110 protein-coding genes and 1 tRNA gene (1 of these 111 running past the window's edge) are annotated in these 114,413 nt (G+C 71.4%); 32 read left to right on the plus strand and 79 right to left on the minus strand.

Features of this window, described 5'->3' with window-relative positions; genetic code table 11:
- From QRN23_RS11315 to QRN23_RS11325, 3 genes are all read left to right on the plus strand, one after another.
- A partial coding sequence (locus QRN23_RS11315) for a 50S ribosomal protein L27 (RefSeq protein ID WP_285063642.1) occupies positions 1–128 on the plus strand: 128 nt, incomplete at its 5' end.
- 124 nt (positions 129–252) lie between these two features.
- Positions 253–1,428 carry an alcohol dehydrogenase catalytic domain-containing protein gene (locus tag QRN23_RS11320; RefSeq protein ID WP_056045778.1) on the plus strand — a complete coding sequence of 392 codons (1,176 nt, stop codon included), beginning with the start codon at positions 253–255 and terminating at the stop codon, positions 1,426–1,428.
- 231 nt (positions 1,429–1,659) lie between these two features.
- On the plus strand, positions 1,660–2,628 hold the full coding sequence (locus QRN23_RS11325) for a phosphodiesterase (protein ID WP_056045780.1): 969 nt from the start codon (positions 1,660–1,662) through the stop codon (positions 2,626–2,628).
- Positions 2,629–2,984: 356 nt separating this feature from the next.
- Here QRN23_RS11325 and QRN23_RS11330 read toward each other — a convergent pair whose 3' ends face one another.
- A complete protein-coding gene (locus QRN23_RS11330; protein ID WP_285063591.1) occupies positions 2,985–3,818 on the minus strand; it encodes an oxygenase MpaB family protein in 834 nt (277 codons plus the stop codon).
- A 38-nt stretch (positions 3,819–3,856) separates the two neighbouring features.
- Here QRN23_RS11330 and QRN23_RS11335 point away from each other — a divergent pair, with 38 nt between their 5' ends.
- Entirely contained in the window at positions 3,857–4,333 is a 477-nt protein-coding gene (locus QRN23_RS11335; RefSeq protein ID WP_285063592.1) for an NUDIX hydrolase, read from the plus strand.
- A gap of 103 nt (positions 4,334–4,436) precedes the next feature.
- Here QRN23_RS11335 and QRN23_RS11340 read toward each other — a convergent pair whose 3' ends face one another.
- The 5 genes from QRN23_RS11340 to QRN23_RS11360 all read right to left on the minus strand — a co-directional run bounded on the left by QRN23_RS11340 (position 4,437) and on the right by QRN23_RS11360 (position 9,079).
- Positions 4,437–6,092: a stealth family protein gene (locus tag QRN23_RS11340; RefSeq protein ID WP_285063643.1), complete on the minus strand. Its 1,656-nt coding sequence runs from the start codon at positions 6,090–6,092 to the stop codon at positions 4,437–4,439.
- Positions 6,093–6,219: 127 nt separating this feature from the next.
- On the minus strand, positions 6,220–6,591 hold the full coding sequence (locus QRN23_RS11345) for a DUF6804 family protein (RefSeq protein WP_056045790.1): 372 nt from the start codon (positions 6,589–6,591) through the stop codon (positions 6,220–6,222).
- 3 nt (positions 6,592–6,594) lie between these two features.
- Positions 6,595–7,179 (minus strand): GDSL-type esterase/lipase family protein, encoded by a 585-nt coding sequence (locus QRN23_RS11350; RefSeq protein WP_056045795.1) that lies wholly within the window; start codon positions 7,177–7,179, stop codon positions 6,595–6,597.
- Between the two features lie 92 nt (positions 7,180–7,271).
- Positions 7,272–7,478: a hypothetical protein gene (locus QRN23_RS11355; protein WP_056045798.1), complete on the minus strand. Its 207-nt coding sequence runs from the start codon at positions 7,476–7,478 to the stop codon at positions 7,272–7,274.
- Positions 7,475–9,079, minus strand: a complete 1,605-nt coding sequence (locus QRN23_RS11360) for an SDR family oxidoreductase (protein WP_123570214.1) — start codon at positions 9,077–9,079, stop codon at positions 7,475–7,477. The genes QRN23_RS11355 and QRN23_RS11360 overlap by 4 nt, the downstream gene beginning before the upstream one ends.
- Positions 9,080–9,105: 26 nt before the next feature.
- Here QRN23_RS11360 and deoC point away from each other — a divergent pair, with 26 nt between their 5' ends.
- The gene (deoC, locus tag QRN23_RS11365; protein ID WP_285063593.1) at positions 9,106–9,834 is read left to right on the plus strand and encodes a deoxyribose-phosphate aldolase; all 729 of its coding nucleotides are present in this window, start codon (positions 9,106–9,108) and stop codon (positions 9,832–9,834) included.
- A gap of 146 nt (positions 9,835–9,980) precedes the next feature.
- On the opposite strand, the gene QRN23_RS11370 is transcribed toward deoC, so the two are convergent.
- From QRN23_RS11370 to QRN23_RS11390, 5 genes are read right to left on the minus strand one after another with little or no spacing between them, the layout of a single operon-like run.
- Positions 9,981–10,922 (minus strand): bifunctional riboflavin kinase/FAD synthetase, encoded by a 942-nt coding sequence (locus QRN23_RS11370; protein ID WP_056045804.1) that lies wholly within the window; start codon positions 10,920–10,922, stop codon positions 9,981–9,983.
- Between the two features lie 5 nt (positions 10,923–10,927).
- Complete coding sequence (locus tag QRN23_RS11375) at positions 10,928–11,419, minus strand: hypothetical protein (protein WP_082460257.1); 492 nt, start codon at positions 11,417–11,419, stop codon at positions 10,928–10,930.
- Between the two features lie 46 nt (positions 11,420–11,465).
- Positions 11,466–11,834 carry a hypothetical protein gene (locus tag QRN23_RS11380; RefSeq protein ID WP_043596125.1) on the minus strand — a complete coding sequence of 123 codons (369 nt, stop codon included), beginning with the start codon at positions 11,832–11,834 and terminating at the stop codon, positions 11,466–11,468.
- A complete protein-coding gene (gene truB / locus QRN23_RS11385; protein ID WP_285063594.1) occupies positions 11,831–12,730 on the minus strand; it encodes a tRNA pseudouridine(55) synthase TruB in 900 nt (299 codons plus the stop codon). The genes QRN23_RS11380 and truB overlap by 4 nt, the downstream gene beginning before the upstream one ends.
- A 46-nt stretch (positions 12,731–12,776) precedes the next feature.
- Positions 12,777–13,331 (minus strand): nucleoside/nucleotide kinase family protein, encoded by a 555-nt coding sequence (locus QRN23_RS11390; RefSeq protein ID WP_285063595.1) that lies wholly within the window; start codon positions 13,329–13,331, stop codon positions 12,777–12,779.
- 68 nt (positions 13,332–13,399) lie between these two features.
- Between QRN23_RS11390 and QRN23_RS11395 the strand changes: the two genes are divergently transcribed.
- Positions 13,400–14,269 (plus strand): iron-sulfur binding domain-containing protein, encoded by an 870-nt coding sequence (locus QRN23_RS11395; RefSeq protein ID WP_285063596.1) that lies wholly within the window; start codon positions 13,400–13,402, stop codon positions 14,267–14,269.
- A 28-nt stretch (positions 14,270–14,297) separates the two neighbouring features.
- Here the strand turns inward: QRN23_RS11395 and rbfA are convergent, their stop codons facing one another.
- From rbfA to QRN23_RS11495, 20 genes are all read right to left on the minus strand, one after another.
- Complete coding sequence (gene rbfA / locus QRN23_RS11400; RefSeq protein ID WP_159826395.1) at positions 14,298–14,837, minus strand: 30S ribosome-binding factor RbfA; 540 nt, start codon at positions 14,835–14,837, stop codon at positions 14,298–14,300.
- Positions 14,838–14,938: 101 nt separating this feature from the next.
- Positions 14,939–17,731 (minus strand): translation initiation factor IF-2, encoded by a 2,793-nt coding sequence (gene infB, locus QRN23_RS11405; RefSeq protein WP_056045821.1) that lies wholly within the window; start codon positions 17,729–17,731, stop codon positions 14,939–14,941.
- A gap of 88 nt (positions 17,732–17,819) precedes the next feature.
- Entirely contained in the window at positions 17,820–18,311 is a 492-nt protein-coding gene (locus QRN23_RS11410; protein ID WP_324289744.1) for a YlxR family protein, read from the minus strand.
- 4 nt (positions 18,312–18,315) lie between these two features.
- Entirely contained in the window at positions 18,316–19,305 is a 990-nt protein-coding gene (nusA, locus tag QRN23_RS11415) for a transcription termination factor NusA (protein ID WP_056045823.1), read from the minus strand.
- A 163-nt stretch (positions 19,306–19,468) separates the two neighbouring features.
- Positions 19,469–21,229, minus strand: coding sequence for a proline--tRNA ligase (locus QRN23_RS11420; RefSeq protein ID WP_200412579.1), 1,761 nt, complete (start codon positions 21,227–21,229; stop codon positions 19,469–19,471).
- Positions 21,230–21,255: 26 nt separating this feature from the next.
- Positions 21,256–22,092, minus strand: coding sequence for a hypothetical protein (locus QRN23_RS11425; protein ID WP_285063597.1), 837 nt, complete (start codon positions 22,090–22,092; stop codon positions 21,256–21,258).
- Entirely contained in the window at positions 22,089–23,183 is a 1,095-nt protein-coding gene (locus tag QRN23_RS11430; RefSeq protein ID WP_285063598.1) for a VWA domain-containing protein, read from the minus strand. Before QRN23_RS11430 ends, QRN23_RS11425 begins: the two co-directional genes overlap by 4 nt.
- Entirely contained in the window at positions 23,180–24,178 is a 999-nt protein-coding gene (locus tag QRN23_RS11435; protein WP_285063599.1) for a vWA domain-containing protein, read from the minus strand. The genes QRN23_RS11430 and QRN23_RS11435 overlap by 4 nt, the downstream gene beginning before the upstream one ends.
- On the minus strand, positions 24,169–24,651 hold the full coding sequence (locus QRN23_RS11440) for a hypothetical protein (RefSeq protein ID WP_123570222.1): 483 nt from the start codon (positions 24,649–24,651) through the stop codon (positions 24,169–24,171). The genes QRN23_RS11435 and QRN23_RS11440 overlap by 10 nt, the downstream gene beginning before the upstream one ends.
- Positions 24,638–25,525, minus strand: coding sequence for a DUF58 domain-containing protein (locus QRN23_RS11445; RefSeq protein ID WP_192123398.1), 888 nt, complete (start codon positions 25,523–25,525; stop codon positions 24,638–24,640). The genes QRN23_RS11440 and QRN23_RS11445 overlap by 14 nt, the downstream gene beginning before the upstream one ends.
- 5 nt (positions 25,526–25,530) lie before the next feature.
- A complete protein-coding gene (locus tag QRN23_RS11450; protein WP_082460258.1) occupies positions 25,531–26,562 on the minus strand; it encodes an AAA family ATPase in 1,032 nt (343 codons plus the stop codon).
- A gap of 55 nt (positions 26,563–26,617) precedes the next feature.
- Entirely contained in the window at positions 26,618–27,277 is a 660-nt protein-coding gene (locus QRN23_RS11455; protein WP_056045843.1) for a methionine ABC transporter permease, read from the minus strand.
- Positions 27,277–28,338 (minus strand): methionine ABC transporter ATP-binding protein, encoded by a 1,062-nt coding sequence (locus tag QRN23_RS11460; protein WP_285063600.1) that lies wholly within the window; start codon positions 28,336–28,338, stop codon positions 27,277–27,279. Before QRN23_RS11460 ends, QRN23_RS11455 begins: the two co-directional genes overlap by 1 nt.
- Before the next feature lie 81 nt (positions 28,339–28,419).
- Positions 28,420–29,343, minus strand: coding sequence for a MetQ/NlpA family ABC transporter substrate-binding protein (locus QRN23_RS11465; RefSeq protein ID WP_056045848.1), 924 nt, complete (start codon positions 29,341–29,343; stop codon positions 28,420–28,422).
- 230 nt (positions 29,344–29,573) lie between these two features.
- Positions 29,574–30,722, minus strand: a complete 1,149-nt coding sequence (ispG, locus tag QRN23_RS11470; protein ID WP_171007237.1) for a flavodoxin-dependent (E)-4-hydroxy-3-methylbut-2-enyl-diphosphate synthase — start codon at positions 30,720–30,722, stop codon at positions 29,574–29,576.
- Between the two features lie 80 nt (positions 30,723–30,802).
- Positions 30,803–32,134 (minus strand): M50 family metallopeptidase, encoded by a 1,332-nt coding sequence (locus tag QRN23_RS11475; RefSeq protein ID WP_199736192.1) that lies wholly within the window; start codon positions 32,132–32,134, stop codon positions 30,803–30,805.
- 158 nt (positions 32,135–32,292) lie between these two features.
- The gene (dxr, locus tag QRN23_RS11480) at positions 32,293–33,369 is read right to left on the minus strand and encodes a 1-deoxy-D-xylulose-5-phosphate reductoisomerase (RefSeq protein WP_123570223.1); all 1,077 of its coding nucleotides are present in this window, start codon (positions 33,367–33,369) and stop codon (positions 32,293–32,295) included.
- Positions 33,370–33,443: 74 nt separating this feature from the next.
- The gene (locus QRN23_RS11485; RefSeq protein WP_192123393.1) at positions 33,444–34,457 is read right to left on the minus strand and encodes an FKBP-type peptidyl-prolyl cis-trans isomerase; all 1,014 of its coding nucleotides are present in this window, start codon (positions 34,455–34,457) and stop codon (positions 33,444–33,446) included.
- A gap of 36 nt (positions 34,458–34,493) precedes the next feature.
- Entirely contained in the window at positions 34,494–35,054 is a 561-nt protein-coding gene (locus QRN23_RS11490) for an FKBP-type peptidyl-prolyl cis-trans isomerase (RefSeq protein ID WP_056045854.1), read from the minus strand.
- 74 nt (positions 35,055–35,128) lie between these two features.
- Positions 35,129–35,620, minus strand: a complete 492-nt coding sequence (locus tag QRN23_RS11495; RefSeq protein WP_056045857.1) for an OsmC family protein — start codon at positions 35,618–35,620, stop codon at positions 35,129–35,131.
- A 69-nt stretch (positions 35,621–35,689) separates the two neighbouring features.
- On the opposite strand from QRN23_RS11495, the gene QRN23_RS11500 reads away from it, so the two are divergent.
- Positions 35,690–36,706, plus strand: coding sequence for an asparaginase (locus QRN23_RS11500; RefSeq protein ID WP_192123389.1), 1,017 nt, complete (start codon positions 35,690–35,692; stop codon positions 36,704–36,706).
- Here QRN23_RS11500 and QRN23_RS11505 read toward each other — a convergent pair.
- The 9 genes from QRN23_RS11505 to QRN23_RS15475 form a co-directional block, all read right to left on the minus strand.
- A complete protein-coding gene (locus QRN23_RS11505; RefSeq protein WP_277959086.1) occupies positions 36,703–37,563 on the minus strand; it encodes a hypothetical protein in 861 nt (286 codons plus the stop codon). The two genes, QRN23_RS11500 and QRN23_RS11505, sit on opposite strands and share 4 nt — an antisense overlap.
- A 95-nt stretch (positions 37,564–37,658) precedes the next feature.
- Positions 37,659–39,563 (minus strand): zinc-ribbon domain-containing protein, encoded by a 1,905-nt coding sequence (locus QRN23_RS11510; RefSeq protein WP_285063601.1) that lies wholly within the window; start codon positions 39,561–39,563, stop codon positions 37,659–37,661.
- Positions 39,563–41,935, minus strand: coding sequence for a transglutaminaseTgpA domain-containing protein (locus tag QRN23_RS11515; protein WP_285063602.1), 2,373 nt, complete (start codon positions 41,933–41,935; stop codon positions 39,563–39,565). Before QRN23_RS11515 ends, QRN23_RS11510 begins: the two co-directional genes overlap by 1 nt.
- On the minus strand, positions 41,932–43,338 hold the full coding sequence (locus QRN23_RS11520) for a DUF58 domain-containing protein (RefSeq protein ID WP_173150992.1): 1,407 nt from the start codon (positions 43,336–43,338) through the stop codon (positions 41,932–41,934). The genes QRN23_RS11515 and QRN23_RS11520 overlap by 4 nt, the downstream gene beginning before the upstream one ends.
- A gap of 53 nt (positions 43,339–43,391) precedes the next feature.
- A complete protein-coding gene (locus QRN23_RS11525) occupies positions 43,392–44,363 on the minus strand; it encodes an AAA family ATPase (protein WP_200412587.1) in 972 nt (323 codons plus the stop codon).
- Positions 44,364–44,397: 34 nt separating this feature from the next.
- Positions 44,398–50,202, minus strand: coding sequence for an Ig-like domain-containing protein (locus QRN23_RS11530; RefSeq protein ID WP_285063603.1), 5,805 nt, complete (start codon positions 50,200–50,202; stop codon positions 44,398–44,400).
- Positions 50,202–51,566, minus strand: a complete 1,365-nt coding sequence (locus QRN23_RS11535; RefSeq protein WP_267658642.1) for a serine/threonine-protein kinase — start codon at positions 51,564–51,566, stop codon at positions 50,202–50,204. Before QRN23_RS11535 ends, QRN23_RS11530 begins: the two co-directional genes overlap by 1 nt.
- Before the next feature lie 232 nt (positions 51,567–51,798).
- The gene (locus QRN23_RS11540) at positions 51,799–52,596 is read right to left on the minus strand and encodes a PP2C family protein-serine/threonine phosphatase (RefSeq protein WP_123570230.1); all 798 of its coding nucleotides are present in this window, start codon (positions 52,594–52,596) and stop codon (positions 51,799–51,801) included.
- On the minus strand, positions 52,593–53,147 hold the full coding sequence (locus QRN23_RS15475; RefSeq protein ID WP_350224702.1) for an FHA domain-containing protein: 555 nt from the start codon (positions 53,145–53,147) through the stop codon (positions 52,593–52,595). The genes QRN23_RS11540 and QRN23_RS15475 overlap by 4 nt, the downstream gene beginning before the upstream one ends.
- 211 nt (positions 53,148–53,358) lie before the next feature.
- Here QRN23_RS15475 and QRN23_RS11545 point away from each other — a divergent pair, with 211 nt between their 5' ends.
- Positions 53,359–53,919 (plus strand): methylated-DNA--[protein]-cysteine S-methyltransferase, encoded by a 561-nt coding sequence (locus QRN23_RS11545; RefSeq protein ID WP_285063605.1) that lies wholly within the window; start codon positions 53,359–53,361, stop codon positions 53,917–53,919.
- Positions 53,920–53,952: 33 nt separating this feature from the next.
- Here the strand turns inward: QRN23_RS11545 and QRN23_RS11550 are convergent, their stop codons facing one another.
- The 21 genes from QRN23_RS11550 to argS all read right to left on the minus strand — a co-directional run bounded on the left by QRN23_RS11550 (position 53,953) and on the right by argS (position 76,289).
- Positions 53,953–54,708, minus strand: coding sequence for a YaaA family protein (locus QRN23_RS11550; protein WP_285063607.1), 756 nt, complete (start codon positions 54,706–54,708; stop codon positions 53,953–53,955).
- Between the two features lie 28 nt (positions 54,709–54,736).
- Positions 54,737–54,997 (minus strand): F0F1 ATP synthase subunit epsilon, encoded by a 261-nt coding sequence (locus QRN23_RS11555; protein WP_043594515.1) that lies wholly within the window; start codon positions 54,995–54,997, stop codon positions 54,737–54,739.
- Positions 54,998–54,999: 2 nt separating this feature from the next.
- Complete coding sequence (gene atpD, locus QRN23_RS11560; protein WP_043594513.1) at positions 55,000–56,460, minus strand: F0F1 ATP synthase subunit beta; 1,461 nt, start codon at positions 56,458–56,460, stop codon at positions 55,000–55,002.
- Between the two features lie 41 nt (positions 56,461–56,501).
- Positions 56,502–57,401 carry a F0F1 ATP synthase subunit gamma gene (locus tag QRN23_RS11565; RefSeq protein ID WP_056045889.1) on the minus strand — a complete coding sequence of 300 codons (900 nt, stop codon included), beginning with the start codon at positions 57,399–57,401 and terminating at the stop codon, positions 56,502–56,504.
- A 44-nt stretch (positions 57,402–57,445) separates the two neighbouring features.
- Positions 57,446–59,083: a F0F1 ATP synthase subunit alpha gene (gene atpA, locus QRN23_RS11570; RefSeq protein ID WP_056045891.1), complete on the minus strand. Its 1,638-nt coding sequence runs from the start codon at positions 59,081–59,083 to the stop codon at positions 57,446–57,448.
- A gap of 59 nt (positions 59,084–59,142) precedes the next feature.
- A complete protein-coding gene (locus QRN23_RS11575; RefSeq protein ID WP_056045895.1) occupies positions 59,143–59,937 on the minus strand; it encodes a F0F1 ATP synthase subunit delta in 795 nt (264 codons plus the stop codon).
- A 2-nt stretch (positions 59,938–59,939) separates the two neighbouring features.
- Entirely contained in the window at positions 59,940–60,500 is a 561-nt protein-coding gene (locus tag QRN23_RS11580) for a F0F1 ATP synthase subunit B (protein ID WP_056045898.1), read from the minus strand.
- A gap of 20 nt (positions 60,501–60,520) precedes the next feature.
- The gene (gene atpE / locus QRN23_RS11585; RefSeq protein ID WP_043594505.1) at positions 60,521–60,754 is read right to left on the minus strand and encodes an ATP synthase F0 subunit C; all 234 of its coding nucleotides are present in this window, start codon (positions 60,752–60,754) and stop codon (positions 60,521–60,523) included.
- 54 nt (positions 60,755–60,808) lie between these two features.
- Positions 60,809–61,615, minus strand: coding sequence for a F0F1 ATP synthase subunit A (gene atpB / locus QRN23_RS11590; RefSeq protein ID WP_043594504.1), 807 nt, complete (start codon positions 61,613–61,615; stop codon positions 60,809–60,811).
- A gap of 182 nt (positions 61,616–61,797) precedes the next feature.
- Positions 61,798–62,223, minus strand: coding sequence for a Cg1360 family ATP-synthase-associated protein (locus QRN23_RS11595; protein WP_056045901.1), 426 nt, complete (start codon positions 62,221–62,223; stop codon positions 61,798–61,800).
- A complete protein-coding gene (locus tag QRN23_RS11600; protein ID WP_123570237.1) occupies positions 62,220–63,500 on the minus strand; it encodes an MraY family glycosyltransferase in 1,281 nt (426 codons plus the stop codon). The genes QRN23_RS11595 and QRN23_RS11600 overlap by 4 nt, the downstream gene beginning before the upstream one ends.
- Positions 63,497–64,174 (minus strand): L-threonylcarbamoyladenylate synthase, encoded by a 678-nt coding sequence (locus QRN23_RS11605; protein WP_123570238.1) that lies wholly within the window; start codon positions 64,172–64,174, stop codon positions 63,497–63,499. Before QRN23_RS11605 ends, QRN23_RS11600 begins: the two co-directional genes overlap by 4 nt.
- A gap of 39 nt (positions 64,175–64,213) precedes the next feature.
- Complete coding sequence (gene prmC / locus QRN23_RS11610) at positions 64,214–65,104, minus strand: peptide chain release factor N(5)-glutamine methyltransferase (protein WP_370516159.1); 891 nt, start codon at positions 65,102–65,104, stop codon at positions 64,214–64,216.
- Positions 65,101–66,183, minus strand: coding sequence for a peptide chain release factor 1 (gene prfA / locus QRN23_RS11615; RefSeq protein ID WP_159825242.1), 1,083 nt, complete (start codon positions 66,181–66,183; stop codon positions 65,101–65,103). Before prfA ends, prmC begins: the two co-directional genes overlap by 4 nt.
- Before the next feature lie 2 nt (positions 66,184–66,185).
- The gene (gene rho, locus QRN23_RS11620; protein ID WP_502874815.1) at positions 66,186–68,543 is read right to left on the minus strand and encodes a transcription termination factor Rho; all 2,358 of its coding nucleotides are present in this window, start codon (positions 68,541–68,543) and stop codon (positions 66,186–66,188) included.
- A gap of 290 nt (positions 68,544–68,833) precedes the next feature.
- On the minus strand, positions 68,834–69,787 hold the full coding sequence (thrB, locus tag QRN23_RS11625; protein ID WP_123570242.1) for a homoserine kinase: 954 nt from the start codon (positions 69,785–69,787) through the stop codon (positions 68,834–68,836).
- Positions 69,784–70,866, minus strand: a complete 1,083-nt coding sequence (gene thrC / locus QRN23_RS11630) for a threonine synthase (protein ID WP_056045920.1) — start codon at positions 70,864–70,866, stop codon at positions 69,784–69,786. The genes thrB and thrC overlap by 4 nt, the downstream gene beginning before the upstream one ends.
- On the minus strand, positions 70,866–72,197 hold the full coding sequence (locus tag QRN23_RS11635) for a homoserine dehydrogenase (protein ID WP_056045923.1): 1,332 nt from the start codon (positions 72,195–72,197) through the stop codon (positions 70,866–70,868). Before QRN23_RS11635 ends, thrC begins: the two co-directional genes overlap by 1 nt.
- 69 nt (positions 72,198–72,266) lie before the next feature.
- Positions 72,267–73,697 (minus strand): diaminopimelate decarboxylase, encoded by a 1,431-nt coding sequence (gene lysA / locus QRN23_RS11640; protein WP_285063608.1) that lies wholly within the window; start codon positions 73,695–73,697, stop codon positions 72,267–72,269.
- A gap of 67 nt (positions 73,698–73,764) precedes the next feature.
- Entirely contained in the window at positions 73,765–74,544 is a 780-nt protein-coding gene (locus QRN23_RS11645; protein ID WP_285063609.1) for an LmeA family phospholipid-binding protein, read from the minus strand.
- Positions 74,545–74,627: 83 nt separating this feature from the next.
- On the minus strand, positions 74,628–76,289 hold the full coding sequence (argS, locus tag QRN23_RS11650) for an arginine--tRNA ligase (protein WP_173151002.1): 1,662 nt from the start codon (positions 76,287–76,289) through the stop codon (positions 74,628–74,630).
- 64 nt (positions 76,290–76,353) lie between these two features.
- Here argS and QRN23_RS11655 point away from each other — a divergent pair, with 64 nt between their 5' ends.
- Entirely contained in the window at positions 76,354–76,980 is a 627-nt protein-coding gene (locus QRN23_RS11655) for a hypothetical protein (protein ID WP_285063610.1), read from the plus strand.
- A 39-nt stretch (positions 76,981–77,019) separates the two neighbouring features.
- Here QRN23_RS11655 and QRN23_RS11660 read toward each other — a convergent pair whose 3' ends face one another.
- Positions 77,020–77,847 carry a gamma-glutamyl-gamma-aminobutyrate hydrolase family protein gene (locus tag QRN23_RS11660; RefSeq protein WP_285063611.1) on the minus strand — a complete coding sequence of 276 codons (828 nt, stop codon included), beginning with the start codon at positions 77,845–77,847 and terminating at the stop codon, positions 77,020–77,022.
- 101 nt (positions 77,848–77,948) lie between these two features.
- On the minus strand, positions 77,949–78,668 hold the full coding sequence (locus tag QRN23_RS11665) for a pyridoxine/pyridoxamine 5'-phosphate oxidase (protein ID WP_158612839.1): 720 nt from the start codon (positions 78,666–78,668) through the stop codon (positions 77,949–77,951).
- A 77-nt stretch (positions 78,669–78,745) separates the two neighbouring features.
- Here QRN23_RS11665 and QRN23_RS11670 point away from each other — a divergent pair.
- Positions 78,746–78,820 (plus strand) — tRNA-Arg (locus tag QRN23_RS11670).
- A 67-nt stretch (positions 78,821–78,887) separates the two neighbouring features.
- Here QRN23_RS11670 and QRN23_RS11675 read toward each other — a convergent pair.
- From QRN23_RS11675 to QRN23_RS11685, 3 genes are all read right to left on the minus strand, one after another.
- A complete protein-coding gene (locus QRN23_RS11675; protein ID WP_123570249.1) occupies positions 78,888–79,472 on the minus strand; it encodes a recombinase family protein in 585 nt (194 codons plus the stop codon).
- 105 nt (positions 79,473–79,577) lie between these two features.
- Positions 79,578–79,793, minus strand: coding sequence for a hypothetical protein (locus QRN23_RS11680; protein ID WP_148053617.1), 216 nt, complete (start codon positions 79,791–79,793; stop codon positions 79,578–79,580).
- 141 nt (positions 79,794–79,934) lie between these two features.
- Positions 79,935–80,825 (minus strand): EamA family transporter, encoded by an 891-nt coding sequence (locus tag QRN23_RS11685; protein ID WP_123570250.1) that lies wholly within the window; start codon positions 80,823–80,825, stop codon positions 79,935–79,937.
- A 50-nt stretch (positions 80,826–80,875) separates the two neighbouring features.
- Here QRN23_RS11685 and QRN23_RS11690 point away from each other — a divergent pair, with 50 nt between their 5' ends.
- The 6 genes from QRN23_RS11690 (at position 80,876) to QRN23_RS11715 (ending at position 87,052) form a co-directional block, all read left to right on the plus strand.
- A complete protein-coding gene (locus QRN23_RS11690; protein WP_285063612.1) occupies positions 80,876–81,283 on the plus strand; it encodes a hypothetical protein in 408 nt (135 codons plus the stop codon).
- Between the two features lie 106 nt (positions 81,284–81,389).
- Positions 81,390–83,399: a TPM domain-containing protein gene (locus tag QRN23_RS11695; protein ID WP_285063613.1), complete on the plus strand. Its 2,010-nt coding sequence runs from the start codon at positions 81,390–81,392 to the stop codon at positions 83,397–83,399.
- Between the two features lie 120 nt (positions 83,400–83,519).
- Positions 83,520–84,242, plus strand: coding sequence for a PspA/IM30 family protein (locus QRN23_RS11700; protein WP_123570253.1), 723 nt, complete (start codon positions 83,520–83,522; stop codon positions 84,240–84,242).
- Between the two features lie 59 nt (positions 84,243–84,301).
- Complete coding sequence (locus tag QRN23_RS11705) at positions 84,302–85,378, plus strand: DUF418 domain-containing protein (protein WP_285063614.1); 1,077 nt, start codon at positions 84,302–84,304, stop codon at positions 85,376–85,378.
- Positions 85,379–85,391: 13 nt separating this feature from the next.
- Positions 85,392–86,219 (plus strand): arginase family protein, encoded by an 828-nt coding sequence (locus QRN23_RS11710; RefSeq protein ID WP_307785086.1) that lies wholly within the window; start codon positions 85,392–85,394, stop codon positions 86,217–86,219.
- Complete coding sequence (locus QRN23_RS11715; RefSeq protein WP_285063615.1) at positions 86,216–87,052, plus strand: crotonase/enoyl-CoA hydratase family protein; 837 nt, start codon at positions 86,216–86,218, stop codon at positions 87,050–87,052. Before QRN23_RS11710 ends, QRN23_RS11715 begins: the two co-directional genes overlap by 4 nt.
- Positions 87,053–87,133: 81 nt before the next feature.
- Here QRN23_RS11715 and QRN23_RS11720 read toward each other — a convergent pair whose 3' ends face one another.
- The gene (locus QRN23_RS11720; protein WP_043595102.1) at positions 87,134–87,304 is read right to left on the minus strand and encodes a CsbD family protein; all 171 of its coding nucleotides are present in this window, start codon (positions 87,302–87,304) and stop codon (positions 87,134–87,136) included.
- Positions 87,305–87,497: 193 nt separating this feature from the next.
- Between QRN23_RS11720 and QRN23_RS11725 the strand changes: the two genes are divergently transcribed.
- The 3 genes from QRN23_RS11725 to QRN23_RS11735 are packed head-to-tail and all read left to right on the plus strand — an operon-like array spanning position 87,498 to position 90,069.
- On the plus strand, positions 87,498–88,898 hold the full coding sequence (locus tag QRN23_RS11725) for a dihydrolipoyl dehydrogenase family protein (protein WP_285063616.1): 1,401 nt from the start codon (positions 87,498–87,500) through the stop codon (positions 88,896–88,898).
- Positions 88,895–89,251 carry a Fe-S oxidoreductase gene (locus tag QRN23_RS11730; protein WP_235452555.1) on the plus strand — a complete coding sequence of 119 codons (357 nt, stop codon included), beginning with the start codon at positions 88,895–88,897 and terminating at the stop codon, positions 89,249–89,251. The genes QRN23_RS11725 and QRN23_RS11730 overlap by 4 nt, the downstream gene beginning before the upstream one ends.
- Positions 89,248–90,069 (plus strand): SDR family NAD(P)-dependent oxidoreductase, encoded by an 822-nt coding sequence (locus QRN23_RS11735; protein ID WP_267658653.1) that lies wholly within the window; start codon positions 89,248–89,250, stop codon positions 90,067–90,069. The genes QRN23_RS11730 and QRN23_RS11735 overlap by 4 nt, the downstream gene beginning before the upstream one ends.
- Before the next feature lie 73 nt (positions 90,070–90,142).
- Here the strand turns inward: QRN23_RS11735 and QRN23_RS11740 are convergent, their stop codons facing one another.
- On the minus strand, positions 90,143–91,099 hold the full coding sequence (locus QRN23_RS11740; RefSeq protein ID WP_285063617.1) for a siderophore-interacting protein: 957 nt from the start codon (positions 91,097–91,099) through the stop codon (positions 90,143–90,145).
- Positions 91,100–91,111: 12 nt separating this feature from the next.
- On the minus strand, positions 91,112–91,540 hold the full coding sequence (locus QRN23_RS11745) for an SIP domain-containing protein (RefSeq protein ID WP_123570261.1): 429 nt from the start codon (positions 91,538–91,540) through the stop codon (positions 91,112–91,114).
- A 285-nt stretch (positions 91,541–91,825) separates the two neighbouring features.
- Here QRN23_RS11745 and QRN23_RS11750 point away from each other — a divergent pair, with 285 nt between their 5' ends.
- Genes QRN23_RS11750 through QRN23_RS11770 form a run of 5 tightly spaced genes read left to right on the plus strand, consistent with a single transcriptional unit; the run spans position 91,826 to position 96,804 of the window.
- The gene (locus tag QRN23_RS11750; protein ID WP_285063619.1) at positions 91,826–93,325 is read left to right on the plus strand and encodes an ABC transporter substrate-binding protein; all 1,500 of its coding nucleotides are present in this window, start codon (positions 91,826–91,828) and stop codon (positions 93,323–93,325) included.
- Positions 93,322–94,275, plus strand: coding sequence for an ABC transporter permease (locus QRN23_RS11755; protein WP_277960118.1), 954 nt, complete (start codon positions 93,322–93,324; stop codon positions 94,273–94,275). The genes QRN23_RS11750 and QRN23_RS11755 overlap by 4 nt, the downstream gene beginning before the upstream one ends.
- Entirely contained in the window at positions 94,272–95,225 is a 954-nt protein-coding gene (locus tag QRN23_RS11760) for an ABC transporter permease (RefSeq protein ID WP_056045982.1), read from the plus strand. Before QRN23_RS11755 ends, QRN23_RS11760 begins: the two co-directional genes overlap by 4 nt.
- Positions 95,222–96,001 carry an ABC transporter ATP-binding protein gene (locus tag QRN23_RS11765; protein WP_285063620.1) on the plus strand — a complete coding sequence of 260 codons (780 nt, stop codon included), beginning with the start codon at positions 95,222–95,224 and terminating at the stop codon, positions 95,999–96,001. The genes QRN23_RS11760 and QRN23_RS11765 overlap by 4 nt, the downstream gene beginning before the upstream one ends.
- Entirely contained in the window at positions 95,998–96,804 is an 807-nt protein-coding gene (locus tag QRN23_RS11770) for an ABC transporter ATP-binding protein (protein WP_285063621.1), read from the plus strand. Before QRN23_RS11765 ends, QRN23_RS11770 begins: the two co-directional genes overlap by 4 nt.
- A 30-nt stretch (positions 96,805–96,834) precedes the next feature.
- On the opposite strand, the gene QRN23_RS11775 is transcribed toward QRN23_RS11770, so the two are convergent.
- Complete coding sequence (locus tag QRN23_RS11775) at positions 96,835–98,259, minus strand: amidase (RefSeq protein WP_200413112.1); 1,425 nt, start codon at positions 98,257–98,259, stop codon at positions 96,835–96,837.
- A gap of 121 nt (positions 98,260–98,380) precedes the next feature.
- Between QRN23_RS11775 and QRN23_RS11780 the strand changes: the two genes are divergently transcribed.
- Positions 98,381–98,719, plus strand: coding sequence for a DMT family transporter (locus QRN23_RS11780; RefSeq protein WP_056045992.1), 339 nt, complete (start codon positions 98,381–98,383; stop codon positions 98,717–98,719).
- 4 nt (positions 98,720–98,723) lie between these two features.
- Positions 98,724–99,320 carry a TetR/AcrR family transcriptional regulator gene (locus tag QRN23_RS11785; RefSeq protein WP_285063622.1) on the plus strand — a complete coding sequence of 199 codons (597 nt, stop codon included), beginning with the start codon at positions 98,724–98,726 and terminating at the stop codon, positions 99,318–99,320.
- 3 nt (positions 99,321–99,323) lie between these two features.
- Here the strand turns inward: QRN23_RS11785 and QRN23_RS11790 are convergent, their stop codons facing one another.
- The 7 genes from QRN23_RS11790 to QRN23_RS11820 form a co-directional block, all read right to left on the minus strand.
- Positions 99,324–99,917 (minus strand): GNAT family N-acetyltransferase, encoded by a 594-nt coding sequence (locus tag QRN23_RS11790; RefSeq protein WP_285063623.1) that lies wholly within the window; start codon positions 99,915–99,917, stop codon positions 99,324–99,326.
- Positions 99,918–99,949: 32 nt separating this feature from the next.
- Entirely contained in the window at positions 99,950–100,654 is a 705-nt protein-coding gene (locus QRN23_RS11795; protein ID WP_173151017.1) for a uracil-DNA glycosylase, read from the minus strand.
- Entirely contained in the window at positions 100,651–101,394 is a 744-nt protein-coding gene (locus QRN23_RS11800) for a Type 1 glutamine amidotransferase-like domain-containing protein (protein WP_233568344.1), read from the minus strand. The genes QRN23_RS11795 and QRN23_RS11800 overlap by 4 nt, the downstream gene beginning before the upstream one ends.
- Positions 101,391–101,939, minus strand: coding sequence for a phosphoribosyltransferase (locus QRN23_RS11805; protein WP_056046006.1), 549 nt, complete (start codon positions 101,937–101,939; stop codon positions 101,391–101,393). The genes QRN23_RS11800 and QRN23_RS11805 overlap by 4 nt, the downstream gene beginning before the upstream one ends.
- 34 nt (positions 101,940–101,973) lie before the next feature.
- Positions 101,974–102,738, minus strand: coding sequence for a YqjF family protein (locus QRN23_RS11810; protein ID WP_233568345.1), 765 nt, complete (start codon positions 102,736–102,738; stop codon positions 101,974–101,976).
- A gap of 79 nt (positions 102,739–102,817) precedes the next feature.
- Positions 102,818–104,014 carry an FAD-binding domain-containing protein gene (locus tag QRN23_RS11815; RefSeq protein WP_285063624.1) on the minus strand — a complete coding sequence of 399 codons (1,197 nt, stop codon included), beginning with the start codon at positions 104,012–104,014 and terminating at the stop codon, positions 102,818–102,820.
- 62 nt (positions 104,015–104,076) lie between these two features.
- Positions 104,077–105,069 (minus strand): glycosyltransferase family 2 protein, encoded by a 993-nt coding sequence (locus QRN23_RS11820; protein ID WP_285063625.1) that lies wholly within the window; start codon positions 105,067–105,069, stop codon positions 104,077–104,079.
- Between the two features lie 557 nt (positions 105,070–105,626).
- On the opposite strand from QRN23_RS11820, the gene QRN23_RS11825 reads away from it, so the two are divergent.
- Positions 105,627–106,217: a hypothetical protein gene (locus tag QRN23_RS11825; RefSeq protein ID WP_192123341.1), complete on the plus strand. Its 591-nt coding sequence runs from the start codon at positions 105,627–105,629 to the stop codon at positions 106,215–106,217.
- Here QRN23_RS11825 and QRN23_RS11830 read toward each other — a convergent pair.
- A complete protein-coding gene (locus QRN23_RS11830; RefSeq protein ID WP_233568346.1) occupies positions 106,204–106,980 on the minus strand; it encodes an SDR family oxidoreductase in 777 nt (258 codons plus the stop codon). The two genes, QRN23_RS11825 and QRN23_RS11830, sit on opposite strands and share 14 nt — an antisense overlap.
- Before the next feature lie 184 nt (positions 106,981–107,164).
- Between QRN23_RS11830 and QRN23_RS11835 the strand changes: the two genes are divergently transcribed.
- From QRN23_RS11835 to QRN23_RS11855, 5 genes are all read left to right on the plus strand, one after another.
- Positions 107,165–108,496, plus strand: coding sequence for a bifunctional o-acetylhomoserine/o-acetylserine sulfhydrylase (locus tag QRN23_RS11835; RefSeq protein WP_285063626.1), 1,332 nt, complete (start codon positions 107,165–107,167; stop codon positions 108,494–108,496).
- A 102-nt stretch (positions 108,497–108,598) separates the two neighbouring features.
- Entirely contained in the window at positions 108,599–109,798 is a 1,200-nt protein-coding gene (gene metX, locus QRN23_RS11840) for a homoserine O-acetyltransferase MetX (RefSeq protein ID WP_159825288.1), read from the plus strand.
- A gap of 175 nt (positions 109,799–109,973) precedes the next feature.
- A complete protein-coding gene (locus tag QRN23_RS11845) occupies positions 109,974–111,131 on the plus strand; it encodes a sensor histidine kinase (protein WP_285063627.1) in 1,158 nt (385 codons plus the stop codon).
- Positions 111,128–112,378 (plus strand): hypothetical protein, encoded by a 1,251-nt coding sequence (locus tag QRN23_RS11850; RefSeq protein ID WP_056046027.1) that lies wholly within the window; start codon positions 111,128–111,130, stop codon positions 112,376–112,378. Before QRN23_RS11845 ends, QRN23_RS11850 begins: the two co-directional genes overlap by 4 nt.
- Positions 112,379–112,464: 86 nt before the next feature.
- On the plus strand, positions 112,465–113,142 hold the full coding sequence (locus tag QRN23_RS11855) for a response regulator transcription factor (protein ID WP_043593728.1): 678 nt from the start codon (positions 112,465–112,467) through the stop codon (positions 113,140–113,142).
- 155 nt (positions 113,143–113,297) lie between these two features.
- Here QRN23_RS11855 and QRN23_RS11860 read toward each other — a convergent pair whose 3' ends face one another.
- Positions 113,298–114,413: the 3' portion of an MFS transporter gene (locus QRN23_RS11860; RefSeq protein ID WP_236556851.1), read on the minus strand. It continues 135 nt past the right edge of the window; the window shows 1,116 of its 1,251 coding nt (coding positions 136–1,251); the start codon falls outside the window, past its right edge; it ends in the stop codon at positions 113,298–113,300.

Raw genomic sequence — 114,413 nt, forward strand, 5'->3', positions numbered from 1 at the left:
CCGGCGTCAACGTCGGCCGCGGCGGAGACGACACCCTCTTCGCCCTCGCCCCCGGCTCGGTCGAGTTCGGCAACAAGGGCGGCCGCAAGGTCGTCAACATCGTCGCCTCCGCGACGGCCGTCGCCTAGGCGACAGCACACGCGTCATCCGCCTCGGGGCGGTCGGGCCCAGGCCCGGCCGCCCCGAGGCTTTTCCGTGCCCGCTGTACCCCTCGTCCAGGCGGCACGGGGCGAGGACGCGTAGACGGGATCGATGAAGGCACTCACGTACCAGTCCGTCACCAACGTCTCCGTCGAGGACGTCCCCGATCCCACGATCATCGACCCGAGCGACGCGGTCATCAAGGTCACGTCGGCCGCGATCTGCGGAAGCGACCTGCACCTGTACGACGCCCTGGGCGCGTTCCTCGACAAGGGCGACGTGCTCGGCCACGAGACCATGGGCATCGTCACCCAGGTCGGTTCCGAGGTCAGCCGCATCGAGGTCGGCGACCGCGTCGTCGTCCCCTTCGTCATCGCGTGCGGCCACTGCTTCATGTGCGACCGCGGGCTCTTCTCGCAGTGCGAGACCACCCAGGTCACCGAGTACGACTCGGGCGCCACCCTCTACGGCTTCAGCAAGCTCTACGGCCAGGTGCCCGGTGGCCAGGCCGAGCAGCTGCGGATCGCGCGTGCCGACGCCAACCTCGTGAAGGTCGGCGCCGACCTGCCCGACGAGCGCTACCTCTTCCTCAGCGACATCCTGCCGACCGCCTGGCAGGGCGTCGAGTACGCCCAGGTGCCCGAAGGCGGCACCCTGGTCGTCCTGGGCCTCGGCCCGGTCGGCCAGTTCGCGTCGCGCATCGGCAAGTACCGCGGCTACCGCGTCATCGGCATCGATCCGGTGCCCGAGCGTCGCGCCATGGCCGAGCGCCACGGCGTCGAGGTCCTCGACCTGACGAAGGACGTCGCCGACGTCGTCAAGGGCATGACCGACGACCGCGGACCCGACTCCGTCGTCGACGCCGTCGGCATGGAGGCACACGAGCACGCCGGCATCGGCCTCGTGCAGAAGTTCGCCGCCGCCCTGCCCGACGCGATCGGCCAGGCCGTCATGCAGAAGGCCGGCATCGACAGCCTCGGCGCCATGCACCTCGCCTTCGAGATCGTGCGCCGTGGCGGCACCGTCTCGCTCAGCGGGGTCTACGGCGGCACGGCCGACCCCACGCCCTTCCTCACGCTCTTCGACAAGCAGATCACCATCAAGATGGGCCAGTGCAACGTCCAGAAGTGGATGGACACCCTGATGCCCCTCGTCGAGGACCCGACCGACCCGCTCGGCACCGAGGACCTCGTCACCCACCCGGTGCCGCTCTCCGAGGCCGCCGCCATGTACGACGTCTTCAAGAACAAGGAGGACGGCTGCATCAAGGTCGTCCTCAAGCCCTGACGCCTCGACACGTCAGAGACCTCGACGACGCGACCCCCGCCTCCTGGGGGTCGCGTCGGCCCGTGAGGCGGGCTAGCGTCGTCGCTCGGGAATGCGGCCTGTTCGACGACCGTTCACCGAAACGCGCGCGCACGTTCACCCCACTCATGGCAAACGGGTGATGGACTGGTGACGAATCAACAACGAGGGTCTCGTCCCGAGCCCACGTCGGCGACATCGATTGAGAGAACCATGGATCTCCGGACGGCCGAACACCCCAGGCCGAACCACTTCATCCTGCACCTCAGCGACACGCACCTCGTCGGCGGGGACCGCGACCTCTACGGCGCCGTCGACAGCGAGGCCCGGCTCCGTCAGATCATGGACGAGATCGAGGCGTCCGACGGGCGGCCCGAGGCCATCGTCTTCACGGGCGACCTCGCCGACAAGGGCGAGCCGGACGCCTACCGCAAGCTCCGCGCCCTGATCGAGCCCGTCGCCGAGCGACTCGGAGCCCAGGTCATCTGGGCCATGGGCAACCACGACGACCGCAGCGCGTTCCGGTCCGAGCTCTTCGGGCAGCTGCCGTCGCAGCGACCCGTCGATCTCGTCTACGACGTCAACGGCCTGCGCGTCATCACCCTCGACACGACCGTGCCCGGCCACCACTTCGGCCGGCTCTCGGGAGACCAGCTCGACTGGCTCGCCGAGGAGCTCTCGACCGATGCCCCCGACGGCACCATCATCGCCATGCACCACCCGCCGGTCCCGAGCGTGCAAGACCTGACGGCCCTCGTCGAGCTGCGTGACCAGGCGGCCCTCGCCGAGGTGATCGAGGGCAGCGACGTCCGCTCCATCATCGCGGGGCACCTGCACTACTCGACCAACGCCACCTTCGCGGGCGTCCCCGTCTCGGTCGCGTCGGCCACCTGCTACACGCAGGACCTCAACGTCGCCGGCGGCGGAACCCGCGGCCGCGACGGTGCCCAGGCGTTCAACCTGGTGCACGTCTACGAGGGCACCGTCGTGCACTCGGTCGTGCCGATCGGCACCTACGAGACCGTGGGCGAGTACGTGCCCGCCGACGTGGTGGCCGAGCGTCTCGCCGTCGCCGGCGTGCGCATCGCCCCCGCCGCCCCCCGCCACCGCGCGACGGACACGGCACCGGTGCCCGTGGTGCCGCGTGACCTCGCGCTGACGGGGCCGATCGACACGCTCTGACCGGGCCGGCCCGCCCCCACCGCAGCCGGTCTCGTGCACCGTCGGCAACTCCTGGCTCATGCTGCGCGCGACGGCCGGTGCCCCCTTCCCTGGCCCGTCGTGCAGCACGGAGCAGGAGTTGCCGACCCACTCGGTGCCGTCGACGCCGCCAGTCCCGACGCAGCCACGCCGAGGACGACCGACCGCCCCGAACACGGCCCGCGCGAGTCGGCAATTCCTGCTCCACGTCGCTCGATCGACGCCGACACGCCCCCGCCTGCGATCGCCGTGACGGGAGTCAGGAGTTGCCGACGAGGGACGAGGACTCCGTGACGTGAAGCGGGCGGTGCCGACCCGGGCGCCGGCCACGGGCCGGGTCAGCCGTGGGCGGGGGTGCGGGCCTCGGCGGCCATGGCCGCACGCAGACGACGCAGGTACCCGTCGCGGAGGACGTGACGGAGGCGCGGTGGCAGATGCGGGACGACCGCAGCCGTGGCGCGCATCACCCGGTCGTAGCGGCGCTGGGCGGCCGGCGACCAGGGCAGGCCGAAGTCGTCACGGACTCGACCCGGCAACGACCCCGCGGTGACGAGCCGGGCGAGCGGCATCACTGCCCTCAGCCACCACGGCCCCGTCGTCGGGTGCAACAACTCGTGGGCGACCCGACGCGTGACGTCGTCCACCACGAGGTGCGCGACGGCGTCGTCCCAGTAGCGCCGGAACGCCGCTGCATCGGCCGGCCACAACTCTCGCGGCATCTGCAGCGACGTGCCGACGAGGGCGTAGTCCTGGTAGACGGTCTCGGCGTGGGCCGGGTCGATCGGCCCGTGCACCCGCTCGAACAGCTGCACGGCCGAGTCGTAGAGCGTGGCTGCGACCCAGAGCTGCAGATCGGGGTCGAACGCGTCGTACCGCACCGACGAGGACTCGCCGTCGTGCACCGGACGGTGCGCCCGCCCGACGACCCGGCGGACGTGGGCCACCTCGGACGGGGTGCCGAAGACGATGGCGTAGAGGTACGTCATGGTGCCGTGCAGCCGCGACAACGGGCGCTCGACGAAGTCGCTGTGCTCGGCGACGCCGTGCCCCACCCCGGGGTTCGCGAGTTGCAGCAGGATCGCCCTGCCCCCACCGGCCAGGAGCAACGACTCGCCCGCCATGTCGGAGATGCGCCGCACGTCCGAGCCGTGAAGGGTCCAGGGCAGTCGCATGCGGTCAGCCTACGGCGGGCCGTCGGTAGGGTGCTGACATGGCCACCCCCGACTTCGTCCTGTCCCTGCGCGAGAAGATCGGCACGGCACCGCTGTGGCTCGCAGGCGTCACCGCGGTCGTGGTGCGCGATGACGAGACGCTGCTGGTGCGCCGAGCCGACACCGGCGCCTGGACGCCGGTGACGGGCATCGTCGACCCGGGCGAGCACCCCGCCGACGCCGCCGTCCGCGAGACCCTCGAGGAAGCCGACCTGCACGTCGTCCCCGAACGGCTGGCTTCGATCGGAGTGACCGACGAGGTCGTCTACGCGAACGGCGACCGCGCGCAGTACCTCGACCACACCTTCGTGATGCGCTACGTGTCGGGCGAGCCCTCCCCCGCGGACGGCGAGAACACCGAGGCCCGGTGGTTCCGGCTGGACGCCCTGCCGCCCATGGGCCCGGACATGCTCTCTCGTCTCGACGCCGCACTCGCGGGCGAACAGGCCGCCCGCTTCGGCACCTCGTCGAGCTGAGCGGCCGTCCGGACGACGGTGACGGCCACCGCGCCGGTGACCGGCGACCGGTGACCGGTGACCGGTGACGCCCGTCACACCCGCGACGCGGGTACGACCGGCGTCAGTCCGACCCTTCGAGCCCCCGCTGGGACGACGATCCGGTCGCCTCGCCCGACTGCGCCGCCTCGGCTCCGAGTGCCCGCCTGTCCTGCTCGGCGTTCTCGAGGGCGACGCGCTGCATCTCGTCCTTCTCCCACGGTGCGGGGAACGGGTAGTACCGCTCGAGGAAGTCCGTGACCGTCGCGGTCCGCTCGTCGTCGGTGACCTCGGGGAAGCTGCCGTCGTTGAGGCAGAAGAAGTCGAACGCGCGTTTCTTCAGCACCTCGGACAACGACGCCAGCCCCGACACCATCGTGGTGTCGATGTAGCTGACCTTCGCGTTCTCCTGCACGATCGCCCGACCCGTCATCAGCGAGTAGTAGTGGTAGAGCGAGTTCGTGACCGAGATGTTCTCCTTCGCACGGAAGGGGCTGCCGGCGGTGGCGGCGAACTCGTCGGCGAACTCGTGCTCCATCTCGAACAGGACGCTGCGGCGCAGCGGCGCGGCCGTGTGCTCGAGGTGGCGGGTGAGGACGCGGCCGAAGCGCTGCTGCAGCAGGCGGCGGTTGACCCGCGCGGCGTTCTCGAACCCGCTGCGGTCGATGTTGTTGTGCCCGAGCCCGATGCGGGTGTCGGCCTCGATGAACTTGGTGACGGAGCCCGGAGAGAAGAACATGCTCGGCGCGACGGGTCGCCCGAAGAACATGTCGTCGTTCGAGTACAGGAAGTGCTCGCTGAGACCCTCGATGTGGTGCAACTGCGACTCGACGGCCTGCGAGTTGTGCGTCGGGAGCATCGAGAGGTCGCTGAAGAACTCCTCGCTGCGCACGACGCGGACACGGGGGTGCTCGCCCAACCACTCGGGCACGGGCGAGTCGGTCGCGATGTAGATGTTCCGGACCCACGGGGCGAACATGTAGACCGACCGCAGGGCGTACTTGAGCTCGTCGATCTGACGGAACCGGGCCGCCGAGTCGTCGCCCTCGCCGACCACGTGACGTTTTGCCTGGGCGGCCCGGGCACGTTGGTACTCGATCGAGTTCCCGTCGACCCACGAGAAGACGATGTCGATGTCGAAGGTGATGTCGGTGGCGTGGTCGTCGAACATGTGCTCGAGGGTGGGCCACTCGATGCCGTACCGCTCGACGGTCTGTTCGACGGCCTCGGCACGGGGCAGTTCGGTGCGCATCAGTGCGTTCTCGGTCGGGGCGAGGATCTCGTCGTCGGTGATGATCCAGAACTCGACCTGCACGGCCGTGCCCGCGCCGTAGCGGAGGCGGCCGATGGGTTCGACGCGCGGCCGGTAGACACGGAAGACCCGCTCCGTCTCGAGCTCGAGCCCGCCCTCGATGACGAGGGACGCCTGACCCTTGCGGGGCTTGGCGTAGAAGGGCTCGGTGGCCGAGGCCGCGACCATGGCGGCGGTGAAGCGGTCACGGTGGACGGTGTCGACGGCGATCACCGGGCGGACGTCGTTTCCGCGCACGAGCAGGAAGGGCACCTGGGCGGCGTCGAGCACCCGCCGGATGTAGAGCAGGTCCTCGATCATCGACTGTTGGGGCGTGAGGTGACCGTTGAGGAGCGTGAACTGGCCCTTGCGGACGACGACGTCCTCTCGGTCGAGACCACCGGCTCGGTGACGAGGGGTCAGGAGAGGGCTCTCGGACGTGCCGACCATCTCTGACGTACCGGGGATCTCCGTGGCCATGCAGACTCAACCTTCCGTGCGGGCCTCGGGCGGGCGGACGCACCCTCGGCATTTTACGGGGTCGGAGGCACCTCGGCGGATCCGCTGCCCACGACGGTCAGCGACGGCCTCGGACCGGGGCGGCCCCCGTGGTCGTCGCGGCCGCGGTCGGCACCTTCACGAGCACCCCGACGGCGATCATGAGCGCCGCGGCGACGAACTGCAACCCTTGCCAGAGGTCGGGCTGGACGGGCACCACGAACACCGGGTTCCAGAGGACGGCCACGGCGGCGAGCAGGGGCAGCGCCCACCAGGCACGCCCCCGGTAGGCGAAGACGAGGACGATCAGGGCGAAGATCGACACCACGTACCGGAACACGGTGAAGACGTCCGAGCCGAGCAACGCGGTGCCGGCCAGCAGGGCGATGGCCGCGATCAGGCCGGGCGCCAGGGCCGGACGCGTGAACGCGGGGGCGGTGGGGGTGGGCACCGCCTACTCGATGTCGTAGGCGACGTCGAGGACGCTGATCGGACGGCTCATCGGCGGCTCGTCACGCAGGCGCTCGAGGGCCGGCTGCAGTTCGCCCAACCAGGCCTGGTAGCCGGCGTCGCTGAGGTGGACGTGGTCGGCGGCGAACTCGGGTCGCAGCGCGTCACCGGATTCGTCGGCGAGGGCGGGCCAGAGGTCGAGCCACTGCGCCCGGACCGTCGAGGAGAACTGACGGAGGTGGCGGTTGGCGTCCTTGAGGCGGGGTGCGAACTCCGCCCCCCGCGGCGCGATCGACTGCAACAGCAGACGCGTGCCGGGCAGTTCACGACGCATCGCCACCATGAGGTTCTCGATGCCGCGCACCACCTGTTCGACCGAGCGTCGCGCGGTGAAGTCGTTGGTGCCGATCATGAGCACGACGGAGTCGGGGTTCGCGGCCACGACGTCGTGGAGCCGTTCGGTCAGGCCGGCGACCGTGTCGCCCCCGACGCCCAGGTTGACGACCTGCTCGTCGGGCAACCACGCCGCCCAGTCGCCGTTCTCGGTCAAGCTGTCGCCGACGAAGGCGACGGTCTCTCGGTGTGTCATCACGACCTCCTGGTGGTCTGCTGAAGTGCCCCCATCGTGCCATCACCCGCTGGGAGCCGCGAACCGGCGCGCGCGTGCGCACCGCCCCGACCTCATTGACGGAAGCGCCGCGGCCTCTTCGACCAGACGCGGTCGAGCGCGTGGCGGACGCGCGGCAGCAGCACCACGAACGACGACACGACGACGAGCACCCCGAACAGCACCCCGAGCCACAACGGCACGGGCGACATGGCCTCGTCGCCCGCCGGGTACAGCGGCACCGGCGACGACGCCAGGACGAGGAGGCGCGGGTCGGTCACGCCACGGCCGTCGCGTCGGTCGTGGCCCCGCCCGCGGCACCGGCCACCCGCTCGCCGGTCGCCCGGGCGGCCGCCTCCCGCTCGGCCGTCGCCGTGATGCGCCGCAGCATGCCCGAGAAGATCACGCCGTGGAACGGCAGGATCGCGAACCAGTAGAGGCGCCCGCCGAGTCCCTGCGGGAAGAACACCGCGCGTTGGCGGTAGTGCGAGCCACCGTCGCGACGCGGCTCGACCGTGAGTTCCAGCCACGCGCCTCCGGGGACCTTCATCTCGGCCCGGAGCCGCAGCAGGTGGCCGCGATCGAGCTTCTCGACCCGCCACCAGTCGAGGGCGTCACCGACGCGCAGGGTGGTCGCACTGCGGCGGCCGCGACGGAGGCCCACTCCCCCGACCAGTCGGTCCATCCAGCCGCGGGCCGACCACGCCAGCGGGAACGAGTACCACCCGTTCTCGCCGCCGATGCTCTCGAGCACCTTCCAGAGCTCGGCGGCCGGAGCGGAGGTGTCGGTCTGCCGGTCGTCGGTGTAGACGATGTGCCCGGACCAGTCGGGGTCGCTCGGCAGCAGGTCGCTCGGCGCGCCGGCGACCGACGAGTCCTGCCAGCTGGTCTCGACGTCGCCGTCCTGTTCACGCTGCAGGGCGAGGCGGACGGCGCGACGGTAGGGCAGCAGCCCCTCGGCGGGCGGGGGCACGACGGCGTCGATGTCGTGCTCGCGCACGACGCAGTCGTACTGCAGCGACGCGATGATCGGCACGGCGAGGGCACGGGGCACGGGGGTGACGAGGTTGACCCACTGCGAGGCGAGCCACGGGGTGAAGACGGGGAGGGACGCGATCGGCCGCTGCTTGAGGCCGGCCTCGAGGGCGTACCCGTTCATCATCTGCCCGTACCGGAGCACGTCGGGACCGCCGATGTCGAAGGTGCGGTTGACGTCGTCGGGCACGTCGGCCGCCCCGAGCAGGTAGTGCAGCACGTCGCGGACGGCGATCGGCTGGATGAAGTTGCGGACCCACTTCGGTGCCGGCATGTAGGGCAGCACGTCCGTCAGGTGGCGCACCATCTCGAACGAGGCGCTGCCCGACCCGATGACGACGCCGGCCTGCAGGGCGACGGTCGGGACCCCGCTCGCCAGCAGGACGTCGCCGACGTCCTTGCGCGACTGCAGGTGCTTCGACAGGTCGCCCTCGGGGTGCAGTCCGCCGAGGTAGACGATCCGGCGGACACCCGCGTCGCGCGCCGCGTCGGCGACGGTGTGCGCCGCATCGGCCTCCGCGCGCTCGAAGTCGCCCTTGCCACCCATCGCGTGGGCGAGGTAGTAGACGACGTCGACGCCCTCCATGGCCGGACGCACCGTCTCGGGGTCGGTCAGGTCGCCCTGGACGACCTCGACGTCGCCGGACCAGGGCACGTCCCGCAGCTTCTCGGGCGATCGCACCAACACCCGCACGTCCGCCCCGGCGGCCACGAGCCGCGGCGTCAACCGCCCGCCGATGTACCCGGTCGCCCCGGTCACCAGCACCCGGCGGGAGGCCACGGCATGGTCGGTGTCGCTCGTGACGGGGGCGCTCGACGGCTCGGCGTCGGGAGTGTTCGCTGACATGGGCCCAAGCTACGCTGGACCCCATCATGACTACCCAGCAGCTCCCCACCGTCTCCGCCGTCGCCGGCATGATCGACCACGCGATCCTCAAGCCCGAGCTCACCCGCGCCGAGGTCGACGCGGCCCTCGACGACGCCGCCGCGAACCACGTCTTCAGCGTCTGCGTCCGGCCCTCCGACATCGCGCACGCCGTCGAGCGCCTCGAGGGCACCGGCGTCCTCGTCGGCACCGTCATCGGCTTCCCCCACGGCACGACCTCGACGGCGGCCAAGGCCGCCGAGTCGCGCCAGGCGATCGCCGACGGCGCCGCCGAACTCGACATGGTCGTCAACATCGGCTGGCTGCGCAGCGGCATGACCGCCGAGGTCGAGGCCGACGTGCGCGGCGTGGTCGAGGCGGCGGGCGACACGCTCGTCAAGGTCATCCTCGAGACGGCCTACCTCGACGACGACCAGATCGTCGCCGGTTCGACGGCCGCCGAGCGCGCCGGAGCCGCCTTCGTCAAGACGTCCACGGGCTTCGCCGGTGGCGGGGCGTCGCTCCCGCACCTGCGCCTCATGCGCGAGGCCGTCTCCGACTCGGTGCAGGTCAAGGCCTCGGGCGGCGTGCGCGGCCTCGACACCGTGCTCGAGATGCTCGAGCTCGGCGTCACGCGCTTCGGCACGAGCGCCAGCGGCACGATCCTCGCCGACCTGGCGCACCGCCTCGAGACGGGCCGCGCCTCGGGCGCGGGGGACGACACGACGTCGTACTGACGAGCCGAGGAGGCGCGGGTGACGTCGACGACGTGACCCGCGCCTCCTCGGGGCCGTCGGGCCGCACCCTCGCACGGCTCGGCGTCCCGCCGTCGACGTGCGCCGGACGATCGACTCCCAGCGCTCGACGCGTGACGCGTGACGCCTCAGGCGGTCGGCAGCCCCAGGATCTCACGCGTGCGGACGACGTCGGCCCGGATGTGCGCGATCAGGGCGTCGAGCCCCTCGAAGCGCACGTTGCCGCGCACCCAGTCGACGAAGTGGACGGTGACCTCGAGCCCGTAGAGGTCGAGCGAGACGTCGAGCAGGTGCGCCTCGACCTGCTTGGCCGGCACCCCCTCGAACGTCGGGTTGTTGCCGACCGACACGGCCGCCGGGTAGAGCGTGTCGCCGACCGAGACCCGGGCGGCGTAGACGCCGTCGGCCGGGACGAACCCCTCGCTGTCGCGGGCCAGGTTGGCCGTCGGGAAGCCCAGCTCGCGGCCCCGCTGTTCTCCGTGGACGACGATGCCGCGCACCGACGGCTCGCGACCGAGCAGGACGCCGGCCTCACGGACGTCACCCGCGTCCATCAGCTCGCGGATCCAGGTGGACGAGGCTCGGCGGCCGCCACTCGGCCTCACGTCGTCGATCGACACGACCCGGAACCCGCGCGAGGCACCGAGTCCGCGCAGGGTGTCGACGGTGCCGCTGCCGCGCACGCCGAACCGGAAGTCGTCACCCACGAACACGACGCGGGCGTGCAGGGCCCCGACGAGGATGCGGTCGACGAACTCGTCGGGCGTCAGCGCCCGCAGCTCGGCGTCGAAGGTGAGCATGAGGGTCGCGGCGACCCCGGCCTCGTCGAGCAGTTCGCGCTTCTGACGGTTGCTGACGAGAGCCGTCGGCACGTCGTCGGGTCGCAGGACCGCCAACGGGTGCCGGTCGAACGTGACCACGGTGGACACGAGACCCTCGTCGCGCGCCACCCCCTCGAGCATGTCGATCACGGCGCGGTGCCCGACGTGGACCCCGTCGAACTTGCCGATGGTGACGGCGCTCGGCCCGAAGTCGGGCGGCACGTCGCCGACCAGGTCGTAGAACTGCACGCGCGCTACCTCGTCGTGCCCGGGTCGCGAGGGACCCCACCGGCCCCCACGCCGTCGGCACCCGCCCCGTCGACCCCCGAGGCGTCGACGGCCCGGGCCACGCGGCCCTGCCGGCGCAGCCACAGGATGCCGAGCACGGGCAGGACGAGCGGCACGAAGCCGTACCCGCGACCGAAGAACGACCACACGGTGTCGTGCGGGAAGAGTTCGGGGTCGAGCACGGTCACGAGACCGATGATCAGGACGCCGGCGAGCTCGAAGCTGATGGTCGCCCAGGCCACGGCGTACCACCCCTGGCCACGGCCGATGAGGGCCACGGTGGCGACGATGTACACGACGGCCGACAACGCGCTCAGGGTGTAGGCCAGCGGAGCCTCGGAGAACTGGGTCGCGATCTGGAAGACCGACCGACCGGTGGCGGCGAGGGCGAGGAGGGCGTACACGGCGATGAGGACCCGGCCGAGGCCGACCGCGCGCGTTGACTTCTGAGTGACCATCTCGTCAAGGATAGGACTCCGACGCCTCCACCGCCGACCGGGTGGGTCAGAGGCCCTGGACGGTCCAGATCTGGAACATCCGGTAGACCATCACCGCGATCGCGAACGACGAGGTCGCCAGCACGAGGTTGCTCCAGCGCGTCCGGTCGACGAGCGCCCAGACCGTCGCGAGGGGCGGCAGGAGGATGGCCGAGACCAGATAGATGTAGAACTCGACGAGGTTGCCCGTCGGTGCGTTGCCGACGAAGGGAGCGACGATCGCGACGACCAGCTGCACCAGCAGGAGCAGCAGCACGACGGCACCCGTGCCGACGGTGATGTCGTCGGGCTGACGCTTGGCGAAGCAGGCGACCACACAGACGATGCCGGCCACCACGGCCACCACGACCTGCACCCAGGTGAACCACTCGATCATGCCTGCACCTCGTCGGTCGGGAAGTTCACGATGGGCTTCGCGGCCCCGCCCCGCACCGAGACCAGGCCGGCGAGGGCGCCCGTCGGGGTGACCGCGGCGACGGGCCCCGGGGTGTCGGCCAACTCGACGGCCACGCGCTTGCCGTGCCCGAGGTCGACGGCCTCGGCAGCGGTCATCGACCACTCGGGGAAGAGGGTACGGGCGACGTCGACCGGAGGGAGCAGCGCCGGGGCGACGTCGATGCCCTCGAGGACGGAGGCGCGGGTCACGTCGAACGGCCCGACCCGCGTCCGACGCAGTGCGGTCAGGTGTCCCCCGACGCCGAGGTCGGCTCCGAGGTCGCGGGCGAGGGCCCGGACGTAGGTGCCGGACGAACACGAGACCCGCACGTCGAGGTCGCGCACGGGCACACCGTCGACGACGGCGTCGCGTCGCTCGAGCACGGTGAACTCGGAGATCGTCACGTCGCGGGCCTTCAACTCGACCTCGACCCCGGCACGGGCGAGGTCGTAGGCGCGACGGCCGTCGACCTTGATCGCGCTGACCGTGGTGGGCACCTGGCTGATCGGCCCGGTCAGTCGCGCGATGCCGGCGTCGACGGCGTCGTCGGTGACGTCTCCGGCCGCGGTCGTCGAGACGACCTCGCCGTCGCTGTCGTCGCTGGTGGTGGAGACGCCGAGGCGGATGGTGGCGTCGTAGCCCTTGTCGAGGCCGACCAGGAAGGTCAGGAGGCGCGTCGACGAGTTCAGGCCCAAGACCAGCAACCCCGTGGCCAGCGGGTCGAGCGTGCCGGCGTGGCCGACCTTGCGCGTGCCCGCGGCCTTCCGCACCCGGGAGACCACGTCGTGGCTGGTGATGCCCTGCGGCTTGTCGACGAGGAGGAGACCGCTGTTCACCCGACGACGTTAGCGCAGCAGGACCGCGACGAAGCCGGGGACGCGCTCAGCACGCGTCGTCGAAACGTCGACGGGGGTGCTCGCGGTCGGAGTTGTCGACGACGGCCGAGGCCCTGGCCCGGGCGTCGAGTCGCGAGTCGTCGGCGGTGACCCACACCCGGTAGTGCCACAGCCCGGCGAGGCCGGGGCGGGCGAGGTCGGTGCCGTCGACGAGCAGCACCGCGTCGGCGGGGCCGGTGACCCACGCGGACTCGACCGCACGGTCGGCGTCGGCGTCCCAGGCCCGGTCGACCCAGCCCGTGCTGCCGCCCATCCGGAACGGCTCGACGAGCACCCGCCGGAAGAGGCTCTCGTCGAGGACCGGAGCGGAGTCCCGAGACGCCCCTGCGGGCCGCTTCTCGAAGCCGGCGAGCGAGGCACGGAACGCCGCGTGGCCCTGCTCGCGGAAGGCCTCGAGGAGGTCGTCGGCGAGAAGGGCCGCACCCGCGCCTCCGTCGCTGTCGATCGCGACGAGCACGCGTCCGCGCCCGTAGTTGTGCACGATCTCGGTGGCGAGTTCGCGCAGCGTGTCCTTCTTGGCAGGGGCCCATCGGGTGGTCATGCCGCCACCGTACGCCCGACGGCCGGGACCTCGCCGGGCACGCCCTCGACGACCCGTAGGCTCGTACGGTGAGCATCTCCCCCGCCGTGGCCGCCTGGTTCCGCGAGAACGGTCGCGACCTCCCGTGGCGGCGTCCCGGCTTCACGGCCTGGGGCACGCTGGTCAGCGAGATCATGCTCCAGCAGACCCCCGTGGCCCGCGTCGTGCCACGACTCGAGCAGTGGCTCGACCGCTGGCCCACGCCACGCGACCTGGCGGCGTCGCCGGCCTCCGAGGCCGTGCGCGCCTGGGAACGCCTCGGCTACCCGCGTCGGGCCCTGGCCCTCCACGCCGCCGCCGTGGCCATCACCGAGCGACACCACGGGGTCGTGCCGGAGGATGTCCCCTCGCTCCTGGCGCTGCCCGGGATCGGCGACTACACCGCACGGGCCGTCGCGGTCTTCGCCTACGGCCACCGACACCCCGTCGTCGACACGAACGTCCGCCGGGTCCTGGCCCGTGCGGTCGAGGGACTCGCCGAACCGTGGGCGCCCCGGGCCTCGCGCGACCTCCCCCTGATGGAGTCGCAGCTGCCCGTCGACCTCGAGGAGGCGCGGGTCACGAACGCGGGCGTCATGGAGTTGGGTGCCCTGGTCTGCACGGCGCGGTCACCGAAGTGCGACGTCTGCCCGCTGGTCGATCGGTGCGCGTGGGTGCTGGCGGGTCGTCCTGCGCACACCGGGCCGCGCCTCCGGACCCAGGCCCGCTTCGAGGGATCGGACCGCCAGGTGCGCGGATTGATCCTGGCCGAGCTGCGGGCCAGCGACGTCCCCGTCACGGCGGCCGAGATCGCGACCGTTTGGCCGGACGACGTGCAACGCGCGAGAGCCCTCGCCGGGCTGCTCCGTGACGGTCTGGCCACGGGGTCGCCCGACGAGGGCTATCGCCTGCCCGACTGAGGCGGGGGCGTCCTGACGGGTGCTCTGGCTAGCGGGTCGAGCCGTCGGGCTCGGTCGACTCGCCTGCGGCGGGTGCCTCGAGCTCGTCGTCCATCGCCAGGTCGTCGTCGAGTTCGTCGTCCGCGTCGAGGTCGTCGTCCGCGTCGAGGTCGCGGGGCTTGACGTACGGGTCGGCGTCGCCGGCGTACTCGGCCGACGAGGCCATGGTCTGGCTCTCGTGGTCGCGCTGGCGAGCTTCTTGCAGCAGACGGTCGATCGAGGCCGCGTTCTCGGGGAGTGCGTCGAGGATGAACTCGAGGCTCGGGGTGAGCCGCGCGGTGATGTTCTTGCCCACCTCGCTGCGCAACATGCCGGTCGCCGACTTGAGGGCGGCACCCGTGTCGCGCCGTTCCTCGTCGGTGCCGTAGACCGTGTAGAAGACCGAGGCGTGCTGCAGGTCTCCCGTCACCTTGACGTCGGTGATCGTCACGAACCCGAGTCGAGGGTCCTTGATGCCGCGTTCGAGACGCCGCGCGATGATCTCGTGGATGCGGTCGGCCATCTTGCGGGCGCGTTGCGCGTCAACCATTGTTCACTCCTGTTCGTGCTGCTCGCCGCCGTGGCGAGAGGGGTGAGGCCCCGCCCCGACCGTAGTCGGAGCGGGGCCTCGTGTACTGCGACGACGCCGGGTCAGCCCCGGGGCTTCTCGACCATCTCGATGGTCTCGATCTCGTCGCCGATCTGGATGTCGTTGAACTTGCCGAGACCGATGCCGGCCTCGAAGTCCGTCCGCACCTCGGTGACGTCATCCTTGAAGCGACGCAGCGAGTCGATCGCCAGGTTGTCGCCGACGACGACGCCCTCGCGGATCACGCGGGCACGAGCGTTGCGGGTGATCGTTCCCGAGCGCACGATGACACCGGCGATGTTGCCGACCTTCGACGAGCGGAAGATCTCGCGGATCTCGGCGACACCGGACTGCTTCTCCTCGAACTCGGGCTTGAGCATGCCCTTGAGCGAGTTCTCGATGTCCTCGAGGGCCGCGTAGATGACCGAGTAGAACCGGACGTCGACACCCTCGCGAGCAGCGCGCTCACGAGCCTTCGTGTCGGGACGGACGTTGAACCCGATGATGACCGCGTTGTCGACCGTGGCGAGGTTGACGTCGCTCTCGGTGACGGCACCCACACCGCGGTGGATGATGCGCAGCTGCACGCTGTCGTCCACCTCGATCTTGAGCAACGATTCTTCCAGCGCCTCGACGGCACCGGACACGTCACCCTTGATGATGATGTTGAGGGCTTCGACCTTGCCCTCTTCGAGAGCACGGGTGAAGTCCTCGAGCGAGATGCGCTTGCGGGCCTTGGCCAGCGAGGCGTTGCGCTCGACGGCTTCGCGCTTCTCGGCGATCTGACGGGCGGTGCGGTCCTCCTCGGTGACGAGGAAGGTGTCACCGGCCCGGGGAACGCTCGACAGACCCTGGACCAGCACGGGCCGGCTCGGGTAGGCCTCGTCGACCGAGTCGCCGTTCTCGTCGACCATGGCGCGGACGCGGCCGTAGGCCGTACCGGCGACGATGGCGTCACCGACGCGCAGCGTGCCCGACTGGATCAGGACCGTCGCGACGGCACCGCGACCCTTGTCGAGACGGGCCTCGATGGCGACGCCGCGGGCGTCCTTGTCGGGGTTGGCGCGCAGGTCGAGACCGGCGTCGGCCGTGAGCAGGACGGCCTCGAGGAGGGCGTCGATGTTCTTGTTGTCACGGGCCGACACGTCGACGAACATGACGTCTCCGCCGTACTCCTCGGCGACGAGGCCGTATTCGGTGAGCTGCTGACGCACCTTCGCCGGGTTCGCGCCCTCTTTGTCGATCTTGTTGACCGCGACGACGATCGGCACGCCGGCCGCCTGGGCGTGGTTCAACGCCTCGACGGTCTGCGGCATGATGCCGTCGTCCGCCGCGACCACGAGGATCGCGATGTCGGTCACCTGGGCACCACGGGCACGCATGGCGGTGAACGCCTCGTGACCGGGGGTGTCGATGAAGGTGATGGCGCGCTCGACGCCCTCGTGCGGAGCCCACACCTGGTAGGCGCCGATGTGCTGCGTGATGCCACCGGCCTCGCCGGCGACCACGTTGGCGTTGCGGATCGCGTCGAGCAGACGGGTCTTTCCGTGGTCGACGTGGCCCATGACCGTGACGACCGGGGGGCGGATCTGCAGGACGGACTCGTCCTCGTCCTCGAGCTCTTGCTCGAGGTCGATGTCGAAGCCCTCGAGGAGCTCTTTGTCTTCGTCCTCGGGCGAGACGACCTGGATGTTGTAGCCCAGCTCTTCGCCGAGGACCTGGAAGGTGGCCTCGTCGAGCGACTCGGTCGCCGTCGCCATCTCACCGAGGTGGAACAGGACGGTCACCAGGTTGCCGGGGCTCGCGTCGATCTTGTCGGCGAAGTCGCTGATGGACGCACCACGACGCAGACGGACGATCGTGTTGCCGTCGCCGCGGGGGACGCTGACGCCACCCAGCGACGGGGCCGACCGCATCTCGAACTCGGCCCTCTTCGTCCGCTTCGACTTGCGTGCCTTGCTCTTGCCGCCACCACGACCGAACGCACCGGCGGTTCCGCCACCGGGGCCGCGGCCTCGACCGCCACCACCGGAGGGACGGGGTCCGCTGAAGCCGGGACGGAAGCCGCCGGCCGCGCCGGGGGCACCGGCGCCGGGACGCTGGAAGCCACCGCCGGCACCACCGGGACGACCCGCGCCGCCACCGGCGGGACGCTGACCGAAGCCGTTGGGACGGGGGCCGGCACCGACGCCGGGACGCGGAGCGCCCGGACGAGGAGCACCGGGACGGGGAGCCTGCGGGCGCGGGCCCGCGGCGCCGCCGGGACGGGGCATGCTGCTGGCCGCACCGGAGCCGCCGGGACGAGGAGCACTGGGGCGCCCCATGCCCTGGTTGCTGGCGAAGGGGTTGTTGCCGGGACGAGGGGCACCGGGGCGCGGGCCGCCGGGCTTGGGACCCGCGGCGCCGGGCTTGGCGGCGTCGTCGGCCGGAGCTGCCGCGTCGTCCTTGGCGGCTGCGGCTGCTGCGGCACGCTGCGCCTCGGCCTGGGCCTGGCGCTCGGCGACCGTCAGCGGGGCGACGGGTGCGGGTGCCGCGTCGACGTCGGGCTCGGCAGCCGCCACGGGGGCGGGCGTCGGCTCGGCGACGGGAGGCTTGGGGGCTGCCGGACGGGGACCGCCGGGCTTGGGCGCCGAGCTCGCGGGCTGTGCGGCGGCACCGGCCGAGGGGGCCTTGGCGGCGGGGGTCGCGGGCTTCGCGGCACCGGCGAAGGCCTGGCGCAGCTTGCGGGCGACGGGAGGCTCGACGCTGGAGGACGGTCCCTTGACGAACTCACCCATCTCTTTGAGCTTCTCTAGTGCGGTCTTGCTGTCGATCCCCAGCTCGCTGGCGATCTCGTGTACGCGTGGTTTAGCCACAGTTCTCCTGTCTCGGGCCCTTCCCGAGACGGGAAGAGCCTTAGTTCTGGACGGGTCTCATTTCGAGCCGCTCATTAGTGGTTGCTCATTAGTTGTCCATGTGCCGTTCAGCCTGTTCTGTCGTGGCGATGGGTCGTGAAGTGGTGATCCGCGTGAGGTGGGCGCGGAGCTCGTCGACGTCGGGTTCGGAGTCGAGGCGGAGCGCACGGCGGAAGGCCTTGCGCTTCACTGCCGACTCGAACGCGTCGATCGACGGCGTCAACCACGCACCCCGCCCGGGAAGGGTCGCGGTCGGATCGACCACGAGACGTCCGTTTCGGGCGACGACCCGCACGAGTGCGGATCGTGGAGCGCGCGCTCGAGTACCGATGCACGTTCTGACGGGTTCCACCTTACCCCCTCGGGTCGTCGGACGGGAGACGCCGAGGGCGAACGGCGTGGTGCGCCGGTCGCCCTCGGCCACCCGGGTTCTCGTCGGGGCGATCAGTCGCCTTCGAGGATGCTGTCGGGCTTGATGGGTCATTCCCGTGACCGGGCCGCCGACGCTGGCGCGTCGTCGACCCGGCGCGCGGATCGACATCCACTCAGTCGTCTTCGAGGATGCTGTCGGGCTGGATGTCGATCCGCGCGCCCGTGAGCTTCGCGGCGAGGCGGGCGTTCTGGCCCTCCTTGCCGATGGCGAGCGACAGCTGGTAGTCGGGGACGAGCGCCCGGACGGCCTTGGTGGACGCGTCGATCACGAAGGCCGACGACACCTTGGCCGGCGACAGGGCGCTGGCGACGAAGGTGGGGAGGTCGCTCGAGTAGTCGACGATGTCGATCTTCTCGTCGTTGAGTTCGGTGGTGACGGCGCGGACGCGCTGCCCCATCTCGCCGATGCAGGCGCCCTTGGCGTTGACGCCGGGCTCGGTCGCACGGACGGCCATCTTGGTGCGGTGGCCGGCCTCGCGGGCCAGGGAGACGATCTCGACGACGCCGCTGGCGATCTCGGGCACCTCGAGGGCGAAGAGCTTGCGCACGAGCGACGGGTGGGTGCGCGAGACCGTGATCTGCGGCCCCTTGGTGCCCTTGCTGACGCCCGTGACGTACACGCGGATGCGCGAGCCGTGGGCGTACTTCTCACCCGGCACCTGCTCCTCGGGCGGGAGGATCGCCTCGACGGTGCCGAGGTCGACGTGGATCATGCGGGGGTTGGGCCCCTGCTGGATCACGCCCGCGACGATGTCGCCCTCGCGGCCCTTGAACTGGCCGAGCACCTTGTCGTCGCCGATGTCGCGCAGGCGCTGGTTGATGACCTGCTTGGCCGCGAAGGCCGCGATGCGGCCGAAGTCGCTGGGGCTGTCGACGGACTCGCCCACGACCTCGCCCTCGTCGTCGCGTTCGATGGCGAAGACCGAGACGTGCCCGGTCTTGCGGTCGAGTTCGACGCGAGCGACCGGGATGCGGCTCTCGGGCTGGTTCGTGTGCTTGAGGTAGGCCGTGAGGATGGCCTGCTCGATGATGCGCACGAGTTCGTCGAAGGGGATTTCACGCTCGCGCTCCATGAGACGCAGCACGCTCAGGTCGATGTCCACTGAGGGCCTCCACTATTCAGATCTGCAGGCTGCACGCACGATGGCGCGCGCAGCATCCCCCTACGGTACCCGAGAGCGGGGTGGACGGCGGACCGTCCGCGAGCCCGGCACCGCGCCTCCTCGGGGTCGTCACGACCGGGACGAGGAGGCGCGGTGCCGGCGCTCAGGACGCTCGCGGAGCCGTGAGGGTCGCGACGGCCTCGGCCACGGGGACCGGCGTGCGCTCGCCCGTGCGGCGGTCCCAGAGCTCGACGACGCCCTCGCCGGCCGAACGGCCGACGACGACGATCTGCGGCACGCCGAGGAGTTCGGCGTCGCCGAACTTGACGCCGGGCGAGACCTTGGGTCGGTCGTCGTAGAGGACGTCGAGACGGTGGGCCTCGAGGTCGGCGGTGAGTTTCTCGGCGACCTCGTAGACCACGGGGTCCTTGCCCGTGGCCACGACGTGGACGTCGAAGGGGGCGACGTTGGCCGGCCAGATCAGACCCTTGGCGTCGTTGTTCGCCTCGGCGATCACCGCGAGGATGCGCGTGACGCCGATGCCGTACGAGCCCATCGTGACCGTGACCTGCTTGCCGTTCTCGTCGAGCACCTTGAGGCCGAGCGCCTCGGCGTACTTGCGGCCGAGCTGGAAGACGTGACCGATCTCCATGCCGCGGGCGGTCTCGATGGGGCCGGAACCGTCGGGCGCGGGGTCGCCCTCGCGGACCTGCGCGGCCTCGATGGTGCCGTCCGCGGTGAAGTCGCGGCCCATGACGAGGTCGGCGACGTGCACGCCCTTCTCGTTCGCCCCGGTGACCCAGGCCGAGCCCTCGACCACGCGCGGGTCGACGAAGTAGCGGATGCCCGAGTCGGACTCGCCGCCGAGCACCTGGGGGCCGAGGTAGCCGCGGACCAGCACGGGGTTCTTCGCGAAGTCGGCGTCGCCGGCGGCCTCGACCTCGGCCGGGGCGAAGGCGACCTCGAGCCGCTTCATGTCGACCTCACGGTCACCCGGCAGGCCGACCACGACGAGCTCACGGCGTCCGTCGAGGTGGCTGAGTGCGACGACGACGTTCTTGAGCGTGTCGGCGGCCGTCCAGGGCCCGGAGTCGCGGGACTCGTCGGCGTTGAGCTGGGCGACCAGCGAGTCGATGGTCGGCGTGTCGGCCGGGGCCAGGCGTCGGGAGGGGGCCAGGCCCTCGAGCGGGACCGTGTCGGGGACGATCGTCGTGAAGGCCTCGACGTTGGCGGTGTAGCCGCCCGCCGAGCGGACGAAGGTGTCCTCGCCGATGGTGGTGGGGTGCAGGAACTCCTCGCTGCGCGAACCACCCATGGCCCCGGCATCCGCCTTGACGATGACGTACTCGAGGCCGAGCCGCGTGAAGATGCGCTCGTAGGCGTCGCGCTGCTTCTGGTAGCTGTCGTCCAGACCGGCGTCGGACGCGTCGAAAGAGTAGGCGTCCTTCATGGTGAACTCGCGGCCGCGCAGCAGGCCGGCCCGGGGTCGAGCCTCGTCGCGGTACTTGTCCTGGATCTGGAACAGGGTCAGCGGGAGGTCCTTGTAGGACGAGTAGAGGTCCTTCACCAAGAGGGTGAAAGCTTCCTCGTGCGTGGGGGCCAGGAGGTAGTCGGCGTCCTTCCTGTCCTTGAGGCGGAACATGCCGTCGCCGTACTCGGTCCACCGCCCGGTGGCCTCGTAGGGCTCGCGAGGCAGCAAGGCGGGGAAGTGCACCTCTTGGGCGCCGGCGGCCTGCATCTCGTCACGGATGACCGCCTCGATCTTCGCCTTGACGCGCAGGCCGAGCGGCAGCCAGGCGAAGACCCCCGGTGCCTGACGGCGGATGTACCCGGCACGGACGAGCAGCCGGTGGCTGGTCACCTCGGCGTCGGAGGGGTCTTCTCGGAGGGTGCGGACGAAGAGCTGGGAGAGACGTGTGGACACCCGTCCAGCTTAGGGGCGTGCCCGGGTCACCACGGCTTGCCGTCGTAGTCACCCGGGTTCTGCTCGTAGTAGCGGTCGCGGTCGGTGTCCTGCTGTTGCTGCTGCTGGCTCTGTTCGCCCTGCTGCTGCAGCTGGTCGAGCGGGTCGTCGGACTCGGCCTGCCCCTCGCCCTCGCCGGGCTCGTCTCCCCCGGCGCCGGGATCGCTGCCGTCGTCCCCTCCGGGCTGCTGCTCGTCGCCCTCGCCCCCCTGGGCCTGCTGCCCCTTCTCGTCGAGGCGCTGCTGGGCGTCGTCGAGCGGCTGGGAGGTGTCGGGCTGCCGGGGGTCCTCCGGCGGCTGGAAGCACCCCTCGGGAGCCTCGTCGACGGTCTTCGCCCCGAGTTCGTACAGCGCCTCGGCGTCGGCGTAGCGCAGTTCAAGCAGGGCGGCATCGCCCTGGGCCTCGATCGTGAGCACCAGGTTGACCCGGATGACGCACGAGATCGTGGCGTCGTCGGGGGCGAGGTCGAGTGCCGTGACGAACTCCTGACGCGCGACGTCGAGCACGCCGATCTGGGCGTAGGCGGTCCCCCGGTCGAAGTGGTGCACCCAGGGCTCGACCACGTTGGCGACGCCGAGGGGTTCGGACCAGGAGGCGCTGCGCTCGAACTCCCTGTCGCCGTACGACCACTGCGTCAGGGCGGCGAAGGCGGGCAGGCTGAGCAGCTTCAGGGCCACGAGCAGCACCACGAGCACGACCGGGGCCGACCAGAGCAGCAGCCGACGCCGGAGGCGTCTCCGGTACTGCTCGACGTCGGGTCCGGCCTCGGCCTCGTGGGCGCGGCTGATCTCGTCGACGGGCGGAGGGACGAGGGTGTCGGTCACGGGCGGACTCCCCTGTCGGGTCGCGAGGCGTCGAGTCCCGACGGTGCACCGCGTCCTCGACCGCGTCCGGCGCGGACGGGCCGTGGTGGACGGACCTCGCCCAGTGCCCTCGCCACGAGTGCGACGTCGAGGAGCAGCAAGAGGAACAAGGGGATCGCGGCGATCCAGTAGAGGTCGATCAGGCTGTCGGCCCGCCCCTCGTCGGAGGCGACGGCACCGTCGCGAGCGTCCGCGACCGCAGCGTCGACGGATGTGTCGGCCGTGCGGTGCACGTACGGCACGCCGAGCTGATCGGCGATGCGCCGCAGGGCGTCCTCGTCGATCGTCGAGACGGCATCGGGATCGCCGGGCTGTGTGCGGTCCTGGATGTACTCCTTCGACGAGTACTCGTCGCCGTAGCCGTCGAAGACGCGCATCTTGCCTCCCCGCTCGGTGCCGTAGCCGAAGACGGCACCGCCGTCGACGTCGCCGGCGGATGCCGCGAAGCTCTCGGGCTCGGTGCCGCTGGTCTGCTCGCCGTCGCCGAGGTAGTAGACGACGTTGGCCCGTTCGGGCGCACTCTGCCGGGCCTCGGACAGCCGCTCGGCCAGCAGGTCGTTCGCCTCGCTGACGGAACTGCCGCTCGAGTAGTAGGTCACCTCTTGGTTCATGGCGTCCGCCGCGGCGACCACGGCGGAAGCGTCGTCGGTCAGCGGCGTCCGCAGGACGGCGGTGCTGTCGAAGGACAGCAGCGAGAACCGGGCTCCCGCCAGCTGCGAGGTGACCTCGGCGATGTCGGCCCGCACCCCGTCGAGTCGACGCCGACCGTCGCCCCAGTCCTCCGCCGCGATGCTCGACGTCGTGTCGACCACGAAGAAGACGTTGAGCTGGGCGACCGACGCCTGCGCCGACCCGCCCGGCAGGCTCGGACGCACGGCGACGACGAGGAGCAGGGCGACGATGACCAGACGTCGCACCCAGGTGAGAAGGGCCCGTCGTCGGCCCCGCTCGGCCACCACGCGCCAGCCCGTGAACCCGAACAGGGCGACGGCGGCCACGGCGAGGAGCCACCAGGGCAGGACGGGCTGGAACACCAGCGCCCGGGCGATCACAGGCGCACCCGCCAGAGCAAGACGAGCCCGCCCATCGCTACGAGCAAGGCGGCGATCGCCAGGGCCTGCGGGTGGTCGGTCACCACGAGCCGTCGGGCACCGGTGAAGAGCCCCGCCTCGCGGGCGTCGATCTCGTCGACGATCTGCGGCACGGTCGTCGAGTCGTCGAGGGCGTAGTAGCCACCGTCGGTCGACTCGGCCGCGGTGCGCAGTTCGGTGGCGACCTGGTCGGCCACGGCGTCCGTGGCGTGGTCGGCGGGGTTCACCGCGTACACGCGGACGTCGCGCTCGGTCGCCAGGTCGGCCGCCTCGGTGAGCGTGAGCAGGGCCTTGCCGTTGACGTAGTTGTCGGTGGCGAGCACGACCGACTTGGGCCGCGTGCTGTCGTCGTCGCCGAACCCGAGGACGCACGACGCCAGACCGTCGCCGATCAGCGACGCACCGTCACCGAGGTCGGTGCCCGTCCAGTAGCGGGTCCCGTTCTCGCCCATGGTGTCGAACGAGTCGCGGTACCGGTCGAGTTGCGTGCGCACGAAGTCGTAGTCGTCGGTGAGCGGGAACGCCTGCACGGCCGAGCTGTCGAAGAGGTACAGCCCCACGCGTTCGCCGTCGAGCCCCTGCGAGAGGGTCGAGAACGTGTCGACGATCTGCGAGTCGACCTCGGTCATCGAACCCGACACGTCGAGACAGAGCATGATGTCGCGTTTGTACGACTGGGGCTCGACGACGTCGGTGCTCGAGACGCGGGCCGCGAGCAGGACGCTGATGCCGGTCAGCGCCACCATGGCGACGAGCACGACCGCGAGGGCGGCACGGTAGCGCCGGACGACGCGCTGGTACGCGGGCAGCGCGGTCAGCCGCTCGCCGTGCGCGACCGGGACGCCGAGGCGACGGAGGCGCGCTCTGTCGCGGCGCCTCCACCGCACGTAGAGCCATGCCGCGACCGCCACGACCGCCAGTGCGACCAACGGGACCCACCAGAAGATCAGCCCCATGACGACACCAGGTCCCTCGCGGTGGCGACGGCACGGGCCGGGTCGCCGGGCGCTTCGAGCCGGAAGGCCGGCGGGTAGTACTGCTCGACCGCACCGACGAGCCGGGGCAGGTTCGACTCGCGGAGGTCGGCGAGGGTCATCACGTGGGTGTCGACCCCGTTCGTCTCGTGCGCGAAGAACCGCAGGAGCAGGCTGAGCCGGGAGTGCACGCCACGGTCGTTCAGCCGCCCCGAGGACGCGGCCGTCTCGACCTCGTCGATCAGGGCGAGGTACTTCGCCTTGGTGTCGGCGAGGGCGACCGGTCGGGAGGCCGCGCGGGCCGCCCGCTGGGCCGGAGGGAGGCGGCGAGCCGAGAAACGGATCACGAAGACGTACCAGGCGGCCACGAGCGCCAGTCCGACCAGGCCGAGCACAAGCCAGAGCACCCAGAGCGGGTACTGGTAGGGCCCGAAGAAGTCGTCAGCGCCCGACACGACGGTGCTTCTCGATCAGGGTGAACAGCCCGGGAACGACCTCGGCCTGGCTGCCGAGCCGTTGGCTGCTGATGCCGAGGGCCAGGAGCTCGCGTTCGGTGTCGCCGACGCGCCGCAGGGAGGAGTCGTCGAACTCTCGGCGGAGTTGCGCGTTCTCGCGCAGGTACGCCGGCAGTCCGGCCATCTCACGGACGTCGAAGACCTCGCCCGCCCGGCCCGCGCGCGTCATCAGGTCGGCGTCGCCGATCGTGAGCCACACGACCTCGTGCTGCGCGCGCAGACGCCGGAGCAACCGGGTGATGCGATCGTCGATCGCCAAGTCGTCGGTGACCACGAGCAACATGGAGCGCCGCCGGATGCCCCGCGCGACCCACTCGAGCACGGCCGCGAGGTCGCTCGTCGGGGCGTCGAGGTCGACGCGTCGGTCGACCTGCCGCAGGAGGGTCTCGAGGTGGGCTTCGGTCGCGCCCGCCGGGTGCGCGCGTGTGCCCGACGAATCACCCGCCACCAGTGACACGACGTCCCCGTGCTTGGCGGCGATGTAGGCGAGGGCGCCGGCCGCCATCAGGGCGATGTCTTTCTTCGATTCGCCGCTCGTGGCCGTCGCGGCCATGTTGCGACCGGTGTCCATCACGAGGACGAGGTTCTGCCGACGGCTCGCGATGTACCGCTTGACCAGCGGCTCGCCGTGACGGGCCGTGGCCTTCCAGTCGATGTCTTTCACCTCGTCGCCCGGGACGTAGGCCCGGAGGTCGTCGAAGTCGTGGCTGCGCCCGTGGTGCACCGAGGCGTAGCCGCCCTCGAGCAGGTCGATCGTGCGTCGGTGGGCGAACAGCCCCATCTTCGTCCTGACGCGCAGCAACAGGCTGGCCACCGGCGTCAGGGGGTCTGGACGGCGCCGAACACGGCGTCGATGATCGTCTCGGGCGCGACCTCGTCGGCCGTGGCCTCGTAGTTGAGGATCATGCGGTGTCGCAGCACGGAGTGGCGCAGGTGCTTGACGTCTTCGGGGATGACGTAGTCGCGCCCGTGCAGCAGGGCGAGGGCACGGGCCGCCTGCATGAAGGCGATGCTGGCCCGGGGGCTGGCCCCGAACTCGACGTAGTCGGCGAGGGTCGCCGGGATGTACTGCTGCGGGTGCCGCGTGACGTAGATGAGCTGCACGATGTAGTTGACGATCGACGCGTCGACGTAGACGCGCTTGGCCAGGTCTTGCAGGTAGACGACGTCGGCCAGGCCGACGCCCGTGGACGGTGCGGCGGCCTCGTCGTAGACGCCGCTCTCGATGCGCCGGATGATCTCGGCCTCCTCGGCGGGGGTCGGGTAGTCGAGGATCTCTTTCAACAGGAAGCGGTCGAGCTGCGCCTCGGGCAGTTGGTAGGTGCCCTCTTGCTCGATCGGGTTCTGGGTGGCCAGGACGAGGAAGGGCGACGGCAGTCGGTAGACCGTGCCCCCGATGGTCGTCTGTCGCTCTTGCATCGCCTCGAGCATGGCGCTCTGGGTCTTGGCGCTCGACCGGTTGATCTCGTCGAGCAGGACGAAGTTCGAGTGGACCGGCCCGAGCTGGGTGACGAAGGTCGATTTCTGGGCGTCGTAGATCTGGGTGCCCGTGATGTCGCTCGGCAGGAGGTCGGGCGTGCACTGGATGCGCCGGAAGCTCGCGTCGATCGACTGCGCGATGGTCTGTGCCGCGGTCGTCTTGGCCAACCCCGGGACGCTCTCGAGCAGGACGTGCCCGCCGGTGATCAGGGCGACGAGCAGGGTGTCGCGGAGTGCGGTCTGACCCACGACCTTGCGGCCGAACGCCTGCGACACCGCCCCGACGATCTGCCGAGCCCGCTCGAGCTCGGCGGGCGTCACGGGGGCCGGAGCCGGCGGCGGGGTCGGGCTGGCGGTGGCGGTGTCGGTCACGCGCCCCACTGTAAACCAGTCCCCCGACAGCTCCCGTGCCCCCGGGCACCGCGCCTCATCGCCGGAGCGCGCGCCTCGCCAGCCAGTTGCCCAGGAACTGGACGAGCTGCACCAGCACGATGATCAGCAGCACCGCGGCCCAGGTCACGACCGGGTCGAACTGCCGGTAGCCGTAGAGCAGGGCGAAGTTGCCGAGCCCGCCGCCGCCGATGTAGCCGGCCACCGCCGACATGTCGACCAGCGCGACGAAGATGAACGTGTAGCCGAGGACGAGCGGTCCGAGCGCCTCCGGCAGCAGCACCGTTCCGATGATGCGGGCCGGGCCGGCCCCCGCCGCCCGTGCGGCCTCGATGACGCCCGGCTGCACGGTGAGCAGGTTCTGTTCCACGATGCGCGAGATGGCGAACGACGCGGCGAGCGACAGGGTGAAGATGATGGCCGGGTTGCCGCTGCCCGACCCGATGACGAACCTCGCCAACGGCTGGGCCGCGGCCAGGAAGATGATGAACGGGATCGGTCGGAACACGTTGACGACCACGTTCAGCACGCCGTAGACGACGCGGTTCGCGAAGAGGGCTCCGCCCCGCGTCAGGTAGAGCGCCAAGCCGAGCAGGAGTCCGCCGATGCCGCCGAAGAGGAGGGTCAGGGCGACGATGTAGACGGTCTCGACGGCCGCCTGCCACAGCATCGGCTGCAGTTCGATCAGGGAGTCCATCAGCGTCCTTCCGTGGGTCGGACCGACGTCGTCGGCGAGGTGGGCAGTTCGGTCGCGTCGTCGCCCAGCTCGGCGACGGCCGCTCGGACGGCCGCGTCGTCGCCGGTCACGGCGAGGGTCAGGGTGCCGAACGTGCGTCCCTGGATGTCGTTCACGCCGCCGAAGACGATCTCGAACGACAGGCCGTGACGCGCGAGCAGCGCGAAGACGTCGCGCTGGTCGACGCCACCCTCGGCGATGCGCACCGACACCAGGACGCCGGGGTGGCGGGCCCGCAGCGCATCGAGTTCGTCACCGTGCGGCGTGCCCGCGATGACCGTCGAGACGAACCGTTTGGTCGACGCCTGCTTCGGGTCGGAGAACACCTCGAAGGTGGGGCCTGTCTCGACGACGCGGCCGGAGTCCATCACGGCCACCCGGTCGGCGATCGACTTGATGACGTCCATCTCGTGGGTGATCACGACGATGGTGATGCCGAGCTCGGCGTTGACGCGTTTGAGCAGGGCGAGCACCTCGCTGGTCGTCTCGGGGTCGAGGGCGCTCGTCGCCTCGTCGGCGAGCAGGATGCGGGGATTCGTCGCGAGCGCGCGGGCGATGCCGACGCGCTGCTTCTGACCACCCGAGAGCTGGTCCGGCCGCGCGTGGGCCTTGTCGCCGAGGCCGACGAAGTGCAGCAGGTCGCTGATCCGCCGCTGGTGCTCGTCCCTGGGTACCCCCGCCGCCTTGAGCGGGAACTCGACGTTGCCCCAGACCGTCTTCGACGAGAACAGGTTGAACTGCTGGAAGATCATGCCGATGCCGGCCCGGACCGAGCGCAGTTCGCGCTCACGGAGGCCGGTGATCTCGCGGCCGTCGACGCGGATGCTCCCGTTCGTCGTGGGCTCGAGGGCGTTGACGAGGCGGACGAGGGTGCTCTTCCCCGCGCCCGAGTAGCCGATGATGCCGAAGATCTCGCCCTCGGCGATCTCGAGGCTGACGCCGTCGACCGCGGTCAGCGGTGCGGCGCCCTTCTCACGGGGCGGGTACGTCTTGACGACGTCGGTCAGGGTGATGGCGGGCACGCGTTCTCCTCGGCACGGGCGGAGGCCCGGACCGCGAGCGGATGCTGCGCGCGGTCCGGGCCGGGGTGGCGACCTGGTGGGTCAGCCGTTCTGTTCGACGAGCTTCTCGGTCTCGGTCAGCGACTTCTCGAGGTCGCTCGCGGGGATCTTCGTGATGATCGCCGTGCCACCCGAGTTGTCGACGACGCCGTCGGTGACGGCCTTGGTGTCCTGGTAGATCTGGACGAGCTTCTGGTAGGTGGCGTCGTCCTTGTCTTCCGCCCGGGCGGCGAAGACGTTGGCGTAGGGCACCGACGAGGGGTCGTTGGGGTCGTCCTGGGCGATGACGTCGTCGGTCGACAGACCGGCCTTCGTCGCGAAGTCGTTGTTGATGATCGCACCGGCGTAGTCGGGCAGTGACGTGGCGGCGAGGTCGGCGCTCACCGTCGCGACCTTCACCTTCGACTTCGACTCGTCGACGTCGTTGACGCCCGAGAAGATCGTCCCGCCGTCCTTCAGCGAGACCAGGCCGTTCGACTGCAGGACGAGCAGGGCGCGGGCCAGGTTGCTCGAGTCGTCGGGGATCGCGATGGTGTCACCCTCCTGGAAGTCGCTCAGCTCGGTGTACTTCGACGAGTACAGGGGCAGGGGGTAGATCGCCGTCGAACCGATCGGCACGATGTCGTTGCCGGATGCCACGTCGTACTGCGCGAGGTAGACGATGTGCTGGAACTGGTTCAGGTCGATCTCGCCGTCGGCGAGGGCGGGGTTGGGCTGCTCGTAGTCCGAGTAGTCCACGAGGTCGACCGTGATGCCCTCGTCGGCCGCGGCCTGCACGAAGTCGGCCCAGTACGGGTCGCTCGCGCCCACGACGCCGATGCGGACGGTCTCGTCGTCGCCACCGCCACGGGTGACTCCGATCGCGATGCCGACGGCGGCGAGCACGACGACGACCGCGACGATGACGGCGATCAGACGACCGGGGCCCTTCTTGGGGGCGTCGATCAGGGGGGCGCTGCTGGTCATGGGTTCCTCTCGGGGCGCTGCGGGAGCACCGCTCGGGGGTGGGCCGGGGCCGTCACGGTGCGTCGTCCATGCTGGCGGACGCCCCGGGGCGCGTCACATCGGGGCGTCACACGACGACACACGGCCCCGTCGGCCCGGCCGCGGACGCGACCACACGAAGGAGGCGCGGTGCGAGAGATCTCGCACCGCGCCTCCTGACGGGGGTCGCGTCGCCCCCGGGGGGGACCCGATCAGACGGTGACGACCTCGGGCGAGCCCAGCTCGCCGGGGGGCATCTCGGCGGCGAGACGGTTCGCCTCGTCGATGAGGGTCTGGACGATCTCGGACTCGGGAACGGTCTTGATGACCTCGCCCTTGACGAAGATCTGACCCTTGCCGTTGCCCGAGGCGACGCCGAGGTCGGCCTCGCGGGCCTCGCCAGGACCGTTGACGACACAACCCATGACGGCGACGCGCAGCGGGACGGTCATGCCCTCGAGCCCGTCGGTGACGTCGTTGGCCAGCTTGTAGACGTCGACCTGGGCGCGACCGCAGCTCGGGCAGCTGACGATCTCGAGCTTGCGCTCGCGCAGGTTGAGCGACTGCAGGATCTGCAGGCCGACCTTGACCTCTTGGGCGGGCGGGGCACTGAGGCTGACGCGGATGGTGTCGCCGATGCCCTCGCTCAGCAGGATGCCGAAGGCCGTGGCCGACTTGATCGTGCCCTGGAACTCGGGCCCGGCCTCGGTCACGCCGAGGTGCAGGGGCCAGTCGCCGCGTTCGGCGAGCTGGCGGTACGCCTTGACCATGACGATCGGGTCGTTGTGCTTGACCGAGATCTTGAAGTCGTGGAAGTCGTGCTCCTCGAAGAGCGAGGCCTCCCACACGGCGGACTCGACGAGCGCCTCGGGGGTGGCCTTGCCGTACTTCTGCAGGATGCTGGGCTCGAGCGAGCCGGCGTTGACGCCGATGCGGATCGAGACGCCGGCGGCCTTCGCCGCGGCGGCGATCTTGCCGACCTGGTCGTCGAACTTGCGGATGTTGCCGGGGTTGACCCGGACCGCCGCGCACCCGGCGTCGATCGCCTGGTAGACGTAGTTGGGCTGGAAGTGGATGTCGGCGATGACCGGGATCTGGCTCTTCTTCGCGATGATCGGAAGGGCCTCGGCGTCGTCACGGCTCGGCACGGCGACGCGCACGATGTCGCAGCCGCTGGCCGTGAGCTCGGCGATCTGCTGCAGGGTGGCGTTGATGTTGGGGGTCGGAGTCGTGGTCATCGACTGCACGCTGACGGGGGCGTCGCCACCCACGAGCACCTTGCCGACCTTGATCTGCCGCGTCTTGCGGCGCGGGGCGAGGACTTCGGGGACCTTCGGCATTCCGAGATTGACTGCTGGCACGGAGTCATCGTAAACCTCGGCGCTGGACGCCGAGTGACGGACGCGTGACCGGTGCGTCACGGGTCGCTCGCGACCGGACGTCAGCCGAAGATGTCGATCGGGTTCACGATGTCGGCGTAGGTGAGCAGGACGGTCATGCCGCCGAGCAGGATCACGATGGCGAAGGTCACGGGGATGGCCTTGGCCGTGTCGACCGGGCCCGGGTCGGGCCGGCGGAGGAGCTTGGCGAAGCCGCGGCGGATCGCCTCGATCAGGGCCCCGGCCACGTGACCGCCGTCGAGCGGCATCAGCGGCACCAGGTTGAACACGAAGAGGGCGACGTTGAGGCTCGCGAGCAGCCCGACGAGGGTGCTGATGCGGTCGACCACCGGGATCGTGTCGAGGCTGGCGATCTCGCCCGCCATGCGACCGACGCCGACGACGCTGACCGGTCCGTTCGGGTCGCGCTCGGCCCCGCCGAAGGCGGCCTGGGCCACCCCGACCAGTCGCTGCGGCAGGGTGACGATGACACCGACGACGTGCGAGATGTTGTCGCCGACCGCCGGCAGCACGGCCGTCACGGGCTCGCGCACCTTCTCGTAGGCGAACCCGATGCCGACGAAACCGACCTCCTGCGTCTGCGAGCTGCCGTCGGGGTTCGTCGCCACGGCCCCGCTCGACGTCGTCACGTAGCGCTCGGACAGGGCCGGAGTCACCTGGAGCGTGCGCTCCGTGCCGTCGCGGTCGACCACGACGTCGAGGGTGTCGCCGGGAGAACGCTGCAGGATGCCCGTGATCTGGTCGCCGTCGGTCACGGTCGTCCCGTCGATCGACACGATGCGGTCGCCGTTCAGCATGCCCGCGGCGTAGGCCGGGGCCTCGGGCGCGTCCGAGGGGCAGCTCGTCTCGGTGGAGCCGGCGGGCAGGACGCAGGTGCTGACGCTGCCGACCGTCGTGCTCGCCTGCTGGACGCCGAAGCCGCAGAGCAGCACCGCGAACAGGGCGATCGCGATGAGCAGGTTCATGAACGGGCCGCCGAGCATGATGATGACGCGCTTGTACACGGGCAGGCGGTAGAAGGTGCGCGACTCGTCGCCCTCGTCGACGGTCTCGGCGCTGGCCGTCCGTGCGTCCTGCACGAGGGTGTTGAAGAAGCCGGTGCTCGACTGGCGCGCGCCTCCCCCGGTCCTTCCCGGGGGGAACATGCCCGACATCGAGATGTAGCCGCCGAGCGGCAGGGCCTTGACGCCGTACTCGGTCTCGCCCTTCTTGCGCGAGAAGACGGTCGGCCCGAAGCCGATCATGTACTGGCCGACCTTCACGCCGAACTTCTTCGCCGGCACGAGGTGGCCCACCTCGTGCAGGGCGATCGACACGGCCAACCCGACGACCATGACCAGGACGCCGAGCACGAAGAGGAGGATCGTCTGCACCGGGCAAGGGTAGCCGCCCGTGCCCGGACGTCCACCGCGCCGGGGCCATGACGACGCTGGGAGCCCCGAACTGGGGCGGCGGGCTCAGCGGATCGGCATTGCGGGCGCTCAACGGGCCGGCAGCGCGGCGGGCTCAGCCGGCCAGGAGCGCGGCGGGCTCAGCGGGCCAGCAGTGCGTCCGCCTCGGCACGGGCCCAGCGTTCGGCCTCGAGCACGCCCTCGAGGCTGCTCTCGCCCGCGGTGTGCCGGTCGACGACGGCCTCGACCACGTCGAGGATGTCGAGGTACCCGACGCGTCCCGCGTGGAACGCCAGGACGGCCTGCTCGTTGGCCGCGTTGAAGACGGCCGGGTACGTCCCCCCCGCGCGCCCGACCTGCTTGGCGAGTCGCACGGCCGGGAAGGCCTGTTCGTCGAGGGGCTCGAACGTCCAGGTGGAGGCGCGGGTCCAGTCGAGCGGGACCCCCACGCCCGCGACGCGGTCCGGCCAGGCGAGCCCGAGCGAGATCGGGAGGCGCATGTCGGGAGGCGAGGCCTGGGCGATGGTCGAGCCGTCGACGAACTCGACCATCGAGTGGACGATCGACTGCGGGTGCACCGTGACGTCGATGTGGTCGTAGTCGACGTCGAAGAGCAGGTGCGCCTCGATCACCTCGAGCCCCTTGTTGACGAGGGTCGACGAGTTCGTCGTCACCACCAGGCCCATGTCCCAGGTGGGGTGCGCGAGCGCTTCGCGCGGGGTGACGTCGGCCAGCGATTCCCGTGTGCGACCGCGGAACGGCCCACCCGACGCCGTCAGGACGAGCCGACGCACCTCGCGGTCGGAGCCCGACCGCAGCGCCTGCGCGATCGCCGAGTGCTCGGAGTCGACCGGCACGATCTGGCCGGGGGCGGCGCGCTTCGTCACGAGATCGCCTCCGACGATCAGGCTCTCCTTGTTGGCCAGGGCGAGCGACGCCCCCGAGTCGAGGGCGGCGAGGGTCGGCGCGAGGCCGACCGAGCCCGTGATGCCGTTCAGGACGACGTCGGCCCGGACGTCGCGGACGAGCTGCACCGACTCGTCGGTGCCGAGCGCCGTGTGCTCGACTCCGAACTCGGCGGCCTGCGCGGCCACGCCCTCGCGGTCGGAACCGGCGGAGAGGCCGACGACCTCGAAGAGGTCGGGGTGGGCCCGGACGACGTCGAGGGCCTGGACCCCGATCGAACCGGTGGAGCCGAGGATCGTGATGCGACGCATGGGATCAGCCTAGGGCGAGCGTCGTCGGGGCCGCCCACCGCCGCGAGGCGAGCCGTGGTCGGACGGACCGGGGGCTAGGCGACGGAGAGGATGTCGATGACGAAGACGAGCGTGTCGGTGCCCCCGATGCCGGCCGACGGTTGACCGGCCTCGCCGTAGCCCTCGGCGGGCGGGATGATCACCACGACCTGCGAGCCGACCGTCTGACCGATCATGGCCTTGGCGAACCCGGGCACGACCTGGTCGGTCGAGAACGGTGTCGGCGTTCCCTTGCCCCAACTCTGGTCGAAGACCTCGCCGGTGGTCCAGTTCACGCCCTGGTACTGGACGGTGACGTTCGCGGGGTCGGGGACGACGGGGCCGTCGCCCTTCTTCAGGACCTCGATCTGCAGGTCGGACGGCGGTTCGGTGCCGGGCGGGATCGTCACGGTGGGCCGACCGTCGTCGGCGAGCTCGACCGTCGGGAAACCGTCCTTCGGGGGCTGGGCCTCGCCCGTCGCCTTGGTCGGCACGATCGAGACGACGTCCGCGACGATCACCACGGGCGTGGGTGCGGCCGCCTGCTCCCCCGCGGTCGCGGTCGTCATGTCGGCCGCCGAGGCGACGGTCACCGTGCGGCTGCCCGAGGGCACGCAGGCGATCGCGTCGACGATGCCCGGCACGTAGTAGTCGGTGCTCACCGTGAGCTGCGTGGGCTGCTGGCCCTCGTCGAAACCGGCCGAGGTGACCTCGGCCCCGGTGGTCGCGTCGTAGACCGCGATGCGGACGTTGGCCACGGCGCCCTGCCCGGCGACCTCGCCGCTGCCCTCGACCAGGGTGGTGCGCTGGGTCGACGGGACCTCGAGCGGGGTGTCGAAGACGACCTCGGGCTTGCTCTCGACCTCGCCCGTGACGTCGACGCCGTCGGACAGCGCCCCCGACGTCGGCGCCTTGCAGTCGCCGGTCGCGCCGCTCGCCGTGGGAGACGGCTGGTCGGAACCACCCGTACAACCGCTCAGCACGAGGGCGACGAGCGGAACGGCCGCCACGGCGGCGAACCGTCCACGGCGGACACGGGCGGACGGACGAGGAGGCGCGGTGCGGATCATCGGGGAGTCGTCTCGGGGGTCGGCGGCGACGGTCGACTAGGAGACGGCGAGGATGTCGATGACGAAGACGAGCGTGTCGGTGCCCGAGATGCCGGCCTGCGGGGCGCCGGCCTCGCCGTAACCGTCGGCCGGCGGGATGACGACGACGGTCTGCGATCCGACGGTCTGCCCGACCATGCCGTCCGCGAAGCCGGTGATGACCTGGTCGGTCGAGAAGGTGGCCGGTGCACCGCGCGACCAGCTCTCGTCGAAGATCTCGCCGGTGTTCCAGATGACGCCCTGGTACTGGACGGTGACGGTGTCACCGGCCTGGACCGTGGCTCCGTCGCCCTTGATCAGGGTCTCGACACCGAGTTCGGTCGGAGCGTCCGCGTCGGGGACGGTCACCGTCGGGCGGCCGTCGGCGTCGAGCTCGACCGTCGGGAACCCGTCCTGCGGGGCCTGGGGCTCGCCGGAGGCGCGCAACGGGACGTCGGAGGTCGCCTGCGACGAGCTGCTCGGCGTCGCCGCATCGGAGGACCCGCCGGCGTCACCGGCACAGGCCGCGAGCGACAGGAGGAGGGCGGGGACGGCCAGGAGGGCGAGGGAACGGCGCATGGGGATCTCTCGGTCGGGGTGACGGGGGTCGTGCCGTGGGGCTCGGCGCGGCGGAGGTGCCGTGCCATTCTGCCTCACGCCGGGTCGGCTTCTCTGGACACCGCCACGACGGTGGGCTCGTGACCGACCGGGAAGGCGACCGACGCGGCGATGAAGCACTTGCGGCTCGCCTCGGCGTGCAGCTCGAGGGCGCGCTCGACCATGTCGTCGTCGGCGACGGTCACCCGGGGCCGCAGGGTCACCGAGGTGAAGCGACCACCGCCGTCGTGCGTCTGGGTCATCCGTCCCACGGCGGCGTCCTCGTACGCGACCACGACCACCCCGGCGGCCGCGGCGACGTGCAGGTAGCTGAGCAGGTGGCACTGCGCCAGTGCGGCGAGCAGCAGCTCCTCGGGGTTCCAGCGGTCCGCGTCACCGTGGAAGGTGCGGTCGGCGGACGCCAGGACGTCGTGCTGCTTGCCGGTGGCGACGATCGTGGCGTCGCGGCCGTACGAACGGTACGAGGTCGTGCCCTCGCCCCGGTCGCCCGTCCAACGGACGTCGACGGCGTAGTCGTGGTCGAGCATGCTGCCTCCCTCTCGGGCCCCTCGTCGGTGCGACGTGGTCGCGTGGCGGGCCTCGGTACACTCCCCATCATGACCGACCCCCGCCCCGCCGCGCCCTCCCGTCACCCCCTGACCGCCTCGGCCAGCGTCGAGCTGGCCGTGCTCGAGCGCTCGGGTTGGGACGAGAGCCGTCACCTCGGAGCCGGTGTCGTCGTGGACGCCGACGGACGCGAACTGCGTCGGATCGGGGACGCCGACGCGACCATCTACCCGCGCTCGTGCCTCAAGCCGTTGCAAGCGCTCACGGTGCTGCGGTCGGGGGTCTCCCTCGACGGTCCCCAGGCGGTGCTGGCCACGGCGAGCCACGCGGGCACGCCGGCCCACCTCGAGGTGGTCGAGGCGTTGCTCGGCCGGTCGGGCAGCACCGAGGACGACCTCCTCTGCCCGCCGGACTGGCCCGGTGACCGGGCCAGCGCCCGCGAGGCCACCGCGCCGCGCCGGCTCGCGATGAACTGCTCGGGCAAGCACGCCGCGTTCCTCCTCGCCTGTGCCGAGAACGACTGGGACCCGTCCCGCTACGTCGCCACCGACCACCCCCTGCAGGCCGCGGTGCGCGCGACGGTCGCCGAGTTCACCGGCGAGGCCGCTGACCACTCCGGCGTCGACGGCTGCGGTGCCCCGGTGATCGCGACCACCGTGGTCGGCCTGGCCCGGGCGATCGCGCGCATCACCGGGTCGGTCGGCGCGACCGGGCCGGGACGCGACGGCCACGCCGCGCATCTCGTCGAGGCCGTCCTGGGCGACGCCTGGGCGATCGACGGCCCCGGTCGAGCCAACACGGTGACGATCGACGAGCTGGGCGTGCTGGCCAAGCTCGGCGCCGAGGGCGTCATGGTGATGGGCACGACCGACGGCGTCGCGGTGGCCGTGAAGGTGCTCGACGGGAACGTGAGGGCCGGCACCCTGGTCGCGCTGCGCCTCCTGGTCGACGAGGGGGCCGTCGACGCCGCCGCCGCCGCTCGCGTCGTCGAGCGCACGCTCGAGAAGGTCACCGGCGGTGACGGCCTGGTGGGCCGCATCCGCCTGGGCAGCGGGGTCGACCGCTAGGCGCACCGCGCGACGTCGTCGAGCACCGACACGAAGGCGACCCGCAGGCTCTGTCGGCACGGCCGGCCGTCCTTGAGGGTGACCGTCGCTCCTCCGTCCTGACCGATCACGACGACGGTGTCGACCGGGGGTGGCTCGGCCTCGGGCCGGGCCCCGCCCGAGGTCGGCGCCCGGACCACCACGCAGTCGATCGCCGCGGCCGCGTCGACCGACGATGCCCCTGCGGCCCGGAGCTGACGGCGGAGGCCCGACGCCACGGCCTCGGCCACCACGGGTGGACCGACGACCCTCACGGCCGACGAGAGGGGCACGCACAGCGGAGCCTCGTCGAGGGTGGCCGCCTCGGCCCGGAGGCGTGCCAGACGTTCGGCGACCGGGTCGCCCGGCTCGAGGTCGTCCTCGGGACGCCCCTCGAGGACGAGCCCGCTGGAGGCGCGACCCACCCCGAGCACCAGCACCCGGGTCGGACGACGTGCGACGTCGCACTCGTCGAGCCGATCGGCCGTCGGGTACCAGTCGGCCAGCTCACGCGACCGCACCGCCCGGAGGCGCGCGACGACCTCGTCGACGTCGTCGAGGGCGGCCAGGAACCTCGACCGTTCGCGCCGTGCCGTGAGCGTCGCCCCGACGACACGGTCGACGGCCCAGCCGACGAGGACCGCGAGAGCCGTCGCGAGCGAGAGCCCGAGGACGGCAGGCGGCGCGGTCCACGGGACGAGAGCACCGCACGCGGACACGACGGCACCCGTCGACATCGCCGCCACGGGCGTCGCCGTCGGGCGGGGTCTGGCCGGCCCGGACGGCAGCCGGACGCGGGACGGCAGGACCGGTGACGCCGCGGTGGTCGAGGAGTTCATGACTCCAGTGGAGCGGAGCACCGGCCGCGGCGGGTACCGGGTGGTCGGGTCGGGGGAAGGACCGACCACCCTGCCGCGTGGGGAGGAGCCGTGGGTCAGACCACGACGAAGAACTGCTCGCCGATCTCGACCCGGGTGCCACGCGTCACGCGGACGCGGACTCCGGGATCGGCACGGCGGGGCGGGAGGTCACGAGGACGGACGACCGTCCCGTTGCCGGACCACCGGTCGCTGACCCAGAGGGCTCCGGCCTCCTGACCGAACTCCAGATGCGTCTTCGACACGGACTTGCCGGGATCGACGATGCGGACGAGCTGGTCGAAGCGCTCCCCCGGCTGGGGCGTCGGTGCACGGCCGACGAGGCCGGTCCCGTCGACCGTGATGCTCTCACCGGTGCTGAACTGCAGCACGTACTCGGTTCCGAGTGCACCACGACGGACGATCCGGGTCTCGTCGACGTCGGCGTCGTCGGGCAGGTCCACGGGCACCCGACGCGGGCGCCAGGACGGAGCCGACGACGACGTGGGAGCAGGGGGGAGGTCGGCGACGCTCGGCGTCGGAGTCGCCGCCGGTCGTTCGGCGCGGAAGCCCGGGACGTGGTCGATCGGTTCGGGTGCCGGGCGTGGCGTGGCGTCCTGCCGGTCGTCGGCCTCGTCTCGGACGGGTACGTCGTCGCCGGAGCCCGGGCCGTCCGGAGAGGTCCCGGCGTCGTCGGAGCCCGATCCGGCGCCCTCACGGTCCTGTGTGGCGGGACGACGGCGGAGGACGGACTCGCCGTCGGGTCGCCACTCGGGCGGGAGCGGGACGACCGGGCCCGTGAACGACAAGGCGACCGACTGCACGACCGCACCGCATTCACCGCAGAAGATGTCGTCCTCGTCGATGGGTGCGCCACAGTGCGTGCACCGTTCGGGAACGACGGCGGAGCCCGGTTCGACGAGCGGTACGGGGTCCACGAGCGGTGCGGGCCCGACGAGCGGTACGGGCTCGGGGCGGTCGGAGTCGGGGAGAGCGGGCCGGGACCCGCTCGGGACGGGCGGGCGGAGGTCACGGCCGAGGGCGGCCACCGGGGCGGTGTCGCCGTCCCGCGGCCCGTCGGCCGTCGGCCGCACGAGAGGCGGCGGGCCCGCAGGAGGCGCGACCAGGTCGCCGGGGACGACCTCGGAGGCGGAGTCGGACGAGGGAGCGGACTCGTCCCGCATCACCGTCGCCTCGGGGTCGGTCGCGCCCTCGGTGTGGTCGTTCTCGACCGGCCGGGTTCCGTCAGGGGCGGTGGACGTCTCGACCTCGCCTGACCGGACCTCGCCGTCGTCGTCTCGACGTCCGTGGGACGCCTCGGCGGAGGGGGGTTCGACGGCGGCCACCACGTCGGGAGAGGACTCGTCCGATGCGAGAGGCGTCAACGACGCCGTCCAGAGCGGGGCGGACGAGGGGCGGGGCCCGTTGTCGGGGTGCTCGGAGGGCACTCGGAGCGGTGTCGGCGATCCGACCGTCTCGGGTGCCGTCGTCGCGAGGGCCCCGACCGGGCCGTCGGGGACGGCGGGGACGGCGGGGACGCCGGAGACGGCGGGGTTGCCGGGGTCAGGGGTCCTCGGGGACTCGGCCCGCGCCTCCTCGGAGGCCGTCGGGCGGTCGTCCTCGCCCGTGGACACGACGGTTCGATCGTCGACCGGCCACACCGGGGGCTCGGGAGCCGACGCGGGCACTTCGGACCGCGCGTGATCGACACGGGTCGGCTCGACCTCGACCTCGGGCACGCCGGTGTCGGCCTGACGGTCGCGCACCCACCACGGGGGTTGCGCATCGCTGCGGCGGGGGTGCGAGGTCGCACGCGGAGGAGCCTCGGGCAGGTCGGGTGCACTGGTGGCGTCGACGTGCTCGGCGGCGGCGTCCGCCCGACGGCGGGCGGCCGCGAGGTCTGCGCTCGAGACCGCCCGACCGCACTCGCCGCAGAACATCGCGCCGACGGGCAGGGGGCTGGCACAGGTGGGGCAGTACATCAGTCGTTCCTCTGTCGCTCGGGAGGGGTGCGCCCATGGTAACCACGCAAAGATCGGAGCGAGACCGCCGCGGCGAACCGCTGCCGCCTCGTGAGCCCGACGCCGAGGGCGTGTCTCATCTCGGCGACGGCCGTCCAGACGCGGTCGGCGTCGGACTCCGCGGGCGGGTTCGGCGAGAACACCGCACGGTCCGCCACCCGGGCGAGCACGGCGGGACGCGAGCCACCGACGACGGCGGCGACCTCGCTCCGGGTCGCCGCGGGCGGGGTGCGGATGCCGTGGTCGACCACGGCGTCCTGGAACTCGTGCCAGCCGCCGCTGATGCGGTCGGAGGGACTCGTCGCCGTCCGGCGGCGACGACGCCGCTGCGCCTTGAGGACCACGACCGTCACGAACGGGGCCGCGAGCAGACCGGCGACGAGGGCGCTCCAGCCGACGACCCGCACGACCGCCAGGACAATGGCCAACCAGGCCGGAGGGGTCTCGGGATCGTCCTGCTCGGACTGCGGCGGCGTCTGGTCGTCCCGCATCTGAGGATCCTGGGGTGGGGGCTGGACGACGGACTCGGGCCGGGAGATCTGCGTCGGGTCCTGTACCTGGTCCTCGGGGATGGGACGTTCAGCCGGGTTCGGGTCGAGCGCCACCCAGCCGTACTGGGCGGTGTCGACCTCGATCCAGGCGGTCACGCTCGACCCCGTGACGTCGACGGGGCCCCCGTCCGTCTCGGGGGCGAATCCCATGACGACCCTCGCCGGGAACCCCAGCCGGTCGGCCATGAGCGCGGCGGCCGTCGCGTACTGCTCGGCGTCGCCGATCATGACGGGATCGGTGAAGAGCTGGGCGATGCGGTCCGCACCGTGCCCGGATCGGCTGACGGGTTCGTCGGCGGTGACGCCGTGGCTCACGTACCCGTCCTCGCGCAGGGCGCTCAGCGCTGCCCGGAGGCGCGCCCCGGGGCCCTGGACCCCGGCGACGTCCTCCTCGAGCGAGGAGGTGAGCTCGTCCGGCACGTCCCGCGGCGTCGGCACGGTGGCGGTCCCCGGTGTGAGCGCGTCGAGTTCGTCGTCGCCGGGCTGGCGGGGCTCGACCGCGTCCAGTCGGTACGAATCGCCCTGTCGCAGTCCGCCGAGGACGGCCGCCGTACCCGTGAAGTCGTTGTAGAAGAACGCGTCCCGCCGGGCATCCGCCGTGGGTCCGCCGAACGAGACGGACTCGAGTCGGCCGACGGTGGGGAGCCAGAGGTCGTCGTAGGCACCGATCGTGACGTCCACCGCGGTCGCCTGCCCGTCGACGCGGGATTGGTCGACGTCGGACGGCACGCGGGTGAAGAACCCGGAGGCGCTGTCGACCTCGCCGCTGCCGACGCTGTAGACGACACCGTCGTAGGTGTCGAGCGTCGCCACCCGCAGTCGCTGACCGTCGCGGAGGCCAGAGACCGTGAGGAGCGCCTGGTCGACGGTGGGCTCCTGTTCGTACGCACGGAAGCCGCTGAGCGGGCTGACGTGGTCCCGCGGATCGAACGGTTGCTCGACCACCGTGCGGGCCACGGTCCGCGCGGTGACCGGCGGGATCGCGGCGACGGCGACCGTGGCGGCCGTCCCTGCGACGGCCAGCGTGGCGAACGCGCCGACGACGGCACGGACGGCCACCGGGCGGTGCCCGGCAGACGTCGTGACAGCACGGGTGGTGAGGGCCCCGAGCGCGATGCGACGTCGACGGAGGCGCCACCAGACGACCCAGGCGACCACCGTCACCAACACGGCGAGACCGGTGACGCGGGGCCACCAGGCCTCGCCCGGACCGAGCACGATCGCCGCGATCCAGACGACGACGGGAACGACGACGGCGAGTTCTCCGCGTCGGCTGCGGAGCGCGACGGACAGGCCGACGACCGTGCCGACGAGGACCAGCGCGAAGACCGGCACCAGCAGGGCCTCGTAGCTGCCCACCGGCAAGGCGATGGTGACGAGCTGCTTCCAGCCGAGAGCGGTCGCCGAGACCAACGTCAGGAGGCCCCGACCCGTGGGCAGCACGCCGCCGAAGGCTTGCGACGGCACGGCGAGCGGCACCCCGAGCAACAGGTAAGCCACGATCGTCGCCGCGAACACCCACACGCTCGACAGCCGGAGGGCGGCCGTGCCCAGCGCGATGACCACGCCGACGGCGAAGGCGATGACGACGAGCACGACGAAGGCGGCGCTCTCGTACACCGGCCAGAAGGTCACGGTCGCGGCGCCGAGCGAGGCCGCGAACAACGCGACGACCCAGGCGACGAACGGGGCTCGCAGTCGTGACGGCCGCGCGCGGGACCGTGCGCGCGGAGGAGGCGCCGCGGGCCCCGCGGGCGTCCGGACCCCGTCGACGACGCTCATGCGCTCGCCGTTCGGGCGAGCGACTTCTGCAGGTCCTCGAGGAACCCGATGGTCAGCACGGTGAGGTCGGCGATGCGCCTCATGCCGGGGACCGTCTCGGGGTCGCACACGATCGCCACCGCCTCCACCCCCAGGGGGAACTGCAGGGCTGCGGCGCGCATCTCGGTGACCGTCGTCGTGGACCCGACGACGAGGAACGCCACCGAGATCCCCACGACCTGATCACCCGCCACCCGCGCGACGTCGGTGATGGCCAGCGCCGACTCCGCCGACGTGACGACCGCGAGTTCGTCGAGCAGGCGGTTCCGGGTCAGCGTGCTCAGGGAGCGGATCTCGAGGTTCTTCCGCTTGGCGAACTCGGGGGTGGTCTCGCCGACGACGACGCTGACCTCACGCGCGTCACGGATGGCGCGGGCACCGAGAGAACCCGCGACGCTGACGGCCAGTTCGAACTCGTCGTCGTTGGCGAAGTCACCGGCCGCGAGGCTCAGGGCGATGACCAGGTGGCTGCGCCGGCTCTCCTCGAACTGCCGCACCATGTAGGTGCCAGTCTTGGCGGTCGACTTCCAGTGGATGTTCCGTCGTTCGTCGCCCGGCTGGTACTCGCGCAGGGCGTGGAACGAGATGTCGCTGGGCGAGAGGTCACGCGTCGGGTTGCCCTCGAGGTCACGGATGAGACCCGTGCTCGTGCTCGGGATGCCGATGGTGCGAGGGTGCACGAACACCTCGGTGACGCCGGTCCACTCGATCTCGCGTCGGGCGAGGCCGACCGGGTCGCCTCGCACGGTGCTGACCGGACCCACGGCCACGACGCCGCGTCGCGTGGTGGGCAGGTCGAACGACTCGGCGACCTCGTCTCCCGATCGGAGGCTCGGCAGGCCGATCTCGGCGAGACCCGGACCGACGGGGACCTCGACGGACACTCCGAGGATGCGGCGGGCGCTCGCGTTGCGCACCCGCACGGTGCCGGCCGCCGGGGCGCCGACGGCCACGCGCTCGTGCGGGATCTCGAGCGTGATGCGGACGGTGTTCCGTCCGACGAGAGCGAGCCCTGCGACGAGCAGCAGGACGATCGCGGCGAAGCCGACCACCACGAGCTCGGTCCAGCCGAGCAGGTAGCCGACGAGCAGCCCGACCGGTGCGGCGACGAGCATCGACCACCCGAAGGGCGTGACCACCGAGGAGGCGCTGGTGAACGCCCGGCGGACGGAACGGCGAGCCCCACGCGTCGTCCTGACCAGCAGGACGAGCAGGTCCGCTCCGATGCCGGTACGGTCGCCGACGATCCGGGTCCGGGCGTTCGTCAGTCCTTGCGTTCCCGTCGAGAACGCGGAATCGAATCGCTGGTCGGCGCCGCGGGTGCCGACCCGCGGTCGTGTCCGGCCGGCGCGGGACCCGTCCACGGTCGACCCCGGCGCGGGCCGGGCGGCCCGGTCGGTGCCTCGAGGACGCTCGCTCACACGGCTACCCGCTCGGCGGGTGGCGCCGTCTCGATGAGCAGCTGGCTCACGACGCTGGACGGCGTGACCCCGTCGAACTCCGCTTCGGGGTCGAGCACGAGACGGTGGGCGAGCACGGGCTCGGCGAGCGACTTGACGTCGTCCGGGATCACGTAGTGACGACCGAGGGACGCCGCGTAGGTCTTGGCCGAACGGACGAGGGCCAGCGCACCGCGGACGCTCACACCGAGACGGACCTCCTGGGCCGTTCGCGTCCCGTCGACGAGCCGGGCGACGTAGTCACTGATGGTGGGCTCGACGTGCACGGTGCGGGCGAGTTGCGCCATCTCGGTGATGACCCCGGCCTGGACGATCGGGTTGAGGCTGCCCTCGTGGACCCTCGTGGCGGAGCCCTCGAGGATGCGGACGGTCGCCGCGTGATCGGGGTAGCCGATCGAGGTCTTCATGATGAACCGGTCGAGCTGGGCCTCGGGAAGACGGTAGGTGCCGGCCTGCTCGACCGGGTTCTGGGTGGCGATCACCATGAACGGCGAACCCACGGCGTGGCTGACGCCGTCCACGGTCACGCGGCTCTCTTCCATCACCTCGAGGAGGGCGGACTGCGTCTTGGGGCTGGCGCGGTTGATCTCGTCGGCGAGGACGATGTTGGAGAAGATCGGCCCGCGGTGGAACTCGAACCCACCGGCCTTCTGGTCGTAGATGCTGACGCCGGTGATGTCGCCGGGCAGGAGGTCGGGGGTGAACTGCACACGGTTGCTCGAGCCCTGGACGCTCTGGGCGATCGCGCGGGCGAGCGAGGTCTTGCCCGTGCCCGGGAAGTCCTCGAGCAGCAGATGCCCCTCGCTCAGCAGAGCCGTGAACGACAGTCGCACGACGAAGGTCTTGCCCAGCAGCACCTGGTCGACGTTGGCCACCAGTCGCCCGAAGATGTCGGAGAACCAGGTCGCCTGCTCGGGGGTCATGCTCATGTGTCTTCGTTCCTCGATGTGTCGTTCATGGGCTTCAGCCGCAGGTGACCCGTGCGTAGCCGCTGTCGGTCTTGCCGTCGACCGTCCCGCGGATGCGGACCTCCGTCGCCGAGGGATCGACCCGGGACGTCGTCGTGTACGCGCCGTTCCTGTCTCCGGACTGCCAGTTGTCCAGGATGAGGGGCGACACGTTGAACTCGACCGTCGCCGAGAAGTCGAGGTTACCGTTCGACGGCGGGTTGACCACGAGGGGTTCGCCGGGGACGCACGAGACGATGACGGGCCGCACCGTCACGGGCGTCGCGGCCTGACGATCGGACGCGGCGCCACAGAACGTCTCGGAAGCGTCTCGACAGCCTCGGACGTAGACCTGGAGTTCGGTGCCGTATCCCCCGGTGGAGACGAAGCCGTCGGCGGCCAGGGGCTGCCAACCCGTCTGCCCGTTCTGCGACCACTCGAATCGGGCTGCCGTACCCGACACCACGTCGGTCGCGGAGACCCTGACGTCGAAGCGTCCCCCACCGTTCTCGATCGACGCCACGGTCGCGCGAGCAGCACCGGGGGCCTTGAGTGCCGTGGTGCGACCCGAACCCGCGGAACAGAAGGTGCCGTTGTCCGCCTTCACGACGTAGAGGTAGGTGACGCCGTCCTCTGCGGACGAGTCCGTCGCTCCCCCGCCGGCGAGGGGAACGGGGTCACCCGGGGTGTCGCAGGACACCGGCCCGTCCGAGCCGGCGACGCGGACCACCCGGTACGTGGGAGCCGATCCGCCGTTCGCGGTCGACGGCGTCCAGGTGATCTGCACGCCGCCGCTCACGGGGGTGGCCGTGACCTGGGGTACCCCGGGGCTCCCGACGGGTACCACCCGCGTCAGGGACGCCCGGGCCCACGCCGCCTCGCTGTCGACGTCGGCGTCGTTCTTCGCGAAGACGTTCACCGTGTAGTTCTGGTTCGGGACGAGGCCGGGGATGACGCTCTGCTGCACCCCACGGCGAACGGTCTGGGATCCCGTCGTGGGCCCGGACCATTCGACGACGTACGACTGGATCGCGGAGCCCGGCCGGGGATCCGGCGAGTCCGTCCACGTGATCCGGGTGTCGCCCTGGCCCGACGGCACCGCAGTCGCGCTCAGGCCCGTGGGTGCGGCGGGCACGTAGTCGGCACTGTAAGCGGGACTCGGCGCCGATGCAGCGGAGTCCCCGACGCCGTTGGTGGCGACGACCGTGAAGGAGAACCGCTGGCCCGCGGGCAGGTCGGTCAGGGTGCAGACCGTCGCCAGCCCGCAGGCCTTGGAGTACGAGCCCCCGGCCGAACCCGCCCCGGACAGACGGTAACCGGTCAGCGGCGAGTTGTTGGCCGCGGGAGCCGTGTAGCTCAGGGTGAGCTGTCCCCCCGTGAAGGTGCCCGTTCGGACCGGGGCATTGGGGGCGTTCGGGACGTCCTGCACGCTGATGGTGACGGTGCCCCAGACGTATCGGTCGGGGTCGTCCGTGACGTCGGCGACCTGGTACTGGAGGTTCGTGTCGCCGGGGGCCGCGGAAGCCGCGACCGAGACGGCGAGACTCCGGTTGTCACCGCTCGGCGTGATCGAGACGCCTGCCGGCACGCTCGACCCGTTCAGCCCACGGATCGCCACCACCCGCAGCGCCTGCCCGGGGAAGGGATTGGTCGCCTGGTCGTTCTGCAACACGTCGACCGAGGTCGAGGCCCCGCGCTTGACGACGGCACGATCGGCGGCCGGTTGAGCGAGCGGGCGGGTCGATCCCACGACCGACACGGTGACGGCACCGCTCCGACCCGGGTTGAGGGCATCGCTGACGGCGACGGGGAGCGACCTGCTCGTCCCCTTCGCGGTGCCGGCCTCGGCCGAGACGGTGAGCTTCGACCCGGACAGGTCGAAGCCGAAGCCCGCGACGCCGCCCTGTTCGACCGAGTACCGGAGCTCGTCGACGTCGTCCGGATAGGGGTACGTGGTGAGCCGAGCGAGGTCGAGCGTGCGGGACTGGCCCGGTTCGAGGTCGATCGAGGTGCCGTTGAAGACGGGTGGCTGGTTCTCTCGCGACGTCACCGTGATGGGCAGCACGAGCGACGCCGTCCGACCGTCCGGGTCGTCGGCCGAGCGACCGTCGGTCACCTGGAACGAGATCGAGGCCGTACCCGAGAACAGGTCGGCGGACGTGAACCGGAGGGTCGTGTCGTCGACCACGAGGTCGTCGCCGTTCGAGTTCGTCGCCCGGACCGTCGCGGGGTCGGTCAGTCTGACTCCGTTGGTACCGGCGGAGATCACGTAACGGTCGAGGTCGATCGTGACGGCCTTCTCGCTCTCGACCGTGATCGGACGGACCGTCCGGTCGACCTGCGGCAGGGCGTCGTCGAAACCGGGCACGACGATGAACGCGTAGGAGCGGACGCCCGGGTCGTCCTTCCTCGAGACCGAGAACGGGACGATCTGGCTCGAATCGGTGATGCGGACGGTCACGCGCGAGTTCGGCGTCACCTCGGCCGTCGAGCCGAATCCCGGGGCCAGTCCGAGGTCGAGCTGCGAGGTGCTGCCGTCCGAGAAGAACACGTTGGTCAGGGGGTTGACCGTCACGGTCTGCCGACCGGCGATGTCGCTGAGTCCGAGGACCGTGTCGTCGGCGAGCGGGTAGTTCAGTGGTGCGTCGGGATCGACGGTCACGGTGACGAAGGTCGAGCTCTGCCCGCCGCGCTCGTTCGACACCGTGTAGACGAGGCCGTACGTCCCGGGGGTCTCGGGGGGCGTCACCGACACCATCGTCCCCGACACGACCTTGGCGACGACACCCTCGCCGTTCGGCTCGACGGCGTCGACCGACAAAGCGCCCCCGTCGGGGTCGGAGTCGTTGTCGAGCACCCGGACCGTGATGGACCCCCCGGGTCGCATCGTCACGGCGTCTGCGACGGCGATCGGGTTGCGCGATCCGTCGGCGCGGGTCGAGATCCCCACGCGGACCGTGCCGGTGGCCCGGGCACCCAAGCCGTCCACGACCGCGTAGGTGAAGCTGTCGGTGCCCGCCGAGCTGGCGTTCGCCTGGTACTCGACGTAGTCGGTGCCGACGGTCGACACGCTGCCCTTCTCGGGGCTCGTGCCCACCCCGAGCAGCTGGACCGAGTCGCCGTCGGGATCGATGCCGTCGAGCGGAACGCCGATGCGCACGGTCTCGCCTGCGACGACGCGCGCCGTCACCGACTGGGGCGCGGGGGCGGCGTTGCTGCCCGCGTCGACCTCGCGGACCGCGATGGCGACCTGGGCCGAGGCCCGCTGCCCGTCGGGGCCCTCGACGGTGTAGGTCGCCGTGACGTTGCCCGGGGTGGTGGGGGCCAGGTACCGGAGACGGTTACCCGACGCGAAGAGCAACCCGCTGCCGGCCGGGACGTCCCTCTCGAGTCGCGGCACCAGCGTCAACTCGTCGCCGTCGGGCTGCTCGTCGTTGGCGAGGACGTCGATGTCGATGGAGTCCCCCACCCGGACGGTCACCTGGTCGTCGGTCGCGATCGGCGGCTGGGTGATCGCCCGGCGCGGGATCTCGACCACCGTCACGGTGCCGGTCGCGGAGGCGAGGCCGTTGCTGACGGTGTAGCCGAAGGTGACCGGCCCGTCGTCGAGCGGGGCCGCGAGCGTGATGCGGGCGTAGCGCTGATCGAGCGTCTCGACCCTGACCCCGGATGCGGCGGGCACGGCATCGGTCGCCGTGAGCATGAGGACGTTGTTGGCCGGGTCACGATCGGTCGTGACGACGTCGAGCGTCTGCGTGCCCAACGTCTCGACGAAGATCGTCTTGGGCGTCGTGACGGGGGGTGTGCCCGCGTCCGGAGGGGACTGGACGTCCACCCTGACCGTGCCGGTCGCCGTCTGGTCGCCGTCCGTCACGGTGTACTCGAGCAGGTGGGTCCCGGGCACGTCGCTGAGGAACCGGAACGTGCCCTGTTCGTAGTTCGGCGTGACGGTGACGTCGGCCTTCGCCGGGACGCTGTTCAGCTTGACGGTGCCCGTGCCGCCTCGAGCGTAGGTCAGCGGCCGCACGGTCAGCTGCTGGCCCGCATAGGCCTGCTGCGAGAAGGGCAGGGCTTCGAGGGGCACCTGCCCTGCCCCCATCACCGTGATCGCGAGCGATCCTCGCCCCTCGTCACGGCCGTCCGAGACCGTCAGCGGGACGTCGACGGTCGTGTCGCCCGCACCGGCGTCCTGGTAGACGACGTCCCCCGAGGGCTTGTACGAGAGCCCCGCCGCCCCTCCTGCCGAGGTCAGGTAGAAGGCATCACCGTCGGGGTCGATCCAGTCGCCGAGCACCGAGGTGGTGACCCGGCCCGAGGACGACACCGACGCCGACGTCCTGCGCGCCTGCTGCGGCGGCGAGTTCTCCGACGGTTGGCGCACGGTGAGGGCGACCGTCGCGCTGGCCTGACCGCCACGTCCGTCGGAGATGGTGTAGTCGAACGAGAACGTGCCGGAAGCCGAGTCGGTGAGGGTGAGGAGCACCTGTTGTCGGTCGTTGACGAGGTCGACCCGGCCGACGGCGTCGTCGAGTGCGGACACGTCGTCGATCACGAGCGGGTCGCCGTTCGGGTCGTAGTCGTTGAGCAGCACGGGCAGGGTGCTCGCTCGACCGGGTCGTGCGCCGAACGCGTCGTCCACGGCGACCGGTGGTTTCTGGTCGAGATCCAACTCGGGCGGTTGCCGGTCGTCGTTCTCCTGTTGCTCTTCTTGGTCGCGGTCCTCTTGGAAGAGGTCCGACCAGTTGTCGATGAGCTCGCCGGAACGCTGGACCGCCCAGGACCGACCCGACGCCGGATCGTTGAGCACGACCCGGCGCGCGTTGACGTCGAAGACCAGGCTCGCCCCTCCGGTGACCTGTTCGAGGTCGAGGACTCCCCCGCGGGCCGACGCACAGTCGCTCCACGCCGACCCGCCCGCCCAGGCGCCGAAGCGGCAGTCGCCGACGACGACGGGTCGCGCGGGCTTGCCCTCGCGTCCGCCGACGACCTCGGCGACCCGTGAGGAGTCGATCGACACGGACAAGAGGCCGGTGGACGTCGCGACCAGGACCTCGTCGCCCGTGTCGGACCCCGTCTGCAGGGCGAGCCCGCCCGAGGCCCGGTCGGACAGGTCGACCTGCCGTCCGTCGACGACCAGTTCCCCCGTGACGGCATCGAGCACGGCCCAGTGACCGCCGACCGAGGCCACCTGGTACCCGGAGGACGACGAGGCGGGCACGTCGTGCGTCTCGGCGACGTCGGGGGACACCGTTCCGTCGAAGATCGACACCCTGCCGGTGTCGGACGAGTAGGCGACCACACGGCCGTCGGGCGTGACGTCGGTGACCAGTCCCTTGCCGAGGCTGAGATCGGGGTCGACCTCGTTGCTGAAGGACGCCAGGTCCGAGAGCGGTTGGCTCCAGACCTCCCCCGTGCCCTGTGACACGACGAGCACACGGTCCCCGGCGATCGACACGTCGGGCGATTCGGGCGGGAGCGGGACGCTCTCGGCCACCTCGGCCGTGGCGGTGTCGACGACACCGACCGTGGCGTTGCTGCGATCCACGAGCAGGACGTCCTGCTCGCGCTGGACGACCGAGAGGTCGGCACCGGTGCCGCGCACGGCGGAGTTGAGCTGCAGGACGTCGGTGTTCGCCCGACCGATCGCGGCGCGTTCTCCGTTGGCGACCCAGACCGTTCCGTCGGAGAGGTCGACGCGCTGGGCCTCGTAGCCACCGCTGGCCACGGCGACGGTCGTCACGAGCGTGGCCACCACGACCACTCCGACCCCGGTGACGACGGCGGATCGACGACGGGAGGCCCAGTCGAGCAGCCGCCCCATCAGCCCTGACCCGCCGTCGCGCAGTTCTCGTTGCTCTCCGGGCCGGTCGAACCACCGCGGCTCACGGAGACGGTGATGCAGACCTCGTCACCCGGGTCGGCGGGGGTGGCGACGAACCGGTCGGCGGATTGCTGGCTCGTCTGCCCCCCGGTCGAGATGACGTAGGTGTCACCCGCTCGGAGCCCCGGGTCGCTCCAGGTGAAGACCACCGAGGAGCCGTCGCTCGACGACGCGACGTCGGCCACCCGGGGGATGTCGGTCGACGTCGAGCGGACGAGCACCAGCGTCGCGGCGGCCGCGAGGCCGATCCCCACCACCGACGCCGCGACGAGGGCCCACGTCACGACGAGCAACGACCGACGCCGCGTCGGACGTGTACCCGTGCTGCGAGGCACGGCGCGGCTCTGCTGGAGCGAACCGCCGTGCTGCGCCTGGACCTGGGCCTCGGTCGCCCGGCGCCGGCGGCGACGCCGCGAGGCCTGCACGGGGGTCACACCCCGGAGGCGCGTCTTGTCCTCGAGGTCGGCCACGGTCGCCAGGGCCCAGTCGTCGACCGCCACCTCGATGGGGGTCTGCGCGACGCCGATCTCGCTCTCGACCTGCTGGAGCTCGCGCACGAACTCGAGGACGCTGGCCTGGCGGTTCTCGGGGCGCCGCGACATGGACCTCGCGAGCAGTCGCTCGAGGGTGGGAGGGACGTCCGTCCGTCCGGTGGGCACGAGCTTGGCCTTGTCGATTCGACCGATCAGGTCGGACGCACCGTTCTTGTCGCCGCCGAGGACCTCGAAGGGGCTCCGGCCGGCGAGCAGCGAGTACACCGTCGCACCGAGGGACCACACCTCGGACTCGATGGTGCCGTTGGTCTCGTCGAGCAGCACCTCGGGGGCCGACCACGGGATGGACATGCCGACGACCTCTTGCGGCTCGCTCTCGCTGAGGGACGCGGCGATGCCGAAGTCCGACAGCACGGGGTGGCCGTAGGCCGTCATGAGGATGTTCGAGGGTTTCAGGTCGCGGTGGAGGACGCCCTGCCGGTGGGCCGTCTCGACCGCGCTGCCGATCTTGACGCCGATGCGCAGCACGTCGGCGACGGGGATGCGGTCGCGCCGGTACCGCTCGCTCAACGACGACGAGCAGAGTTCCATCACCAGGTACGGACGGCCGTCGGCCGAGACGCTGGCCTGGAACACCGTGAGGATCGACGGGTGGGCACTCAGCTGGGCCATGAGGTTCGCCTCGGCCTGGAACATCTGGCGGACCTGGTCGTTCACGACCTCGCTGAGCATGACCTTCACCGCGACCTGCCGGCGCGGCATGTTCTGTTCGTAGAGGAACACGTCGGCGAAGCCGCCCGACCCGAGCACGCGCACATGCGAGAATCCCGGCAGGACGGGGGGCGCCGAAGGCAGTCGTCGAGCCACGTCGCCTCCTCTGGGGATCGATGCCGGGTCGGCTGGGCGGAACAGGTCGGCGTCGGTCCGACCGCAGCCATTCTACGTGGGGGTCCCCGACGCCCGAGAGGCCCGTGGGCCCCCCTGTGGACGGACCCGGTCCCCCCATTTCGGGGGCGGGGCCGTCCGTGTCCGCGTGTCGCGCCTACTCGGCGTCCGTCGTCTCGGCGCTCCGGACGTCCACGACGACGGCCGTGACGTTGTCGCGTCCACCCGCCTCGACGGCGGCCTCGACGAGGGCCGTCGCCGCCGGCTCGGCACCGTCGACGCCGCCGAGGAGCTCGGCGATCCGCCCGGCGGACAGTTCTTTGGTCAGGCCGTCCGAGCAGACGAGGAGGCGCAGGCCGGGTCGGGCGGGCACCCTCCAGTAATCCGGACGCGGGTCGACGTCGAACCCGACCGCCCGGGTGATCACGTTGCTGTCGGGGTGCTTCTCGGCGTCGTCCGCGTGCAGGAGCCCCGCGTCGACCATCTCCTGGACGACGGAATGGTCGACGGTCACCTGGCGGAGACGGCCGTCTTCGAACATGTACACGCGGGAGTCGCCCACGTTGAAGACCGTGAAGTCGACCTCGGCGCCTTCTCCCTCTCGTGAGAGGAACGCCCCGGTGGCCGTCGTGCCGACCCCGAGCTCGGTGTCGGCCGCCGCCACCGCGATGTCCTCCGTGGCCACGCGGAGGGCCGTCTCGACGTCGTCCGTGGTGGCGAACGGGCGTGACGCGATCTCGCTCATGCGGCGCACGACCGCGTCGCTCGCCACGTCGCCCGCGCTGTGCCCTCCCATGCCGTCGGCCACGACGAACAGCGGCGCCTCTGCGAGGTAGCTGTCCTCGTTGTGCGCTCGGCGACGACCCACGTCGGTCACCCCCGCCCAGTCGAAGGTGAGCCCCGGGCCGTCGAGGCCGAGGGCGTGGGCGGTCGTGGGGCGGCCGAGCTCTGTCACAGGAGGGGTTCTTTCGTCGGGATGATGCGCTGGGGAGGCAGGATCTCGAGAAGGTTCCCGTCACCTACGTCCACTATCGTGCCTGCACGGGCGACGAGCGACTCGCCTTGCCGGAGAACGACGGGAAGGCGTCCGGGCTCGATCACCCGGGTCCCGTTCGTCGAACGCAGGTCGGTGACGACGACGGTGCCCCCGTGCTGGCGCACGTCGACGTGCGCCCCCGAGACCTCGTGTCGCGGAGACGGCACGGTCACCAACCGTGGCAGGGGTCCAGAGCCCACGCGCGGCCCGGTCGGGCGACGCCCCACGATGACGGGCACGTCGAGCGACAGGTCCTGCCCGGCGACCCTCACCCCGTGGAGGCGCGGGGTGGGTCGGCCCGACGGGTTCGGCTCCCCGCTCGTCGGCGGCCGTGCCGGCGGGGAGACCCGGAGGACCGTGTCGTCCGCGTCCGTCTCGTCGACGCCCGAGGGGCGGGCAGGGCGACCGACGACCGTGTCGTCGATCGAGCCGACTCGGTGCCACGATCCTGGTGACTGTTCGGTGGGCATCTCGTTCCTCTCACCGGGGGCTCTGACGCGGGTCGGCGACCACGACCTCCACGGTAGCGCCCGGTGACCGGTCCGTTCGGGTGCCGCGTCCACACCGGCGCCCAGGCTGCACCACCGCACGTCTCCTCCCCACGCCGGGTGCGGCAGCCGCCGGTGCACACCCGGCCCGTTCTCCGGCGTCCCGACCGGGCGGCCGCCCTAGCGTGACGCCATGACCGACCTCGTCCTCGTACCCCCGCTGCCACCCGGCCGTGCCGACGACGACGAACCGCCGGGGCTCGTCCGACTCGACTCCCCCGTGGGACGCATCGAGATCGTCGGTCGCCACTTCGCCGTCGAGGGCCTCGCGATCGAGCGTGAGGGCGTCCTGCCTCACGACGGTCAACCCGAGCGGCCCGACAACCTGCTCGACGCCGCCCGACGTCAGGTCGACGGCTACTTCGAAGGGGTGCGTACCCGCTTCGATCTTCCGCTCCGCCTGGTCGGTTCGAGCTTCCAGCGCTCGGTCTGGTCCGCGCTGCTCGAGGTCGAGTGGGGACGGGCCACGACCTATGGACGACTCGGCGGGACCTTCGGCAATCCTCGGGCCGGGCGAGCCGTCGGTGGAGCGGTGGCGGCGAATCCGCTCCCCCTGCTCGTCCCGTGCCACCGCGTCCTGGGCCGGACGGGCGGCGTCACCGGCTACACCGTGGGCACAGGAGTCGAGACGAAGAAGTGGCTCCTCCGCCACGAGGGCATCGCGTTCCGAGAGGGTCCCGTGCCCCTGGACTGAGACAGAGCCGAAGCGTCGCCGCCCGCCCGGCGATCAGACGGACGCCTGCAGGACCGACTCGGCCACGAGCACGCTCTCGTCTCCGGGTTCGAGCACGAAACCTCGACCGCGGGCCCACTCCGTCAGGTCGCCGATGTCGGCCAGGTCCGGACGATCGGCCAGGAGGGCGCGAACGAACAACCCCTTGCTCTTCTTGTTGAAGTGGTTGAGGGCTCGGCGTCGGTCGCCCGCATCCGAGACGACCCGGACGTACGTCGACCTCGTCCCCGCCGGCCCCAGACCGACGTATCCCTCGGATCGCAGGTCGACGACGAGTTCGCCGACGCTTGCCAGGACCGCGGACACCGGCCCTCGCCAGAGTTTCTTCAACGACGTCCGGGGAACCCTCGAGTCGTGTGAGAGCCGGTAGGCGGGGATCTCGTCACCAGCCCGGAGCAAGCCGAACAAGGCCGAATGCACGAGTACGTGCCGGTGAGCCCACGTCCACGCGTCGGCACTCATGCCTGCCACACCGAGAGGGTCGAAGAGGACCCCCGTATAGCGCGACAGAGCGGGCATCGTGGGCGACACGGTCACGAGCCGGTTGCGCTCGACCTCGTGAGCCTGCGTGGGACCGAGTTTGAGTGCGGCGGCGGCCGCCGCGACGTCGGCCGACATCTCGTCGAGCAAGGCCAAGGAGGCGCGGCGAGGGCCGTCGAGCTCGTCGAACGACAGTGCCGTCACATCGAGCCGCGAACCGACGCTGCCCCCGTCGAGTTTGGTCTCGGACGGGGGCAGCAGGAACAGCATGTCGTTCGGTGGTGCAGACGGGCGGAGCTCAGTTGAGCTGTGCGTTGCGCGCGACGACCGTCACGGTGTCGTTCTCGACGGACAGGAAACCGTCGTCGGCAGTCGCCTCGACGGTGGTGCCGTCGGACAACCGGACCCTGACCTGACCCGAGGCCAGGATGGCGAGGATCGGCTCGTGACCGGGAAGGATCCCGATCTCACCCTCGGCGGTGCGAGCGACGATCGACGACGCCTCGCCCGACCACACTTCGTGGTCGGCCGAGACGACGCTGACAGTGAGAGCAGCCACGATCAGCCGTTCTCCTTCTGGATCTGAGCCCACTTCTCTTCGACGTCCGAGATGGAGCCGACGTTGAAGAATGCCTGCGTGGCCACGTGGTCGAATTCGCCGTCGGCGATCGCGGTGAAGGACTCGATGGTGTCCTTCAGCGGGACGGTCGAGCCCTCGACACCAGTGAACTTCTTGGCCATGTAGGTGTTCTGCGAGAGGAACTGCTGGATGCGGCGCGCACGCGACACCGTGATCTTGTCCTCTTCGGAGAGCTCGTCGACACCGAGGATGGCGATGATCTCTTGCAGCTCCTTGTTCTTCTGCAGGATGGCCTTGACCCGGATCGCCGTGTCGTAGTGCGCCTGGCCCAGGTAACGCGGGTCGAGGATGCGGCTGGTCGACGTAAGCGGGTCGATCGCGGGGTAGAGACCCTGGGACGCGATCTCACGCGACAACTCGGTGGTCGCGTCGAGGTGCGCGAACGTCGTCGCGGGAGCCGGGTCGGTGTAGTCGTCGGCAGGCACGTAGATCGCCTGCAGCGAGGTGATCGAGTGACCGCGCGTCGAGGTGATGCGCTCTTGGAGGACACCCATCTCGTCGGCCAGGTTGGGCTGGTAACCCACGGCCGAGGGCATGCGACCCAGAAGGGTCGAGACCTCGGAACCGGCCTGCGTGAAGCGGAAGATGTTGTCGATGAAGAGGAGCACGTCCTGCTTCTGCACGTCGCGGAAGTACTCGGCCATCGTGAGGGCCGACAGCGCGACGCGGAGACGGGTTCCCGGCGGCTCGTCCATCTGGCCGAAGACCAACGCGGTCTTGTCGAACACGCCCGCTTCGTCCATCTCGGCGATGAGGTCGTTGCCCTCGCGGGTACGCTCACCGACGCCGGCGAAGACCGACACACCACCGTGGTCCTGCGCGACACGCTGGATCATCTCCTGGATGAGGACGGTCTTGCCGACACCCGCACCACCGAAGAGACCGATCTTGCCGCCCTGCACGTAAGGCGTGAGGAGGTCGATGGACTTGATGCCCGTCTCGAACAGCTGGGTCTTGGACTCGAGCTGGTCGAACTTCGGGGGCTTGCGGTGGATGGGCCAGCGCTCGGTGATCTCGACCGTCTCGTCACCCTCGAGGTTGAGGATCTCGCCCGTGACGCTGAAGACCTTGCCCTTGGTGACGTCGCCGACGGGCACCGAGATGGGCGCGCCGGTGTCGATGACCTCCTGCCCACGGACGATGCCGTCGGTGGGCTTGAGGGCGATGGCACGGACGAGGTCGTCACCGAGGTGCTGGGCGACCTCGAGCGTGATCTGCGTGGTCGTGTCACCGATGGTGATCTTCGTGGTCAGCGCGTTGTAGACGCCGGGGATGGCATCGTGCGGGAACTCGATGTCGACGACGGGGCCCGTGACCCGGGCGATGCGCCCGACGCCGGGAGCCGACTCGGTCGCGACCGGTGCGGTTGCGGTGTCAGTCATGGCTTCTCTCTCTTCGGATGATGATGCTGTGGTGCAGAGCTCTACTTGGCCGACCCGAGGGCGTCTGCGCCGCCCACGATCTCGGAGATCTGCTGCGTGATCTCGGCCTGACGCGCGTTGTTGGCCAGACGGGTGAAGTCGCGGATGAGGGTGTCGGCGTTGTCGCTGGCAGCCTTCATGGCCTTCTGACGGGCGGCGTGCTCGGAGGCGGCCGACTGCAGCATGGCGTTGAAGATGCGGCTCTCGATGTAGACCGGCAACAGGGCATCGAGGACCTCGGTCGGATCGGGTTCGAAGTCGTACAGCGGCAGGACCTCGTCCTCTCCGGGCTCTTCGATGCCCTCGACGACCTCGAGGGGAAGCAGACGGACGACCTCGGGAACCTGGCTGACCATGTTCACGAAACGGTTGTAGACGATGTGGATCTCGTCCACGCCGCCCTCGGCCGCCTCGGTGAGGAACTTGGAGACGACGGCGTCGCCGATCTCTTTCGCCGTGACGAACTCGGGCTGGTCCGTGTTGCCCGTCCACACCTGCTCGGCGTCACGACGACGGAAGGCGAAGTACCCCTGGGCCTTGCGACCCACGAGGTAGTAGACGACCTCTTTGCCCTGGCTCCGCAGCAGCTGCGCGAGCTGCTCGCTCTCTTTCAGCGTGTTCGAGCTGAATGCACCGTTGAGGCCGCGGTCCGACGTGAACACGACGATCGCGGCACGCTCGACCGTCTCGGGCTCGGTGGTCAGCACGTGGTCGACGTCCGAGAACGTCGCCACGGCCGACACCGCGCGGGTGATGGCTCGCGAGTACGGCCCGGAGGCTTTCATCCGGGCCTGCGCCTTCTGGATGCGCGAGGCCGAGATGAGCTCCATCGCGCGAGTGACCTTCTTGGTCGTCTGCGCAGAGCGGATCCTCTGCCGGTAGACCCGGAGTTGGGCTCCCATTACTCTCCTGTTGTCTCGTCAGTCGTGAACGTCGAACGGGCGCGTCAGCGCTTCGTCTTGACGATCTTCTCCTGGTTGACGTCGTCGGCGTCGGTGGCCTCGAACTCTTCACGTCCCACCGAAGCGAGAGGCTTGCCCTCACCGGTCTGGAATTCTTGCTTGAACGAGTCGATGCCGCTCTCGAGAGCCGCGACGATGTCGTCCGACAGCACGTTCTTCTCCCTGAGATCGGACAACACCGACGTGTTCCGGCCCATGTAGTCGAGCAACTCGCGCTCGAAACGCAGGATGTCGGGCACGGGGACCTCGTCGAGCTTGCCGTTGGTGCCGGCCCAGATCGAGACGACCTGGTCCTCGACCGGGTAGGGCGAGTACTGCGGCTGCTTGAGGAGCTCGGTGAGACGTGCACCACGTGCGAGCTGACGACGGCTCGCCGCGTCGAGGTCGGACGCGAACATCGCGAACGCTTCGAGCGAGCGGTACTGGGCCAGTTCGAGCTTGAGCGTGCCGGAGACCTTCTTGATCGACTTGACCTGGGCGTCACCGCCGACGCGCGACACCGAGATGCCGACGTCGACCGCGGGACGCTGGTTCGCGTTGAAGAGGTCGGACTGCAGGAAGATCTGGCCGTCGGTGATGGAGATCACGTTGGTCGGGATGTAAGCCGAGACGTCGTTGGCCTTGGTCTCGATGATGGGCAGACCCGTCATCGAGCCGGCGCCCAGCTCGTCGGACAGCTTCGCGCAACGCTCGAGCAGACGCGAGTGCAGGTAGAAGACGTCACCCGGGTATGCCTCGCGTCCCGGCGGACGACGAAGGAGGAGCGAGACGGCACGGTAGGCCTCGGCCTGCTTCGACAGGTCGTCGAAGATGATGAGGACGTGCTTGCCGCTGTACATCCAGTGCTGACCGATGGCAGACCCGGTGTACGGAGCGAGGTACTTGAAGCCGGCGGGGTCCGAGGCGGGAGCGGCGACGATCGTCGTGTACTCCATGGCTCCGGCCTCTTCGAGGGCACCCTTGACCGAGGCGATCGTGGAGCCCTTCTGGCCGATGGCGACGTAGATGCAGCGGACCTGCTTGTTCTCGTCGCCGGACTCCCAGTTGGCCTTCTGGTTGATGATCGTGTCGATCGCGATGGCCGTCTTGCCGGTCTGGCGGTCGCCGATGATGAGCTGGCGCTGCCCACGACCGACGGGGATCATGGCGTCGATCGCCTTGATGCCGGTCTGCATGGGCTCGTGGACCGACTTGCGCTGCATGACACCGGGGGCCTGGAGTTCGAGGGCACGACGCCCCTCGGTGGCGATGTCGCCGAGACCGTCGATGGGTGCGCCCAGCGGGTCGACGACGCGACCCAGGTAGCCGTCGCCGACGGGGACGGAGAGGACCTCACCCGTGCGGGTGACCTCCATGCCCTCTTCGATGCCGGAGAACTCGCCGAGGACGATGGCGCCGATCTCGTCTTCGTCGAGGTTCTGAGCGAGACCCTGCGTGCCGTCCGCGAAGCGGATGAGCTCGTTGGCCATGACGCCGGGGAGCCCCTGGACGTGGGCGATGCCGTCGGCTGCGTCCGTGACGTGGCCGACCTCGGTGGTGGAGGCCTTCGAAGGGTCGTACGACGAGACGAAGTCCTTCAGCGCGTCGCGAATCTCATCCGGGCTGATCTTGATGTCTGCCATTGTGATTCCTATTCGTAGCGAGGCTTCGGGAGGCCTCGAGTCTGTGTGTGAGAGCGTGACTAGCCGGCGAGCTGCAGGCGGAGCAGGCTGAGCTTCGTCGCAACGGTGCCGTCGATGACCTCGTCGCCCACCTGGACGCGGAGGCCGCCGACGACGGCGGGGTCGATGACCTGGTTGATGCGCAGGCTACGCCCGAACTGCCTGGCCAAACCGTGCTGCAACCGAGTGACGTGGGCGTCGTCGAGGTGGACGGCGCTCGTGACGGTGGCGACGAGCTGATCGGACTGGTCGGCGACGATGTCGGCTGCGTGACGGAGGAGCTCACCGATCCGACGGCCACGGGGCTGCTGCACCAGGTGCATCACGATGGCGACCGTCTGACGACTGGCCTTCCCTCCGAGCAGGCGCTCGACGAGGTCCGCCTTGGCGGCGGGATCGCCCAGCTTGGAGCCGAGGGCCAATTCGAGCTGCGAATCCGTGCGGACGGCGGCATCGAAGGCGAAGAGCTCGTTCTCGATGCTGCTGTCGGCAGGCGTGGTCGTCGCGATCGCTCGGAAGGCGACCTCTTCGATGCCGGCGAGCAGATCGTCGGACGACGACCAGCGGCTGCCGACGACCGATACGAGCACCGCTCGCGTCGACTCGGAGAACGACCCGAAGAGCCGGTCGAGCAGCTGCTTCTTCGTCGCCACGTCGACAGCGGGGTCGGCGAGGTACGACTGCAGCTGAACGGAGCCGCCGATGACCCGACCGGCGTCGAGCAACTGCTCGCCGGTCGTCAGGTCGACCGACCCGCCGAGGTCGGACAAGACCGACCGCGCCGAACCGAGTGCTTCTCGGGACATGGAACCCATCGTCAGTTGCCCGCCTTAGCGTTCTCGTCCGCCTCGAGGTCGGCCAGGAAGCGGTCGACCACGGCCGACGCCTTCGCGTCGTCGCTCAGCGACTCACCGATGACGCCGGAGGCGAGGTCGATGGCCAACGATCCGACTTCGGACCGGAGCGAGGCCACGGCGGCCTGGCGCTCGGCCTCGATCTGCGCGTGGGCGGAGGCGGTGATGCGGTCGGCCTCGGCCTGCGCCTGCTGCTTGAGCTCGGCGATGATCTCGTTGCCCTCGGCGCGCGCAGCCTCACGGATGCGAGCGGCCTCGGCACGAGCGTCGGCCAGCTGCTTCTTGTATTCGTCGAGGGCCTTGGCAGCCTCGGCCTGTGCGGCCTCGGCGTGCTTGATGCCGCCTTCGATGCGCTCGGCACGCTCGTCGAGGATCCTGCGGAACTTGGGGATCGCGAAGAGCCCGAAGAACGCGGCGATGACCACGAAGACGACCAAGGACCAGAGGATGTCGTAACCAGCGGGGAAGAAGATGGCGGCGCCTTCGGGCGCACCACCCTCGGCCGCGAGGATCGTCTCGATCATCGGTGTGTCGTCCTAACTGATCAGGAGAAGATGAAGCCGGCGGCGAGGCCGATGAAGCCCAGCAGCTCGGTGAACGCGATGCCGAGGAACATCGTGACCTGCAGGCGGCCGGCCAGCTCGGGCTGGCGGGCCATGGCCTCGACGGTCTTGCCCGCGACGATGCCGATACCGATGCCGGGGCCGATCGCAGCGAGGCCGTAGCCGACGGTCGCGATGTTGCCGTTGATCTCAGCGAGGATCGTGGTGGTGTCCACTTGTGTTTCCTTCCGGTTGGGCGATGCACGTCGGATGACGTGCGTCGTCTGTATTTAGTGTTCTTTCGCCGCGGCCTGTTGGATGTAGACCGAGGCGAGGAGCGTGAAGACGTAGGCCTGCAGCACGGCGACGGCCATCTCGACGATGGTCATCACGAAGCCACCGATGAGGGTGAGAGCACCGAAGGCCATGAAGCCCCCGCTCATGCTGAAGAAGAAGAAGTGCGTCGCCGCGAAGCAGAGCACCAGCAAGAGGTGGCCGACCATCATGTTCAACAGGAGTCGGAGGGCCAGGGAGATCGGCCGCACGATGAAGATGTTGATGAACTCGATGGGCGTCAGCAGGATGTACATGACCCACGGCACACCGGGCGGGAAGAGGGCGTTGCGCAGGAACGTCGCGCCACCGGCCTCGCGGAAGCCCGCGTAGATGAACATGATGTAGGCCACGACCGCCAGCAGCAGGGGCATGGCGATGACCGACGTGCCTGCGATGTTGAGGCCGGGGATGATGCCCGTGATGTTCATGGCGAAGATGCCGAAGAACATGGCGGCCAGCAACGGCAGGTATTTGCGTCCGAGCTTCTCGCCGAGGATCTCTTCGACGATCTGGATGCGGACGAAGTCGAGGCCCAGCTCGGCGATGCTCTGCCCGCGGGACGGGATGAGCCGCCCCTTGCGCAGGGCCAGCCAGAACAGCAGCAACATGACGGCGATCGCGAAGAGGCGGACCAGCATGATGCGGTTCAGCTCGAAGGGGGTGCCCTCGAAGAAGATGGCGGGAGGGAAGAACTCGTCAAGAGTCGGGGCATGGAATCCCCCGTCCCCGTGGCCGGCTTCGGCAGCGGAGAGCAGGTTCACAGCGTTCGCTATCAGCGCTATCTCCTGTGTCGGGGCGAGCACCCTGAAGTGTCGCGACGATTGGTGGGGTTTGTCATCCGTGCACGCTGGAGACGCGGCCGGGGAACGTCGTCAACCCTATCAAGGTAATGGTTGCTTCCACGAATCGGTCGAGGTATTTTCACCGTGTGCACGCATGGTCGTCAGTCCTGCGGAGCAGGGGGAAGCGTGGCGTCGCTCACGTACGACAGGCGCCCCCGGACGACCACGAGGGCGTCGACCGCCAGCGTGCCGATGATCGAGACCACGAGGGCCAGGAACAGCACGACGTCGTCCACGAACGGTTGGTCGCGCAGCACGACGAGCAACACGATGAAGATGACCAGCTTGAGGAGCCAGGCACCCATCACGATGCCGAAGAACGCACCGAGGGTGAAGCGGATCGCCACGAGCATGCTCGCGGCCGTGATCGCCGCGAAGAGGATCGCGAGCCCCACCCCCACGAGGGCGCTCCACAGCCCGTCGGTGCCGGCGAAGAGGTAGCCGAGCCCTCCTCCGACCACGGCGATGACGAGGGCGAGTGCACCCGTGTACTTGAGGATCTGGGTGAAGATCGAGCTGGCGTTCATGGGTGGTCCTTCGGGTTCGTCAGTTCGGGCACCTCGGCCTTGGCCGCGGTGTCGGTGTCGTGCGGGTCGAGGACGTCCGCGGCGGCGTCGAGTGGGTCGAACCGGTCGGACTCCGTCGTCGACAGGTCACCCGTGCGGGTCGTCTGGACGGCGATCTCGACCTTCTTGCGACGGCTGAGCGGAGACAACGTGGCGGCGGTGCAGGCGACCAGGCCGACGCCGAGGAAGACGGCGACCAGGTAGGTCGGCTTCACGAAGAGGAACATCAGGCCCCCGACGGCCGCCACGATCGTCCAGGCGTAGAAGATCAGGACGGCCTGGAAGTGCGAGTGTCCCATGTCGAGCAGGCGGTGGTGCAGGTGCTTGCGGTCGGCGGTGAAGGGGGACTTCCCGGCACTGAGTCGGCGGAGGACGGCCAGGCCGAAGTCGAGCAACGGCACGACGAGGATCGCGAAGGGCAGGACGATCGGGATGAACGCCGGCAGGAGTGCCGTCCGGGAGATCCCGGCCGGGTCGATCTGCCCGGTGACCGAGATCGCACTCGTCGCCATGACGAGTCCGGTGAGGAGCGCACCCGCGTCGCCCATGAAGAGCTTCGCCGGGTGCCAGTTCAGCGGGAGGAAGCCGAGGCAGGCCCCGATCAACACGGCGGAGAGGAGGGCGGCGAGGTTGAAGTACTCGGTCTGGCCGATGGTGATCGAGATCACGAAGCTGTAGACGAAGAAGACGCCGTTCGCGATGATCGCGACCCCGGCCACGAGGCCGTCGAGTCCGTCGATGAAGTTCACGGCGTTCATGACGAGGACGATCGTGAGGACCGTGAGGACGAGCGACATGTACGGCGAGCCGATGGCCAGGCTGCCCCCGATGGGCAACGAGACGAGCTGGACGCCCTGCCACGCGAGGACTCCCGCGGCGACGATCTGGCCTGCCAGCTTGGTCATCCAGTCGAGGTCGTACAGGTCGTCGACGACTCCGATGACGACGATGATCGTGGCGGCGCCGATGATGGCCAGAGGCGGCCCCGCGTCGGCGAAGACGAGACGGAAGTAGTCGACACCCGAGATCAAGGGGAAGACGAACCAGGCCGCGAGCAGCGCGACCACGATGCCGGCCCACATCGCGATTCCCCCGAGACGCGGCGTGGGCGTCTGGTGGACGTCCCGCTCGCGGATCTGGGGATAGAGGCGGTACTTGAGGCCCACCCGCCAGACGACGACGGACAACACGAAGCTGACCCCCGCCGAGATCGCCAGCGCGAGGAGGTAGTACCTCACGCGAGGGCGTCGACCCCGACGACGCGGATGATCTCGGCGTCGGACAGGACGCCGTGGCGCACGATGCGCAACACCCCGTCGGCACCGCCCGTCGCGTCGACGATCGTCGACCCCGTGTTGGCGCCGGCCCGGTGTTCGTACGTGGCACCCGCGGGGCCGTCGTCGAGGTACACCGACACGGAGTCGCCGAGCATGCGGCGGGCGTCGCCTGCCGTCTCGGCCGCGGGCTGGCCCGTGAGGTTGGCGCTCGACACCGCGAGCGGGCCGGTCTCTTCGAGCAGCTCGAGGGCGATGCGGTGGCTCGGCACGCGCAGGGCGACGGTGCCGCGCGTCTCGCCGAGATCCCAGCTGAGCGACGCCTGGGCACGGAAGATGACCGTGAGCGGGCCGGGCCAGAACTCGTCGAGCAACGGACGGACGACCTCGGGCACCCGGTCGGTGAGAGCGGCGAGGGTCTCTTGACCCTTGATCAGCACCGGAGGCGGGGACTGGCGACCACGACCCTTGGCGTCGAGCAGGCGCTGGACGGCGGTCGGGTCGAACGCGTCGGCCGCGACGCCGTACACCGTGTCGGTCGGCAGGACGACGAGCTCGCCTCGACCGACGGCACCGCGCGCCATGCGCATGCCGGCGAGGAGTTCGGAGTCGACGGAGCAGTCGTGAAAAGTGGCCATGACCTGACGATGATAGTGCGACGGACCGGGAGAACCCGGTCAGCGCACCGCCGTCGTGGCCCGGTCGCGGCCGGTGAGGTCGGGATGCGTGGCCGGGGAGCGCCAACCGTCGGCCGTCAGGAGGTCGCGGATGGCGCCTCCTTGGAGCTCGCCGTGCTCGATGACGAGCGCTCCGCCCGGGCGCAGCAGCCGCCGGGCCGTGAGGGACAGTGCGCGGACCAGGTCGAGGCCGTCCTCACCGCCGTAGAGGGCGAGCGCAGGATCGTGGAGTCTCACCTCGGGGTCGCGCGGGACCATGCCGACGGGCACGTACGGCGGGTTCGACACCACGACCGAGACCGTGCCGTCGAGTTCGGGCAGGGCGTCGGCGAGGTCGCCCTCGACGAGGCGCACGTTGTCGACCCCCACCGCGTCGATGTTGCGACGGGTCCAGACGGCCGCCTCGGGAGACAGCTCGACGGCGACGACCGTGGCCGTCGGCACCTCGGAGGCCATCGCCAGGGCCAGGGCGCCGCTCCCGGTCCCGAGGTCGACGGCGACGGGTGACGCGTCCGCCCTGGAGCGCAGGGCGTCGATCGCCAACTGGGCGACGCCTTCGGTCTCGGGTCGCGGGACGAAGACACCCGGCCCCACGCGCAACTCGAGGTGGCGGAACGACGCCCGCCCCGTGATGTGCTGCAGGGGCTCGCGGGAGGCGCGGCGCGTGATCGCGGCGACCAGCGCCTCCTGCTCGTCCGGTGTCAACGACGCGGCCGTGACGGCCCTCGCCCGCACGGCTCCCCTGGTCAGGCCCGTGACGTGGCCGAGCAGGAGTTCGGCGTCGACGTCGGGCGACGGTACCCCGGCGTCGACGAGGACGGTCGACGCGACCCGGAGGGCCACGTCGACCGTCGTCACGCCGTCGAAGGCCGTGGCGATCGCATCGGTCACGACGCGGTGTCACCGATCTCGGCGAGACGTGCCTCTTCGTCGGCCTGGATGCACGACTCGACGACCGCGTCGAGCGCACCGTCCATGACGGCGTCGAGGTTGTACGCCTTGTAGCCGGTGCGGTGGTCGGCGATGCGGTTCTCGGGGAAGTTGTAGGTGCGGATGCGTTCCGACCGGTCCATGCCCCGGATCTGGCTCTTGCGGGCGTCCGACGCGATGGCCGCCTGCTCTTCTTGCTGACGGGCCAGGATGCGGGCCCGCAGGACGCGCATGCCCGCCTCGCGGTTCTGCAGCTGGCTCTTCTCGTTCTGCATCGCGACCACGATGCCCGTGGGCAGGTGGGTGATGCGGACGGCGGAGTCGGTCGTGTTGACCGACTGGCCGCCGGGGCCGCTCGACCGGTAGACGTCGATCTTGAGGTCGTTCTGGTTGATGTCGACCTCTTCGGGCTCGTCGACCTCGGGGAACACGAGCACGCCCGTGGTCGAGGTGTGGATGCGGCCCTGCGACTCGGTCGCCGGCACCCGCTGCACGCGGTGGACGCCACCCTCGTACTTGAGGTGCGCCCAGACGCCCTGCGAGGGGTCGGACGCGTTCGACTTGAGCGCGACCTGCACGTTCTTGTAGCCACCGAGGTCGGAGTCGTCGCTCGCGATCATCTCGGACTTCCAGCCCTTCGACTCGGCGTAGTGCAGGTACATGCGCAGCAGGTCGGCCGCGAACAAGGCGCTCTCGGCCCCGCCCTCGCCGCCCTTGATCTCCATGATGACGTCGCGCCCGTCGTCCGGGTCGCGCGGGATCAGGAGGCGCCGCAAGCGCTCCTGGGACTCGTCGAGCGCCTGCTCGAGGGCGGGCACCTCGTCGGCGAACGCCTCGTCCTCCTTCGCGAGTTCGCGCGCGGCCTCGAGGTCTTCAGCCGCCTGCTGCCACGCCGAGTGGGCAGCCACGATGCGGCTGAGCTCGGCGTAGCGGCGGTTGATCTTCTTGGCGCGTGCGGCGTCGGCGTGGACCGCCGGATCGCTGAGCTGCGTCTGCAGATCGTCGTGCTCGGCCAGCAGCACGGCCACCGACTCGAACACGCTCAGTGCTCCTTGTGGCCGGAGTCGTGTCCGTTCGACGCGGGGACCGACTTCTGGACCTGGACGAGGAACTCGACGTTCGACTGCGTCTCGCGCAGGTTGCGCAGGACGATCTCGAGGGCCTGCTGCTGGTCGAGCCCGGCCAGGGCGCGGCGCAGACGCCAGGTGATCTTGACCTCGTCGGGGCTGAGCAGCATCTCTTCACGTCGCGTGCCCGAGGCGTTGACGTCGACCGCGGGGAAGATGCGCTTGTCGGCCAGGTGGCGCGACAGGCGGAGCTCCATGTTGCCGGTGCCCTTGAACTCCTCGAAGATGACCTCGTCCATCTTCGAACCGGTCTCGACGAGCGCGGTCGCGAGGATGGTGAGCGAGCCACCGTTCTCGATGTTGCGCGCGGCACCGAAGAAGCGCTTGGGCGGGTACAGGGCCGACGAGTCGACGCCACCCGAGAGGATGCGGCCCGACGCGGGTGCGGCCAGGTTGTACGCACGGCCGAGACGCGTGATCGAGTCGAGCAGCACGACGACGTCGTGGCCCAGCTCGACGAGGCGCTTGGCGCGCTCGATGGCCAGCTCGGCGACGGTGGTGTGGTCCTCCGCCGGACGGTCGAACGTCGAGGCGATGACCTCGCCCTTGACCGTCCGCTGCATGTCGGTGACCTCTTCGGGGCGCTCGTCGACGAGCACGACCATGAGGTGGACCTCGGGGTTGTTGATCGCGATGGCGTTGGCGATCGACTGCAGCACGAGCGTCTTGCCCGCCTTCGGCGGCGAGACGATCAGACCACGCTGCCCCTTGCCGATCGGCGACACGAGGTCGATGATCCGGGTCGAGAGCTTCTGGGGCTCGGTCTCGAGACGGAGGCGCTCCTGCGGGTAGAGCGGGGTCAGCTTGCTGAACTCGACGCGCTTGGCGGCCTCGTCGACGGGCTGACCGTTGATCGAGTCGATCCTGACGATCGCGTTGTACTTCTGGCGCCCCTGGCCCTGGTCGCCCTCGCGGGGCTGACGGATGGCGCCGACGACCGCGTCGCCCTTGCGCAGGTGGTACTTCTTGACCTGACCGAGCGAGACGTAGACGTCGCTGGCGCCGGGCAGGTAGCCCGTGGTGCGCACGAAGGCGTAGTTCTCGAGCACGTCGAGGATGCCCGCGACGGGGATGAGGACGTCGTCCTCGCCGATCTCGGGCTCGACGTCGTCGTTCTGAGCCCCACGACCGCGCTTGCGGTCCCTCTGACGACCACGGCCCTGTCGGCCGCCCTCGTCGTTCTGACCGCCGGACTGGGGGCCGTTGCCGGACTGCTCGCCGCGGGCGGCGTCGTTCTTCTCGCCGGCTTCGCGCTGGGCCTGCTGCTCGGCCCTCTGGTCCGCGCGCTGCTGGTCGCCGCGCTGCTGCTGGCCGTTCTGGGGGGCATCGGCCTTCTGGCCGCCGTTCTGCGGAGCGTCGGCCTTCTGGCCACCGTTCTGCTGGTTGCCGTTCTGCTGGCCACCGTTCTGCTGGCCACCGTTCTGGTCGGCCTGGGTCTGCTGCTGACCGCCCTTGCCGCGGTTGCGGTTGCGGCTCCGGCGGCCCCCACCCTGCTGGCCACCGTTCTGCTGGTCGCCGCCCTGCTGGTCGGACTGGCCCTGCTGGTCGGACTGGCCCTGGTCGGACTGGCCCTGGTCGGACTGGCCCTGCGCTTCGGAACCGGCCTCGTCGGAGGGCGCGGACGGGGAGGTCTCGAGGGAAGCCGAGCCGTCGGCGGCCGGGGACTCGACCGACGCACCGGGCTGCGCCGCGTCGGCGGCGACGGACGCGTCGGAGGCGCGGCGCGAGCCGCGACGACGCGACGGGCGCTCGGAGGCGGCCTTCTCGGTCGGAGCCTGCTCGGTCGAACCCTGCTCGGCGTCGGCGGCCCCGGCGGCCTCGACGGCCACGGCCTCGGTGGCGGGCACCTCGACGAGAGGAGTGACACCGGTCTCGCCGGCGTTGACGTGGGCGCCGGCGGCCCGGGACTCGGGAGCCCCGGCGGCCGACGTGGCCCGGCGCGAGCCCCGGCGGGCACGGGTCGGTGCCTCGGTCGGCTCGGTCGGCTCGGTGCCCGTCTCGGCGACGGGGGCCTCGGCACCCTCGGCGACGGCGGTCTCGACGGAGGCCTGGACACCGGCGTCGACGACTCCGTCGAGCGTCGGCTGGGGCGCGACCTCGCTGGCCGCCCCCTCACCCTGCTTCGCCGCGATGGCGGCCACGAGGTCGCCCTTGCGCAGCTTGGAGATGCCGCTGATGCCCAGCGACGAGGCGAGGGCCTGCAGCTGGGGCAGGCGCATGGCGGTGAGTTCGGGCGTGGACGGCGCAGCGGCGCCGTTCTGGACGTCAGTCACGAGTGATGGGTTCCTTTCGCTCCCCCGCGTTGATCGGCGGGGCAGAGCTGGTCACACCTCGTGGCCTCTCACCTGCACTGAACGGGTTCGCCCCGAGGGGGCGACCCTGTGCCGGCTCTGCCCTGAACGAGCAGCTGCCCGGGATGAGCAGGAGGCCTGGGAGGTGCGGTGCGCGCCGACCAGATCGGCAGACGAACACTGCTATATGTGCACTACGGGATGTGCGACCCGGGGACTCGAAGACTTGTGACCCCACGCGGTAGCCCCTGCGAAGAACTGCGGGGACGAAGCTAGATGCCCAGGAAATCTGAGTTTTCTACCGGGTGCGGCACCACTGTAGCACCTTTGAGATCGACGGCCAGCATCAACGGACGCCACGCCGAGACGGCGTGTTCGCGCACCAGTTCGGCGGCGAACAAGCGCTGTGCCGGGTCGCTGCCGAGGACCAGGAGGGAGGGGCCGGCCCCCGAGACGACGGCCGCGAGACCGGCGTCGCGCAGCATGCGGATCAGGGCGTCGGTCTCGGGCATGGCACTGGCGCGATAGCTCTGGTGCAGGCGGTCCTCGGTCGCCGCGAGCAACAACTCGGGACTCTGCACGAGGGCCGCCACCAGGAGAGCGGACCGCGACACGTTGAACGTGGCGTCCTCGTGCGGAACGGAGGCGGGCTGCAGGCTCCGCGCCAGCTTCGTCGAGAGCGTCGATTCGGGCACGAACACGACGGGCGACACGCCTCGGTGCACGAGCAGTCGCTTGTGGGACGGACCGTGCGAATTCATCCAGGCGATCGTGAGGCCGCCGAACAGCGCGGGTGCCACGTTGTCGGGGTGACCCTCCATCTCGGTCGCCAGGGCGAGCAGAGCCGCGGAGTCGAGTTCGACCGTGCCCTCGAGCAGTCCCTTGGCGGCCATGATGCCCGAGACGATCGCGGCTGCGGACGACCCGAGTCCCCGGCCGTGCGGGATCGCGTTGCGGGCCCGGAGCCGAAGCCCCGGCAGAGGGACGTCGACCGACGCGAAGGCCGCGGCGACGGCCTGGACGACGAGGTTCGACCCGTCGGTGGGCACCTGGCCGGCCCCGACGCCCGTGACCTCGACCGAGACCCCGGGCTCACCGGTCGCCGTGACCTCGAGCTCGTCGTAGAGCGACAGCGCGAGCCCCAGCGTGTCGAAGCCGGGACCGAGGTTGGCCGAGGTCGCGGGGACCTTGACCAGCACCGAACGCCCGACGACCCCGGGGGTCATGCAGAGGCCGGTGCGAGACCGAGCACCTCGGCCACCCGGGCCGTGTCGCTCGCGACCACGGTCGGTTGCACGTCGCTGCCGTCGGCGCGCCGCAGGGCCCATTGGGGGTCCTTCAGGCCGTGGCCCGTGACGGTGAGGACGACCGTGGCCCCGGCGGGGATGACCCCGGCGTCCGCCCGCTCGAGCAGACCCGCCACGCTGATGGCCGACGCGGGCTCGACGAAGATGCCGACCTCGGCCGAGAGGATCTTCTGCGCGGCGAGGATGGCTTCGTCGGTGATGGCCCCGAACCAGCCGTCGGTGAGGTCACGCGCCTCGAGGGCGAGCTGCCACGAGGCGGGGTTGCCGATGCGGATCGCGCTGGCGATGGTCTCGGGGGCCTTGACGACCTCACCGGCGACGATCGGTGCCGAGCCGGCGGCCTGGAACCCGAACATGCGCGGCAGCTTGGTGGCGCGGCCGATCTCGAGGTCTTCACGGTAGCCGCGCGTGTAGGCCGTGTAGTTGCCAGCGTTGCCGACCGGGATGAAGTGGAAGTCGGGGGCGTCGCCGAGCACGTCGACGACCTCGAACGCCCCGGTCTTCTGGCCCTCGATGCGGTCGTTGTTGACCGAGTTGACGAGGTGCACCGGGTAATTGGCGGCGAGGTCGCGTGCGATGTCGAGGCAGTCGTCGAAGTTGCCCTGGATCTGCAGCAGCTGACCGTCGTGCGCGACGGCCTGGCTCAGCTTGCCCATGGCGATCTTGCCCTCGGGGACGAGCACGGCGGCCGTGATGCCGGCGTGGGCGGCGTAGGCGGCGGCCGAGGCGGACGTGTTGCCGGTCGACGCGCAGATGACGGCCTTGGCCCCGTGTTCGACGGCCTTCGAGATCGCCATCGTCATGCCGCGGTCCTTGAAGGAACCGGTCGGGTTCATGCCCTCGTACTTGACGTAGACCTTCGCGCCCGTGCGGTTCGACAGGGCCGGAGCCGGGATGAGCGGCGTTCCGCCCTCGCCGAGGGTGACGATCGGGGTGGCGTCGGTGACGTCGAGACGGTCGGCGTATTCGCGCAGGACACCCTGCCACTGGTGGGCCATCAGGCTCCTTCGACTCTCAGCACGCTCGTGACGGAGTTCACGACCGTGGCGTTCTTCAGGGCGGTCACCGTGGCGGCGAGGTCGGACTCGCGCGCCCGGTGGGTGCCGATGATCAGCGTAGCGGTGGCCACGGCGTCGCCCTCGCCCGTGACGCCCGGCGTCGCACCCGACGTCTGTTCGACGTTGTGCACGCTCACGCCGTGGTCGCTGAGCACCCCGGCGACCTCGGCGAGGACGCCCGGCTGGTCCGCCACGTCGAGCGTGATCTGGTACCGCGTGGACACGCGACCGATCGGCAGGACGGGCAGGTTCGCGTGGGTGGACTCGGCGACGCCGGGGCCGCCGATGACGTGGCGTCGCGCGGCCGAGACGAGGTCGCCCAACACGGCGGACGCCGTCTCGACTCCCCCGGCTCCGGCGCCGTAGAACATGAGGTCTCCGGCCGACTCGGCCTCGACGAAGACGGCGTTCTTCGCTCCGTGCACGGCCGCGAGCGGGTGGCTCAGCGGAACGAGCGCCGGGTAGACGCGTGCGCTGACGCCCTCGACGCCGTCGTCGTCGACCAGGCGCTCGCAGATCGCCAGGATCTTCACGACGTACCCGGCCTTGCGAGCCGCGACCACCTGGTCGTGCGTGACGGACGTGATGCCTTCGCGGTGCACGGCGGAGAGGGGCACGGCCGTGTGGAAGGCGAGGCCGGCCAGGATGGCCGCCTTCTGCGCCGCGTCGTAGCCCTCGATGTCGGCCGTGGGGTCCGCCTCGGCGTAACCCAGGGCCGTGGCCGTCGCCAGGGCGTCCTCGAGGCTCGAGCCGTCGGTGTCCATGCGGTCGAGGATGAAGTTCGTCGTGCCGTTGACGATGCCCATGATGCGTTGGACGCGGTCGCCGGCGAGGCTGTCGCGCAACGGGCGGATGATCGGGATGGCACCGGCCACGGCGGCCTCGTAGTACACCTGCGCGCCCACCTGCTCGGCGGCGTCGAACAGCTCGGGACCGTGGCTCGCGAGCAGGGCCTTGTTGCCCGTGATGACGTCGGCCCCCGAGTTGAGGGCCTGTAGCACGTAGCTGCGGGCCGGCTCGAGTCCGCCGATCAACTCGACGACGATGTCGGCGCCGACGATCAGCGACTCGACGTCGGTCGTGAACAGCTCGCGCGGCAGGTCGACGTCGCGCGGCGCGTCGACGTCGCGCACCCCGATGCCGACCAGCTCGAGCCCGGCACCTGCGCGCCCGGCGAAGTCGTCGCCCTGCTCGAGCAGCAACCGCGCCACCTGCGACCCCACGGAGCCGGCGCCCAGCAGGGCGACCCTCACGTTGCGGTATTCGATCATGTCAGTCCGTTCTCGGGTGCTTCGTCGGCGGGGTGCGGTGCTCGCACGAGGTGAGGAGGCGCGGATCGCTCAGTCGAGGCCGGCGTCGCGGGCCAGCAGGTCGGCTTCGCTCTCGCCCCGCACGATCACGCGTGCCCGGCCGTCGCGCACGGCCACGACGGGCGGACGCCCGACATGGTTGTAGTTGCTGGCGAGGCTGTGGCAGTAGGCCCCGGTGGCGGGCACCGCGAGCAGGTCGCCGGGGACGACGTCGCCGGGGAGGTAGTCGGCGAGCACGACGAGGTCGCCGCTCTCGCAGTGCTTCCCGGCAACCCGCACGAGAGCGGGCGGGGCCGAGGAGGTGCGGTTCGCGATGCGCACGGAGTAGTCCGCCGCGTACAGGGCCGTCCTCGCGTTGTCGCTCATCCCGCCGTCGACGCTGACGTAGCGGCGCACCGCGCTGCCCTCGTCGATCGCGACCGAGACGTCCTTGATCGTGCCGACCTCGTAGAGCGTCGTGCCGGCCGGACCGACGATGACGCGTCCGGGCTCGACCGCGAGGAGCGGCACGTCGACGCCGAGGCGGAGGCACTCCGCCTGGACGATGTCGGCCAGGGCGACGGCGAGGTCGTCAAGCGGGCGGGCGTCGTCGGCGCTCGTGTACGCGATCCCGAAGCCCCCGCCGAGGTTGAGCTCGGGCACCGGGCCGGACGCCAGCAGGTCGGCGTGCACGGCGAGCAGGCGGCGGGCGGCCTCCGCGAAGCCGTCCGAGCCGAAGATCTGCGAGCCGATGTGCGAGTGCAGGCCGACGAACTCGAGCGACGGCTGCCGGCGGATCGAGTCGACGATGTCGGCGGTCTCGGAGAGCGGGACGCCGAACTTCTGGTCTTCGCGGGCGGTGGCGAGGTACTCGTGCGTGGAGGCGTGGACCCCCGAGTTGACCCGCAGGCGCACCCGCTGGACGCGTCCGTGCCGTTCGGCCGCCGCGGCGACCCGTCCGACCTCGGCGGCGTTGTCGAGCACGACGGTGCCGATGCCGGCCTCGACCGTGCGGTCGATCTCGGCGAGCGACTTGTTGTTGCCGTGGAACCCCATGCGGGCGGGGTCGACCCCGGCGGCCCGGGCCACGGCGAACTCGCCGCCGGTGCAGACGTCGACGGCCATGCCCGCCTCGGCCACCCAGCGGGCGACCTCGGCGGAGAGGAACGCCTTGGCGGCGTAGTAGACCGTCGCCGTCGTGCCGATGCGGGCCGCCTCGCGCTCGAACGAGCGGACGGCCTCGACCGCGCGGGCACGGGCGTCGTCCTCGTCGAGGACGTACAGCGGCGTGCCGAACGACGCCACGAGGTCGGAGACGGTGACGCCGCCGAGCACGAGTTCGCCGTCGGAGCACCGCTGGGCCGTGGCCGACCAGACGGCCGGGTCGAGGGCGTCGGCATCGGTCGGCTCGTGGAGCCAGGCGGGGGCCAGGGGGTTCGGGGACACGCGGACCTCGGGGGTTCGAAGGACGGGGAACGACATCAGAGCCTACCGACCGCCGAGGTGCGTGACGGCCAGGGTCGGGGCGACCTCGTCGCCACACCGGAGGTCAGGAGCAGGACCCCTTGGTGCCGATGCCGCTCGACGAGATCGGCAGGCCCGGCGACGTGACGTCGAGGGTCGCCGCCGACGGCGTGACGTTCACGGCGGTGAGGGTGGTGCCCTGGGGCAGGTACTGCGCGGCGCACACGTCGAAGGCGTAGCCGCCGATGAAGGGGGCGAGGTCGAGCGACACCGACGTGTCCCGCAGCGACGCCGTGGTCGGGGTGAGCGAGATGACCCGGCCCTCGCTCGTGATCGAGGGGGTCGCGACGACGTCCACGGGGACGACCGTGTTCACGAGCGGGATGGTGAAGTCGCGGGCGTAGGTGACCTGTCCGTCGCCGAAGGAGATCGCTCCGCCGCTCTCCTGCACGGCCGCGAGCCCGTTGACGGTCGCCGCGTCGGCGGTGACCGTGCCGGTGATGGCCCCGGTCGAACCGCTCAGGTCGGTCGGCACGTCGCGGACGTCGAAGTCGAACGACAGGCCGCCCGAGGACCCGGCGGACGAGATGGTGGCCTGCTCGATGGTGCCCTGCACCAGCTGCCAGAGCATCGAGAATCCGCCGATCTGCACGTCGACGGGACCGGCCGCGTCGCCGAGTTGCTGCGAGATCTGCTTCTCGGCCTGGTCCTCGGCGACCGTCCGCACGACGAGGTCGGCGACCACGGCCAGAATCCCCAGCACGACCACGATCCCGAGCAGGACGAAGACGAAGATGCCGAAGCCCCGGCCACGGCGACGGGCGACGGGCTTGGCCTCGAAGAAGTCGGAGTCGATGTCGCTCATCGGGCCATCTTGTCAGCCGGGTGGCGAGGGACGCTCACGCCGCGCCTCCTGCGGTCGAGAGCGAGGAGGCGCGGCGCGCGCGGTCACATGCGGTCGGGTGCCGAGACGCCCAGCAGTCCGAGCCCGTTGCGGATGACCTGGCCCGCCGCGTCGTTGAGCCACAGGCGGGTGCGGTGCAGGTCGGTGACCTCGTCGTCGCCGAGCGGCGTGACGCGGCACGTGTCGTACCAGCGGTGGTAGGTGCCGGCGAGTTCTTCGACGTAGCGGGCGACGCGGTGCGGCTCGCGCAACTCGGCGGCCTGGACGACGACGCGGGGCAGCTCGGACAGGGCGCCGAGCAGGGCGCTCTCGGTCTCGTGCGTGAGCAGCGACGCGTCGAACGCGTCCCGCGTCACGCCGGCGGCCTCGGCGTTGCGCGCGACCGCACGGGTGCGCGCGTGGGCGTACTGGACGTAGAAGACGGGGTTGTCGTTGCTGCGCTTCGTGAGCAGGTCGAGGTCGATGTCGATCGAGCTGTTCACCGGGCTGCGGACCAGCGAGTACCTGCCGGCGTCGACGCCGACGGCGTCCACGAGGTCCTCCATCGTGACGACGGTGCCCGCACGCTTGGACATGCGCATCGGCTCGCCGTCGCGCAGCAGGTTGACCATCTGGCCGATGAGGATCTCGAGGTTGACGCCCGGCTCGTCGCCGAACGCCGCGCACATCGCCATCATGCGACCGACGTAGCCGTGGTGGTCGGCGCCGAGCATGATGAGGTTGCGTTCGAAGCCACGTTCGCGCTTGTCGAGGTAGTACGCCAGGTCGCCGGCGATGTAGGCGGCCTCGCCGTCGCTCTTGACGATGACGCGGTCGCGGTCGTCGCCGAAGTCGGTGGTGCGCAGCCAGGTGGCGCCCTCGGACTCGTAGACGTGCCCGAGCTCGCGGAGCCGGGCGATGGCGCGCTCGACGGCCTGGGATTCGTGCAGCTCGTTCTCGTGGAAGTACACGTCGAAGTCGACGCCGAAGTCGTGCAGGGACGACTTGATGTCGGCGAACATGAAGTCGACGCCGGCGGCGCGGAAGACCTCTTGCGCCTCGTCACGCGGCAGGGCGGCGGCGTCGACGCCGGTCGAGGCCACGACGCGCTCGACGATGTCGCCGATGTACTGCCCGCCGTAGCCGTCGTCGGGGGTGGGTTCGCCGAGCGCGCTGGCCAGGAGGCTGCGGGCGAAACGGTCGATCTGCCCACCGTGGTCGTTGAAGTAGTACTCGCGGGTGACGAGCGCGCCCTGCGCCTGGAACACGCGGGCGAGGCTGTCGCCGACCGCTGCCCAGCGCACGCCGCCGAGGTGGATCGGGCCGGTGGGGTTCGCCGAGACGAACTCGAGGTCGATGGTGACGCCCCGGTAGTAGTCGCCGCGACCGTAGGACTCGCCCTGCTCGACGATCGAGCGCGCGAGGAGGCCCGCGGCCGCGGCGTCGAGGCGGATGTTGATGAACCCGGGGCCCGCGACGTCGACGTCGGCGACGCCGTCGACCTCGGCCAGGTCGGCCGCGATGTCGGTGGCGAGCTCACGGGGGTTCGTGCCGACGCGCTTGGCGAACTTCATGGCCACGTTCGACGCCCAGTCGCCGTGCTCGCGGTTCTTCGGACGCTCGAGCGCCACGTCGCCCTCGGTCACCGCCACGTCGACGGTGCCTCGGCGTTCGAGGACGCCCTGGACGACGGCGAGCAGGGACGTGGAGAGTTCGGCGGGAGTCACGAGGGTCGATCTTACCGGGAGGCACGGAGACGACGACGAGCCCGACGTCGGTGATGATGGAGGGATGAGCCCCGCCTCGACCCGCTCCCCCGTCGTCCTGCGCACCCTCGTCGTGACGGGTGCCCTCGCCCTGACTCTGACCGCCTGCACGGCACCGTCGCAGGCCGCGCCGAGCGCGACCCCGACCACGGGCGAGGAGTCGTCCTCCACCCCCGTCGCGACGCCGACGGCGGCGGCCACGCCCGAGCTCGTGAGCACCCCGTTCGACGTCGACTGCGGCGAGCTGCTCGATCCCGGCTCGCTCGCCTCCTGGTACCCGGGGTTGACGGCCGTCGCCGACGACGAGGCGAGCGGCGACGCGAGCCGCGACGGTGAGGCCCTGCAGCAGGTCGCCGACGCGGACGGCACGACGTGCACGTGGCAGGACTCCAGCGGCGCCACCGTCACGGTCGGTGTCGCGCACTTCGACGCGGACAGCCTCGACGAGCTGGCCAACGACCTCGTCGCGACCAGCAACTCGGTGCCGACCTTCGGCGTCGAGGGCTACTTCGACACCCCCGGTGAGATCGGCACGGCCGAGGCGTTCTCGTCGCCGGCGTTCGTCGTCGCCCGTTCGACGACCTTCCTCGAACCCGGCGACGCCGAGCCGGTCGTGTCTGCCGTGCTGTCGGCGCTGAAGCAGGTCGACTGAGACCGAGGGCGGGAGGCGCGCTCCGGTGAGGAACGCGGCCTAGGCGACCAGCGCCTCCTGGTCCGTTCGCGAGGCGACGGACGCGGCGAGGCGCCCTACCGCGACTGAGGCGGCCAGGGAGGCCAACAGCGCCTCGAGCTGGCCGACCGGGGCTCCTCTGTCTTCGGGGTCCCACTGCACGCCGACGACCGGGGCCGAGTCGTGCTCGACGGCCTCGACGGTGCCGTCGGAGGCGCGGCCGACGACGCGCAGGCCCTGGCCCAGGCGGCCGACGGCCTGGTGGTGCGCGCTCTGGACGACGGGCTCGGTGCCGAGGGCCCGCGCGAGGCGACTACCGGGCTCGAGCCCGACGGCGTGCGGGTGCATGAGCTGGTCGACCGGCGCGTCGGGGGTGCGGTGCACCCCGTCGTGGTCGTCCAGGTGTTGCACGAGGTCTCCGCCGAGGGCGACGTTGATCACTTGGTGGCCGCGGCAGATACCCAGCAGCGGAGTGCGGCGGGCGACGGCGCGGCGCACGACGGCGAGCTGGGCCTCGTCGGCCACGGGGTCGTGGCGACCCTCCCCCGGGTAGCCGGTCGCGCCTCCGTAGAGACGGGGAGAGAGGTCCTCGCCACCGAGGACGACGATCGCATCGGCGTCAGCGGTCACGCGCAACAGCTCGTCGGTGCCGAGGTCGCCCGCGGCGAAACGCGTCGCCTGCCAGCCCGCGGCCTCGGCGGTCGCGCGGACTCGGGAGTTCATGTCGTCGACGTAGGCGTGGTACTCGGGGGCGTGCGGCCGGTGCCGGGCGACCTCGACCACGGCGAGACGCATCGAGGCGACGGCGGGGTCGCTCGGGCGGGTCGACGGGGCGGCGTACGAGGTCATGGCTCCATGCTGCCGTCGGGACGGGCGCCCTGCCAGGTGCGTGTCGTCGCGTTACGCCGCTGCGGCGGCAGCGGTCGCGCCGCCGGCTCCCTCAGGGGTGGTCAGGGCCACAAGGAGGCGCGGGTCCAGCCGTCGCCGTCGCGGTCGTACCGCAGGCGCACCTGGTCTCGGCCCGTGGTGGCCTGCCAGAACTCGATCGAGGTGGGGTCGACCCGCCAGGCCGTCCAGTCGTCGGGGACGAAGGTGTCGTCGGACTCGATCGTGGCCTTGGCCTCGGCGAGGCGACGCCGCGTCTCGGCCTCGTCGGTGATCGGGCTGCTCTGCGGCTGCGTCATCGCGACGGCGCGCGAGTCGGGGTGGCGAGCGGTGAAGTCCTTCTCGCTGACGTCGCGCGGACCGGGCGTCGCCCGGCCGAGCACGCGGACCTGGCGGCCCTGCTCGCGCCAGTACAGGGTGAGCGCCACCCGGGGGTTCTCGGCGATCTGCCGTCCCTTCGGGCTGATCGACGAGGTCGCGAACCAGAGGGCACCGTCGTCGACGTCCTTGAGGAGCAGGGTGCGGGCCGTGACGTCGCCGTCGGACGACGAGGTCGAGATCACCATGGCGTGCGGCTGGGCGACGTCCTGGTCGACGGCCTCGACGAGCCACGCGACGAACTGGTCGACCGCGTCGTCGGCCACGTCGTCGACGTCGAAGGTGGGCAACTCGGGGTGGAAGACCTTGGCGGAGCGGAGACGCTCGCGCAGCGTCGGACCCTCGGGGTCGGTGCGGTCGGAACGGGTGCCGGAGTCGGCTCGGTCGGTGCTGGTGTCGTCGGTCACTCCCCCACGATGCACCTCCCGCGGCGGGGCCGTCCCAGGCCGGACCGATTCGCTGCTAACCTGGACGACGTTCCCGGGCCCCCATAGCTCAGGGGATAGAGCACTGCCCTCCGGAGGCAGGGGCGGCAGTTCGAATCTGCCTGGGGGCACCACTTCTTCTCTCGAAGCCCCTCTCGATGCGCAGGCCTTCCGGTGCCGCGGTCGAACGGCCCCGGCAGGTCAGTCGGACTGCTGGCGGCGGGCGCGGTCGGCGTCGTCGCGGTCGAGCTCGCGACGCAGGACGCGTTCGGGGACGGCGACGTGCTCGGCGGCCTCGCGCATGCTCGCTCCCCCGGCCCGTAGCTGACGGGCCGCGTCGAGGCGGCGTCTCGAGACGGGGGGCTTCGGGGTCTGCGCCACCCGCGCCTCCTGCCGTTTGCGGGTCTCGGCACGGTGCAGCTCACCGCCGACCTGCTCGTCGAAGCGGGCCAGGGCGGCGGTGACGCGGAAGAAGAAGCGGCCGTAGGCGTTGAGCTCGTCGATCTGCTCGTCGATCGAGCGGAAGGCGACGCCCAGGGCGTCGAGGGTCGCCATCACCCCCACCAGCTCGGCCACCGAGCGGCCGATCCGGTCGACGTTCGTCACGACGAAGACGTCGCCTTCCCGCAGGCTGCCGATGGCCTTGGCGAACTCGGGGCGGGACTGCCTGGTTCCGGTGGCGTGGTCGACGAAGACCCGTTCGCACCCGCCCGCCCGCAGGCGCTCCACCTGGCGATCGGACGACGGGTCGTCTCGCGAGATGCGGGCGTACCCGACGACGGTCACGGTGGGCCTTCCGGCGAGGCGAGGGTGGACAGAGAGGTGAGGCCCCGCCGACGGCGAGGCCTCGAGGACGTCCGCCGGGAGGCGTGCGTCAGTGGTGGGTCGAGCTCAACTGTAGGTGAGCGCGATCACGGCGACGTCGAGCGTGCGGTACGAACCCTCACGCCGGACGGCGGTGCGGACGCGACCCCGCAGCACCTCGAACAACCCGTCGGACTCGTGCACGAACCCGATCACCCCGGCGGTCGGCGTCGACACGCGGTGGAATCCGTCACCCAGGGGGACGACCTCCGCTCGGGACGTGCGCTCCAAGACAGCACCCATGATGTCTCCTTCTTCGTTCTCCGGCCCTCGTACCGGGCCGTCATCGCAGCGTACCCCGCAGGTGGGGTACAAGTCCCCGTGGAGTTGTCAGACTGGTCCTCTGACTCGTTCCTCGGACAGAGGCGGGGCCTCGCCGTCCGATCAGGCCGGCGGAGCCTCGGGCAGGGCCCCACGACGCCGTCGGCGACCGGCCGCGATCGTGACCCCGACGCTCGCCGCCGTGACGCAGGCGAGGGCGACGACCTCGCGCACCCCGAGCGCCTCGCCGAGCACGACGAGGCCGGCCAGGGCTGCCACCGCCGGCCCCAGGCTCGACAGGACGCCGAACACGCGCGTCGGCAGCCGCCGCAGCGCCACCGACTCGAGCGCGTACGGGATCGCGGAGGTCAGGGCGGCCACCACGAGGAACACCAGCAAGAGGCGCGGGTCGGCCCGGACGGCCACCGTCGCGTCGTGCGCCCCGAACGGGACGACCACGAGGGCGGCGACCAGCATCGCGGTCGCGAGGGCGCCCATCGGGTCACGGCCTCGACCCAGGGCGGCGTTCGCGAGGATGTAGCAGGCCCAGAACGCCCCGGCGCCGAGGGCGAGCAGCACGCCGACGACGGGGATCGCCCCGGTCGAGTCGGAGCCGAGCAGCACGACCCCGGCGAGGGCGAGCAGGGCCCAGGCCGCGTCCCACCAGCGTCTCGTCTGCACGAGTGCCACGACCAGCGGACCGAGGAACTCGAGGGTGACCGCGACCCCGAGCGGCACGACGTCGATCGCGAGGTAGATGAGCGAGTTCATCCCGGCGAGGGCGAGACCCAGCAGGACCACGCCCGGCCACGTCCGGCGGGGCCACCGCCAGGGGCGCGGTCGGAAGACGAGCACCAGGAGCGTCGCGCCGAAGGCGAGGCGCAGGCTGGCGGCGCCCAGCGGTCCCAGGGCCTCGAAATGCGTCTTGGCGAGGGCGGCCCCGAACTGCACCGAGACGATCGCCGCGACGGCGAGCAGGGGCGACGGCACACGGCCGAGGGGGCTGGGGTTCACGGGGCTCCGGGTTCGTCACGGGGTGCGCGGCGGCACAGTACGATCGTGGCATGAGCGACGCCTTCTCCGTCATCTCGCCGGTGGTGGAGCTCTTCGGCTGGTTCGGGTTCATCGTCGGCACGCCCTTCCTCCTGGCCGGGTGGGTGCTCCGGCGCCGCGCGACCCGCCTCGAGAGAACCGTCGGCGTGGTCATCCCGCCGCCCGACTGGGCCCGTGCCGCCACCGCCCGATGGATGGACGTCGACGGGCAGCTGCACGAGACGCAGTTCGGCGACGTCCCGGTGACGACGCCGCTCGAGACCGAGCTCACCGTGCACTACGACCCCGACCGACCCCACCGGGCCCGCGTCCACCCCCCGCACGACGACGGACGGGCTCCCCGCACCGTGGGGGTCGTGCTCTACGCCGTCGGGGCGGTCTGCGCCGTCGCGTCGGTGGGCCTGCTCTTCGTCTCCTGACCCGTCCGGCGGCCGGTTCGACGTCACCTCCTGCGCGTGCACGGCACCCCGGGCGGTCTGACGGGGGCCGTCGATAGACTCCCCCGCAACGAGCGAGGGGAGCGTCGTGAGCACGAGATCCACGACCGGCCGACGACCGACGAGACGAACGGTGGCCGCCGTCGCCGCGGCGGTCCTGGCCGTGGTCGGCACGGTCGCCTTCGGTGCGGTCCCGGCCCAGGCCGTCGAACCGGTCGAGTTCTCGGGCGCCTACGTGGTCGACCAGGCCGACGTGCTGTCGAGCGCGGACGAGGCCGAGGTGACCGACGCACTCGACCGGCTCGCGACCGACACCGGCGTCAACCTCTTCGTCGTCTACGTCGACTCCTTCTCCTCGCCTTCCGACCGCACGGCCTGGGGCGAGGCGACGGCGTCCCTGAACCAACTGGGTGCGAACGACGTGCTGCTCTCGGTGGCGGTCGACGACCAGTTCTACGACCTCTCGGCCGACACGTCCGTGATCTCGGAATCGGACCGGCAGGCGCTGCAGACCGACGTCGTCGTGCCCGAGCTGCGTGACGGCGACTGGGCCGGTGCCGCCGTCGCCCTGGCCGACGGCATCCGCAGCGACGAGGCCGGGCCCGACCTCAGCTGGGTGCTCTGGGCGCTGCTCGTGCTGGTCCTCGTCGCGGCGGCCGTCGCCGTCGTCGTCGTGGTCCGCCGGGCACGACGTCGACGCAGCGAGTCCGACGCGCAGGAGGCCCGCCAGGACGAACTCGACAAGCGTGCCGCACGGGTGCTGGTCGCCCTCGACGACGAGTTGACCGCGGGCGCTCACGAGGTCGGTTTCGCGGCGGCACAGTTCGGCGACGACGCGGCCCGACCGTTCGCCGAAGCACTCGACGCGGCCCGGGTGCACGCCCGCGAGGCGTTCGCCCTGCAGCAGAAGCTGGACGACTCCGTCCCCGACTCCTCCGAACAACGCCGCGAGTGGACCACCCGCATCATCGAGTTGTGCGAGGCGGCCGACGCGTCGCTCGCCGAGCAGTCCGCCGCGTTCGACGAGCTGCGTGAGGCCGAGGGGCGGGCACCGAGCGACGTGGCGGCCCTCCCCGGCGAGGTCGCGACCCGACGAGCCCGGCTCGCCTCGGCCCGCACCGTCATCGGCGAGCTGACCACGATCTACTCGGCGCAGGCGGTCGCGTCGATCGACCAGAACGACGACCAGGCCGACCGTCTGCTCGAGTTCGCCGACGAGAGGACCGGCACGGCGGCGACCGCGCTGGCGTCGTCCTCCACCTCGGAGGCCGTCGTCGCCGTCCGGGAGGCCCGTCAGGCCCTGGCGCAGGTCGACCAGCTGCTCAGCGCGGTCGACGGGGCCGCCGAGTCGCTGCGGACGGCGGGCAGCACCATCTCGGCCATGACCCTCGACCTGCGGCAGGACATCGCGACGGCCGAGGGGCTGCCCGACGGTTCGGCCCCGCAGGGCGTCGACGTCGCCGGTTCCGTCTCGGCCGCACGGGCCTCCGTCGCGCTGGCCGAGACGACGACCGACGACCCGCTCGCCGTCGTCGCCTCGCTCGGTGCTGCCAACGACCGCATCGACCAGGTGCTGGCGGCCGTGCGCGAAGACTCCGAGAAGCAGCGCCGGGCCCAGGCGGCCCTCGACCAGGCGCTGCTGACCGCGCGGAGTCAGATCAGCGCCACCCGCGACTTCATCGAGACCCGTCGCGGCGCCATCGGCCCGCAGCCGCGCACCCGGTTGTCCGAGGCCGAACGTCACCTGGCCACCGCGGTGTCGCTCGCGACGTCCGACCGCGACGCCGCCCTGTTCGAGGCCCACCAGGCCGTCCAGTTGTCGCAGGCTGCAGCCGCCGGTGCCGAGGCCGAGGTCTCGTCCTACCAGCAGGCGAGCCCGTTCGGCGGCGGAGTCGGCACGCGGGGGTCGGCCGGGGCCGATCTCGGCGGCATCGTCACCGGCATGCTGCTCGGTGGTCTCTTCAGCGGGGGTGGCGGCGGCTTCGGCGGTGGCGGCGGAGGCTTCGGCGGGGGTGGCGGCGGCTTCGGTGGGGGCGGTGGCTTCGGCGGCGGGGGTGGCGGCGGAGGCGGCCGCAGCTCGGGCGGCGGACGGTTCTAGGGCCCGCCCGTCACGGTCCACGCCCCGTTCCGCCCCATCCGCCCCCCTCCGCCCCGAGACAGCAGCACGACCGACAAGACGAGCACCACTCCACGGCACCACCTCTCGAAAGGACGCACCATGGCAAAGCAGTCGATCTTCGGACGCATCGCGCAACTGACCCGCGCGAACATCAACAGCCTGCTCGACCAGGCCGAGGACCCCAGCAAGATGCTGGACCAGATGGTCCGCGACTACACCAACAGCATCGCCGAGGCCGAGGAAGCCGTCGCGACCACCATCGGCAACCTGCGCCTCCTCGAGCAGGACCACGCCGAGGACGTCGCCGCCGCAGCGGACTGGGAGCGCAAGGCCCTCGCGGCGAGCAACAAGGCCGACGAGCTGCGCTCGTCGGGCAACACGGTCGACGCCGACAAGTTCGACGCCCTCGCTCGCGTGGCCCTCGGCAAGCAGCTGCAGAGCGAGAAGGAGGCGAAGACGGCGGAGCCGCAGATCGCCTCCCAGACGGACGTCGTCGACAAGCTCAAGACGGGGCTGAGCGGCATGCGGTCCAAGCTCGACCAGCTCGCCGCCAAGCGCGACGAACTGAACGCGCGCTCGAAGACCGTCGAGGCCCAGACCAAGGTCGCCGACGCCGTCCAGAGCATCGACATCCTCGACCCGACGAGCGAGATCAGCCGCTTCGAGGACAAGGTCCGCCGCGAGGAGGCCAAGATGCTCGGTCGTCAAGAGCTCGCGGCCTCGAGCCTCGACGCCCAGTTCGAAGGTCTCGACGACCTCGGGGAGCAGACCGAGGTCGACGCCCGCCTCGCCGCCCTCAAGCTCGGCGCGCTCGACAAGTGAGCCAGCCGCCGCCCGTCACGCCTGCGCCGGTGGACGTCCCGCCGGTGCAGGCGCGCCGGGTGGCACCCCGCCTGATGGGCGTCGACGTCGCCCGCGGCCTCGCCGTGTTCGGCATGTTCGCCGCCCACATGTGGCCTCGGCCGCTGCTCGACGAGCGCGTCTTCGACGGGCGGTCGGCGATCCTGTTCGCGACCCTCGCCGGCGTCTCGCTCGGTCTGATGTCGGGAGGCGCCCGGCCGACGCCCCGCGGCGGTCGAGGGCGGGTCGTCGGCGGGATCGCCATCCGGGCGGGCCTCCTCGTCGTGCTGGGCCTCGCGTTGCAGGCCTGGAACCCCTACCTCCTGGTGATCCTGCCCTACTACGGCGTGATGTTCGTCCTGGCACTGGGTCTGCTCTTCGCCCCCCGGGCCGTACTGTTGGCGGCCGCCGCCCTGCTCGCCGTCGTGGCCCCGTGGCTGGCCTCGTCCGTCCCCGTCGACGCCTACGGCGACACCGCGGTGTCCGGCGCCGCCGGCCTGGCGACCCAGGCCCTGCTCGTCGGCGCCTACCCGGCGCTGGTCTGGACGCCCTTCCTGCTCGTCGGTCTCGTCGCGGCTCGTTCCGACCTGATCCGCACCCGGACCCAGGTCACGCTGATCGTCGCCGGGACGTCGGCCGCGATCGTGGGGTACGCGGCGCGGTTCCTGCCCGGCGCCTCCTCGATCCCCTGGTTCGACCCGGCCGACCACGAAGGCATGCCTGCCGAGATCGTCGGCTCGGGCGGCGTCGCCGCCGCCGTGCTCGGACTGCTCCTGCTCGCCACCACCCCGCGTCGTCCCGTGACGCCCCAGGGTCGCGGACGAGGAGGCGCGGCTGCGGTCGTCCGCACCGTCCTCCGACCCCTCGCGGCCACGGGCGCGCAACCGCTCACCGTCTACACGGCCCACGTGCTGATCACCGCGCCGCTGTTCACCGTGTACCGGTTGTCCGACCCTGCCGCCGCCTACGGCCTGCCCCTGGGCCACCTGGTCGTCGCCGTCGTCCTCACGCTCGTCTACGCCACCCTCTGGCAACGGTACGTCGGGCGCGGGCCGCTGGAGCGCGCCGTCGGGGCGCTGAGTCGTCCCTGGGCCTGGAGCACGGGCCCCCGCCCGTGACAGACTGACGCGCGTGAGGTTCGTCGTGGTTCCACAGTGGCAGGGTTCTCCGTCGTCGCGCGCCATGCGGCTCGCCGAGGGTGCGTACGCCGTCCTCGGAGACCTGCCGTCGACGGCCACCACCCTGGTCGAGGTCCCGGTGGGTGCGGGCGACTCGCTCGGCACGCGGGTGCACCGGCTCTCGTCGGTGCTCACCATCGCCGAGTCGGTCGGACGCGAGCTGCGGGCCGACGACTCCCCCGCGATCGTGGTGGGCGGCGACTGCGGCGTCGAGTTCGCCGCGGTCCGCCACGCGGTCACCCCCCGCACCGCCGTGGTCTGGTTCGACGCGCACCCCGACCTCCACAGCCCGCGCAGCAGCGAGAGCGGTGCCTTCAGCGGCATGGTGCTGCGGGCCCTGATCGGTGACGCCACCGAGGACCTCCCGACCATCGGCCCCGGTCCGACGCCCGAACCGCTCGACCCCGCCCGGGTCGTGCTCGCCGGGGCTCGCAGCTACGACGACGCGGAAGACCGCTACATCGAGAGCCGCCACGTCCCCACGGTGTCGTCGCTGGACTTCGACCCGGCCGAGGTGGTCGCCGCCGTCGAGGCGTCCGGCGCCACCGAGGTGTACCTCCACGTCGACCTCGACGTGCTGGACCCGGGGGTGATCGAGGGCCTCCTCGACCCCCAGCCGTTCGGTCTCGAGCTCGGGGTGTTGATCGAGACGATCACGGCCCTGAAAGAGCGCTTCTCCCTGGTCGGCGCGGGCCTGTGCTCGTTCGCGCCGGTCGACGCCGAGGCCGCCTCCGACGACATGGGCCCGATCCTGCGCATCCTCGGAGCCCTGTCCCGATGAGCGCGGGCCCCCCGAGCGCCGCCCCGGCCGACCCCGCCGCCTCCGCCGCCGACCGTCCGCGCGTCACGGTGGAGCGGGACGGCCACGTGCTGCTGATCGGCCTCGACCGGCCCGAGAAGCGCAACGCGGCCGACCTGCGGATGCTGCGCGAACTGGCCCTGGCCTACGGCGAACTCGACCGCGACCCCGACCTGTGGGTGGGACTGCTCTTCGCCCACGGCGACCACTTCACGGCGGGACTCGACCTCGGCGACGTCGTGCCCGCGGTCACCGCGGAGGGCCTCGACGTGGTCCCCGAGGGTGGCCTCGATCCGTGGCAGGTCCACGGTCGCCAGGTGGGCAAGCCCGTGGTGATGGCCGTGCAGGGCACCTGCTTGACCCTCGGGGTCGAGCTCGCCCTGGCGAGCGACGTCGTGGTGGCGAGCAGGGACGCCCGCTTCGGTCAGATCGAGGTGAGCCGCGCCATCCTCCCCTTCGGTGGCGCGACGATTCGCCTCCCCCGCCGGGTCGGTTGGGGCGACGCCATGCGGTACCTGCTGACCGGCGACCTCCTCGACGCCGAGGAGGCGCGGCGCATCGGACTCGTGCAGGACCTGGTGGACGTCGGGTCGGCATTCGACCACGCCCTCGACCTCGCCCGTCGCATCGCCGCCCAGGCACCCATGGCCGTGCAGGCCACCCTGGCGAACGCCCGGCTCGCAGTGCGTGACGGCGACGCCGCGGCCGAGGCCCGCCTGCAGCCCGAGCTCGTGCGGCTGCTCGCCTCGGACGACGCCCGGATCGGGTTCGAGGCCTTCGTCTCGCGGACCGCCGCCGAGTTCACGGGACGCTGACCGCGCCTCCTCGGTCGTGGGCACACGAAAGAGCCCGCCCACCCCGAGGGGTGGACGGGCCCGAGAACGAGGCGGATCGGCCTACTTGAAGACGTCCTTGACGTCTTCGCCGACCTTCTTGGCGGAGGCACCGGCCTGGTCCTTCTGACCTTCGGCCTTCAGCTCGTCGTCGCCCTTGCGGTCGCCGAGAGCTTCTTTCGCCTTGCCGGCGATGTCCTGAGCGGCGTTCTTGATCTTGTCGTCGAGTCCCATGTGTGCCTCCTCGTAGGTTGACGCGCTCCCCCGCAACGATCGCGATGGTGCGCTGATGTGAGGGACGCTACCCGTGCCTCCCGGATCTCGCTCGTGCCGTTCAGGAAAGACCCAGCAGGGTTTCACGAAACGGCCACGCCCGCCCGGGGACCCGCCTGAGAACGCCGGGCCCCGGGCGACTAGCGTCGGGGCCATGACGACTTATGACCTCATCGTGATCGGAGCCGGCGCTGTCGGCGAGAACGTGGCCGACTACGCCACCCGCAACGGGCTCAAGGTGGGGCTCGTGGAAGCCGAGCTCGTCGGGGGCGAGTGTTCGTACTGGGCCTGCATGCCGTCGAAGGCGCTGCTCCGCTCGAGCGCGGTCGTCCGTGCGGCGAAGTCGCTCGACGGGGCCAAGCAGGCCGTGACCGGTGACGTCGACGTCGCCGCCGTGCTGCGTCGCCGCGACTCGTTCACCAGCAACTGGGACGACTCGGGCCAGGCCGACTGGGTCGAGGGCGCCGGCATCGACCTGATCCGCGGGCACGCCACCATCACCGGCGTCAAGGAGGTGACGGTGAACGGCGAGGTGCACCACGCGACGTACGCCGTCGCCGCGGTGACCGGTTCGTCGGCGCTCCTGCCCGACATCCCCGGCCTCGCCGAGGCGAAGCCCTGGACCAGCCGTGAGGCCACGAGCGTCGAGTCGATGCCGCAGAGCGTCGTCATCGTCGGCGGTGGCGTCGTCGCCGCCGAGATGGCCACGGCGTACCAGCAGCTCGGCTCGACCGTCACCCTGATCGCCCGCAGTGGTCTGCTGGGTGGCCAGGAGCCCTTCGCCGGCGAACTCGTGGCCGACTCGCTGAGGGGTCTCGGCGTCGACGTGCGCCTCGGGGCCTCGCCCTCGACCGTGCTGCGCACCGAGCACGACACGGTCGAGGTCACCCTCGACGACGACTCCACGGTCGTCGCCGACGAGATCATCGTCGCGACCGGCCGTGTCCCCCGCACCTCCGACCTCGGCCTCGAGAACGTCGGGCTCACCCCGGGCGACTGGCTCGACGTCGACGACACCATGCTCGTCAAGGGCACCGACTGGCTCTACGGCGTCGGCGACGTCAACCACCGCGCCCTGCTCACCCACCAGGGCAAGTACCAGGCCCGCGCCGCCGGCGAGGTCATCGCCGCCCGCGCCTTCGGAAAGCCCGTGCACGCCGAGCCGTGGGGTGCACACGTCGCGACCGCCGACGACGCGGCAGTGCCGCAGGTCACCTTCACCGACCCCGAGGTCGCGAGGGTCGGCCTCACGGCCGACGCCGCCGGCAAGCGAGGCATCGACGTCAAGGTCGTGGACTACGACCTCGCCGCGGTCGCCGGTTCGGCGATCCACTCGGACGAGTACAAGGGCCAGGCGCGGCTGGTCGTCGACGAGTCCCGCGGGGTGATCGTGGGCGCGACCTTCGTCGGCCCGGACGTCAGCGACCTGCTGCACGCCGCCACGATCGCCGTCGTCGCCGAGGTGCCGATCGACCGGCTGTGGCACGCCGTCCCGTCGTACCCGACGGTGAGCGAAGTCTGGCTGCGCCTGCTCGACGCCTACGGCCGTCCGTGAAGAACCCCCTGCTCGACTCCCCGATCTCGAGACTCGGCTGCGCCTGGGCGACGGCCGTCGGTCTCGCGGTCGGGGTGCCGCTCAGCGTGGGGCGGGTCCGCATGGTCGGTGACCTGATCGTGTGCAGCGGCCTGCCCCGCTGGGCGTTCAAGCGGGGAGGCACCTGTGTCGGTCGGGTCTACCTGACCCGGGACAACGACGGGCCACGCGTCCTCGAACACGAGGCCGTGCACGTCCGTCAGTGGCAGAGGTACGGCATGCTGATGCCCGTACTGTACTTCCTGGCCGGCAGCGACCCGCTGTCGAACAGATTCGAGATCGAGGCCGGCCTCGAGAAGGGCGGATATCGATGACCCGCACCGTGATCATCACCGGGGCGAGCAGCGGCATCGGCCGCGAGGCCGCCCGCGAACTCGCGAAGGGCGGCGCCGAGATCGGCGTCGTCGGACGCAACCCGGAACGCACCCAGGCGGTCGCCGACGAGGTGGGCGGGACGGCCTTCCTGGTCGACTACGACCGGCTCGACGACGTCCGGTCGTTGGCCGACCGGTTGCTGGAGCGCTATCCCCGCATCGACGCCCTCGCCAACAACGCCGGAGGTCTCGTCAGCGAACGAGGCCTCACCGCGGACGGGTTCGAGCGCACCCTCCAGTCGAACCACCTCGCACCGTTCCTCCTGACCAGGCTCCTCCTGCCCCGCCTCGTCGAGAGCGGTGGCCGGGTCGTGTCGACGGCCAGCGCGGCCAACCTGCTCGGGCACGTCCGACTCGACGACCTCAACTGGTCGAAGCGTCGATGGGCCGGGGGCTGGCGTCAGTACGGCACGACCAAGATCGAGACCGTCCTGTTCATCCGTGAACTGGCGAAGCGCACGGGCCTCGACGCGTTCTCGTTCCACCCGGGCATCGTGATGACCGGCTTCGGCTCGGATTCACGCTCGATGCGGGTCGCGAACGTCCTGACCAACGGCAACTACGGCATCTCGGCGTCGGCCGGCGCCGTGCCGTTGATCCAGCTCGCCGGGCCCACGACGATCTCGGTCGAGAGCGGCACCTACTTCGACCAGCTGTCGCCGCACGGTCGCCTGCACCGTCAGGCCACCGATCCCCTGCTCGCCGAGGCCCTCTGGGAGCGCACCTCCGAGCTCGTCGGTGTGCCCGCCGAGGTCTAGGCGCGACCACGATACGAGACGAAGGAGGCGCGACCGACGTGGTCGCGCCTCCTTCGTCGTCGAGGGCCTCGCCTCAGGACTCGGACTTGCCGACCCGCCAGTAGCCCATGAAGGCGACCTGGCGCCGGTCGATGCCGACCTCGCTGACGAGGAAGCGTCGGAGCGTCTTGATCGCCCCCGCCTCGCCGGCGAACCAGGCGTACAGGTCGGAGCTGACGGCGGTGCCGCGCGGATCGTCGCCCTGCGGGACGTCCCAGAGGATGTCGTGCTCGATGTCGACCTCGCTCACCTCGACGCCGTGGTGCCAGGCGGTCACGTAGCGGGCGGTCCAGCGGCGGACGGCGACCACCAGGGCCTCGCCGTGACCGGACGTGGCGTCTCGCCTCGGCAGCCAGTGGACGTCGACCCCGGGAGGCGCGACGAGGTCGAGCTCGTCGGCCGCGGTCGGGATCTCGATGAAGACGCACCCCCGGGCGTCGGCCGGCAGGGCCTCGACGATGGAGCAGATGGCCGGGGCCGCCGTCTCGTCGCCGGCCAGCAGCACGGTGCGCGCGTCACCCGGTGACCACTCGACGCCGCTGCCGGTGACGCCGCTCGTCGCGTCGGGCCCGATCAGCATGAGCTCGTCACCGACGCGCGCGCGCCCGGCCCAGGCCGATGCGGGGCCGGTGTCGCCGTGGCAGACGAAGTCGACGTCGACCTCGCGCCGCTCGGGGCGGGCGGCCCGGGCCGTGTAGGTGCGGAAGGCGTTCTGCTGCTCGGGCGGCAGGGCGCGCCACGAGGCGTACCAGTCGTCGGTCGGGAACGTGTCGTAGCCGGTGGCCTCGAGGGGCAGGACGACCTTGATGCGCTGGTCGAGGCCGTCGACGCCGAAGTCGCCCAGGTCGTCACCGGTGAACGTGATGCGCACGAACGACGGAGCGAGGCGACGCACGGCCGCGACCCGGACGCGGTAGGGGCGGTGGGCCGGCTTCGCCGGCCGTTCGACGGTGGCGGCGGACGTGGACGTGCCCGGGGACGTGATCGTCATCGAGGGAGCCGGTCAGGCCGCGGCGGGGGTGCCGACGTGGAAGAGCTGGTGCAGGTCGTGCCGCAGGTCGTAGGCGAACGAGGGCGGGCCGCCGATCCAGACGACGTGGTCACCCGTCGCGACGGTCTCGGGTTCGACGTACATCTCGCCGAGCCACGCACGGACCGCCCGCTCGAGGGCCTGGCCGGGGGCGCAGGCCGTGCCGGTGCCGGGCACGCCCGAGCGGCGGTCCCGGGCGAGCCAGGTGACCGTGACGCGACCCGGCGAGGCGAGCGGCACGACGTCGGCAGCGCTCTCGACCTCGACGAACACCTGGCCCCTCGCGCAGATCGGCAGGACCGAGAGCATCTCTCGCAGGACGGGGATCGAGGTCGCGTCGGCGGCGAACAGGACGCGCAGGGCGTCGTGCGGCAGGGGCGGGTTCTGGTCTACGAGGAGCATGACCCCTTCAATATAGGTAAGGCTTGCCTCATCCGCCACACGGGTCTCTCGATTGACAGCGACCTCGCTGCCGTGATGGTAAGTTCTGACGGGTTCGGGAGTCCGTCAGCGACGCCCGGCGCAAGGGGCCGTGCCGTGTCCGACAGCAACACGGTGACGGATCGCGTGGACCGGTTCAGCAGCGACCGGGACTCCCCCGCCGAACGACCGAGGGGCTCTCCCGCGCCCCCGGTCCCCCGTCGCCGTGGACGATCCGCCACGGCCATCCCCGGAAGGCCCCACCAGGTGCGCACCCTCCCCCTCTCCGCCGCCGTCGCCGCGCTGTTGCTGCTCGCGACGGGTTGCTCGTCCGCCTCGTCCCCCGACGGGTCGGGCACCCCCGACCCCGACGCGACCGTCACGGTCGGCCTCGTGCTCGAGCCGAGCGACCTCGACATCCGCACCACGGCCGGCATCGCGCTCGACCAGGTGCTGATCGACAACGTCTACCAGGGCCTCGTCGGCCGCACGCAGGACAACGGGATCCGCGACGTGTTGGCCGCGAGCCACACGGTCAGCGACGACGGCCTGACCTACACGTTCACGCTGCACGACGGCGTGACCTTCCACGACGGGGCCGCGATGACGGCCGACGACGTCGTCTGGTCGCTGTCCCAGGTCAAGGACGACGCCTCGCTCGCGAGCCATTCCGACCTCGCCGCGGTCTCGACCATCACGGCGCCCGCCGCCGACACCGTCGTGCTGACGCTCTCGCGACCCGACTCGTCCCTGCTGTTCGACCTCACCGGTCGCGCGGGCCTCGTGCTCCAGCAGTCCGCGACGAACGACCTCTCGACGACGGCGAACGGCACCGGCCCCTTCGAGCTGACGAGCTGGCGACAGGGCGACAACCTGCAGCTCGGGCGCTTCGACGACTACTGGGGCACCCCGGCGAAGGTCGCGGGCGTGACCTTCCGCTACGTGATCGACCCGTCCGCGGCGATCAACGCCTCGATCTCGGGTGACGTCGACGTGCAGACCGCGGTCGACGCGACCCTGTCGACCCAGCTCGACGGCGTGGACGGCATCACCCTCGAGAAGGGCAAGACGACCGACAAGTACACCCTCGCGTTCAACAACGCCGTCGCCCCCTTCACCGACGCCAAGGTCCGCAAGGCCCTGCGCCTCGCGATCGACAACGATGCCCTGATCGCCGCCGTCGGCGGGTCGGCGGTGGACCAGGGGGGCCCGATCCCCGAGCTCGACCCCGGCTACGAGGACCTCACGAGCGTCGACTCCTACGACCCCGACGAGGCGAAGGGCCTGCTGGCCGAGGCCGGTCACGACGGTGACCTCTCGCTCACCCTCGAGTACCCCAACGTCTACCCGGCCGCCATCGGCGACGTGCTGACCACGCAACTCAAGGCGGTCGGCGTCACGTTGACGGTGCAGCAGGTCGACTTCAGCACCTGGCTCGACGACGTCTACGTGAACAAGGACTTCGAGCTCAGCATGGTCAACCACGCCGAGACGCACGACTTCGCGAACTGGGCGAACCCGGACTACTACTGGGGCTACGACAGCGCCCCCGTGCAACAGCTCTACGCCGAGTCGATCGCGGCGACCGACCCGGAGGTGGCCGACGAGAAGCTCGCCGAGGCGGCGACGATCGTCTCGGACGACGCACCGGCCGAATGGCTCTACACGGCCACGACGCTGACGGCGATCCACGACGGCGTCACCGGCTTCCCGACGAGCTCGACCACGACCCGCCTCGACCTGGCTGACCTGGCCACGACGGAGTGACCCGCTTCGTCGTCGGCCGCCTGCTCCTCTTCGTCGGGGGGCTGGCCGTCGCCAGCGTGCTGATCTTCGCGACGCTGCGGTTGCTGCCGGGCGACGTCGCCCAGGCGATCGCCGGCACGACCGGCTCACCCGAGCAGGTCGCCGCCCTCCGTCAGCAGCTCGGCCTCGATCGTCCCGTCGTCGTGCAGTACCTCGACTGGGCCGGCGGGCTGCTGAGGCTCGACCTGGGCGAATCGCTCGTCACGGGGACGCCGGTGGTCGACGAGGTGCTCGACAAGCTGGCCGTCACCCTGCCGCTCGCGGGGCTGTCCCTGGTCTTCGGATTGCTGATCGGCATCCCGCTCGGCGTGACGAGCGCGCTCCGCCGTGGCCGCGCCTCCGGGGTCGTCCTCGGCACCGGGGCCCAGCTGCTCGCTGCCGTGCCGGTCGTCTGGGCGGGCATGCTGCTGATCGCCGTCTTCGCCGTGACGCTGCGGTTGCTGCCGACGCAGGGGTTCCCGGCCGACGGGTGGAGCGAGCCCGGGCGGGCCTTGCGCTCGCTCGTGCTGCCGGCCCTCACCATCGGCATCGTCGAGGGGGCCGTGTTGTTGCGCTTCACCCGGTCGGCGGCGCTCGGGGCCCTGGACCAGGACTACGTGCGGACGGCCGCCGCCAACGGCATGACCCGGTCGCGCGCCCTCGTGCGACACGGGCTGCCCAACGTGATGCTCAGCATCGTGTCGATCCTCGGCCTGCAGGTGGCGGGCCTCATCGTGTCGGCCGTCGTCGTCGAGCAGCTGTTCACGCTGCCCGGGCTCGGCCGCATGCTGGTGACCGACGTCGGCCGCCGCGACCTGACCAAGGTGCAGGGTGAACTGATGACATTGACCACGCTCGTGCTGTTCATCGGCCTCGTGATCGACGTCGTGCACCGGCGGCTCGACCCGCGCCTCCGCGAGGGCGACCGATGAGGCGCGGCGCGTTCGTCCGCGAGCTGCTGCGTCGACCGCAGGGCGCGTTCGGCGCCGGCTGGCTGACCCTGATCGTCCTGTCCGCCCTGGTCAGCCGGTTCTGGACCCCGCTCGACCCCTTCGACACCGACCCCTACTCGGCCTGGCTGACGCCCTCGCTCGGTCACCCCTTCGGCACCGACTCGATCGGCCGCGACATCTTCAGCTACGTCGTCGCGGCGACCGGAACGACGGTCGTGGTCGCCGTCGCCTCGGGCGTGGTCGCCACCGTGGTGGGGGTGGGGCTGGCCGCCCTCGGCTCGTTGACGTCCCGCTGGGTGCGCGAGTCGGTCGCCGTGCTGATCGACGTGCTCGTGGCGTTCCCGACGCTCCTGATCGCCATGGCCCTCGCGGCGGCGTTCGGCGGGTCCCTCACCGTCGTGGTCGTCGCCGTGGGGATCGGCTACGGCGTGACGATCGCCCGGGTCAGCCGGTCCGAGATCCGTCAGGTGGCGCGGACCGACTACGTGCTCGCCGCCCGGGCGAACGGGCTCGGCACCGGGGCCGTGCTGCGTCGCCACGTGCTGCCGAACATCGCGCCCGTCTTCGTCGTCCAGCTCTCGCTGTCGATGGCCACGAGCGTGCTCGCCGAGGCCGGACTGTCGTTCCTCGGCTACGGCGCCCCGGCCGACACCGCCTCGTGGGGGCGTCTGCTGAGCGACCTGCAGAAGTTCATCGGCGTGCACCCGGGGTCGGTCGTCTGGCCCGGGCTCGCCATCACGCTGACCGTCCTGGCGCTCAACCTGCTGGGCGACGCCGTGCGCGACGCCTCCGATCCCCGGTTGCGGTCCCGGCGGACGGGACGTGGCACCCCGGGCTCCCCCACGACGCCGGTTCCGTCCACCACTCGCCCGCGAGCCACCGCCCCGGGCGCCGCAGGCACCCCGACCACCCCGGGGGTCGTCTCGTGAGCCTGGTGATCGACGACCTCACGGTGACCGTCGGCGGCCGCCGGGTCGTCGACGGCCTCTCGCTCGACGTGCCCGACGGTGCGCGGGTCGGACTGATCGGCGAGTCCGGTTCGGGCAAGTCGATGACGACGCTGGCCGTGCTCGGCCTCCTGCCCGACGGCGCCCGCGCGACGGGCAGCATCCGGCTCGACGGACGCGAACTGCTCGGGGCGTCCGAGCGCGACCTCGCCGGCCTGCGCGGCCGCGTCGTCGGCACGGTCTTCCAGGACCCCCGCACGGCCCTCGACCCCGTCGTGACCGTCGGGCGACAGATCGCCGAGCCCCTCCGCCTGCACGGCCGCGTCGGTCGCCGGGACGCCCGCTCGCGAGCGGTGGCCGCGGCCGCCGAGGTCGGCCTGCCCGACCCCGAGACCGTCGTGGACCTCTACCCGCACCAGCTCTCGGGCGGTCAGCGGCAGCGCGTCGGCATCGCCATGGCGCTGATCAACCGGCCGGGGCTCGTCCTCGCCGACGAGCCGACCACCGCGCTGGACGTCACCACGCAGGCCGAGGTGCTCGCGCTCTTCCAGCGCCTGGTCGACGAGCAGCGGACGTCGCTGCTCTTCGTCACGCACGACCTCGCCGTGCTCTCGCGCATCACCGACCACGCGGCGGTGCTGTCGCACGGGCGCGTCGTCGAGCGGGGCCCCGTCGAGCAGCTGCTGCACCGCCCCGAGCACGAGGTCACCCGCGGGCTCGTCGAGGCCACGAGGGCGACGACCTGGAGGTCCTCGTGAGCGACGCGACCACCGCACCCGCGCCTCCTCTGCTCGTCGCCCGGGGCCTCACTCGCACCTTCACCCTGCCGCGCCGTTCGCCCTTCCGACCGGGCCCGGTGCGCCACGCTCTGGTCGACGCCGACCTCGAGGTCGCCGCCGGCGAGAGCGTCGCGCTGATCGGCGAGTCCGGCTCGGGCAAGTCCACGCTCGTGCGCCTGCTGCTGGCCCTCGACCGGGCCACGTCCGGCACGGTGACCTTCGACGGGCGCACGGTCGCCCCCGACCGCGCCTCGCGCCTGCGCTGGCTGCGGCGGCAGACGGGCATCGTCCTGCAGGACCCCTACGCCTCGCTGGACCCCCGCATGCGCGTGGGCGACACCGTGGCCGAGCCGCTGCGCGCCCTGCGCGTCGAGGGCGACCACGACCGCCTGGTGGCCGAGATGCTCGAACGGGTGGGCCTCTCGGCCCACGACGCCGAGGCCTGGCCCCACGAGTTCAGCGGGGGCCAACGGCAGCGCATCGCCCTGGCCCGGGCCCTCGTGCACCGGCCGCGGCTGTTGATCGGCGACGAGCCGATGAGTGCGCTCGACGTGACCGTGCGGGCGCAGATCCTCGACCTGCTGCGCGAGCTGCGCGACGAACGCGGGCTGTCGCTGCTGCTCGTGTCGCACGACATCGGACTCGTGCAGCACCTCGCCGACCGGGTCGCCGTGCTGCGAGACGGTCACATCGTCGAGCAGGGCCCCACCGACGACGTGCTGCGTCGGCCGCGGCACGACTACACGCGGACGCTGGTCGACTCGGTGCCGACGCTCGACTGAGCCCCGGCTCGTCAGGGGTGGCCACGCGGCTCACCACATCGGCGGGTGCCGACGCTGCCACCGCAGCCGCCGCTCGAGCTGGGCGCCGAGCGCGAGCAGGACGTCCTCGCGCCCCGGTCGCCCGATCAGCTGCACGCCCGCGGGGACGCCGTCGACCTCGCCCACCGGGAGGCTGATCGCGGGCAGCCCGGCCACGTTGACGAACGACGTGAACGGCGAGTACAGGCACTGCTGCTCGAAGTTGCGTTCGGCGTCCTCGGCGTCGTACCAGCCGAGCGGGCGCGGCAGCATCGCCAGGGTCGGCGTCAGGACGGCATCGAAGGCCGAGAACCGCTCGACGACGACTCGTTCGAACGCCGCGAGCCCGACGAGCGCCGCCGACAGCTCGCGCGCCGTGACGCGTCGCCCCTGTTCGACCAGCCACCGGGTGACGGGCTCGAGCAGCGCCAGGTCGGCCTCGGTCTCGGCCGGGATGCCCGCCGCCCCCGCCTGCCAGATCGTGCGGAACAACGCCGGGTAGTCGGACGCCGGCAGGGTGGTCTCGTCCACGCCGTGCCCCATCGTAGTGAGCAGGTCGGCGGTCTCGCCGAGGACGCCCAGGAGGCGCGGGTCGACCCGGACGTCGAACGCGTCGTCCCACGGGCTCGTCGTCATGACGGCGACCTGGAAGCGTCCCTCGCCCCGCACGGCCGTGCCGAGGTAGGCGCCGTCGGGTGACGGAGGCGCCCAGAGGGCCTGGTGGTGGCGCGGCTCGCGCCCGTCGGGCGACACCATCGCGTCGAGCAGCAGGGCGGCGTCGGCCACCGACCGGGCCAGGGCCCCGCCGACCGGCAGGCCCGCGAGGCTCGTCAGACCCGACTGCGCCGGCACGCGTCCCCGGGAGGGCTTCAGCCCGACGAGACCCGTGGCGGCGGCCGGGATGCGGATGCTGCCCCCGCCGTCGGACCCGGGCGCGAAGGGCAACAACCCCGCGGCGACGGCGGCCGCGGCGCCGCCGCTCGACCCGCCCGCGCCCGTCTCGGGCGCCCACGGGTTGCGCGTCGGAGGGCCCACGAGCGTCTCGGTGTACGCGGTCAACCCGTACTCGGGCGTGGCCGTCTTGCCCACGCTGATCGCGCCGGCCTCGTCGAGCGCCTCGGTGATCTCGGCCGACGTCTCGGGCACCCGCCCCCTGCTGAGGCGCGAGCCCGACCAGGTCGGCACGCCCGCGCGGTCGCTGAGGTCCTTGTCGGCCAGGGGCAGCCCCCAGAGCGGCGCGACCGAGGGGCCTCCGGCGGCCAGGGCGTCGGCCCGCGCGAGCGCGGCCTCGCCGGTCACCGTCACGAACGCGCCGACGTCGCCGTCGAGGCGGGCGATGCGCTCCAGGTAGTGGGTGGTCAGCTCACGGGGCGAGACCTCGCCGCGACGCAGCCAGTCCCACTGCTCGTGGGCGCTCAGGTGGTGGAGTTCGAACACCCGTCGAGCCTAGGCCGCGGCTCCGACCACGGATCTCGCTTTCTGGTACATTTGTCCCATTCGTGCTCCCCCGGCCGCAGGTCGCCTCCGGGACCGTCGCACGTCTCGACAGGACGCCGTCATGGGTTACCTCTTCCTCGCGCTCGCCATCGTCGGCGAGGTCTTCGCCACGAGCTTCCTCAAGGTCACCAGCGGCCCCGACGCCAAGTGGTGGCAGTACGCGGCGGTCGTGGTCGGCTACGTCTTCGCGTTCGCGATGCTCTCGCAGTCGCTGAGCAAGGGCGTGCCGCTCGGCATCGCCTACGCGATCTGGGCCGGCGTCGGCGTCGTCCTCGTCGCCCTCATCAGCTGGATCTTCTTCAAGGAGCCCCTGACCCTCGTCCAGCTCGGCGGCATCGTCCTCGTCATCGGCGGCGTGACCATGCTCGAGCTCGGCGGTCGCCACGAGGCCGCGGCCTGACCCCGTGACGGACACCACGTCGGGTGACGGCCGGGGCCCCGGCGGCTCGACCGTCGGCCCCGGCGGCCAGGCCCTGACCCCGAAGGGCGAGACCAGGAGGCGCGCCCTGCTCGACGGCGTCCTGGCCGTCCTCGAGGCGGGCGGCCCCTCGGCCGTGACGCACCGCGCGGTGGCCCGCGCGGCCGGCGTCCCGGTCTCGGCGGCCACGTACTACTTCGCCGGACGCGACGACCTGCTGCGGGCGGCGCTGCGCCACGCGACCACGGACTGGGTGCGGTCCTTCGACCGACTCGAGCGCGCCTCCTCGGCGGACCTGGCCGAGACGCTCGTCCGGTACGCGATCACCGAGCGCGGGTCGGCCCGGGCGCAGTACGAGCTGCTCTTCACCGCCATGCGGGACGAGTCGCTGCGCGAGGACGCGGACCTCTGGTACTCGTCGCTCGAGCACGTGCTGAGGAGGACCGGCGTGCCGAGCGAGCGGCTCGACGTCGTGGCCCTCGCCGTCGACGGCCTGATCGTCCGCATGCTCTGGCGCGGCGAGCCCGGCACCGTCGACGCGACCGAACGCATGTTGCGGGAGATCGTCGGCCCGCTGCCCTGAGGTTCAGGCGCGGCGGCGCTTCTTGAGCGACTTCTGCATCGTGATCGTGCCGAGCCAGCGGCCGAACTTGAAGCCGACCCGGCCCATGCGACCGACCTCGGTGAAGCCGAGCCGCGCGTGCAGGCCGATCGACGCCTCGGCGTTCTTGTCGGCGATGACCGCGATCATCTCGCGGATGCCCGCGTCCCGGCAGGCCTCGACGAGCGCCTCGAGCAGGGCACGGCCGAGGCCCTTGCCGGTCGAGGCGGCCCGCAGGTAGATCGAGCTCTCGACGGTGTAGCGGTAGGCCGCCTTGCCGCCCCACGGCGTCGCGAGCGCATAGCCGAGGGCCTCGCCGGACGGGTTCACCGCGACGAGGAACGGCATGCCGAGCGTCGTGACGAAGGCGAACTTGCGGCGCCACTCGGCGAGGGTCATCGCGTCCTCGTCGAAGGTGACGGACGAGTTCGCCACGTAGTGGTTGTAGATCTCCCGGACGTAGGGCAGGTCGGCGGGCGTCGCGGGTCGGATCTCGAACGTGAAGCCGGGCTCGACCGGGGCCGGGGGCCGGAGGGCTCGGGGAAGCCGACGCCGGGGCTGGTATTCCTCTTCGAGCACGGGATCACTCTGCCACGCCGGGTGCGGGACCGTCAGGCGGCGGGCGGGAGCGTCCAGTCGACGGGGTCGCCGCCCTGGGCGACGAGCAGCTCGTTCGCCCGGCTGAACGGCCGCGAGCCGAAGAACCCGCGCGACGCCGACAGGGGGCTCGGGTGCGGCGACTCGATCGAGGGGACGTCGCCGAGCATCGGCTTGAGCGCCGACGCGTCACGGCCCCAGAGGATGGCCACGAGGGGCCCTCCCCGCGCCGCGAGCACCTCGATCGCGCGCTGCGTGACCGGTTCCCAGCCCTTGCCGCGGTGCGACGCCGTCTCGCCCGGACGCACCGTGAGCACCCGGTTGAGCAGCAGCACGCCGTGGCGCGACCACGAGGTCAGGTCACCGTGCTCGACGACGGGGACGCCGAGGTCGTCGTGCAGCTCGCGATAGATGTTCGCGAGGCTGCGCGGCACCGGGCGCACGTGCGGGTCGACGGCGAACGACAGCCCGATCGGGTGGCCGGGCGTCGGGTAGGGGTCCTGACCGACGATCAGGACGCGCACCTCGTCGAGCGGCTGTCGGAAGGCGCGCAGCACGTCCTCGCCGGCGGGCAGGTAACCGCGCCCCGCGCGCACCTCGGCTCGCAGGTACTCGCCCATGTCGGTGATGCGGTCGGCCACGGGTTCGAGCGCGGTCGCCCACGAGGGGTCGATCTGCTCCGAGAGCGGTCGACGGTGGTCGTGCGCCTCGACGGTCACTCGACCCCGAGCGTGCCGACCGAGACGCCGACGATCTCGCCGTCGTCGTCGAGCTGCGGTTCGACCCGCCAGACGCTGCCGGTGCCGAGCACCGCGAGGGCGCCCTCGCCGACGACCAGGGCGGTGTTCTCGTCGATGGCGACGCCACCACGGACGAGTCCCGCCTCGGTGGCGGCGATGAGCCTGGTCAGGGTGCCCCACTGGGCGGCGTGCACGTCGATGGCGAGGTCGACGAGGCCGAGGCCGTCGGCGAGGGTGACCTCGTCCAGGTCTTCTGCCGCGTCCTCGGGGCAGACCGGGACGTCGCCGATCAACCAGCCGCCGAGCACGGCGCGGTCCGCGGCGATCATGGCGCCGGCCGAGAAACCGAGGTAGGGCAGCCCGTCGGCCACCAGGAGGCGCACCTGGTCGATCAACGGAGCGACCGCGTCGAGGTAGGCGGGGGTGAGCCCACCCGCCACCAGCAGGCCGTCGACGTCGCTCAGCACGCGGGTGTCGAACTCGTCCCCGGCGGAGACGATGGTGGTCAGGGCCTCACAGCGCCCCCCGGCGGCCAGCATGGCGGGGTACCCGTCACGGAACTCGGCGGACGGCGAGTCGTCGGCCACGACGATCAGCACGGCGATGCGCGGCACGCTCCGGCCGACGGCGGCACCGCGGACGGCGGCCTCGGCGACGAAGAGGTCGTACAGCTCGGTGTCGTCGGGCGACCAGCCGCCGCCCACCAGGTGGATGCTCACTCGCCCGCCCCCGCTCCGACCTCACGCGTGACGGGCGGCAGTGCGCTCCACGGGAAGGTGATCCACTGGTCGGTGCGCTTCCAGACGAAGTCGGGTTCGAGCACGGTGCGGGGCTTGCTGTAGAGGCAGACCGTGCGGACCTCGGAGGCCACCTCGGCGAGCAGGTCGCGCACGAGCACGAGGGTGCGCCCCGAGTCGGACACGTCGTCGACGACGAGGACCTTCTTGCCCTCGAGCGACGGGGCGTCGAGGGTCGGGGGCAGCAACACGGGCTCGGGCAGCCGCTCGTCGACGCCCGTGTAGAACTCGACGTTGATCGAACCGCACATCTTGGTGTCGAGCGCGTACGCCACGGCACCGGCGAGCACGAGCCCCCCGCGGGCGACGGCGACGATCACGTCGGGCGTGAACCCCGCCTGGACGACGTCGGAGGCCAGGTGGCGAGCGGCCTCACCGAACTCGAGCCAGCCCAGCACCTCCCGCTCGGGAGCCTCGACCTCGGGTCGTGCGGGGGCGGCCTGGCTGTCGTCGGGTGGGGTGACCATGCCGACAACCGTAACGCGCGCAGGGCGCCCCGCGTCACGCCGGGACCCAGGCACCCCCGGGAGGCGCGAAGACCGTGTCGACGCCGTCGGACCACAGCAGCGAGTCCGGCTCGCGGTCGGTGACGCCCGGCAGGCCGCCGTCGGCGACGAGCTCGTCGTCGAGGTCGACGAGCTCGGCCCGTCGCAGCGACCAGGTGTCGTGCCGGTTCGGCCAGTACCGGGTGCGCCCGCCGCGGGCGACGTGCATGCCCCAGCGGGCGGTGAGGAACTCGGCGAGCGGGTCGCCGTCGACGACCTCGTCGGTGGGTCGGACGGACAGGCGTGACGACGGGTTCGCCCCTGGCCCGAGCCGGGTGCTGCGGTACGTCACGACCCCGTCGACCCGGGACTCGCGCATCGACGCCCAGCGATACGGCAGACCGAGGCCCACGTTCGCGGCGAGCACCGAGACGAGGCGCTGCGCCTCGAGGGTGCGGAACACCACGCCGCGTCGGCCCAGGGCGTCGACCGAGTACAGCCGCACGTTCGTCTCGAGGAAGTCCCCGGCCCAGGGCACCGCGGGCAGCGGCCCGAAGGCGCTGCCCGTCAGCTTGAACGGGATGAGCCCGACCCAGGTCGACCCGTCGAACACGTCGGGCCGCGTGCCGGGCGGCAGCAGCGGGGCGACGCGATCGGGCTCGACCCGCCAGTGTGCGAAGGCCAGGCCGCCCCAGTGCTGTCGGATGAACGCGGGGCGGAGCAACGGAGGCGCGGTGCGGGACACCGGATCGGCTTCGGCCCCCGGCATGGTCTGGTCCATGTGGCCCACGGTACGGACGACCGCCTGGGCGGTCCACAGCCTCGGACGAGCTGCCGCCCCCGGCCCTCCCCGGGCCGCCTCAGAGCTGGCGGACGAGTTCGGGGATGCGACCGCGGAACGGGAAGAAGCCCCGGGAGGCGGACGGCCACGCCTCGCCGTCCCACCGCCGCCGGACGGTGACGAGGTCGATCCCCTCGGCAGAGAGGGCTCCGCGCACGGACGTCAGTCGCTCCTGGACGGGACCGACCGGGGCGTACGGCGTCACCACCGTGTCGAGCCCCTCGGACCGCGCCCACTCGACGACGGCGGCGGGCCGTGCGTCGGTGAGCGTCCGGGCGGGCCGACCGTCGGCGTCCCGCGTCCGTGTCGCCGCGTCGTCCCGAGCGCCCGTCGTGAAGGCCACGACGGCGGCGGAGGCGCCCTGTGGGGACCGGCCTCCGGGGTCGGCGGAGACGGCCACGGCCGACAGCCGCGCGACGAGACCGGGGCGTTCGGCGAGCAGGCTCTCGGGCTCGAGGTCCTCCTCGTGGAGCAGCAGCCCGACCCGCCCACCCGGGGAGCCGACGACGTCGGCGGCCTCGACGGGCGTCCGTGGCGGCAACGGCTCCTCGTCGAGGGCCCTGGCCGTCGTGGCGAGACCCTCGGGCGAGAACCGACCGTCGGTGAAGCGCGAGATGTTCGAGGCCGTCGCGAGGTAGGTCTTGCCGGCGGTCTGCAGGCCCGCCACCCAGCGCCAGGACAGGGTGTTCGAGGCCGCGTCCCCGTCGAGCAGGTGGCGGAGGAAGAAGTCGGCGCCCAGGTGCCACGGAAGGCCGAGGGTGAAGATCCAGATGCTGGCGAACCACATGCGCGCGTGGTTGTGGAGGTACCCGGTGTCGACGAGCTCGCGCACCCAGGCGTCCATCGCGTCGATGCCGGTGCGGCCGGCGACCGCCTCGTCGTACCCCGCGGGGACGCCGGCGTCGACGGCGCGGTCGACGTCCCGTCGGTACCGCCGCCACACCTCGGGGTTCTGCTCCAGCCAGCCCTTCCAGTAGGTGCGCCAGAACACCTCCTGCACGAACTTCTCCGCGGCACCGAGCGTGTGACGCTCGAGGACCGCGCCGACGACCTCGCGTTCCGTCACGAGACGGTGGCGGAGGTACGGCGACAGTCCCGAGACGGTGCGGCGTGAGACCCCGAGGTCGTGGTTCCGGTCACGGGCGTAGGCGGAGCCGGCGAGGGGGAGGAACTCGTCGAGGGCCTCGAGGCCGGCGACTCTGGTCGGGACGATCACACGTCCATCTTGCGACCCCGGACCCGTGGGGGCCCGGGGAACGCCGTCGCGACCAGGAGACGTCAGTGGCGGACGGTGGCCGAACGCAGCGGTTCGAGCTGGTCGATCGGCAGACCGACGTGCGTTCCGCGCAGCAGCCCGAGCAGGCGACCGGCCACGAGACCGACGGCCGCGGCGGCCAGCACCGCCGTGCCCCTCCGACGACCGACGAACGAACGCCACGCGCCCGAGGCCAGGCGAGCGGCCGTGACGCCCGGGAGGACGGCGGCGTCGGCTTCTCCGCCGAGGGAGCGTCGCAGCGCGGTCTGGGTGACGCCGCGGCCGACGGCGGCGCCGACGACCGAGCTCCGGCGCGTCCGCGAGGGACGCACCGTGCGCGAGACCCTGGCCGACGAGGTCGACACGACCCGCGCCTCCGGCTCGTCCGCGGCGAGGCGCAGGCACAGCTCGACGAACTCGGCGCCACGGGGCACGCCCTCACGGGCGTCGACACCGCTGGCCAGGCCACCGACCTGCAGCAGGTCCCACCGTCGGAAGGCCACGGTCGCTCCCGCCACGTCGTCGAGGCCGACGAGGCCGTCGGGTCGCGTGCGGGGCGTGCAGTCGACGGCCCAGAGCAGGTCGTCGGGCAGGGCGGAGGCGGCCGCACCGGGCCAGGTCGGTTCGGTCCGTCCCACGACCGCGATGACGTCGACCTGGTCGAACGGGGCGGCGAGCGCGCGGGCCCAGCCGGCGTGGGCGACGCAGTCCGCGTCGAGGAACGCGACGACGTCGCCGCGTGCCGACTCGATGCCGGTGTCGCGGCTGCCGGCGAGCCCCGGGGTGCGGGTGTTGTCGACGACGAGCAGGTCGTCGTACCGGTGGCGCAGGTGGTCGCGGAGTCGCGGTGCCCGATCGACGACCACGAGGACGTCGTGCACGTCGCCGTCGCGGAGGACGGAGTCGAGCGCGGCCGTCAGGCCGTCGAAGGGGGTGGATTCGTCGGCGCAGACGACGACGCTGACGCGGGGGGCCGGGGGGACGGAGGGCAGGGAGGTGCGGACGCGGAGGGTCACGGGGGTTCCTCTGGGTTCGTCGACGGTCGCCGTCGCGCCGCAGGGCGTCGCGTTCGGGTGGCGACCCTCGTCGGAGGGTGCGTTCGGGTGGCGTCGTCGGGAGGGGTGGCCCGACGTCGTCGGCCGGCGGTCGATTCGGGCGACCACGGCAGAGGCACGTCCCGGATTCGGGTTCGGGACGTCCTGACCTCCACAACGGTACGGGTCCCTCCTGGGAAGACGAAGAACGAGGGGGTCCCCCGTTCGAGGGGGCCTCGTCCGGGTGACGTCCGGGTGGCGCCCGGGTGGGGGCCGGTCCGCGTCCGCTCCCCCCGGGTGAGGCTCGCCGTCCCACGCGGTTCTGCGGCCCTCCGGGCCCCGGACGGCAGGAGGCGCGGGCACCGTCGGCGACGTCCCCCCGGTCGCCGGGCGGGTCGTCCCCCGCCGGAACCACCCGCTGGTGACCCGTGTGACGCGTCGTCCGCCCACCCGTCGCGCGGTCCGCCCACCCGGTCGCCGCTCCCCCGCGCGCCGGTAGGGTCGGGGCCTGACCCGCCACCACGAGAGGACGTCGACCAGTGCCCCACGGACCGGGAACGCGCCGTCGCGCGGAACGCACGGCCCTCGAGCGCGCGGTCGACGAAGGCCTGTTGATCGTCCGGGCGGCCCTGGTGGTGGCCGTCACGAACCAGATCATCCGCCGTGCCCTGCAGGAGCGCCTCCCGTTCGACGAGGACGTCGCGACGCGGGTCACCCGCGACGAGATCGACCGCCTGACGGCCGAGCAGACGTCGGCCGCGGTGCGCGTCCGCAGACTGCGTCGGATGACCGGGCGGTCGTACGGTCAGTCCCGTCACCAGTTCGACTACCGTCCCGAGGACGCCGACGCCCTGAAGCTCCGCGAGGCCGCGTCGAAGGGCGTGGCCCGGGCGCTGGCCGCCCGCCGGGAGGACGACGACTTCGTGGCCGAGGTCGTCGCGGACGCCCGGTCGCGAGCGTGGGACGACGTCGGGCAGACGGTCGTCGACCGGCTCGGCTGGGCCGCGCGCCCGGCCGACGACTACGACGACGGGCGCCACGAGCGCCTGCGCGACCTCGTCGAGGGCGACCTCGCGGCCCTGCGCGAGAGCCGCACGGACGGCGGGGCCGGCTCGGTCAGTCCTTCTTGACCCTCAGCTCGCCCTTGGCCACCTTGTACGTCGCCGCCTGAGCCACGGGCTTGATGGTCACCAGGTCGAGGTTGACGTGGGCCGGCAGCTCGACCGAGTGCACGATCGACTCGGCCACGTCGTCAGCCGTCAACGGCGACTCGACGTCGCGGTAGACCGCGTCGGCGCGGTCCTGGTCGCCGCCGAAGCGCACGAGCGAGAACTCCTCGGTGTGCACCATGCCCGGCGCGATCTCGATCACCCGGATCGGCTCCCCGGCCAGCTCGAGCCGCAGCACGGCCACGAGGGCGTGCTCGGCGAACTTCGAGGCGTTGTAGCCACCGCCGTTCTCGTAGGCGACGTGACCGGCGATCGACGTGACGGTCACGATGTCGGCACCCCGCGCCTCCTCGGCTCCGCGGCGGAGCGACGGCAGCAAGGCGGTGACCGCGCGCTTGGTGCCCAGGACGTTGACGTCGAACATGCGCTGCCAGTCGTCGATCGAGCCGTTCTCGACGCTGTCGAGTCCGAACGCCCCACCCGCGTTGTTGACCAGGGCGTGCAACGGTCCGGTCTCCTCGACGTGGGCCCGCAGGGCGGCCACGTCGTCGTCGCTGGTGAGGTCGGCCCGGAACCAGGCCGCCCCCGTCTCGTCGGCGAGCGCCCGGAGGCGGTCCTCGCGTCGCGCGACGGCCAGGACCTCCCAGCCGCGGGAGCGGAACGACCGCACCGTCGCCGCTCCGATGCCCGAGCTCGCTCCCGTCACCACGACCCGCTTCGCCACGTCTGCCTCCTGTTGCCTCGTTCGTGGTCGGCGCCCGCTGCAGGCGCACCGCCCCACGCTAGCGGCCCCGTTACGTCCCGTGTCCGGCATCGTGGACGGTCGGGGGCACGGTCCGTACCGTGGCTGTCACCGCAGACCCCCGCCGACGACCCCGGCCCACGCACCCCGACCGCAGGAGCACACCATGACCGACGCCCAGACCGCCTGGAAGTTCGAGACGCAGCAGATCCACGCCGGGGCCCAGCCCGACCCGACGACCCATGCCCGCGCCACGCCGATCTACAAGACGACGTCGTACGTCTTCCGGGACGCGCAACACGCGCAGGACCTCTTCGCCCTCGCCGAGAACGGCAACATCTACTCGCGCATCATGAACCCCACCCACGACGTCGTGGAGAAGCGCATCGCCGCGCTCGAGGGCGGGACGGGTGCCCTGCTGGTGTCGTCGGGCCAGGCCGCGTCGACCTTCGCCGTGCTGAACATCGCCGAGGCGGGCGACCACATCGTGTCGTCGTCGTCGATCTACGGCGGCACGTACAACCTCTTCAAGTACACGCTCGCGAAGCTCGGCATCGAGACGACGTTCGTCGAGAACCAGGACGACGCCGACGAGTGGCGCCGCGCCGTGCGTCCGAACACGAAGCTGTTCTTCGCCGAGACGATCGGCAACCCGAAGATCAACATCCTCGACCTCGAGAAGGTGTCCGGGGTGGCACACGCCGAGGGCGTCCCGCTGATCGTGGACAACACGATCGCGACGCCGTACCTGATCAGGCCGCTCGAGCACGGGGCCGACATCGTCGTCCACTCGGCGACGAAGTTCCTCGGCGGGCACGGCACCGTCATCGGCGGCTTCATCGTCGACGGCGGGACCTTCCCGTGGTCGTCCCACGCGGAGCGCTTCCCCGGTCTGACGCAGCCCGACCCGTCGTACCACGGGGCCGTCTACACGCAGGCCGTCGGCGACGCTCTCGCCTACGTCATCAAGGCGCGCGTGCAGCTGCTGCGCGACCTCGGGGCGTCCAACAGCCCGGACACGGCCTTCTCGTTGATCCAGGGCATCGAGACGCTCAGCCTGCGGATCGAGCGACACGTCCAGAACGCGCAAGAGGTGGCGGAGTGGCTCGACGCCCGCGACGACGTCGCCGCGGTGTACTACGCGGGCCTGCCGACGAGCCCCTGGTACGCGGCGGCGAACAAGTACGCACCCAAGGGCGTCGGGGCCGTGCTGTCCTTCGAGCTCAAGGGAGGCGTCGACGCCGGCCGAGCGCTCGTCGACGCCCTCGAGCTCTTCAGCCACCTCGCGAACATCGGCGACGTGCGCAGCCTCGTGATCCACCCCGCCTCGACGACGCACTCGCAGCTCACCCCCGAGCAGCAGCTCACGACCGGCGTCACGCCGGGGCTCGTCCGCCTCTCGGTCGGCCTCGAGAACGTCGACGACCTGAAGGCCGACCTCGACGCGGGCTTCGCGGCGGCGCGCGCCGTCACCCGGGAGGCGCTCCGCAGCAGCTAGGACGGGCGCCGGCCGGTCGGGGCCTGCGCGGTGGACTCGAGGAGGCGCGGTGTGCGTAACAAACGCACCGCGCCTCCTCGGCTCGTCCAGGATGGACGTCACATGGACTGGCAGAGCACACCCGAGGACACCGTCCCGTCGAGCGTCATCAGCGAGCGCACGCGCCTGGCGATGCTCGGCCGGCCGCCGGTCACCGGAGCCTGGCGCGACGGCGACGACCCCGGCGGACGGTCGTTCGTGACCCTGGACGACCTCGTGCTCGAGAGCGGCGTGACGCTGCCCCGACCGCGGCTCGCCGTCGAGACCTGGGGCGAACTCGACGCCGAACGCAGCAACGCCGTGCTCGTCTCGCACGCCCTCACCGGCGACAGCCACGTCGTCGGCGCGGCCGGCCCCGGCCACCCCACGGCAGGCTGGTGGAACGGCGTCGTCGGCCCGGGGCTCGCGATCGACACCGACCGCTGGTTCGTCGTCGCACCGAACGTGCTCGGGGGCTGCCAGGGCAGCACCGGCCCCTCGTCCTTCGCTCCGGACGCCGTCGAGTGGGGTTCGAGGTTCCCCCACCTGACGATCCGGGACCAGGTCGCCGCCCAGGCGGCGTTGGCCGACCGCCTCGGCATCGAGCGGTGGGCCGCGGTCGTCGGCGGGTCGATGGGCGGCATGCACGCCCTCGAGTGGGCGATCACGCACCCCTCGCGCGTCGCCCGGCTCGCGGTGCTGGCCGCGCCGCCGGTCGTGAGCGCCGACCAGATCGCCCTGAACACGGTGCAGTACGAGGCCATCCGGATGGACGCCGCCTTCGACGGCGGCGACTACTACGACGCCGTCGACGGCCCGTACCGCGGCCTCGCCCTCGCCCGGCGGATGGCCTTGCTCAACTACCGCTCGCCCGACGAACTGAACGCCCGCTTCGGTCGCAGCTGGCAGAGCGAGATCTCACCGCTGGGCGGTCCGGGACGGTTCCAGGTCGAGAGCTACCTCGACTTCCACGGCAACAAGTTCACCCGCCGCTTCGACGCGGGCAGCTACGTGACCCTGCTCGGTGCCATGAACTCGCACGACGTCGGGCGGGACCGGGGCGGCGTGGCGGCGGCGCTGAACCGCATCACGGCTCCGACGCTGGTGCTCGGCGTCGACAGCGACCGACTCTTCCCCGTGTCCGACCAGCGGGTCATCGCGCGACACCTGCGACACGGCCTGGACGGCGACGGCGTGGCCGTGGTCGAGAGCCCCTACGGGCACGACGGATTCCTCATCGAAGGCGACGCGGTGGGCGCCCAGCTGCGCCGCTTGCTCGACTGACCCCAGTTCGGTGGACACCACGGGGTACAGTTCCGCATCGCGACCGGATCGTTACCCCGACAATCGGCGTTTCGGGCCGTGCACGACCCCCTGAGAGGGGGCTGGGTGTGAAAACATGAGGAGTCGCCAGCCACCCGGCAGCCGTGACGCCACCGTCGGAAGCCACTCACGAATCATGGACATCTTCGCCCAAGAGCGCGATCGTCTGCTCAGCAGCACGACCCGCACCCTGGGGCTCGCCTGCGCGGCGGTCTCGGTCGTGGCCCTGGCGATCCCCGGCGTGACCGACCCCCTGCACCTCGCGGCGATCGCCCCGCTCGCCGCTCTGCTCGTCGTGTCGCTGCTCTTCGTCACCGGGCCGCGCGCCCGCGTCTGGGTCCCGGTCGGGCTGGCCTCGGGCATCACGGCGACCGTGGTGGCCCTGCTGCCCGCCGGTGGCCCCGACGACGGTCCGCTCGCCACCGCGATCATCCCCCTGGCCGGTGGCGCGACCGCCGCCTTCAGCCTCATGCTCTCGTCCAGTCGCCCACGGCTGACCACGGCGATCGTGGCCTTCGTCGTCGAACTGACCCTGGTGGCCCTGGCGACCGGCTCGCCGTTCACCTTCCCGGTCGCGGCCGTGCTGCTCGGCTGGGTGTCCTGCTTCGTCACGGGCCTCTGGCTCGGACGCGCCGTGCCCCTGGCGGCACGCCGCATCTACAGCATCGGCAACGCCCACCGGGCCGAACGTCAGGCCAGCGAGACCGAGGCCCAGCGGCGGCAGGGCGCCCGCCTGCTGCACGACACCGTGCTGGCCACGCTGACCCTGCTCGCCCACTCGGGGTTCGGCGTCACGCCCCAGGCGCTCCAGGACCAGGCGGCCGAGGACGCACGCCTTCTGCGCCACCTCCGTCTCGGCGGCACGCCGCAGCCGCAGGCGTCGGGCGACTACAGCCTCGAGACGGTCGAGGAATCCCCGCTCGGTCAGACCCTCGAGTCGGTCAAGCAGCGCTTCGGCCGCATGGGCCTCGAGGTGAGCTGGCACGGCACCGGCCAGGTCCTGCTGCCCACCCACGTGCTCGACGCGTTCCTGCTGGCCCTCGCGGAGTGCCTCGAGAACGTGCGACGTCACGCCGGCGTGACCGAGGCCCACGTCACGATCATCCACGACGACTCGATGGTCCGTGCCATGGTCACGGATGCGGGCGTCGGGTTCGACCTCGCCGGCATCAGCGAAGAGCGCCTGGGCTTCAAGGAGTCCGTCGTCGGCCGGCTGCACGAGGTCGGCGGCAGCGCCCGTCTGTTCTCGTCGCCCGGGTCGGGCACCACCGTCGTCCTGGAGGCACCGCGATGAGCGTCGACGAGAACACCTTCGGGATCGTCCGGGGCCGCCGAGCCGCTCGCGGCCTGCCGATCAGTTCGACCGGAGCGCGTTCGCTGCGCCAGGCCCGTGCGGCCGGTGCCACCCTCGGCACCGGGTACCTCGGCGTCGGCGCGGCCGTGGTCGCCGCGCTCCAGGCCGTGTACGGCCTCGCCTTCTTCCTCAGCCACCTCTCGGCCTATCCCGACGTCGCCCCCGTCCTGATCTCGTGGCTGCTCTACGTGGCCACCTTCATCGGCACGGCCGTGCTCGTGACCGTCCGGGGCGAGCGGCTGACCACGGGCGTGTTCGCCGTCATCGGGGTCGTCCTCGCCGTCGTCGTCACGCTGGACTTCGTCGCCATCTGGCCGCTGCACGACGTGGGTGCCTATGCCACGTCGAGCGTCGCCGTCGGCTTCGGCCTGCTGCCCATCGTCACCCTCAGGCCCGTGCGAGAGGTCGTCACGGCCACCGCCCTGCTCTTCGTGGCGTTCGTCGTCATGGTGGCGCTCTCGACCCCCGTGACCAGCGACTCGGGCCCGCAGCAGATCACCGTCGTGGCCCTGGCCGTCCTGCCGAGCGCCATCGCCACCTTCGCGGTGCACCGCTTCCGTCGCATGGTGCAGGTCGAACTCGACCGGGTACTCGTGCAGAGCAACGTGTCACAGCCCCGTTTCGCGGTGGGCATGCTCGCCAGCGACGAACTGGCGCGACTCGACCTCGCGGCCGAGAAGCTGCTCGACGGCGTCGCGAACGGCGACGTGCCCCTGCCCCTGTCGCCCAAGGTCGCGTCGCAGGCCGCGTCGCTCGCCACCGAACTGCGCCTGCACCTCATCGAGGGCCGGCGCGAGACCTGGCTGCACCACGCCGTCACCGAGTCCGAGTACCTCGGCCGGTCGGTCGCGCTGGTCGACCCGTCGTCGCTCGCCGGCCTGCTCGCCCCGGCACAGCGCGACGGACTGCTCCAGGGCGTCTGGTTGCTGCTCGGCGACTCGAAGAGCCGCGCACCGGGCACGACGATCCAGCTGACCCTCGGCCCGGTGACCGCCGCGTCCCAGTCCTTCGCCGGTCGCAGCGTCTGCGTGCCCGTCGTGCTCTCGACCACGGGCATCCGCCGCAACCGCGTCACGCCCGCCACCTGGAACGCCCTCGAGCGTGCCGGTGAGTACGTCGTCTCGACCCACGAGTCGAGCGTCAAGATCTCGGTCAACTGCATCGTGGACAACCCCGCCGAGGCCTGACCCGCCGAGCACCCCGCGTGGCCCGGCCCCATCACCACCCCCGCCCGTAGCATGAACCCCACTCCGTCCTGAAAGAAGGTCCCGACGTGTCAGACCACGACGACCGCATCCGCCTCGCCCTCGTAGACGACCACAAGATGCTCCTGGGCGCCCTCAGCGAGTGGATCCGTGGTGCCGCGAGCGACATCTCGATGGTCGCCGCCGTCGCGTCCTGGCCCGAGCTGCTCACGCACCCCGAGTTCCCGGTCGACGTCGTGCTGCTCGACCTCGACCTGAAGGACAACATCCCGATCTCGCTCAAGATCAACACGCTCAAGACGACGGGCGTCAAGACCGTGCTGATGAGCACCTACTCCGAGCCCAACGTGGTGCGCGAGGCCCTCGCCGCCGGCGCCCTGGGGTACCTCGTCAAGAGCGAGGACGCCGAGATGATCGTCGAGGCGATCCGCTCGGCCGCCAAGGGAGAGTCGTACATCTCGGCCGAACTCGACCTGGCCCTCAACGCCGCCGAGGTGGGTGGTGTGCCGAAGCTCAGCGCGCAGGAACGCCGGGTCATGGCTCTCTACGGCGGTGGCGAGCCGGTCAAGGCCGTCGCCTACCAGCTCGGCATCAGCGAAGAGACGGCCAAGAGCTACCTCAAGCGCATCCGCGAGAAGTACCGCGTCGCCGGCTACGACGTCGGCACCAAGGTCGCCCTCCGGAAGCGCGCCATCCAGGACGGCATCCTCCTCCAGACCGACACGCCGGCCCAGACCAGCTTCTGACGCCCGGCCCCACGCGGAGAACGGCCCGACCCCCTCAGGGGCCGGGCCGTTCCTCGTCTGCGTGACCCGCGCCTCCTCGGAACCGGGCCGTTCGTCGTCTGCCCGACCCGCGCCTCCTCGGGACCCGTCGTCCCGCATCGGCGGGGCGAGGGAGGCTAGGCCGAGACCGACTCGCGTTCGGCGGCCGTGACGCGTGCCGCTCCGCGCCGGTCGTCGACTCGCTGCATGCCGAAGCTGATCATGGTCAGGACGACCCCGGCCAGGGCGAGCACGACGCCGACCCACCCGGGTGCCGAGAAGCCGAGGCCCGCCGCGATGACCGCGCCGCCGAGGTACGCGCCGAAGCTGTTGCCGAGGTTCATGGCCGAGTGGTTCAGGGCGGCTCCGATGACCTGGCTCTCGCCCGCGACCTCCATCAGGCGGGACTGCACCGAGGGACCGACGCTCGAGCCGACGAGGCCGACGAAGAACGTGCTGACGAAGATGCCGACGATCGAACTCGACGTGAGCGCGTATGCCGAGAGCGCGGCGATGAGGCCGACGAAGCCGAGGTACATGGCGAGCTTGAGCGACCGGTCGGCCAGCCAACCGCCGAGCAGGTTCCCGATGGTCATGCCGACGCCGACCGTGACGAGCACCCAGGGCACGACGCCCTGGGACACGCCCGCGCCCTCGGTCACGGCGTTGGCGATGTAGCTGTAGACCGCGAAGAACCCGCCGAAGCCGATGGCTCCGATGCCCATCACGAGCCACACCTGTGGCTGCTTGAACGCCCGCAGCTCGCGCTTCATCGAGGCGGACGCGTCGCCGTCCTGGTGCGGCACGGCGAGGGCGACGGCGGCGAAGGTCAGGGCGAAGATGAGGGCCACGGCGAGGTAGGCGACGCGCCACCCGGCTTGCTGGCCGAGCCAGGTGATCGAGGGCACGCCGATGACGTTCGCGATCGTCAGGCCGCTGAGGACGAGCGCGACGCCCTTGCCCCGGTTGCCCGGCCCCATGATCGACGCGGCGACGATGGACGCGATGCCGAAGTACGCGCCGTGCGGCAGACCCGCGGCGAAGCGTGCGGCCAGCACCCAGCCGAACGACGGCAGCAGGGCCGACGCGATCGTGCCGACCGTGAAGGCGGCGAGGAGCGCCAGGAGCAGCTTCTTCTTCGGGAAGTGCGACGACATCGCGGCGATGGTCGGGGCCCCGACGACGACGCCGAGGGCGTAGGCGCTGATCAACCAGCCGGCCTGGGCGATGCCGGCGTCGGCCGACCGCGAGTA

The sequence above is a fragment of the Frigoribacterium sp. ME-P-080 genome, from assembly GCF_030209595.1.
GTDB lineage: Bacteria > Actinomycetota > Actinomycetes > Actinomycetales > Microbacteriaceae > Frigoribacterium.

Coding starts and splice junctions, on each gene's coding strand:
- QRN23_RS11500 (WP_192123389.1), top strand. CDS start 35,690: ATGACCGACCCCCGCCCCGCCGCGCCCTCCCGTCACCCCCTGACCGCC.
- atpD (WP_043594513.1), bottom strand. CDS start 56,460: ATGACTGACACCGCAACCGCACCGGTCGCGACCGAGTCGGCTCCCGGC.
- QRN23_RS11810 (WP_233568345.1), bottom strand. CDS start 102,738: ATGGACCAGACCATGCCGGGGGCCGAAGCCGATCCGGTGTCCCGCACC.
- QRN23_RS11545 (WP_285063605.1), top strand. CDS start 53,359: ATGACCGACCTCGTCCTCGTACCCCCGCTGCCACCCGGCCGTGCCGAC.
- QRN23_RS11335 (WP_285063592.1), top strand. CDS start 3,857: ATGGCCACCCCCGACTTCGTCCTGTCCCTGCGCGAGAAGATCGGCACG.
- atpA (WP_056045891.1), bottom strand. CDS start 59,083: ATGGCAGACATCAAGATCAGCCCGGATGAGATTCGCGACGCGCTGAAG.
- lysA (WP_285063608.1), bottom strand. CDS start 73,697: ATGTCGTTCCCCGTCCTTCGAACCCCCGAGGTCCGCGTGTCCCCGAAC.
- QRN23_RS11690 (WP_285063612.1), top strand. CDS start 80,876: ATGAGCGACGCCTTCTCCGTCATCTCGCCGGTGGTGGAGCTCTTCGGC.
- QRN23_RS11655 (WP_285063610.1), top strand. CDS start 76,354: ATGAGCCCCGCCTCGACCCGCTCCCCCGTCGTCCTGCGCACCCTCGTC.
- QRN23_RS11410 (WP_324289744.1), bottom strand. CDS start 18,311: ATGTCGATCCGCGCGCCGGGTCGACGACGCGCCAGCGTCGGCGGCCCG.
- QRN23_RS11715 (WP_285063615.1), top strand. CDS start 86,216: ATGAGCGCGGGCCCCCCGAGCGCCGCCCCGGCCGACCCCGCCGCCTCC.
- QRN23_RS11635 (WP_056045923.1), bottom strand. CDS start 72,197: ATGATCGAATACCGCAACGTGAGGGTCGCCCTGCTGGGCGCCGGCTCC.
- QRN23_RS11325 (WP_056045780.1), top strand. CDS start 1,660: ATGGATCTCCGGACGGCCGAACACCCCAGGCCGAACCACTTCATCCTG.
- QRN23_RS11595 (WP_056045901.1), bottom strand. CDS start 62,223: ATGAACGCCAGCTCGATCTTCACCCAGATCCTCAAGTACACGGGTGCA.
- QRN23_RS11485 (WP_192123393.1), bottom strand. CDS start 34,457: ATGATCCGCACCGCGCCTCCTCGTCCGTCCGCCCGTGTCCGCCGTGGA.
- QRN23_RS11350 (WP_056045795.1), bottom strand. CDS start 7,179: ATGACACACCGAGAGACCGTCGCCTTCGTCGGCGACAGCTTGACCGAG.
- QRN23_RS11580 (WP_056045898.1), bottom strand. CDS start 60,500: ATGATCGAGACGATCCTCGCGGCCGAGGGTGGTGCGCCCGAAGGCGCC.
- QRN23_RS11320 (WP_056045778.1), top strand. CDS start 253: ATGAAGGCACTCACGTACCAGTCCGTCACCAACGTCTCCGTCGAGGAC.
- QRN23_RS11680 (WP_148053617.1), bottom strand. CDS start 79,793: ATGGGTGCTGTCTTGGAGCGCACGTCCCGAGCGGAGGTCGTCCCCCTG.
- QRN23_RS11550 (WP_285063607.1), bottom strand. CDS start 54,708: ATGCTGTTCCTGCTGCCCCCGTCCGAGACCAAACTCGACGGGGGCAGC.
- QRN23_RS11605 (WP_123570238.1), bottom strand. CDS start 64,174: ATGGCCACTTTTCACGACTGCTCCGTCGACTCCGAACTCCTCGCCGGC.
- metX (WP_159825288.1), top strand. CDS start 108,599: ATGGACTGGCAGAGCACACCCGAGGACACCGTCCCGTCGAGCGTCATC.
- QRN23_RS11455 (WP_056045843.1), bottom strand. CDS start 27,277: ATGGACTCCCTGATCGAACTGCAGCCGATGCTGTGGCAGGCGGCCGTC.
- QRN23_RS11660 (WP_285063611.1), bottom strand. CDS start 77,847: ATGACCTCGTACGCCGCCCCGTCGACCCGCCCGAGCGACCCCGCCGTC.
- QRN23_RS11340 (WP_285063643.1), bottom strand. CDS start 6,092: ATGGTCGGCACGTCCGAGAGCCCTCTCCTGACCCCTCGTCACCGAGCC.
- QRN23_RS11530 (WP_285063603.1), bottom strand. CDS start 50,202: ATGGGGCGGCTGCTCGACTGGGCCTCCCGTCGTCGATCCGCCGTCGTC.
- QRN23_RS11700 (WP_123570253.1), top strand. CDS start 83,520: ATGGCAAAGCAGTCGATCTTCGGACGCATCGCGCAACTGACCCGCGCG.
- QRN23_RS11505 (WP_277959086.1), bottom strand. CDS start 37,563: ATGAACTCCTCGACCACCGCGGCGTCACCGGTCCTGCCGTCCCGCGTC.
- dxr (WP_123570223.1), bottom strand. CDS start 33,369: ATGCGTCGCATCACGATCCTCGGCTCCACCGGTTCGATCGGGGTCCAG.
- rbfA (WP_159826395.1), bottom strand. CDS start 14,837: ATGGTTGACGCGCAACGCGCCCGCAAGATGGCCGACCGCATCCACGAG.
- QRN23_RS11780 (WP_056045992.1), top strand. CDS start 98,381: ATGGGTTACCTCTTCCTCGCGCTCGCCATCGTCGGCGAGGTCTTCGCC.
- QRN23_RS11745 (WP_123570261.1), bottom strand. CDS start 91,540: ATGCTCCTCGTAGACCAGAACCCGCCCCTGCCGCACGACGCCCTGCGC.
- QRN23_RS11845 (WP_285063627.1), top strand. CDS start 109,974: ATGGACATCTTCGCCCAAGAGCGCGATCGTCTGCTCAGCAGCACGACC.
- QRN23_RS11575 (WP_056045895.1), bottom strand. CDS start 59,937: ATGGGTTCCATGTCCCGAGAAGCACTCGGTTCGGCGCGGTCGGTCTTG.
- QRN23_RS11435 (WP_285063599.1), bottom strand. CDS start 24,178: ATGGGGCTGATCTTCTGGTGGGTCCCGTTGGTCGCACTGGCGGTCGTG.
- QRN23_RS11565 (WP_056045889.1), bottom strand. CDS start 57,401: ATGGGAGCCCAACTCCGGGTCTACCGGCAGAGGATCCGCTCTGCGCAG.
- QRN23_RS11515 (WP_285063602.1), bottom strand. CDS start 41,935: ATGAGCGTCGTCGACGGGGTCCGGACGCCCGCGGGGCCCGCGGCGCCT.
- QRN23_RS11360 (WP_123570214.1), bottom strand. CDS start 9,079: ATGTCAGCGAACACTCCCGACGCCGAGCCGTCGAGCGCCCCCGTCACG.
- QRN23_RS15475 (WP_350224702.1), bottom strand. CDS start 53,147: ATGCCCACCGAACAGTCACCAGGATCGTGGCACCGAGTCGGCTCGATC.
- QRN23_RS11390 (WP_285063595.1), bottom strand. CDS start 13,331: ATGACCACCCGATGGGCCCCTGCCAAGAAGGACACGCTGCGCGAACTC.
- QRN23_RS11835 (WP_285063626.1), top strand. CDS start 107,165: ATGACCGACGCCCAGACCGCCTGGAAGTTCGAGACGCAGCAGATCCAC.
- QRN23_RS11330 (WP_285063591.1), bottom strand. CDS start 3,818: ATGCGACTGCCCTGGACCCTTCACGGCTCGGACGTGCGGCGCATCTCC.
- QRN23_RS11465 (WP_056045848.1), bottom strand. CDS start 29,343: ATGACCAGCAGCGCCCCCCTGATCGACGCCCCCAAGAAGGGCCCCGGT.
- QRN23_RS11495 (WP_056045857.1), bottom strand. CDS start 35,620: ATGCTCGACCACGACTACGCCGTCGACGTCCGTTGGACGGGCGACCGG.
- QRN23_RS11740 (WP_285063617.1), bottom strand. CDS start 91,099: ATGACGATCACGTCCCCGGGCACGTCCACGTCCGCCGCCACCGTCGAA.
- deoC (WP_285063593.1), top strand. CDS start 9,106: ATGACTACCCAGCAGCTCCCCACCGTCTCCGCCGTCGCCGGCATGATC.
- QRN23_RS11525 (WP_200412587.1), bottom strand. CDS start 44,363: ATGAGCATGACCCCCGAGCAGGCGACCTGGTTCTCCGACATCTTCGGG.
- QRN23_RS11510 (WP_285063601.1), bottom strand. CDS start 39,563: ATGTACTGCCCCACCTGTGCCAGCCCCCTGCCCGTCGGCGCGATGTTC.
- QRN23_RS11725 (WP_285063616.1), top strand. CDS start 87,498: ATGACGACTTATGACCTCATCGTGATCGGAGCCGGCGCTGTCGGCGAG.
- QRN23_RS11735 (WP_267658653.1), top strand. CDS start 89,248: ATGACCCGCACCGTGATCATCACCGGGGCGAGCAGCGGCATCGGCCGC.
- QRN23_RS11645 (WP_285063609.1), bottom strand. CDS start 74,544: ATGAGCGACATCGACTCCGACTTCTTCGAGGCCAAGCCCGTCGCCCGT.
- QRN23_RS11850 (WP_056046027.1), top strand. CDS start 111,128: ATGAGCGTCGACGAGAACACCTTCGGGATCGTCCGGGGCCGCCGAGCC.
- QRN23_RS11805 (WP_056046006.1), bottom strand. CDS start 101,939: ATGGTCACCCCACCCGACGACAGCCAGGCCGCCCCCGCACGACCCGAG.
- QRN23_RS11490 (WP_056045854.1), bottom strand. CDS start 35,054: ATGCGCCGTTCCCTCGCCCTCCTGGCCGTCCCCGCCCTCCTCCTGTCG.
- QRN23_RS11375 (WP_082460257.1), bottom strand. CDS start 11,419: ATGGTCACTCAGAAGTCAACGCGCGCGGTCGGCCTCGGCCGGGTCCTC.
- QRN23_RS11380 (WP_043596125.1), bottom strand. CDS start 11,834: ATGATCGAGTGGTTCACCTGGGTGCAGGTCGTGGTGGCCGTGGTGGCC.
- thrC (WP_056045920.1), bottom strand. CDS start 70,866: ATGGCCCACCAGTGGCAGGGTGTCCTGCGCGAATACGCCGACCGTCTC.
- thrB (WP_123570242.1), bottom strand. CDS start 69,787: ATGACCCCCGGGGTCGTCGGGCGTTCGGTGCTGGTCAAGGTCCCCGCG.
- QRN23_RS11760 (WP_056045982.1), top strand. CDS start 94,272: ATGAGGCGCGGCGCGTTCGTCCGCGAGCTGCTGCGTCGACCGCAGGGC.
- QRN23_RS11720 (WP_043595102.1), bottom strand. CDS start 87,304: ATGGGACTCGACGACAAGATCAAGAACGCCGCTCAGGACATCGCCGGC.